This window comes from Ruminococcus flavefaciens (assembly GCF_900119075.1).
GTDB classification, from domain to species: Bacteria; Bacillota; Clostridia; order Oscillospirales; family Ruminococcaceae; genus Ruminococcus; species Ruminococcus flavefaciens_Q.
Window position 1 is genome coordinate 115,343 of record NZ_FPIP01000004.1, and the last position, 115,343, is coordinate 230,685.

97 protein-coding genes, 3 tRNA genes and 1 riboswitch (2 of these 101 running past the window's edge) are annotated in these 115,343 nt (G+C 46.5%); of the genes, 79 read left to right on the forward strand and 21 right to left on the reverse strand.

Annotation, left to right across the window (positions count from 1 at the left end; genetic code table 11):
• The 12 genes from BT105_RS07455 to BT105_RS07510 form a co-directional block, all read left to right on the forward strand.
• On the forward strand, window positions 1-954 hold the 3' portion of the coding sequence (locus tag BT105_RS07455) for a DUF58 domain-containing protein (protein WP_072300145.1). The gene continues 216 nt to the left of window position 1, outside the view; 954 of the gene's 1,170 nt are visible here — the last part of the coding sequence; its start codon lies off the left edge, out of view; the stop codon is at window positions 952-954.
• Between the two features lie 2 nt (window positions 955-956).
• Entirely contained in the window at window positions 957-3,269 is a 2,313-nt protein-coding gene (locus tag BT105_RS07460) for a transglutaminase-like domain-containing protein (protein WP_072300146.1), read from the forward strand.
• A 21-nt stretch (window positions 3,270-3,290) separates the two neighbouring features.
• On the forward strand, window positions 3,291-4,493 hold the full coding sequence (locus tag BT105_RS07465) for a dockerin type I repeat-containing protein (protein ID WP_072300147.1): 1,203 nt from the start codon (window positions 3,291-3,293) through the stop codon (window positions 4,491-4,493).
• 15 nt (window positions 4,494-4,508) lie between these two features.
• Window positions 4,509-5,474, forward strand: a complete 966-nt coding sequence (gene prmA / locus BT105_RS07470) for a 50S ribosomal protein L11 methyltransferase (protein ID WP_028515976.1) — start codon at window positions 4,509-4,511, stop codon at window positions 5,472-5,474.
• 48 nt (window positions 5,475-5,522) lie between these two features.
• Window positions 5,523-6,719, forward strand: coding sequence for a DUF6348 family protein (locus tag BT105_RS07475; RefSeq protein WP_072300148.1), 1,197 nt, complete (start codon window positions 5,523-5,525; stop codon window positions 6,717-6,719).
• A 239-nt stretch (window positions 6,720-6,958) separates the two neighbouring features.
• Entirely contained in the window at window positions 6,959-7,270 is a 312-nt protein-coding gene (gene rplU / locus BT105_RS07480; RefSeq protein ID WP_028515978.1) for a 50S ribosomal protein L21, read from the forward strand.
• Window positions 7,271-7,272: 2 nt separating this feature from the next.
• Window positions 7,273-7,584 (forward strand): ribosomal-processing cysteine protease Prp, encoded by a 312-nt coding sequence (locus BT105_RS07485; protein WP_072300149.1) that lies wholly within the window; start codon window positions 7,273-7,275, stop codon window positions 7,582-7,584.
• A 2-nt stretch (window positions 7,585-7,586) separates the two neighbouring features.
• Entirely contained in the window at window positions 7,587-7,871 is a 285-nt protein-coding gene (gene rpmA / locus BT105_RS07490; protein ID WP_024859281.1) for a 50S ribosomal protein L27, read from the forward strand.
• Between the two features lie 67 nt (window positions 7,872-7,938).
• On the forward strand, window positions 7,939-9,216 hold the full coding sequence (obgE, locus tag BT105_RS07495) for a GTPase ObgE (protein ID WP_028515980.1): 1,278 nt from the start codon (window positions 7,939-7,941) through the stop codon (window positions 9,214-9,216).
• 1 nt (window position 9,217) lies between these two features.
• Window positions 9,218-9,640, forward strand: a complete 423-nt coding sequence (locus BT105_RS07500) for a Mini-ribonuclease 3 (protein WP_072300150.1) — start codon at window positions 9,218-9,220, stop codon at window positions 9,638-9,640.
• 3 nt (window positions 9,641-9,643) lie between these two features.
• Window positions 9,644-10,378, forward strand: a complete 735-nt coding sequence (locus tag BT105_RS07505) for a YebC/PmpR family DNA-binding transcriptional regulator (protein WP_072300151.1) — start codon at window positions 9,644-9,646, stop codon at window positions 10,376-10,378.
• Between the two features lie 587 nt (window positions 10,379-10,965).
• Window positions 10,966-11,535, forward strand: a complete 570-nt coding sequence (locus BT105_RS07510) for a manganese efflux pump MntP (RefSeq protein ID WP_072300152.1) — start codon at window positions 10,966-10,968, stop codon at window positions 11,533-11,535.
• Between the two features lie 39 nt (window positions 11,536-11,574).
• Here BT105_RS07510 and BT105_RS07515 read toward each other — a convergent pair whose 3' ends face one another.
• Window positions 11,575-13,662 carry an InlB B-repeat-containing protein gene (locus BT105_RS07515; protein WP_072300153.1) on the reverse strand — a complete coding sequence of 696 codons (2,088 nt, stop codon included), beginning with the start codon at window positions 13,660-13,662 and terminating at the stop codon, window positions 11,575-11,577.
• Between the two features lie 71 nt (window positions 13,663-13,733).
• Window positions 13,734-13,910, reverse strand: coding sequence for a DUF4250 domain-containing protein (locus BT105_RS07520; protein WP_072300154.1), 177 nt, complete (start codon window positions 13,908-13,910; stop codon window positions 13,734-13,736).
• A gap of 679 nt (window positions 13,911-14,589) precedes the next feature.
• Here BT105_RS07520 and BT105_RS07525 point away from each other — a divergent pair.
• From BT105_RS07525 to BT105_RS07545, 5 genes are all read left to right on the forward strand, one after another.
• Window positions 14,590-15,084, forward strand: a complete 495-nt coding sequence (locus BT105_RS07525; protein ID WP_024859289.1) for an NADH-quinone oxidoreductase subunit NuoE family protein — start codon at window positions 14,590-14,592, stop codon at window positions 15,082-15,084.
• Window positions 15,085-15,154: 70 nt separating this feature from the next.
• Window positions 15,155-17,014 carry an NADH-quinone oxidoreductase subunit NuoF gene (locus BT105_RS07530; protein ID WP_072300333.1) on the forward strand — a complete coding sequence of 620 codons (1,860 nt, stop codon included), beginning with the start codon at window positions 15,155-15,157 and terminating at the stop codon, window positions 17,012-17,014.
• A gap of 14 nt (window positions 17,015-17,028) precedes the next feature.
• Window positions 17,029-18,777, forward strand: a complete 1,749-nt coding sequence (locus tag BT105_RS07535) for an NADH-dependent [FeFe] hydrogenase, group A6 (RefSeq protein ID WP_072300155.1) — start codon at window positions 17,029-17,031, stop codon at window positions 18,775-18,777.
• A 117-nt stretch (window positions 18,778-18,894) separates the two neighbouring features.
• Entirely contained in the window at window positions 18,895-19,116 is a 222-nt protein-coding gene (locus BT105_RS07540) for a hypothetical protein (protein ID WP_072300156.1), read from the forward strand.
• Window positions 19,117-19,173: 57 nt separating this feature from the next.
• Window positions 19,174-19,791, forward strand: coding sequence for a rubrerythrin family protein (locus tag BT105_RS07545; protein WP_072300157.1), 618 nt, complete (start codon window positions 19,174-19,176; stop codon window positions 19,789-19,791).
• Window positions 19,792-19,833: 42 nt separating this feature from the next.
• Here BT105_RS07545 and BT105_RS07550 read toward each other — a convergent pair whose 3' ends face one another.
• On the reverse strand, window positions 19,834-21,204 hold the full coding sequence (locus tag BT105_RS07550; RefSeq protein WP_072300158.1) for an MATE family efflux transporter: 1,371 nt from the start codon (window positions 21,202-21,204) through the stop codon (window positions 19,834-19,836).
• 86 nt (window positions 21,205-21,290) lie between these two features.
• A complete protein-coding gene (locus tag BT105_RS07555; protein WP_072300159.1) occupies window positions 21,291-21,926 on the reverse strand; it encodes a glycerol-3-phosphate acyltransferase in 636 nt (211 codons plus the stop codon).
• A 246-nt stretch (window positions 21,927-22,172) separates the two neighbouring features.
• Between BT105_RS07555 and BT105_RS07560 the strand changes: the two genes are divergently transcribed.
• Window positions 22,173-22,733, forward strand: a complete 561-nt coding sequence (locus tag BT105_RS07560) for an RNA polymerase sigma factor (RefSeq protein ID WP_028515991.1) — start codon at window positions 22,173-22,175, stop codon at window positions 22,731-22,733.
• Window positions 22,734-22,744: 11 nt separating this feature from the next.
• The gene (locus tag BT105_RS07565) at window positions 22,745-24,712 is read left to right on the forward strand and encodes a hypothetical protein (protein ID WP_072300160.1); all 1,968 of its coding nucleotides are present in this window, start codon (window positions 22,745-22,747) and stop codon (window positions 24,710-24,712) included.
• Window positions 24,713-24,752: 40 nt separating this feature from the next.
• Here the strand turns inward: BT105_RS07565 and BT105_RS07570 are convergent, their stop codons facing one another.
• From BT105_RS07570 to BT105_RS07580, 3 genes are all read right to left on the reverse strand, one after another.
• Window positions 24,753-25,706 carry a glycoside hydrolase family 5 protein gene (locus BT105_RS07570; RefSeq protein ID WP_072300161.1) on the reverse strand — a complete coding sequence of 318 codons (954 nt, stop codon included), beginning with the start codon at window positions 25,704-25,706 and terminating at the stop codon, window positions 24,753-24,755.
• A 136-nt stretch (window positions 25,707-25,842) separates the two neighbouring features.
• A tRNA-Ser gene (locus BT105_RS07575) sits at window positions 25,843-25,932 on the reverse strand.
• A gap of 37 nt (window positions 25,933-25,969) precedes the next feature.
• Window positions 25,970-26,058, reverse strand: a tRNA-Ser gene (locus BT105_RS07580).
• Window positions 26,059-26,325: 267 nt separating this feature from the next.
• Between BT105_RS07580 and pyrH the strand changes: the two genes are divergently transcribed.
• The 24 genes from pyrH to hisE all read left to right on the forward strand — a co-directional run bounded on the left by pyrH (window position 26,326) and on the right by hisE (window position 47,893).
• A complete protein-coding gene (gene pyrH, locus BT105_RS07585; RefSeq protein WP_028515686.1) occupies window positions 26,326-27,036 on the forward strand; it encodes a UMP kinase in 711 nt (236 codons plus the stop codon).
• A gap of 21 nt (window positions 27,037-27,057) precedes the next feature.
• Window positions 27,058-27,612 carry a ribosome recycling factor gene (gene frr, locus BT105_RS07590; RefSeq protein WP_072300162.1) on the forward strand — a complete coding sequence of 185 codons (555 nt, stop codon included), beginning with the start codon at window positions 27,058-27,060 and terminating at the stop codon, window positions 27,610-27,612.
• 10 nt (window positions 27,613-27,622) lie between these two features.
• Window positions 27,623-28,372: an isoprenyl transferase gene (locus tag BT105_RS07595; protein WP_028515684.1), complete on the forward strand. Its 750-nt coding sequence runs from the start codon at window positions 27,623-27,625 to the stop codon at window positions 28,370-28,372.
• On the forward strand, window positions 28,372-29,250 hold the full coding sequence (locus tag BT105_RS07600; protein ID WP_072300163.1) for a phosphatidate cytidylyltransferase: 879 nt from the start codon (window positions 28,372-28,374) through the stop codon (window positions 29,248-29,250). Before BT105_RS07595 ends, BT105_RS07600 begins: the two co-directional genes overlap by 1 nt.
• A gap of 104 nt (window positions 29,251-29,354) precedes the next feature.
• Window positions 29,355-30,506, forward strand: a complete 1,152-nt coding sequence (locus tag BT105_RS07605; protein ID WP_072300164.1) for a 1-deoxy-D-xylulose-5-phosphate reductoisomerase — start codon at window positions 29,355-29,357, stop codon at window positions 30,504-30,506.
• 26 nt (window positions 30,507-30,532) lie between these two features.
• Window positions 30,533-31,597 carry a M50 family metallopeptidase gene (locus BT105_RS07610; protein WP_072300165.1) on the forward strand — a complete coding sequence of 355 codons (1,065 nt, stop codon included), beginning with the start codon at window positions 30,533-30,535 and terminating at the stop codon, window positions 31,595-31,597.
• A 1-nt stretch (window position 31,598) separates the two neighbouring features.
• A complete protein-coding gene (locus BT105_RS07615; protein WP_072300166.1) occupies window positions 31,599-32,513 on the forward strand; it encodes a ribonuclease Z in 915 nt (304 codons plus the stop codon).
• A gap of 111 nt (window positions 32,514-32,624) precedes the next feature.
• The gene (gene ispG, locus BT105_RS07620) at window positions 32,625-33,662 is read left to right on the forward strand and encodes a flavodoxin-dependent (E)-4-hydroxy-3-methylbut-2-enyl-diphosphate synthase (protein ID WP_072300167.1); all 1,038 of its coding nucleotides are present in this window, start codon (window positions 32,625-32,627) and stop codon (window positions 33,660-33,662) included.
• A gap of 27 nt (window positions 33,663-33,689) precedes the next feature.
• Window positions 33,690-38,015, forward strand: a complete 4,326-nt coding sequence (locus BT105_RS07625; protein ID WP_072300168.1) for a PolC-type DNA polymerase III — start codon at window positions 33,690-33,692, stop codon at window positions 38,013-38,015.
• 73 nt (window positions 38,016-38,088) lie between these two features.
• A complete protein-coding gene (gene hisZ, locus BT105_RS07630; RefSeq protein ID WP_072300169.1) occupies window positions 38,089-39,285 on the forward strand; it encodes an ATP phosphoribosyltransferase regulatory subunit in 1,197 nt (398 codons plus the stop codon).
• Window positions 39,282-39,911: an ATP phosphoribosyltransferase gene (gene hisG, locus BT105_RS07635; RefSeq protein ID WP_028515676.1), complete on the forward strand. Its 630-nt coding sequence runs from the start codon at window positions 39,282-39,284 to the stop codon at window positions 39,909-39,911. Before hisZ ends, hisG begins: the two co-directional genes overlap by 4 nt.
• A complete protein-coding gene (gene hisD, locus BT105_RS07640; protein ID WP_072300170.1) occupies window positions 39,908-41,197 on the forward strand; it encodes a histidinol dehydrogenase in 1,290 nt (429 codons plus the stop codon). Before hisG ends, hisD begins: the two co-directional genes overlap by 4 nt.
• A 64-nt stretch (window positions 41,198-41,261) precedes the next feature.
• The gene (locus BT105_RS07645) at window positions 41,262-42,320 is read left to right on the forward strand and encodes a pyridoxal phosphate-dependent aminotransferase (protein ID WP_072300171.1); all 1,059 of its coding nucleotides are present in this window, start codon (window positions 41,262-41,264) and stop codon (window positions 42,318-42,320) included.
• Window positions 42,321-42,334: 14 nt separating this feature from the next.
• A complete protein-coding gene (gene hisB, locus BT105_RS07650) occupies window positions 42,335-42,916 on the forward strand; it encodes an imidazoleglycerol-phosphate dehydratase HisB (protein WP_072300172.1) in 582 nt (193 codons plus the stop codon).
• Window positions 42,916-43,521, forward strand: a complete 606-nt coding sequence (gene hisH / locus BT105_RS07655) for an imidazole glycerol phosphate synthase subunit HisH (RefSeq protein ID WP_072300173.1) — start codon at window positions 42,916-42,918, stop codon at window positions 43,519-43,521. Before hisB ends, hisH begins: the two co-directional genes overlap by 1 nt.
• 21 nt (window positions 43,522-43,542) lie before the next feature.
• On the forward strand, window positions 43,543-43,953 hold the full coding sequence (locus tag BT105_RS07660; protein WP_072300174.1) for a hypothetical protein: 411 nt from the start codon (window positions 43,543-43,545) through the stop codon (window positions 43,951-43,953).
• A gap of 22 nt (window positions 43,954-43,975) precedes the next feature.
• Window positions 43,976-44,662 carry a tyrosine-protein phosphatase gene (locus tag BT105_RS07665; protein ID WP_072300175.1) on the forward strand — a complete coding sequence of 229 codons (687 nt, stop codon included), beginning with the start codon at window positions 43,976-43,978 and terminating at the stop codon, window positions 44,660-44,662.
• Between the two features lie 11 nt (window positions 44,663-44,673).
• Window positions 44,674-45,399, forward strand: coding sequence for a 1-(5-phosphoribosyl)-5-[(5-phosphoribosylamino)methylideneamino]imidazole-4-carboxamide isomerase (hisA, locus tag BT105_RS07670; RefSeq protein ID WP_072300176.1), 726 nt, complete (start codon window positions 44,674-44,676; stop codon window positions 45,397-45,399).
• 1 nt (window position 45,400) lies between these two features.
• Window positions 45,401-45,604, forward strand: a complete 204-nt coding sequence (locus tag BT105_RS07675) for a hypothetical protein (RefSeq protein ID WP_072300177.1) — start codon at window positions 45,401-45,403, stop codon at window positions 45,602-45,604.
• A 15-nt stretch (window positions 45,605-45,619) separates the two neighbouring features.
• Window positions 45,620-46,375 carry an imidazole glycerol phosphate synthase subunit HisF gene (hisF, locus tag BT105_RS07680; RefSeq protein ID WP_072300178.1) on the forward strand — a complete coding sequence of 252 codons (756 nt, stop codon included), beginning with the start codon at window positions 45,620-45,622 and terminating at the stop codon, window positions 46,373-46,375.
• Between the two features lie 89 nt (window positions 46,376-46,464).
• Window positions 46,465-46,785 (forward strand): SdpI family protein, encoded by a 321-nt coding sequence (locus BT105_RS07685; RefSeq protein ID WP_177243948.1) that lies wholly within the window; start codon window positions 46,465-46,467, stop codon window positions 46,783-46,785.
• 3 nt (window positions 46,786-46,788) lie between these two features.
• Window positions 46,789-47,187, forward strand: a complete 399-nt coding sequence (locus tag BT105_RS07690; RefSeq protein ID WP_028515666.1) for a cytidine deaminase family protein — start codon at window positions 46,789-46,791, stop codon at window positions 47,185-47,187.
• 17 nt (window positions 47,188-47,204) lie between these two features.
• Window positions 47,205-47,555: a phosphoribosyl-AMP cyclohydrolase gene (gene hisI, locus BT105_RS07695; RefSeq protein WP_072300334.1), complete on the forward strand. Its 351-nt coding sequence runs from the start codon at window positions 47,205-47,207 to the stop codon at window positions 47,553-47,555.
• Window positions 47,555-47,893, forward strand: coding sequence for a phosphoribosyl-ATP diphosphatase (gene hisE, locus BT105_RS07700; RefSeq protein WP_072300180.1), 339 nt, complete (start codon window positions 47,555-47,557; stop codon window positions 47,891-47,893). The genes hisI and hisE overlap by 1 nt, the downstream gene beginning before the upstream one ends.
• A gap of 75 nt (window positions 47,894-47,968) precedes the next feature.
• Here the strand turns inward: hisE and BT105_RS07705 are convergent, their stop codons facing one another.
• Entirely contained in the window at window positions 47,969-48,865 is an 897-nt protein-coding gene (locus BT105_RS07705; protein ID WP_072300181.1) for an SGNH/GDSL hydrolase family protein, read from the reverse strand.
• A 203-nt stretch (window positions 48,866-49,068) separates the two neighbouring features.
• Here BT105_RS07705 and BT105_RS07710 point away from each other — a divergent pair, with 203 nt between their 5' ends.
• From BT105_RS07710 to BT105_RS07765, 12 genes are all read left to right on the forward strand, one after another.
• Entirely contained in the window at window positions 49,069-49,734 is a 666-nt protein-coding gene (locus tag BT105_RS07710; RefSeq protein WP_072300182.1) for an acyltransferase, read from the forward strand.
• Window positions 49,735-49,915: 181 nt separating this feature from the next.
• Window positions 49,916-55,684, forward strand: coding sequence for a DUF4011 domain-containing protein (locus BT105_RS07715; protein WP_072300183.1), 5,769 nt, complete (start codon window positions 49,916-49,918; stop codon window positions 55,682-55,684).
• 19 nt (window positions 55,685-55,703) lie between these two features.
• On the forward strand, window positions 55,704-57,041 hold the full coding sequence (locus BT105_RS07720; protein WP_072300184.1) for a Mur ligase family protein: 1,338 nt from the start codon (window positions 55,704-55,706) through the stop codon (window positions 57,039-57,041).
• The gene (locus BT105_RS07725; RefSeq protein ID WP_072300185.1) at window positions 57,038-57,781 is read left to right on the forward strand and encodes a type 1 glutamine amidotransferase; all 744 of its coding nucleotides are present in this window, start codon (window positions 57,038-57,040) and stop codon (window positions 57,779-57,781) included. The genes BT105_RS07720 and BT105_RS07725 overlap by 4 nt, the downstream gene beginning before the upstream one ends.
• Window positions 57,782-58,055: 274 nt before the next feature.
• On the forward strand, window positions 58,056-58,814 hold the full coding sequence (locus BT105_RS07730; RefSeq protein ID WP_072300186.1) for a zinc ribbon domain-containing protein: 759 nt from the start codon (window positions 58,056-58,058) through the stop codon (window positions 58,812-58,814).
• 348 nt (window positions 58,815-59,162) lie between these two features.
• A complete protein-coding gene (locus tag BT105_RS07735; RefSeq protein ID WP_072300187.1) occupies window positions 59,163-60,707 on the forward strand; it encodes an oligosaccharide flippase family protein in 1,545 nt (514 codons plus the stop codon).
• Between the two features lie 108 nt (window positions 60,708-60,815).
• Window positions 60,816-62,897 carry an elongation factor G gene (gene fusA, locus BT105_RS07740; RefSeq protein ID WP_072300188.1) on the forward strand — a complete coding sequence of 694 codons (2,082 nt, stop codon included), beginning with the start codon at window positions 60,816-60,818 and terminating at the stop codon, window positions 62,895-62,897.
• 62 nt (window positions 62,898-62,959) lie between these two features.
• On the forward strand, window positions 62,960-64,036 hold the full coding sequence (locus BT105_RS07745; RefSeq protein WP_072300189.1) for an alpha/beta hydrolase: 1,077 nt from the start codon (window positions 62,960-62,962) through the stop codon (window positions 64,034-64,036).
• A gap of 365 nt (window positions 64,037-64,401) precedes the next feature.
• Entirely contained in the window at window positions 64,402-65,511 is a 1,110-nt protein-coding gene (locus BT105_RS07750; RefSeq protein ID WP_072300190.1) for a CobW family GTP-binding protein, read from the forward strand.
• A gap of 18 nt (window positions 65,512-65,529) precedes the next feature.
• Window positions 65,530-66,486, forward strand: coding sequence for a TIGR03943 family putative permease subunit (locus BT105_RS07755; RefSeq protein WP_072300191.1), 957 nt, complete (start codon window positions 65,530-65,532; stop codon window positions 66,484-66,486).
• Window positions 66,487-66,858: 372 nt separating this feature from the next.
• Window positions 66,859-67,458, forward strand: coding sequence for an RNA polymerase sigma factor (locus BT105_RS07760; protein ID WP_072300192.1), 600 nt, complete (start codon window positions 66,859-66,861; stop codon window positions 67,456-67,458).
• Window positions 67,455-69,035 carry a hypothetical protein gene (locus tag BT105_RS07765; RefSeq protein WP_072300193.1) on the forward strand — a complete coding sequence of 527 codons (1,581 nt, stop codon included), beginning with the start codon at window positions 67,455-67,457 and terminating at the stop codon, window positions 69,033-69,035. The genes BT105_RS07760 and BT105_RS07765 overlap by 4 nt, the downstream gene beginning before the upstream one ends.
• Window positions 69,036-69,524: 489 nt before the next feature.
• Here BT105_RS07765 and BT105_RS07770 read toward each other — a convergent pair whose 3' ends face one another.
• On the reverse strand, window positions 69,525-70,889 hold the full coding sequence (locus tag BT105_RS07770) for an MATE family efflux transporter (RefSeq protein ID WP_072300194.1): 1,365 nt from the start codon (window positions 70,887-70,889) through the stop codon (window positions 69,525-69,527).
• Between the two features lie 168 nt (window positions 70,890-71,057).
• Here BT105_RS07770 and BT105_RS07775 point away from each other — a divergent pair, with 168 nt between their 5' ends.
• Genes BT105_RS07775 through BT105_RS07790 form a run of 4 tightly spaced genes read left to right on the forward strand, consistent with a single transcriptional unit; the run spans window position 71,058 to window position 74,918 of the window.
• Window positions 71,058-71,825 (forward strand): helix-turn-helix transcriptional regulator, encoded by a 768-nt coding sequence (locus tag BT105_RS07775; protein ID WP_072300195.1) that lies wholly within the window; start codon window positions 71,058-71,060, stop codon window positions 71,823-71,825.
• Window positions 71,826-72,533, forward strand: coding sequence for a DNA/RNA nuclease SfsA (gene sfsA, locus BT105_RS07780; RefSeq protein ID WP_072300196.1), 708 nt, complete (start codon window positions 71,826-71,828; stop codon window positions 72,531-72,533).
• Window positions 72,530-73,954 carry a deoxyguanosinetriphosphate triphosphohydrolase gene (locus tag BT105_RS07785; protein ID WP_072300197.1) on the forward strand — a complete coding sequence of 475 codons (1,425 nt, stop codon included), beginning with the start codon at window positions 72,530-72,532 and terminating at the stop codon, window positions 73,952-73,954. Before sfsA ends, BT105_RS07785 begins: the two co-directional genes overlap by 4 nt.
• Entirely contained in the window at window positions 73,947-74,918 is a 972-nt protein-coding gene (locus tag BT105_RS07790) for an ion transporter (protein ID WP_072300198.1), read from the forward strand. Before BT105_RS07785 ends, BT105_RS07790 begins: the two co-directional genes overlap by 8 nt.
• A gap of 286 nt (window positions 74,919-75,204) precedes the next feature.
• On the opposite strand, the gene BT105_RS07795 is transcribed toward BT105_RS07790, so the two are convergent.
• Together BT105_RS07795 and BT105_RS07800 are read right to left on the reverse strand one after the other, a co-directional pair.
• Window positions 75,205-76,134 (reverse strand): hypothetical protein, encoded by a 930-nt coding sequence (locus BT105_RS07795; RefSeq protein ID WP_072300199.1) that lies wholly within the window; start codon window positions 76,132-76,134, stop codon window positions 75,205-75,207.
• Window positions 76,127-76,681, reverse strand: coding sequence for an RNA polymerase sigma factor (locus tag BT105_RS07800; protein WP_072300200.1), 555 nt, complete (start codon window positions 76,679-76,681; stop codon window positions 76,127-76,129). Before BT105_RS07800 ends, BT105_RS07795 begins: the two co-directional genes overlap by 8 nt.
• Window positions 76,682-76,912: 231 nt before the next feature.
• Between BT105_RS07800 and BT105_RS07805 the strand changes: the two genes are divergently transcribed.
• Window positions 76,913-77,623, forward strand: a complete 711-nt coding sequence (locus tag BT105_RS07805; RefSeq protein ID WP_072300201.1) for a response regulator transcription factor — start codon at window positions 76,913-76,915, stop codon at window positions 77,621-77,623.
• A 10-nt stretch (window positions 77,624-77,633) separates the two neighbouring features.
• Window positions 77,634-80,120, forward strand: a complete 2,487-nt coding sequence (locus BT105_RS07810) for a sensor histidine kinase (protein ID WP_072300202.1) — start codon at window positions 77,634-77,636, stop codon at window positions 80,118-80,120.
• Between the two features lie 597 nt (window positions 80,121-80,717).
• Here the strand turns inward: BT105_RS07810 and BT105_RS07815 are convergent.
• Window positions 80,718-80,804 (reverse strand) — tRNA-Leu (locus tag BT105_RS07815).
• A 306-nt stretch (window positions 80,805-81,110) separates the two neighbouring features.
• On the opposite strand from BT105_RS07815, the gene BT105_RS07820 reads away from it, so the two are divergent.
• A complete protein-coding gene (locus BT105_RS07820; protein WP_072300203.1) occupies window positions 81,111-81,662 on the forward strand; it encodes an RNA polymerase sigma factor in 552 nt (183 codons plus the stop codon).
• The gene (locus BT105_RS14680; protein ID WP_081367834.1) at window positions 81,652-83,292 is read left to right on the forward strand and encodes a dockerin type I domain-containing protein; all 1,641 of its coding nucleotides are present in this window, start codon (window positions 81,652-81,654) and stop codon (window positions 83,290-83,292) included. The genes BT105_RS07820 and BT105_RS14680 overlap by 11 nt, the downstream gene beginning before the upstream one ends.
• 44 nt (window positions 83,293-83,336) lie before the next feature.
• On the opposite strand, the gene BT105_RS07830 is transcribed toward BT105_RS14680, so the two are convergent.
• From BT105_RS07830 to BT105_RS07850, 5 genes are all read right to left on the reverse strand, one after another.
• Window positions 83,337-85,349 carry a dockerin type I repeat-containing protein gene (locus tag BT105_RS07830; RefSeq protein ID WP_072300204.1) on the reverse strand — a complete coding sequence of 671 codons (2,013 nt, stop codon included), beginning with the start codon at window positions 85,347-85,349 and terminating at the stop codon, window positions 83,337-83,339.
• 24 nt (window positions 85,350-85,373) lie between these two features.
• Window positions 85,374-86,276 carry a hypothetical protein gene (locus BT105_RS07835; RefSeq protein WP_072300205.1) on the reverse strand — a complete coding sequence of 301 codons (903 nt, stop codon included), beginning with the start codon at window positions 86,274-86,276 and terminating at the stop codon, window positions 85,374-85,376.
• The gene (locus BT105_RS07840) at window positions 86,263-86,817 is read right to left on the reverse strand and encodes an RNA polymerase sigma factor (protein WP_072300206.1); all 555 of its coding nucleotides are present in this window, start codon (window positions 86,815-86,817) and stop codon (window positions 86,263-86,265) included. The genes BT105_RS07835 and BT105_RS07840 overlap by 14 nt, the downstream gene beginning before the upstream one ends.
• A gap of 195 nt (window positions 86,818-87,012) precedes the next feature.
• Window positions 87,013-88,008 carry a hypothetical protein gene (locus BT105_RS07845; RefSeq protein ID WP_072300207.1) on the reverse strand — a complete coding sequence of 332 codons (996 nt, stop codon included), beginning with the start codon at window positions 88,006-88,008 and terminating at the stop codon, window positions 87,013-87,015.
• Window positions 87,995-88,549, reverse strand: a complete 555-nt coding sequence (locus tag BT105_RS07850) for an RNA polymerase sigma factor (RefSeq protein ID WP_072300208.1) — start codon at window positions 88,547-88,549, stop codon at window positions 87,995-87,997. Before BT105_RS07850 ends, BT105_RS07845 begins: the two co-directional genes overlap by 14 nt.
• Window positions 88,550-88,887: 338 nt before the next feature.
• On the opposite strand from BT105_RS07850, the gene BT105_RS15275 reads away from it, so the two are divergent.
• From BT105_RS15275 to thiE, 9 genes are all read left to right on the forward strand, one after another.
• The gene (locus tag BT105_RS15275) at window positions 88,888-91,923 is read left to right on the forward strand and encodes a dockerin type I repeat-containing protein (protein ID WP_072300209.1); all 3,036 of its coding nucleotides are present in this window, start codon (window positions 88,888-88,890) and stop codon (window positions 91,921-91,923) included.
• Between the two features lie 168 nt (window positions 91,924-92,091).
• The gene (locus tag BT105_RS07860; RefSeq protein ID WP_072300210.1) at window positions 92,092-93,312 is read left to right on the forward strand and encodes a TFIIB-type zinc ribbon-containing protein; all 1,221 of its coding nucleotides are present in this window, start codon (window positions 92,092-92,094) and stop codon (window positions 93,310-93,312) included.
• Between the two features lie 127 nt (window positions 93,313-93,439).
• Window positions 93,440-94,300: an SPL family radical SAM protein gene (locus BT105_RS07865; protein WP_072300211.1), complete on the forward strand. Its 861-nt coding sequence runs from the start codon at window positions 93,440-93,442 to the stop codon at window positions 94,298-94,300.
• A gap of 65 nt (window positions 94,301-94,365) precedes the next feature.
• Window positions 94,366-94,472: riboswitch (TPP riboswitch) on the forward strand.
• A gap of 51 nt (window positions 94,473-94,523) precedes the next feature.
• Entirely contained in the window at window positions 94,524-94,718 is a 195-nt protein-coding gene (thiS, locus tag BT105_RS07870; RefSeq protein WP_072300212.1) for a sulfur carrier protein ThiS, read from the forward strand.
• 4 nt (window positions 94,719-94,722) lie between these two features.
• Entirely contained in the window at window positions 94,723-95,358 is a 636-nt protein-coding gene (gene thiF / locus BT105_RS07875; protein WP_072300213.1) for a sulfur carrier protein ThiS adenylyltransferase ThiF, read from the forward strand.
• A gap of 12 nt (window positions 95,359-95,370) precedes the next feature.
• Window positions 95,371-96,141 (forward strand): thiazole synthase, encoded by a 771-nt coding sequence (locus BT105_RS07880; protein ID WP_072300214.1) that lies wholly within the window; start codon window positions 95,371-95,373, stop codon window positions 96,139-96,141.
• Window positions 96,142-96,177: 36 nt separating this feature from the next.
• Window positions 96,178-97,431 (forward strand): 2-iminoacetate synthase ThiH, encoded by a 1,254-nt coding sequence (gene thiH / locus BT105_RS07885; RefSeq protein WP_072300215.1) that lies wholly within the window; start codon window positions 96,178-96,180, stop codon window positions 97,429-97,431.
• On the forward strand, window positions 97,424-98,020 hold the full coding sequence (locus BT105_RS07890) for a thiamine phosphate synthase (protein ID WP_072300216.1): 597 nt from the start codon (window positions 97,424-97,426) through the stop codon (window positions 98,018-98,020). Before thiH ends, BT105_RS07890 begins: the two co-directional genes overlap by 8 nt.
• Window positions 98,021-98,024: 4 nt before the next feature.
• Window positions 98,025-98,660, forward strand: a complete 636-nt coding sequence (gene thiE, locus BT105_RS07895; protein WP_072300217.1) for a thiamine phosphate synthase — start codon at window positions 98,025-98,027, stop codon at window positions 98,658-98,660.
• Between the two features lie 240 nt (window positions 98,661-98,900).
• Here the strand turns inward: thiE and BT105_RS07900 are convergent, their stop codons facing one another.
• Both BT105_RS07900 and BT105_RS07905 read right to left on the reverse strand, forming a co-directional pair.
• On the reverse strand, window positions 98,901-99,374 hold the full coding sequence (locus BT105_RS07900) for a TspO/MBR family protein (protein ID WP_072300218.1): 474 nt from the start codon (window positions 99,372-99,374) through the stop codon (window positions 98,901-98,903).
• A gap of 57 nt (window positions 99,375-99,431) precedes the next feature.
• Entirely contained in the window at window positions 99,432-100,094 is a 663-nt protein-coding gene (locus BT105_RS07905; RefSeq protein WP_072300219.1) for a metallophosphoesterase family protein, read from the reverse strand.
• Between the two features lie 239 nt (window positions 100,095-100,333).
• Between BT105_RS07905 and BT105_RS07910 the strand changes: the two genes are divergently transcribed.
• Window positions 100,334-101,749 (forward strand): D-alanyl-D-alanine carboxypeptidase family protein, encoded by a 1,416-nt coding sequence (locus BT105_RS07910; RefSeq protein ID WP_072300220.1) that lies wholly within the window; start codon window positions 100,334-100,336, stop codon window positions 101,747-101,749.
• A 362-nt stretch (window positions 101,750-102,111) separates the two neighbouring features.
• Here BT105_RS07910 and BT105_RS07915 read toward each other — a convergent pair whose 3' ends face one another.
• Window positions 102,112-102,849 (reverse strand): N-acetylmuramoyl-L-alanine amidase, encoded by a 738-nt coding sequence (locus BT105_RS07915; RefSeq protein WP_072300221.1) that lies wholly within the window; start codon window positions 102,847-102,849, stop codon window positions 102,112-102,114.
• 139 nt (window positions 102,850-102,988) lie between these two features.
• Between BT105_RS07915 and BT105_RS07920 the strand changes: the two genes are divergently transcribed.
• Window positions 102,989-103,840 carry a prephenate dehydrogenase gene (locus BT105_RS07920; RefSeq protein ID WP_072300222.1) on the forward strand — a complete coding sequence of 284 codons (852 nt, stop codon included), beginning with the start codon at window positions 102,989-102,991 and terminating at the stop codon, window positions 103,838-103,840.
• On the opposite strand, the gene BT105_RS07925 is transcribed toward BT105_RS07920, so the two are convergent.
• The gene (locus BT105_RS07925) at window positions 103,833-104,783 is read right to left on the reverse strand and encodes an RluA family pseudouridine synthase (protein WP_072300223.1); all 951 of its coding nucleotides are present in this window, start codon (window positions 104,781-104,783) and stop codon (window positions 103,833-103,835) included. The genes BT105_RS07920 and BT105_RS07925 overlap by 8 nt on opposite strands.
• 207 nt (window positions 104,784-104,990) lie before the next feature.
• On the opposite strand from BT105_RS07925, the gene BT105_RS07930 reads away from it, so the two are divergent.
• The 5 genes from BT105_RS07930 to BT105_RS07950 all read left to right on the forward strand — a co-directional run.
• Window positions 104,991-106,583 carry a glycoside hydrolase family 25 protein gene (locus BT105_RS07930; protein ID WP_072300224.1) on the forward strand — a complete coding sequence of 531 codons (1,593 nt, stop codon included), beginning with the start codon at window positions 104,991-104,993 and terminating at the stop codon, window positions 106,581-106,583.
• Between the two features lie 63 nt (window positions 106,584-106,646).
• The gene (locus tag BT105_RS07935) at window positions 106,647-109,982 is read left to right on the forward strand and encodes a PD-(D/E)XK nuclease family protein (protein WP_072300225.1); all 3,336 of its coding nucleotides are present in this window, start codon (window positions 106,647-106,649) and stop codon (window positions 109,980-109,982) included.
• Window position 109,983: 1 nt separating this feature from the next.
• A complete protein-coding gene (addA, locus tag BT105_RS07940) occupies window positions 109,984-113,622 on the forward strand; it encodes a helicase-exonuclease AddAB subunit AddA (RefSeq protein WP_072300226.1) in 3,639 nt (1,212 codons plus the stop codon).
• Window positions 113,623-114,176: 554 nt separating this feature from the next.
• Window positions 114,177-115,160, forward strand: a complete 984-nt coding sequence (locus BT105_RS07945) for a M15 family metallopeptidase (protein ID WP_081367835.1) — start codon at window positions 114,177-114,179, stop codon at window positions 115,158-115,160.
• 94 nt (window positions 115,161-115,254) lie between these two features.
• Window positions 115,255-115,343, forward strand: partial view of a D-alanyl-D-alanine carboxypeptidase family protein gene (locus tag BT105_RS07950; RefSeq protein WP_177243949.1) — the beginning only. The gene runs 1,051 nt beyond the window's last position; only the first 89 of its 1,140 coding nucleotides appear in the window; it begins with the start codon at window positions 115,255-115,257; its stop codon lies off the right edge, out of view.

The window sequence follows — 115,343 nt, forward strand, 5'->3', positions numbered from 1 at the left end:
GATGTAAAAGTTGAGAAAACAGGCGCGTTTCCTGTTTCGATAGTGGAAATATGTCCCTATGCTACGGAAATTTTCGCCCAGAACATAAAAAAACGCAAGCTCAGTATGCTTAACGAGAACAAACGCCGCTTCAGGTTTGAGGTGGACGCTCTTGTGGGCGGAAACGGCGAAATAGGCATAAATGCAGTTTATTCCTGCGGATTTCTCGGATTTATGAAGTTTGCGGTGAAAACTCCGCTTCCTCAGCCTGTTTCCGTAGGCGTTATACCGCCGATACCCGAGGTAAAATCATCTACACAGCTTTTCCGTTCCATTGCGGACGTTGTGCTCACAAGCGACGACGATGAGGAAAACGATACGGCTATGCTGTTTTCGGCGAATACCTCTCCGGGCTATGAGCACCGCGAATACGAGCAGGGAGATCCGCTGAAACGCATAAACTGGAAGCTTTCATCGAAAAAGCAGAAGCTTATGGTCCGTCTGGACGAGGCATCCGCTTCGGTGCAGCCTGTTCTGGTGCTTGATCTTTACCGTAACGGCTCGATACCACCTGCAAATGCGGTAAGAGGCGAGGAACAGCTTATCCGCTCGGTGTTCGGCTTGCTTGATCTGCTTGTAAAGCAGGGCATCGCCTGCAATTTTGTATACCGTTCAAGCTCGGGTGAGACTGTCTGTGAAAGCGTTGATAATCCCGATTATCCGAATCAGCTCCTGCTGAAAATACTGGCGATCAAAGTCGTTCCCGACAAGAGGATAGACCTTTCAGCCAACACGGGCTCTTTCTGTGCCTGTGTAGTTGCAACTACAGACGCAGGTCCGAGCTTTGCTGAGGTCACCCGCTATATTGAGGAGCCTGATAACGCAAGTATCATCGGACTATCCATTGCGTCCGTAAATTCCACACCTCTTAAGATGTGGTATCTTGATGAAGATAATAATTTCAAACTGGTATAAATATGAATGAGACCAAAAACAAAAAATTCGATCTGAAATCTTTCTTGCTGAGGACGCTCACAGATCCCGTGCTGTGGTATACGGTACTGATAATGACAGCGCTCATGTATCATTACCGCAACCGCGACACCGTAAAGACTGATGATCTGGGATATGTATATGCGCTGGGCTGGGGACTGTGCAGCTTATTCATCGGCTGGATAATTTTCAGAGTATTCGATTACATGAAGAAGCATAATTTCCTTGGCTTCTTTATGTATACGGCTCTTGCCGTCGTATTCGGCGCAGGAGTCAGGAAAGCCATAATCAGGGGAAAAGAAGCATACCCTATCACATGGGGGCTGTGGTTCCTTACACCGCAGGACTCGCTGGAGTTCAACTTCTGGTATGCGGCAGCCTTCTATCTGCTGTTCATGCTGTTCATGGGCTCGGTAATATACTATTTCACGCGGGTAAGATACAGGATATTCATGAATTTCCTGATATTCATCATTCCTTTCTCTATTTACGGTAAGGAATATGAAAAAATGCCCACGGTGTTCATAATACTTCTGGCTGTGGGATATATACTTCTCATGGTGTACTACAGACAGCTTACGGATACCGAAAGCACGGTATTCGTGGAAAGAAGAAAGTCGTGGAAGCCCATTGCGGTCTATGCTGTCATCTTTGCGGCGGCAGCGGCTATTTTCCCGAAGCCTGCTGTTGTAGCGGACAGAACTGTTCTCGAAACTCTCATCGACGCCGACCAGTTCACTGATAAGCTGAATGCCATGCTGGACGTTTTCCGTGATACCTCTACGGGAGACCAGTTTCGCTCCAATGAGGATCAGACCTTAGTCTATGAAGTCAGGGCTGATGAGCCGCTGCGTATAAAGACTGCCACACGCTCTACCTATGATTTTGAGAACGATCGGTGGAGCATTGAGGATATGGACAGCAGGTTCAGCTCAAAGGCAGGCAAGCCGCCTGTGAATATAGGCGCCCATATGGGCATAGCAGGCGCTGTTCTTGAGGCAGCTTCTCTTGACAGCGAATTTTCTGAGAAGTACGGACTTGCCGAGTTTGTGAAAAGCGGTCTTGACGAGCCTGAGCTCAGGGAGGCTGCGTTCTACAGCTTATCGGCTATTGTCGGTATGTCTCAGGGTACTGATATGGCTCCTGTGCCACAGTTTGCCGTTGAAATGACAAACTGCTCCAGAAGAGGCGACGTGGTCGCTCTCCGCGGCGGTACTGTCTATGCCGTTGACAGCAGATTTGCCACTGACGAGAAGTATACCTTCAGCTACGATGAGGATACTTTCTTTATGAGCTCACGAAACAATGAGTTCATAGATCAGCTGGCGCAGTTCGACTATGAGGAGCTTCTCGAAGACACAAGCAATGTCCTCTACATGAATCTTGACGATTCAAGCTCCGAGGATTACAGGCAGAAATGCAGATATGCAGATCTTGACTGCGCTCTCTATGAAGATTATTTGGAATATCTTCTTGATTACGGCGGAAAGACCGATATAAAGGCTCTTGCCGATGAGATAACCCAGGACTGTAAAACAGAATACGAAAAGGCATTAGCCATTGAGGCTTACTTTTACAATAACAATTACGTCTATGACCTGAAATACAGAAAAGGAAAGGGCGAAAACGCCGAGGACTTCCTTTTCAGGACAAAAACAGGAGTTTGTTACGAATACGCAACTTCCATGGTGCTCCTTGCCCGTGCCGCAGGTATTCCCGCAAGATACTGCGAGGGATACAATATGACAGAGCATATAGGCGGCAAATATGCCAAGGACACCAATTATACCATTCGCGCAAAGGATCTGCACGGCTTCCCCGAGCTCTATATCAGGGGATACGGCTGGGCAAGCTTTGAGCCTACCGTTACCGATATAGCGGAAACGGGCGAGAAAAAAGCTTCGACTGCTACGGATATGCTTTCATATGCAGGTTTGATGATACTGGCAGGCGCAATGCTGGTACTGCTGTTTGCATTCGTATATCCAATGCTGTCACATAAATGGTTCATTTTCAGAGGAAAAAAACGTATGCCAAATGACGCTGTCAAAGCTGTAATGCACAGGATTTGCAAGGTCTACGGTATCGAAAACGTCAATACCTCAAAGGAGGCGGCGGCTCTCGTACATGAGATGTCGGGCGCAGATATCACGGATACTGCTGAGTTATTCGACAGGTCGGTCTACGGTGACGTAACCCTGAATGAGCAAGAAAAAGAAAAAGCGATGAACGAATATATCAGAGCATATGATGAGTTCAGAGAATCCAGAAAAAGGAGACGCATAAAAAGCCGATAACGTAAATACGGAGGTTGGATTATGCGAACTGTAAAAGAAAAAGGAATATTTTCTGTCCTGCTTGCATTTCTTTTCCTTATCGGAATACTGGCGGGATCATGTCAGACGAATATCAAGGCTCATGCAGCCGACGACTTCAGACTCTGGAGACAGAATGACGAGCGCTGGGGCAGCTATGCTATCGGCGGTTCTACAGTGCGCAGCTCAGGCTGCTACATAACCTCTATCGCAATGGCTGCGGTTGCTTCGGGAGCTAAGGATACCGAAAGCTTTGATCCCGGTGTGTTTGCAAAGACTCTCAATGATATGAAGGCTTTCAACCAGTGGGGCGGACTCAGTGCATGGGCTTCCGTAAACAAGGCTATCCCTGAGGTAAGCATTGCTACGGCAAATCTGAACTTCAAGTCGGATACTCAGAGCGGAAAGGCTTCTGAGATAAAGGAATATCTCGACAAGGGACTCTATGTTATATGCAATGTGGGCGGACACTGGGTGTATATCGACGGTGTCATCGGCGACGACGTGTATATGGCTGATCCTGCTAAGGACGAGATACTCATGTTTGAGGCATATGATAACAAGAATATAACAGTTTTTCAGGGTATCAAGGGCAAGAATCCTTATAAAGGCTTCACACCTCTTGAAATAGCTGAAAAAGATACCGAAACTTCTACAGTAACTTCTTCTGTAACAACTACAGCGGCTGCTGCGCTGACAACTACAACAGCAGTGCAGACTACAGCCAGAACAACAGCTGTCACAACAACAAAAGCGCAGACCACGCTCCGACCTGCCGTTACCACGGTGACTTATAAGGCAGGAGAGTATTACTGCTCCGACGTCGTGCCTGTAAAGGTATGGGCGGACATTAAGGCTCAAAAGGACGCTATAGCTTCACTTTCCTACGGAAACGTTGTCAGGGTGCTCAAAGTCAGCGGTACAGTGGGCGAGGTAAAGATAGGCGGCAGAAGCGGCTTCGTTGAGCTGACAAAGCTTAACTATGCAGGCGAGCCTGAAGAACATGAAGCAGGCGATGTCAATAACGACGGCAGCTTCGATACCTGTGATTTAGCGCTTATAAATGAGTACCTCAACAGTCTCGGCAAGCTGCCCGATGGTATCTCTGTGCTGACAAGCCCGGAGATAGCTGCTGCTGATATCAGCGGCGACGGCATTGTTGATAACAATGATGTACTTTTATATCTTATGCTTATTTGCAATTAAGGAGTAATTTAACTAATGGAATGGACAGAAGTCAACATTTATACCACTACCGAGGGCATTGAGCTTCTCTGCTCAAAGCTTGGAGACATCGGCATCAAGGGCTTTTCCATAAAGGATCCCGAGGACTTCAAGGAATTTCTTGAAAACAAGAACGGTCAGTGGGACTATATCGACGACGACCTTATGGGACTTTCCGAGTGTGAGACCTGCGTCACGGTCTATATACCGACAAACGGTCAGGGAGCAGAAATGCTCATCGCTATCAAGTCCATGCTTGCCGAAATGAAGGCGGCTGATACCGAGGGGGCTTACGGCAGGCTCGAAGCCGAAATGTCAAGTATCCGCGAGGAGGACTGGGCTAACAACTGGAAACAGTACTTCAAGCCCTTCAAGGTTGGCGAGAAGCTGGTCATCAAGCCCTCATGGGAGGAATATGACAATTCTGACGGCAGAATTATCCTTGAGATAGATCCTGCTTCAAGCTTCGGCACAGGCAAGCACCATACCACAAGGCTTTGTCTCGAGGTGCTGGAAAAGTACCTGAATAAGGGCGACAAGCTTCTGGATATGGGCTGCGGCAGCGGTATCCTTTCTATCGGAGCTATGCTTTTAGGCGCAAAGAGCGCTGTTGCAGTGGATATTGAGGAGAATGCTGCGGTGACTGCTCTTGAAAACGCAGTCAAGAACCACATCTCGCCCGATGTTTACAAGACCTACTTCGGCAATATCCTCACCGACGAGAAGCTTGCCGACGAGATCGACGACAAGTACGACATCATCGCGGCAAATATCGTTGCGGACGTACTCATCGCCATGAAGGAAAGCTTCTTGAGATACCTCAAAAAGGGCGGTATACTTATCGTTTCGGGTATCATCGAGGAGCGTATGGACGAGGTCATAGACGCGCTTAAGTCAGTTGGCTTCAAGGAGCCTGAGCCCGAAGTCCGCGAGGGCTGGGCAGCAGTTAAATTCACAGTTTAATATTATGCAGAGCATATATTGATATCATCAAATTAAGGAGAATAGAAAATGGGAATTTTCAAGAAGAAGAATAATCAGAAGACAGAGGAAGTTCATACAACCGATCCGAAGGACGATATAAAGAGCATGGTGCTCGAAAACCTCAACGAGAAGCTTAAGGGCACCCTCTATGACGATTGTATCATCATGCCAAAGGGCTTTACTATCGATGTTCAGGTAGGCAGACTTGAAGAAAGCGACGGTATAATGATACTTCAGACTATCTTTATCGTTAAACACGATGACTTCGATGAGCCTCTTATCGATCCTGTTGACTCACAGGGCAAGGACGAGCAGGAGGTAGCAAAAATGGCTGTAGATATATTCTGCGGCGGCGTATGGCACCCACTCGACCAGTCTATATACAAGAAAAATCCGATACACGTTCCTGTTGATTTCCTCAGACAGCACTACGATTTCGATATGTACTGCCAGTCTGTTGTAAGAGTTGGCGTCAAGGACAAGCAGCCAACTGTGCTGGTTAATTTCCTGAGAACGGAGATACCGAAGTATCTCGGCTCAAAGAAGTACTACTGGCTGAGAATTTACCTTGCAAAATACAAGGAGAAGAAGATAATCGAGGTACGTATGAACGGCTCGGTGCTTGTAGAGCTGCCTAAGTACTTCGAGGAATATGTTGAAAAGGAAATGTTCGCTGAGGAGACCTTTGTTTCCGAGAAGCAGTACGCTATCTTCGTTCAGCGTGAGGACGACCAGTGTCCTTTCAAGAAGGAACTGGTTATGAAGGCTGCAAAGGAAACTATCAGCATGATGGAGAAGATAAACAACCACGACGAGTATGTTGCAATGGCTGACAAGCTCGAAACACTTGTTAACGGCGACAAGGGACTTGCAGGTGAGATAAGAGTATTTATCCCTGAGATATTTGCAAAGCTCACACTGGGCTACCGCGAGGGCGACAGTCTCTTCCTCCTTGAGGGCGAGGGCGACGACCAGCAGAGCATCGAGTTCAAGAAGACTCAGCTCCGAAGCTATTTCTATCTCCAGCAGGCTGTGCTTGAGTATCTCAGCACAAATCCGAGTCAGGAGAGCGTAACACGTATCGTTACAAACAGCGTTGCTTTCAGAGAGCTCAAGAGAGCTATCGACACCGCTAAGGAACAGGGCAAGGAGCTTAAACCTATCGACCTCTATGTTCCAGGCACTTCCTATAAGATAGGCGAGGAGAACTACAGAGTCTGGTAAGCTGATATTTTCACTGCAAAAACGCATTTTCCCCCGCCAAAAGCGGGGGAATGACATATAAGCTCCAAAATCTTTTGCTGAGATCGAAAGTAAATGATTTTGCAGAGGAATATTGCAAAAAAAGCTTGACAAAGCCGTATCTTTGTGATAAAATATTATTGCCGCTTGTAAACAGGCTTTAAAGTTGTGCGCTCACACGCCTGTAACAGCGAGTTTATTGAAAAGGCAGGTGCCACAATATGTACGCAGTTATTGAAACCGGCGGAAAGCAGTATCAGGTAAACGAGGGAGATATCATCTTCATCGAGAAGCTCGCAGCTGAGGCTGATGAGACAGTTACTTTCGACAAGGTAGTAGCTCTCGGAGCAGACGATGGTCTTAAGATCGGTACACCTTATGTTGACGGTGCAGCTGTAAGCGCAAAGGTTCTGAAGAACGGCAAGGCTAAGAAGATCACTGTTTTCACTTACAAGCCTAAGAAGGGTGAAAAGAGAAAGCAGGGACACAGACAGCCTTACACTCAGGTCAAGATCGAAGCTATCAAGGCTTGATCATGATCCGCGCAGAATTTTATGAAAAGCAGGGACTCCTGACAGGCTTTAAGTTCAGCGGCCACTCAGGCTATGCCGAGAGCGGAAAGGACGTTGTCTGTGCGGCTGTTTCATCAGCGGTACAGCTTACTGCAAATATCCTCGATGAATTCGGTTTGAAACCGAATGTCACTGTGGGTGATAACGTTATCGAATGTATTTGCGGTGACGGGGGAGAGACTCCTTCGCGTCTGCTGAATGTTTTAAAACAGCACTTTGAGGCTATACTGGAAGAGTACCCTAACACGATCAAAATCACTATTTCGGAGGTGTAAGTATGTTTAAGATTAGTATGCAGTTCTTTGCTCATAAGAAGGGCGGCGGTTCCACAAAGAACGGACGTGACTCTGAGGCTAAGAGACTTGGTGTTAAGAGAGCAGACGGTCAGTTTGTTAAGGCTGGCAACATTCTCGTTCGTCAGAGAGGAACACATATCCACCCTGGTAACGGTGTCGGCATCGGTTCAGATGATACATTATTCGCTACAGTAAGCGGTAAGGTAAAGTTTGAGCGTTACGGACGTGACCGTAAGAAGGTTTCTGTTTACGAGATTGAGCAGTAACAGCCATAACGTGACAATAAATCCCGAGCTTTCGCTTGGGATTTTTCTTTAGAAACGGAGGACGGAAATGTTCGTTGATCAGGCGAAAATAATGATCAAAGCAGGTGACGGCGGCGACGGCGCTGTATCGTTTCACCGCGAAAAGTATGTAGCGGCAGGCGGTCCCGACGGCGGCGACGGCGGACGCGGCGGAGATGTGATTTTTCAGGTCGATGATAATTTCTCGACTCTGATAGATTTCAGGTATAAGAGGAAATATGTGGCTGACCGCGGGGAAAACGGCAGCGGAAGAAACTGCACTGGCAAAAGCGCTCAGCCACTTATTATAAAGGTGCCAAGAGGTACTGTCATACGCGACGCAAAAAGCGGCAGGATAATGGCGGATATGTCCACTGACGAGCCGAAGGTCCTTGCAAAAGGCGGACAGGGCGGCAAGGGCAATGTCCACTTTGCTACCTCAACACGCCAGATACCAAAATTCGCAAAGCCCGGCTATCCGGGTGAGGAGTTCGAGGTGACTCTGGAGCTGAAGCTCCTTGCGGACGTAGGTCTTGTGGGATACCCAAATGTCGGAAAATCCACACTTATCTCTGTTGTAAGCGCAGCAAAGCCGAAGATAGCAAATTACCATTTTACTACTCTTACTCCTGTTCTGGGAGTTGTAAGGGTAGAGGAGGAGAAGTCCTTCGTAATGGCTGATATCCCCGGACTTATCGAGGGCGCAGGCGACGGCGTAGGACTGGGACATGAGTTCCTCAGACACGTCGAGCGCTGTAGACTTATAGTCCATGTGGTCGATGTTTCAGGCATTGAGGGACGTGATCCCTGCGAGGATTTCGACGTTATAAACGCGGAGCTTGCCAAGTTCAACGAGGAGCTTGCAGAGCGTCCTCAGATAGTGGCTGCCAATAAATCAGACATGGCGACCGAGGAGCAGATAGAAAAGTTCCGAAAATATATAGAGGACAAGAATATACCATTTTTCTGCATATCAGCTGCAACTACACAGGGCACATCGGAGCTTGTGAAAAAGATATCCGAAGTGCTTGACACACTGCCGCCTATAAAGGAATTTGAGGCAGAGCCCATACCGCAGGAGGAGCTTGACGAGATGCTGGGTGTTGACAAGAAGTTCGAGATAACTGTCGAGGACGATGTCTACTTCGTTGACGCACCGTGGATACAGCCTATCATGCGTACTGTTGATCCCGACGACTATTCGTCGCTCCAGTATTTCCAGCGTGTGCTTATCAACAGCGGCATTATCGCAAAGCTTGAGGAAATGGGCATACAGGAGGGCGACACCGTAAGCCTTGAGGGCTTCGAGTTCGACTTTGTAAACTGATATGAGCACAGAAAAACTTACCGAGCGTGAAGCTAATTCATACAGTCCGCTGACTCTTGCATTTCTGGGAGACAGTGTTTACGATACCCTTGTGAGGGAGTATCTGCTTCGTCAGGCAAATATGCCTGTTGCGAAGCTCCATTCCGCAAAGATAAAGCTGGTTTGTGCGGAGTTTCAGTCCAAGGCGTATGACCTTGTGGCTGAGAATCTAAGCGACCATGAACTTGCGGTGCTGAAAAGAGGCAGGAATGCCACTGGAAATACAGTCCCCAAGCACGCCGACGCGGCTGAATACCGCAGAGCTACGGCGCTGGAGTGCCTTTTCGGCTATCTATATCTAACAGGCGGAAACGAGCGTATCAAGGAACTGTTTGAACTTATTATAAATTCAAATATAAATGAAAATGAACAGATAGGAGTGTAAACTATGTCAGGTCATTCAAAATGGAACAATATCAAACGTAAAAAAGAAGCTACCGACGCTGCAAAGGGCAAGATCTTCACTAAGATCGGACGTGAGATCACCGTTGTAGTTAAGGAGGGCGGTCCTGATCCTAACAACAACAGCAAGCTTCGTGACCTTATCGCAAAGGCAAAGTCCAACAATGTGCCTAACGACAATATCGAGCGTATCATCAAGAAGGCAGCAGGCGACGGCGACAAGAACAACTATGAGAACATAACATACGAGGGATACGGTCCTAACGGTGTAGCTGTTATCGTTGAGTGTCTTACAGACAACAGAAACAGAACAGCAGGCGAGGTTCGTCACTATTTCGATAAGTTCGGCGGAAACCTCGGTACTATCGGCTGTGTATCTTTCATGTTCACAAACAAGGGTATCGTTATCCTTGAGAACACAGGCCTCGACGAGGACAAGGTAATGGAAGACGTATTCGAGTTCGGCGGCGAGGACTTCGACATCAACGAGGAAACAGTTGAGATCGAGTGCGCTCCCGAGAGCGTTCACGCTCTCCGCGAGGGACTTACAGAAAAGGGCTATAATGTAATTTCTGCCGAGTCTGAGATGATACCTTCTACTTATACAACTCTCACAGACGAGGATCATATCAAGAAGATGAACCTTCTCCTTGAGCACCTCGAAGAGAACGACGACGTTCAGAACGTTTACCATAACTGGGAAATGCCTGACGAAGAATAATAAAACAGGGGATAGTATCCGCAATACTTATATAGAAGTTTTACGCTTATTATTGAGAGAACCCCTTTTGAAAAAGGGGCTTCTCTCAAACTCTCTCCCTAAAACTTTCGTTTTGTTTTTTCACCGATAGGGCGCACCTGCATTTTGCAGGGCTTTTTTATTTATGGAGCGCCCTATCGGTGAAAAAACCAGATAAAAGTCTTTGGAAAGGGGTATGGGGGTGACTCCCCGCAGTGCGGGGAGATGTCACACAGTGACAGAGGGGCGCGCCTCCGTCAGAGGAACCTTTCCTCAGAAAGGTTTCCCCCATAATTAACTATATACTTTCATATAAGTATTATTGTATAATATCTCTGTTTTGTTATGCTAACTGTAATATATTGACAGGCGCTGAAATACAATGTATAATAAGCATTGTTATGTGAGGGAGTAGTTAACATACGAAAGTGTGCGGCAAGCCGACATACTAACGCGAAAGCGTTCGGTTTTGCCTTAAATAATGAGACTCATGTACGGCTTTATCGTCGTACCTGAGTGAGGTTCGGGTACAATGGTATCCGAATTTTTTTTATGAGAGGACGTTTTTTATGAGTTTAGTCGAACTTCTGCTTATCTCCGTTGGACTTGCAATGGACGCATTTTCAGTATCAGTCTGTAAGGGGCTGAGCATGAAAAAGCTCAATTTAAAGGGTGGAGTTATAACAGCTCTGTTCTTCGGTGTATTTCAGGGAATAATGCCTGTGATAGGTTATTTCCTCGGAAGCCGTTTTGCCAATGTTATAAACTCGTTCAGTCACTGGGTATCATTCGGACTTCTTGCCTTTATCGGCGGAAAGATGATAATTGAAGCCATAAAGGGCGATGAGCAGGATGACACAGACAAGGAGTACAGGCTCGACTTAAAGGAACTCACACTGCTTGCCATAGCAACAAGCATTGACGCGCTTGCGGTAGGAATAGTTTTTGCCGCAGAAAAAACAGACCTGTTGTTCTCGGTCACTATGATAGGTGCGATAACCTTTGCACTTTCACTTTTGGGAGTTTTCATCGGTCACAAGTTCGGCAGCAAATATGAGAAAAAAGCCGAGATAGCAGGCGGAACTATACTTATCCTCATAGGTTTGAAGCTTCTTCTCGAAGGTCTCGGCGTTATATAAAAGTAAAAGGACTGCAAAAGCAGTCCTTTTTTGTTATGCTTATTCGGGTGAAGATGTCATTTCCACCTTGCCTGTTATGTCGCAGAGGCCGAGGAGATACTTCTGTATGTGGAGTGCGTCCTCAGTAGTGAGACCGTCGCCTGTGTTCCATACATCAGCGTTTGTTCTGCCCTTTTCGGTGATGTGGTTATCATCTGTACCGTTTATATCGAACTTGTTCGGATTTGCCAGAGCCTGCATGATAAGAACTACATCAGACATATCAACATTTCCGTCGCTGTTGGCGTCGCCGTAAGTTATCTCAGACTTTGTGAGATAAACATTATGGTAGATTTTGTGCTGAACGCCGTCGTCCTCGGTAGTGTAGTCGTCCTTGCTGAATGTGTAAGACGAACCTTCCTTAACGCCGTTTATACTGAAGCTGCAAACCTTGGCGTCCTTGTATTTCTCGTAGCTTATGATAGCAGGATTAGCTGCGGAGGTATCTATCTGTGAGATAGGACCTGTTACTTTGCCGTCCTCATATACGATATTCCATGCTCCCATAACGACAGCGTCGTTTACGAGCTCCTTTGTTGCCTTGTCGTAGACTCTTACAACGTGTGAATAAGGTCTTACATCATCGGGATATACCTTTTTAGCGACCTTAACTGTGTAATAAGCAGTACCGTCCTTTACCTCGCTTGTGATATCGTCCTCACTGAGCTTATACGCAAATCCGTTGTAGATATTTTGAACAATGCTGAAATCGCTTATATTTGTAATGCCCTCAAAGTTTTTGATACCCTTGAAATCAATTTTCTTTGGGTTTGCTGATTTTGTATCCACAGGGAATTCGGATACTCTTGAAGAACCGTTTTCAATAATGGTATCCTTAGCGCTGAGGTAAACGTCATTGATAAGCTTGCCTGACGCCTTGTCAACAACGCTTATCTCATAAGCCATTACTGCTGTTGTAGATGTTGTTGAAAGGATAGGACTTGTAGCTGTAGACGTTGTTGTCACAGAAGAAGTTGTGGTGGCAGTTGCAGATGTGGTAGTTGTTGTAGTCTCACTGCCCTCTGCATTCCATACAGCGTTAAATGAGATACCAACACCGGGGAGTGCGCCCTCGATAAGGTAATCCTCGCCTGCCTGATATATCTTGTCATCTTTTTTCCAGCCGCCGAAGGTATAGCCCTCTTTTTTGCAGCTGCACTCAGGCAGCTTGATAGTGGTATCAGTCTTGCCCTTTATTCTGATATCGTCGCTGTCAGAACCTGTGTTTGCGAAGAATACGACAGTATAATTGATAGGCTCCCAGATAGGAGTCATAACGACATCGCTTGCAGGCATAACGAACTTCTGGTCGCATTTGTAATCCTTACCGTCAGTTTCGCAGTGCCAGCCGCCGATAGAGAAGCCGTTTCTGGAGAAACGGTTGTTGCTCTGGAGATTCACAGCGCCTGTTTCCATTACCTCATATTCCTGCTTTACAGCCCCGTTTACTCTGTCAGCGTCGCCGACAGTATAAGTCAGCAAATACTTCTTGCACCAGTTTGGCTCAAGAGTGATGTCCTCGTCGCCGACAACGATGTACTGCTGTCCTGTGAAGACATGAGTGCCGTCTGTCCAGCCGCTCTGAGCATATCCGCTGCGTGGGAAAACGTTCATAGGTATCTCTACAAGAGCACCCGCACGGACTTTCTCGGCAGGAACCATTTTCTCATAGTCCTCGCGTACTTCGCCGTCGATAACAACACTGAATTTTACGGTGTGGTAGACATTGTCGTCTTTTTTCTGCCACACAGGGGTGATAGTAACGTCGTGATCGGGGATATGATAAACTCGTCCGCTTAAATAGCCGTAAACATTATCAGCGGTCCAGCCTTTGAAGTAGTAGCCCTCTCTTTCAAGCTCGGCTTTCGGCATGAAAACAACGGCATTGTAGGTATCGGTAACGTCTTTGATAACAGGAACGTTTCCGTCGTCGTCGGGAACGATAGTAACATCGTCGCCCAGCTCAAAATGTACTTTATATGTCTTTCCCTCGGTGTCAGCTCCGAAGCTGTAATTGATGCCAACGGAGCATACGGCGATAACTGCTGAAGAAACAGCCGCCGTCATTCTTTTGATGATCGTGTTCATAAGCCCTCCCATTCGGCAAAAAGCCGACCGAGTATCCGCGTCGGTTAAGATGAGATCAGCAGGACGGGATACTATCTGAATGAATTAGTGTTTGGATCATATACATAACCTATTTTTTCGAGCTTTGAACTGATATCGTCGGCAGAGGTGCAAAGACTCTTGCACAGCTCCTCAAAGGACGGGTATTCGTCACGAAGAAGCGTATTTATATAGCTCAGTAAAATAACGGGATCATTCGGTAAACTCATAAGTTCCTCCTTGTCTGAAACGGCGGTGTCAAAGTTGAACAGAACGCAGTGCAGGACATTCTGTTATAAAGCAGCCGGGACTTCACCTGAGTGTTCAAAAGCTGTGTTTTTTATGTCTTTTATCAGGTGATATCGGCGCGGCATCAGCCGAAAAAACGTGCGTTATGTATATATTATAAGTTTACTATACAATACTAAAATTGATTTGTCAATAAAATGAAGAGCTTATGTTTTGTGAATTTTATGTAAATAAGTATTTTATTGTGAATTTTGATTTTAGAAGCTTTTTTTCAAGCCAAGGGAATATCTTTTTGAGTATAAACACTTGGTAAAACGTTAAAATCAAAAGAATGCATATTTTGTTCATAAAACAATCAAATTAATTTTTCGGAAAACTTTGACATTTGTACAAGTATGGATACTTTTTAACTAAACCTATCGGCACGCTAAGAGCCTTGACAGTTGTAAACCTTATTTTGCGCCCGGTGGTCAGTATTAGCTATAATTGTGCAAAATATACAGTAATTTAGGAGCTAATTAGGCTAAAATGGCGATAGCAATTTTTCGCGTTTTATGTTATAATACTTAGGATATGTGAGATATGATATTTTGTCTCATAAATTTTTTATGGTCGACATTGTTACATTTTTCACAGCTAATACACAAGGAGGTCCATTAAATGAATTCAGCTAAATCAACTGTTCCCTTCAAGGGTACTCCAGAGCAGGAGGCTGAGCTCCTCAAGGTCATCGAAGAAAAGAAGAACGACAAGGGTGCTCTTATGCCTATCCTTCAGAAGGCTCAGGAAATTTACGGCTACCTTCCGATCGAGGTTCAGGCAATTATTTCCGACAACACAGGTATCCCGCTTGAGAAGATCTACGGCGTTGTAACTTTCTACGCTCAGTTCTCACTGTATCCAAAGGGAGAGTACACAATCTCTGTCTGTCTCGGTACAGCTTGCTATGTTAAAGGTTCAGGAGATATCTACAATAAGCTTCAGGAAAAGCTTGGAATAGGCGGAGGCGAGTGCACTCCAGACGGTAAGTTCTCACTTGACGCTTGCCGCTGCATCGGTGCCTGCGGTCTTGCACCTGTCCTCACAGTAAACGAGGACGTTTACGGCCGTCTTACTGTTGACGACGTAGATAAGATCATTGAAAAATACGCTTGATTCCAAACATTACCATTTAGGAGGTTAACTTATGAAAACTCTTGAAGAACTCAAGGTTGTCAGAGACAGCATGAAGGGCGAAGTTGCTCTCAGAACACATGGCAATGCTTCTTCAAAATATGAAAGACACGTCCTTGTCTGCGGCGGTACAGGATGTACTTCTTCAGGCTCACCAAAGATCATTGAGGAGCTCGAAAAGCAGTTTGCAGATAAGGGACTTACAGATAAGGTACAGATCGTTAAGACAGGATGCTTCGGTCTCTGCGAGCGCGGTCCTATCATGATCGTATACCCAGAGGGCTCTTTCTACTCACGCGTTAAGGTAGACGAGATCCCACGTATCGTTGACGAGCACCTCATCGGCGGCAACCCTGTTAAGGAGTTCCTCTATGAGGAGACAGTTGCAGGCGACGAGATCAAGTCTCTCGACGATACTTCATTCTACAAAAAGCAGCACCGTGTAGCTCTCAGAAACTGCGGTGTTATCAATCCTGAAAATATCAACGAGTACATAGGACGTGACGGTTATGAGGCTCTCGGTAAGGTCCTCACAACTATGACTCCTGAGGACGTTATCCAGACTATCCTCGATTCAGGTCTCCGCGGAAGAGGCGGCGGCGGATTCCCCACAGGTATGAAGTGGAAGCTCGCCCGCAACATCGTTCCAAATGCTGACCAGAAGTACGTTTGCTGTAACGCTGACGAGGGCGATCCGGGTGCATTCATGGACCGTTCAGTACTCGAGGGCGACCCCCATGTTGTACTTGAGGCTATGGCTATCGCAGGTTATGCTATCGGCGCAACACAGGGCTATATTTATGTCCGCGCTGAGTATCCTATCGCTGTTGAGCGTCTTAACATCGCTATCAAGCAGGCTCGTGAGAACGGTATGCTCGGAAAGAACATCTTCGGAACAGATTTCTGCTTCGATATCGATCTCCGTCTCGGTGCAGGTGCTTTCGTTTGCGGTGAGGAGACAGCTCTTATGACATCTATCGAGGGCAACCGTGGTGAGCCCCGTCCAAGACCTCCTTTCCCAGCTGAAAAAGGTCTTTTCCAGAAGCCAACTATCCTCAACAATGTTGAGACATATGCTAATATCCCACAGATAATCCTCAACGGTGCAGAGTGGTTCGCATCAATGGGTACCGAGAAGTCAAAGGGTACTAAGGTATTCGCTCTCGGCGGCAAGATCAAGAACACAGGTCTCGTTGAAGTTCCTATGGGTACTACACTCCGCGAAGTTATCGAAGAGATCGGCGGCGGTATCCCTAACGGCAAGAAGTTCAAGGCTGCTCAGACAGGTGGTCCTTCAGGCGGATGTATCGATCCTTCAAACTTCGATATCCCGATCGACTACGATAACCTCATCGGTATCGGTTCAATGATGGGTTCAGGCGGACTTATCGTTATGGACGAAGATAACTGTATGGTTGATATCGCTAAGTTCTTCCTCGAATTCACAGTTGACGAGTCCTGCGGTAAGTGTACACCATGCCGTATCGGTACTAAGAGAATGTGGGAGATCCTTGACAAGATCACAAAGGGCAAGGGAACTCTTGAGGACCTCGACAAGCTTGAAGAGCTGGCTTACCACGTCAAGGCTAACTCTCTCTGTGGTCTCGGTCAGACAGCTCCAAACCCTGTTCTCTCCACACTCAGATGCTTCCGTGACGAGTACATCGCTCATGTTGTTGACAAGAAGTGTCCTGCAGGCGTATGTAAGGACCTCCTCAGCTTCGAGATCGAAAAGGACAAGTGTATCGGCTGCGGTATGTGTGCTAAGCAGTGTCCTGCTTCCGCTATCACAAGAACTGACTATATCGCTCCCGGCAAGAAGCTTGCTGCAATGGAGATCGACAAGACTAAGTGCGTGAAGTGCGGTGCTTGTATCGCTACATGTAAGTTCAAGGCAATCATCAAGAAGTAAGCGGAGGAATAGTAATGGAAAATATTACAGTAAAAATCAACGGTGTTGAATTAGAAGTCCCCAAGGGCACTACTGTTCTTGAAGCTGCTCACATGGCTGGATTTGAGATTCCTACACTTTGCTATATGAAAGAGATCAACGAGATCGGTGCCTGCCGTATCTGCGTTACTGAGGTAAACGAGGGCAGAGGCTTCCGTCTGGTTGCAGGCTGCGTATATCCATGTTCCAACAATATGGAGATCCTCACAAACTCTCCAAAGGTAATCGAGTCAAGAAAGAGAACTCTCGAGCTCATTCTTTCAACTCATGACAGAAAGTGCCTCTCCTGCGTAAGAAGCGGCAACTGCGAGCTCCAGAAGCTTGCTAAGGACTACGGCGTTGAGGACGCTACAGTTTACGACGGCGTTAAGAACGAGTACGAGGTAGACAATTCTGCTCCTCATATGTACCGTGATAATAACAAGTGTATCCTTTGCCGCCGCTGCGTAGCAGTATGTGCAAAGACACAGGGCATCGGCGTTATCGGCGCTAACGAGCGTGGATTCAAGACATATATCGGTTCTGCATTTGACATGGGACTCGGCGAGACAAGCTGCGTATCCTGCGGACAGTGTATCGCAGTATGTCCTGTAGGCGCTCTCTCTGAGAAGGACTACACTAAGGAAGTTATGGCAGCCATCGCTGATCCTGAGAAGACAGTTCTCGTTCAGACAGCTCCTGCTGTTCGTGCAGGTCTCGGCGAGTGCTTCGGCAATCCTATCGGCACAAATGCTGAGGGTAAAATGGTAGCAGCTCTCAGAAGACTCGGCTTTGACAAGGTATTCGATACAGACTTTGCTGCTGACCTTACAATCATGGAAGAGGCTAACGAGTTCCTCGATCGTTTCAAGAACGGCGGAACACTTCCTCTCATCACATCCTGCTCACCAGGTTGGGTTAAGTTCTGTGAGCACTACTATCCTGATCTTCTCGATCACCTTTCAACATGTAAGTCACCTCAGCAGATGTTCGGTGCAACTGCTAAGACATACTACGCTCAGAAAATGGGTATCGATCCAAAGAATATCGTTATGGTATCTATCATGCCATGTACTGCTAAGAAGTTCGAGATCGGCAGACCTGATCAGAGCGCAGCAGGTGTTCCTGATGTTGATTACGCTCTCACAACTCGTGAGCTGGGCAGAATGATCGAGCGTGCAGGTATCCTCTTCAACTCACTTCCTGAGGAGAAGTTCGATGATCCGCTCGGTATCTCTACTGGTGCAGGCGTTATCTTCGGCGCTACAGGCGGAGTTATGGAAGCAGCTCTCAGAACTGCTGTATATACACTCACAGGCGACAATGTAACAGACCTTCCTGAGGTTCGCGGTACAAAGGATATCAAGGAAGCAACATACAACGTTGCAGGTACAGATGTAAATGTTATCGTTACAAGCGGTCTTGCTAACGCAAGAAAGGTTCTTGACAGTATCAGAGACGGCAGCTGCAAGGCTCAGTTCATCGAGATCATGGCTTGTCCCGGCGGCTGTGTAAACGGCGGCGGTCAGCCACAGGTTCCAATGGGCGTTAGAAATTTCGTTGACATCAGAGAAGAGAGAGCTAAGGTTCTCTACAACCTCGACAAGTCAATGCCTCTCCGTCAGTCTCACGAGAACCCAGCTATCAAGAAGGTTTATGAGGAATTCTTCGAGAAGCCGGGCAGCCACAAGGCTCATGAGGTTCTCCACACTTCTTACATCAAGAGAAAAGTAAACGAGATATAAAAAACAGCTGAATTCATTAAAAGAGCGGGCAAATAAGTCCGCTCTTTTTGTTGACAGAAGCCGAAAAATATGGTATAATAAGAAAAATACTATTTTTTCTGCAAGGGGGGCGATTTAATGGATAATGTTTGTGAGTATTGCGCGACTAAAGTCGTAAAAGGAACTCTTGTGACTCCTTATGCGGTACAGTTTTATCCCGAAGGAGAAGAGATGAAGCTGAAGCCAAAGAGAAGTCAGGTCATTTGTGACGCCTGCCCGCAGTGCGGACATATCCAGAATATCAGATTAAAGAATCCGGAGAACATCATGAAATACCGCTACACGATACTGGACGACTGATATTTCGGAATAATTTGAAAAAATTTGCAGATACTGCTTCTGAAAGGAAGTGGTCTCATGCAAACAGATCTTAACAAAAGCCAGACCCGCATGAATCTCATGCGGGCTTTTGCTGGTGAGTGCCAGTCGCGCCAGAGATACTATCAGGCGGCGCTTATAGCTCAGCAGCAGAAACTTATCGGACTTGAGCGTATGTTCAGGTTCACAGCCGAGCAGGAGGAGCGCCATGCAATGGTGTTCTGGAAGCTTATGAAGGACGCCGCAGGACAGACCGTTGACGTTACCGCAGGCTATCCTGCTGATGTGTTCGAGGATATCGGGCAGCTTCTTGACGCTTCGCAGAAGGAAGAGGAAAAGGAGCATGTAGTTGTATATCCCGATTTTGCACGTATCGCCGATGACGAGGGCTTCACCGAGGCAGCTCGGAAGTTCCGTGCCATAGCCGAGATAGAAAAGGAGCATGGTACTCGCTTTGCCTACTATGCAGGGCTCTACCGTGAGGGCAGGCTCTTCCGCAGCGACGATACCCAGCAGCGCTGGATATGTCTTAACTGCGGTCATATCCATGTAGGCAGCGAGCCGCCGCAGGAGTGTCCTGTGTGCAGTGCCGAGCAAGGATACTTTATCCGTGAGGCAGAAGCGGCGTTCACTTCTTGTGAGGTAACAGGAAAATAGAAAAAGGACGGCGTGAGCCGTCCTTTTTAATGTAAGCTTGTGCTATTCTTGATGTTCTTTTTTCAGCTTTCGCATAATGAACAGGAAAACTCCAAGTTCAACGAGAAACGTTGCTAACCATGAAATGGTGTATGAGAAGTAAAGGCTTTGCAGAGAGTGGTATTTCGGTATCCTGAACACGCCGAATATCCAGCCCAGTCGTATTCCGACAACGCCTATAACGGTTATGAGCATTGGCAGCACAGAGCGCCCGAGACCACGGATAAGTCCTGTAGTTACGTCCATAAGTCCGCAGAGGAAGTATGGTATCATGATATAGGTCATACGTATCATGCCGTATTTTATAGCCTCCTCGGAGTCGGTGAGGTATATGGACAGCAGCGGTCTTCCGAAGAACAGCGCCGTAAGTCCAAGAGCCATACCCGTGCAGAAAACAGCGATAAGGCATATCCACATTATTTTTTTGATTCTATCAAGCTTGCCTGCGCCGTAGTTCTGACCTGTGAAGTTCAGCGAGGTCTGACTGTAGGAGTTCATAGAGGTATATACAAAGCCCTCGATGTTCTGAGCGGCTGAATTGCCCGACAGAACAACGTGTCCCAATGTATTTCCGAATTCGTTGATAGAGGACTGTATAATTACGTTGGATATTGCAAATATGGAGGACTGTAGTCCAGCAGGGAAGCCTATCTGGATAATGCGTTTGAGCTGTCTTCCGTATATCTTCATCTTTTTCAGCTCCAGCCTGCAGGCGTCCTCTCTTTTCATAAGAGCGCGGACAATGAGAGCCGCTGAAAGAGCCTGTGAAAGGGAAGTGGCAAGTGCTACACCTGAAACGTCCATATGGAATACCATGACAAATATCAGATTCAGTATAACATTCAGTATGCCTGCGGCGGTGAGATAATACAGCGGACTTTTTGTGTCTCCTGCGGCACGGAGTATCGCCGAGCCGAAGTTGTACAGCATACTGGGGATAGTTCCGCAGAAGTATATTTTCATGTATGCTGCCGAAAGGGGCAGTACATTTGCAGGAGTGTCCATCATTTTCAGAAAAGTACCCGAGAATAGCACACCGATTACGGTGAGAAATGCTCCGCTGATAAAGGCGGCAGGTATCGCGGTATGTACCGTTCTGCGGACGTCCTCAGCCCTGCCCGAGCCTATCCCGTGAGCAACTGTAACGCCTGCGCCGACTGACAGACCAATGAAAAGGTTTACCATAAGGTTTATAAGAGCGCCTGTTGCTCCCACAGCGCCTACGGAGATATCACCGCAGCACCGTCCTACCACTACAAGGTCGGCAGCGTTGAAAAGAAGCTGCAAAACGCCTGTGAGAATGATAGGGATAGTATAAAGAATTATCTTGCTGACCAGAGGTCCCTCGCACATATCCGAGGTTTTGCTCTGCATAAAAAAGACTCCTAACTGCCGCTGAGTAACTGAGCGCTGCGGCTGACGCATATGATGTCACAAAAAAGCCCCCGAAGGGACTTTTTTTAATCGTCTGTATTTTTTTTGATCCTTGCGATCTCCTGTTCCTTTTTCCACAGGAAGCTTATATGAGCCTCCGTGCCGTTCTGTATTCTCTTGAAATTCTCGATATGTTTGAAGAGAATGACCAGTGCCACAACTGAAAGTATAGCTGTACCGACGGGATCGCCCGTGATAAGAGCGTATATCATAGTGAAAATCACAGAGCCTGTAACAGGAACAACGCATACATAGTCCATAGAGAAGCCCAGTATCATCTCGAATCCGAGAAGCAGTACAAATACTATCGGATTGAATGCGAGGATAGTTCCGCCCAGAGAAGCCAGACCTTTACCGCCGTGAAATCTCATCATGGCAGGAAAGATGTGTCCCAGAATACAGCATGAACCTGCAAGGATTTTAGCAAATCTGAGCTGTGGGAACAGATAAGCACCCAGCAGCGAGGCTGCAACAGCCTTGAAGATATCGAAAAGAGCAACAAAAAGACCTGCTTTCTTTCCGACAGTGATAACAGTGTTTGAAGCTCCCGCGTTTCCCGAGCCTCTCTGACGAATATCGAATCCCTTTAGCTTTGAGATAATGAAAGCAGGGTTGATATTTCCGAAGAGATAGCCGATAAGAGCACATAAAACGACCTGCATAACGCCCTCCCCTGTGAATAAGGCAGTATGACTGCCTTGTTAAAAAAATGACTAACCACATCTATAATACTAATATAATATCATATTTCCCTCAAAAAGTAAATACCCGATAGAGAATTTTTTACAGTTATATGGTTAAATAATAAAAATATATCAGTACTTGTTTCGTTTTTTGCACTTCAAGCGATTAGTATTAATGAAAGGGCAAATACCAATTATCATGTACATGGTAAGGAGTGAGACAAAATGAATGAAAATGATCTTGTGCAGCTGATAAAATCTGCTCCCGAAAGGGGACAGCGAGCCTTTTACGACAAATACTTCAACTACGTCTATACTATAGTTTATGCAAAGCTTAAATGTTATGCAAAGCCCGAGGATATAGACGAATGTGTGGGAGACGTCTTTGCTCACTGCTTTTTCTATTTTGATAAGCATGAAGACATAAATGGCAGCCTTAAAGCCTTTGTGGCGGCGGTTGCGCGTAATAAGGCAGTTGATACATACAGGAGAGTAGCACGTCACAAGGAGCGTAATGTTTCCATTGAGGAAACAGGGGAGCTGGTCTCGGAGGAAAACGTTGCAGAGTCCTCAGAAACCACAGAGATGCGGCGGCTTCTGTACGATAAGGTCAGCGAGCTGGGCGAGCCCGACTCTACAATAATAATACAGAAGTATTTCTACGGACGAAGCTCCAAGGAGATCGCCAGGATAGTTGAGCTTTCAGCGGATAATGTCCGCGCAAGGGGCAGCCGTGCAGTGAAAAAGCTGCGCGAGCTTTTATTGCAGGCAGGCTTTGCCAGATAGGAGGATAGGATATGAAAGTCGAGCTTGATATGATTTTCAGCGACAAGGATTCGGACATAGAGAAGATTTCTTCGAGGTATAAGGCAGTGGACGACAAGAGAAAAGAAAAGATATATGAAATAAGCAAAAGAAAGTATGATATACTGAAGGCAGGGGAGAGTGCAGCTTCCGATGACGGCTTCATCGTCAGCGCAGAGGGCGTAGAGCGCTACAGCCGTCCCAAGCTTTACAGGTATTTTTCCGCAGCAGCGGCTGCTTTGGTACTATTTGGCGGAGCATTCGGCGGCGTAATGCTTTCCCGTTCGTCAAAGGTTCAGCACATGAGCTCAAGCAGCAATACCGGCGTAACGGAGGCAACTTCCGAAGGCGTGACCAAAGCTGATATTTTCAGCGATGATACTTTTGTGGATAAGCTTCTCAGCAATGTTGAGCTGATACAGAGAGCTCAGTATCCCGAAACAAATACAATTGACCTTTCGGACGGGATATGGTTCAACAGTGACGAATTCGTTCCCGAGGTGGGCAAGCAAATGAGTATCACCAAGTATTATTACGCAGTTAAAGATGAAAGACTTGATACATGGAAGGAATTAGATGCTTTTTTCACTGATACTTTTATAAAAGCTTCCCGTGAAAGGTATGTTGGTCCTGATATCGGCAGCTATGAGGTAGGCCATGATTTCAAGGACGATCCGTTTGCTAACAAGTATTTACTGACGTTTATCCTTTATAATGATAAGGTCTATGCAAAGAGCCTTTGCGAGCCTGATAAGTGCTATGCATACGGCTTTGACGGCTTGTATAACTTCAGCAATTACAAGCTTGTCTCGTCAGAGTTTGAAAAGGGCGGTTCGACGCTTATTGTAAACGGCGATAGTATTATTGAAGACCTTGAAGTGGGCTCTCTCGAAAAGCTGGTGACCTGCACCAGAGAATATGAAAGACCTGACGGACAGAGGGTAGTTGCGAATATAGAGCTTCTTCCCGAGGACGGCGTATGGAAAGTAGCTTCATTCTCGGTCAAGATGAAAAACGAAGAAGACCAGAATGCTCACAACAGCAATAATGAGCTCCCGACTGTCGAAGCCCCTTCCAATGACGGCGAGTTTGCACAGTTACAGCTCCATGAAGAGAAAAAGTATTATAATACAGCCGAAACAAGCAGCTTGCTGGCAGAGCTGGACAATGCATGGAATAACGGCACATACAGATTCAAAAAGGTAGATACAGAGAAGTACGCGCAGCAGATATGGAATGCAGGCGGTTTTGACGAGCTTAATACCCTTGAAAACAAGAGCTTTATCTATCATATGATGTGGAACAGCTATAACTACTTCGATTCGGCAGATATTACATATAATATGCGCGGCGAGCACGGAAGCAATGTCTGGAGCAATGAAGTGCACAGCTTTGCAGATAACAGAGGCAAATACTACAGGATAGAAAGCGAGATCGATAATAATCTGGAACACGGACTCGGTACAACTTACCTGTATGACGGTATATCTACATCAGTCAATGAAAATGAAAAGACATATTATGAATGGTACTATGAATTCTTTGATTATCTTGACAGATATATGCCCGACCAATACCGCTGGATAAAGGTTTATGATGAGGAAACAGGCGAGCCTGTTCAGCAGAATACATACCATGTGAATGTGGAAAATGAATATGTACTGTATCCGGGTGCAGGAGATTTTTACGAATTTGACAAATGGTATATCGAAGGAGTAGAGGAGATACTCGGCAGACAATGCGCAGCTATCAGCTACACAGAAGGTGATTATTCACTTGAAATGCTTATTGATATGAGGACGGGTATCGTAATGAGGTATACCAAAGACTTTGCTGATATAGGTCAGATAGACACTATGAAAGTTACAAGCCTTGTTCTTAATGAGCCTGTAGAGCACAAATATTTTGACAAGACGGGCTATACAAAAGAACGTGATGATACTATTTACAACGATAACTAAAAAAATCCCCTTTGCGAAAGCAAAGGGGATAACTTTTGTATTACAGTAATTTAACGAGCTCGTCATGTACGCCATTGAGTCTGTCATCTGAGAGACCGAAGTCCATGCGCTTGTAATTCCACGCGGCTCTGCCGATATCGTGCTTTCTGAATACGGCATTGATAGTTCTGTACCACTTGACGGTATCCTCAGGAGATACAACGTCGATACAGCCGTACTCTCCGCAGTAAAGACCTGTGCCGTGGTTTTCAGCCTTGGCGACAGCAGTTGAGAAAAGCTCCTCGAAGTATTCCTCTGAGGTGACGCTTTCCTCGAAAGCCATACGCTCCTCGGGAATGATAGCGTCTGTCCAGTAAGCACCCTGATGTGTGAACTTCAGGGGCTCATAGCAGTGCATATTGTAGAATACGTTCTCGTCGTAAGGCTCGTCCAGATACTGAACTGTGCTTGCGCTGTTGTTGTAGTAGCTGCCCACAAGAATGATGATATCGGGAGCAATAGCTCTTATGCGGCGGATACACTCCTTAGCTATCCTGTTCCATGCGTCGATGAATGAAGCGTCAGTCACTTCGTTGAGAAGCTCGAATGCCACATTGGGAACAAGCTTTCCGTAGCGTCTTGCTACTTCTTCCCATAGGCGGTAGAAGCGCTCCTGATATTCCTCGCTGTCGAAGAAACCGTTCTCGTCCTCGCCGTAGTAATCAAATGAGAAGCCTGCTGTTTTATGAAGGTCAAGGATAAGATTGAGACCGTTTGCCCTGCAGGCGTTGACAGCCATAGTGAGGTAAGCAAAGCCCTCCTCTCTGTAAGAGCCGTCCTTGTTTTCGAGAATATTATAGTCAAATGGGACGCGTATATGGTCTATGCCCCATGAAGCAGCAATTTTAAAGTCATTTTCAGTAATAAAGGTGTCAAGGTGCTCCTTTGAGTAATCGCACTGTGAGAGCCAGCCTCCGAAGTTTACGCCCTTATTGAATCCGATCATTTTTTTCATGCTGATCGCCTCCTTTAAATAGAGTATAGCATATTTCCTATGAAAACTATACTTATTTTATGTGAAAAATAATAAATTCATGATATACACAGACTGGTGCAGGTAATAAAAAACCTGCATTCAAAGAATGCAGGTATGGCGCGGATTGAGAGATTTGAACTCTCGCGCCGGTTTCCCGACCTACTCCCTTAGCAGGGGAGCCCCTTCACCACTTGGGTAAATCCGCAAACCGACGAGCGAGAAACTCACCGATAAAAAAATAATGGCGGAGAGGGTGGGATTCGAACCCACGTGACCGTTAAGTCAAACGGTTTTCAAGACCGCCTCGTTATGACCGCTTCGATACCTCTCCATTTTTACTGCCGAATTAATCAGCTTTTATATTATACCACGGTGAGGGGCAGTTGTCAAGAAAAAATAAAAAATAATCGTGACGATAAATTTTCAACATTTTGGTGCATAATATACAATGGCATATGTTGAGAAAAAATACTCCGCTGAAAATGAAAAATTCCTGTAAAATTTTTCGTTAAAAATGATTTTTTTGAAAGAATATACTTTACATTATTATGAAATTAGTGTAAAATATACTATAGATATTTTTTTGTGAGGTGCTTATATGGAACCAAAGTATAAAAGGATTTTATTAAAGGTCAGCGGCGAGGCTCTGGCAGGCGACAAGAAAACAGGTCTCAACTATGACGTAGTTACAGAGATATGTCAGAGCATAAAGAAGTGTGCTGACGCAGGCGCTCAGGTAGCTGTAGTTGTCGGCGGCGGTAACTTCTGGAGAGGACGTTCCAGCGGAGCTATGGACCGTACCCGTGCAGACCACATCGGTATGCTCGCTACAACAATGAACGCACTTGCACTTGCAGATGTACTTGAATCACTTGGCTGTGTAGTAAGAGTACAGACAGCTCTTCAGATGGCTGCTATTGCAGAGCCATATATCCGCAACAGAGCTGTAAGACATCTTGACAAGGGCAGGATAGTTATCTTCGGCTGCGGTACAGGTAACCCATTCTTCTCAACAGATACAGCTGCTGCTCTCCGTTCTGTCGAAATTGACGCAGATATACTCCTTAAGGCTACTCTCGTTGACGGAGTATACGATAAGGATCCACATAAATTTGACGATGCCAAGAAGTACGATACTCTTACCTTCTCACAGGTCATCGGCGAGGACCTCGGCGTAATGGACAGCACTGCTGCCGCTATGTGCCGTGACAACCACATGAAGATGCTGGTATTCGACCTCAGCCGTCCCGACAATATCTATGACGCCGTAATGGGCGCTAATATCGGAACAGTAGTATCCGAGGACTGATAAACGAAAGGAATTACTATCATGAAAGAACAGCTTAACATCGCTAAGGAAAAAATGAACAAGAGCCTCAATGCCCTCGGAAACGAGTTTGCTTCTATCCGTGCAGGAAGAGCTAACCCGGGCGTTCTCGACAAGGTAATGGTAGATTATTACGGAGCTCCCACACCTGTTAACCAGATGGCGGCAGTATCCGTATCAGAGGCAAGAATCCTTGTTATCCAGCCATGGGATAAGTCCACACTGAAGCTTATCGAAAAGGCTATACAGGCTTCAGATATTGGTATCCAGCCTGTAAACGACGGCAACGTTATCCGTCTTGCTTTCCCTCAGCTCACTGAGGACCGCCGCAAGGAGCTCTGCAAGAGCATCAAGAAGTACGGCGAGGAGTGTAAGGTAACTGTTCGTTCTATCAGACGTGATACTATGGAAAAGTACAAGACAATGAAGAAGAACTCCGAGATCACAGAGGACGACCTCAAGGACTGCGAGAAGAAGGTTCAGGACCTTACCGACAAGATGTGTGCTGACGTTGATAAAATGGTAGCAGACAAAGAAAAAGAGATCATGACTGTATAATTGGTGAAATATGGCATTATTTGGAAAAAAAGACAAATCTGAATCTAATGAACTGGTGCTCCCCGAGAAGCTCCCCGACCATGTGGCATTCATAATGGACGGCAACGGCAGATGGGCTAAGAAGCGCGGTCTGCCACGTTCTCTCGGACACCGTGAGGGAGCTAAGAACTTCCGTACTATAGTTCGTCACTGCAAGGACATCGGACTAAAAACTATCAGCTTCTATGCTTTCTCCACCGAGAACTGGAAGCGCTCACAGGAAGAGGTAGGAGCTCTCATGAACCTTTTCCGTGACTATCTTGCAGACGTTAGAAACTTCCTCAGCGAGAATACAAGAATGGTGTTCCTCGGCGACAAGAGCGCCTTCGCTGATGATATACGCGAAAAAATGGAAAAGCTGGAGGCTGACTCCGCCGATTACGATGAGATGACTATTCTCATGGCTGTCAACTACGGCGGACGCGACGAGATAACTCATGCCGCAAAGCTTCTTGCCGAAAGAGCTGCAAAGGGCGAGATACGCCCCGAGGATATAACAGAGCAGACTATCTCGGATTACCTCTACACAGCAGGTTATCCCGATGTTGACCTGCTTATCCGTCCAAGCGGCGAGCAGAGAATATCAAACTTCCTCATATGGCAGAGCGCCTATGCGGAGTTCTACTACACCGACGTTTTATGGCCTGATTTCACTCCCGAGGAGCTTGACAAGGCTATCATCGAGTACGCTCACAGAAACCGCCGCTTCGGAGGTGTCTGATGCTTACACGAATCATTTCGGGAGCAGTGGGCGTTGTACTGCTGGGAGCAGTGCTGTTTTTCCATGACACCATTGTTTTGCCCATAGCAGTTGCAGCTATCATAGCGGTAATGCTATTCGAGCTTATCCGTGCGGTAAAGCTCCACAAGTGTTTCCCGATACTTATTGCAGCCGAGGCTTGCGGAATAGCTGTGCCTGTACTTTACGGCATAATGACGAAGCTTACAGTAGACGGACCTGTTGTTCCTCCGCATTATGAGTTCTGCGCATGGCGTTATGCTCATGATTATAATTTATATGTATTCGGGATAGTGCTTCTGTGTGCTTTTGCTGTGTTCGTAACATGGCTCAGAAAGCACAAGGTGATACGCTATGAGCAGGTATTCTTCGTGCTTGCTGTAATGATACTTGTACCGCAGGCAATGACTACAATGGTGCGTATTGAGCGTTTTGACTCGGATAACGGACTTTTTCTGCTCATTATGGGACTCTGCGGCGCATGGATAGCAGATACTGGAGCATATTTCACAGGCGTTGCCATAGGCAAGCACAAGCTCTGTCCCGAGATAAGCCCCAAAAAGACTATTGAAGGACTTGTGGGCGGTATCGTGACTACAGCAGTTGTCTATGCAGTGGCTTTCTCTGTTTACTATGGCTTCACAGCCAAAAGAGCTGTTATCGCCTGCGTAACAGGCATAGTGTGTGCGATTATCGGTACAGTCGGCGACCTTTCCGCATCAATGGTAAAGCGCCAGATAGGCTTCAAGGACTACGGAAAGATAATGCCGGGACACGGCGGACTTATGGATCGCTTTGACAGCGTTCTTTTCGTGCTGCCTACATTTTATGCATTTATCGCCATATTCGGCGTACAGTGATATTTCTGAAACGGACTATTCACGGATAGTCCCTTTCGCATTTTATAAAGGACTTTGTCAAAATAACCATTCGGAAGTTATTTCCGCGAAAAGGGGAAAATATAATGAATAAAACGGTGTCGATACTCGGTTCGACAGGCTCTATCGGTACGCAGTCACTTGAGGTCTGCGAGAAGCACGGACTCAAAGTCGCTGCACTTGCAGCTCACAGCAGCGTTGAGGCTTTAGAGCAGCAGATAAGGAAATTCCGTCCTGCATACGCTTGCATTTATAACGAGGAGAAGTACGGCGAGCTGAAAAGCCGTATCTCCGACCTTGGCGTGAAGCTCTACAGCGGCATGGAGGGACTTTGCAAGCTTGCTTCTCTTGACGAGGCTGATATCGTCCTCAATTCGGTTGTGGGTATGGTAGGACTTCTTCCCACACTTACAGCCATAGATGCTGGAAAGGACCTTGCTCTTGCAAACAAGGAAACTCTCGTTGCAGGCGGCGAGCTGGTAATGAAAGCGGCTGCTGACAAGGGCGTAAGGATATACCCCGTTGACAGCGAACATTCGGCTATATTCCAGTGTTTACAGGGCAACAAGCGTTCACAGCTCAGCAAGATAATCCTCACTGCTTCGGGCGGACCGTTCTTCGGCAGGAGCTACGAGGAGCTGAAAAGCGTAACCAAGGCGCAGGCGCTCCACCACCCCAACTGGGAAATGGGTAATAAAATAACCATTGACTCTGCTACACTTATGAACAAGGGACTTGAATTTATCGAGGCTAAATGGCTCTTTGACCTCACTCCCGACCAGATAGAGATAGTTGTACACCGTCAGAGCGTCGTTCACTCGGCAGTAGAGTATAACGACTACTCGGTGATAGCGCAAATGGGCGTTCCCGATATGAAGATACCGATACAGTACGCTCTTCTTTATCCCGACAGAATGAGCTGTCCTACGGGACGTCTTTCACTGACGGATTACGGAAAGCTCACATTCGAGAAGCCCGACTACGACACCTTCAAGTGTCTGTCAGCGGCTATCGAGGCTATAAAACGCGGCGGAGCTTATCCATGTCTGGTAAACTCAGCCAATGAAGAAGCGGTAAAGGCATTTCTCCATGACGAGATACGGTTCATAGAGATAGGCGAAATGGTATCGTCTGTGCTCGATAAGTTCGCGCCCTCTGAGATAAAGAGCTACGACGACGTAATGAAAGCCGATACTGCGGCAAGAGCATACATCAGGGAGCGCATCGCGGCTGAATAAGCTGCATTAAGAAAGGAACAGGCTACATGGGTATTATTATTGCGATACTTATATTCGGACTAATAGTGACAGTTCACGAATTCGGTCATTTCATCTGTGCCAAGCTCAGCGGCATAAAGGTGCTGGAGTTTTCAGTCGGTATGGGACCTAAGCTTCTCCAGAAGCAGAAAGGCGAGACCAAGTATTCACTGAGAGCTCTGCCTGTAGGCGGCTACTGCGCAATGGAGGGCGAGGATTCCACCAACAGCGATCCGCGAAGCTTCCGCAATGCAAAGCTCTGGAAGCGTATGATAGTTCTTGTGGCAGGCGCGGCAATGAACTTCGTGCTGGGTATCGTCATGCTGATGATACTTGTCTGCATGATGGATCAGGTGCCTACTACTACTATCAAGGGTTTCAGCGGTCAGCGCAACGATGACGGTACTGTAACTTATTATGCCGAGAGCTACGAAACAGGACTGCGCCACGGTGATAAGCTCATATCCATTGACGGCACAAGGATATACAGCACCCTCGACCTCAACTACATCTTTGATTCCATTACAAGCAATGAGGGACACAAGGTAGTCGTAAAGCGCGACGGCAAGAGAAAGACTCTCAACGACATATTCTTCGAGGATAAGGCTGAGGGCGGCGGAGTTATCGACTTCGGCGTTGTGTACAAGGATAAGACACCTCTTACAGTTATCAAGGGCTCGGGAGATATCTTCATGTCCATGAGCCATATAGTGGGACTTTCACTTAAACAGATGCTGACGGGACAGCTCCACAAGGAGGACGTTTCGGGACCTGTAGGTGTTGTAACAGCTATCAGCGAGCAGACCAAGAACAATGAGTCAATTGTTGACGCTATCTACAAGCTGATATACATGACAGCGCTCATAACTATCAATGTCGGTATATTCAATCTTCTTCCCATACCGGGACTTGACGGCGGACGTCTGCTGTTCTGCCTTATAGAGCTTGTACGCCGCAAGCCTGTAAAGCCCGAGCACGAGGGCTACGTACATCTTGCAGGCATGGTGCTCCTCTTCGGAGTAATGATATTCGCAACCTACAACGACATAGCAAGACTTATTACAGGAGGTTGAAATGCCTGATATCTGCTTATTGGGAACAGGCGGGATGCTGCCCTTGAAGGACAGATTCCTCACCAGCCTCTATGCCGAATACAACGGAAAGGCAGTCCTTATCGACTGCGGCGAGGGTACTCAGGTAGCCATTGCAAAGCACGGACTTAAAATGAGCAGGATAGAGCTCCTGCTAATTACTCACTGTCATGCAGACCATGTAACGGGACTTCCCGGGCTGCTGCTTTCTATCGGCAACAGCTCCCGTACCGAGCCCCTTGACATAGCCGCTCCCGAAAGCTGTCTGCCTGTGCTGCGAAGTCTTATGAGCGTTTGCGGAGCTCTGCCCTATGAGGTAAGGCTTCACGGACTTCCCGAGGATAAGCCCTATGAGTTTTCGGCAGATATGATAGAACCCATGCTGAAAATAAGGACTCTGCCCCTTTCTCACAGAGTAAGCTGTATAGGCTACAGCCTTATACTTGAAAAAAAGCCGCCTTTCCTGCCTGAAAACGCCAAGGCGCTGAATATCCCTGTAGAGTACTGGAAAAGGCTTCACGCAGGGGAGACTGTCACCCTTGATGACGGCAGGAGCATAGCTCCCGAGGAAGTTACGGGAGAAAAGAGAGCTCCGATCAAGATAACCTATACCACGGATACACTTCCGATAGCGGAGCTGGCAGGCTTTGCCGAGAGCTCCGACCTTTTCATATGTGAGGGTATGTACGGACTTCCCGAAAAAAAGGAGTCCATGAACGAGAAGTGCCATATGCTCATGCAGGACGCCTGCGACATTGCAGCAAAAGCAAATGTAAAGCGGCTGTGGCTGACGCATTACAGCCCTGCTGAAAAGGAGCCCTCTGTCTATGAGGAAGAATTGAAGGAGCTTTTCCACGAAGTCGTTATAACTGAGGACGGAGAAAAGCTTACGCTTTGAGAGTAAATTTTTATTGGAAAGCAGTGTAGGGGCGGCGTTACGCCGCCCGTGAAATATTAGCAGAATAACAACTAAGCGTTATTCACCGATTACATAGTAAGGAGAGATATTATGAGAAATGTCAGACCTGTAAAGGTAGGGGACTGCGTCCTCGATGGAAAGCATATATATATCCAGTCCATGCTGAATATGCGCTCGGACGATATCGAGGGCAGTGTAAAGCAGGCTGTTGAGCTTGAAAAGGCAGGCTGCGAGATAATCCGCGCAGCTATCCCGAATATGGAGGCTGTAAAGCTTATCCCTGCTATCAAGGAGGCTGTTAAGATACCTCTCGTTGCGGATATCCACTTCGACTACAAGCTGGCTATCGAGTCCGCAGCGGCAGGAGTTGACAAGATACGCATAAACCCCGGCAATATCGGCGGCATGGACAGAGTAAAGGCAGTAGTTGACGCCTGCCGTGCAAGGAATCTTCCTATCCGTATCGGCGTAAATTCGGGCTCACTTGAAAAGGAGATACTTGCAAAGTACGGCTCTCCTACGCCCGAGGCTCTTGTTGAGAGCGCTATGGGACACGCAGCTATGCTGGAGCATTTTGACTTCAACGATATAGTTATTTCCATAAAATCATCTGACGTAAACAAGATGATAGCTTCGTACAGACTTGCTGCACAGAAGTGTAATTATCCGCTCCACCTCGGAGTAACAGAAGCAGGCACAGAGCGCATGGGACTTATCAAATCCGCTATCGGTATCGGCTCTCTGCTCTGCGACGGCATAGGCGAGACGATCCGCGTATCCCTTACTGATGATCCTGTACGTGAGGTAGCTGCCGCCAAGGATATCCTCAAAAGTATCGGCAAGCGCGGCGGTGTAAGGATAGTTTCATGTCCGACCTGCGGCAGAACGCGTATCGACCTTATAAATACTGCAAAAATGGTTGAAGAAGCTGTCAAGGATATGGACAAGGATATAACTGTTGCAGTTATGGGCTGTGTAGTAAACGGTCCGGGAGAAGCCCGCGAAGCCGATGTTGGTATCGCAGGAGGCGACGGCTGTGCTATCATCTTCAAAAAGGACGGCACACAGCGCAAGATAAAGGAAGAGGACATAGTTCCCGAGCTTCTTGCGGAGATAGACAAGCTTTGATCAATTCATTTGGACGGGAGTTTTATAATGCAGATAAAAATATCCGAATTTCTCAAGGAATACATATCGGAGCTTCCCGAAAGCGTAATGAACGGAGAGATTTTCAAGCTCACATACAGTGAAAATCTTGAATCTATCCGCTTTCATGCGCATTTCGACGAGTTAGTCCCCAGTGATGATGTATTCGCATTTGAAAAAGCAGTGGAAACTGCCATAAAGGTGGAGCAGGTGCGTCTTGCCTGCCGTTATCCCTCCGAGAAATTCGGCATGGACTGCTACGGCGAGCTCATAAAGCTGTTAAAGCGCGATATCCCTGTAGTGAACGGCTTTCTCGACGACGCTGACGTTTCTCTCGGCAACGGTGAGCTCCGCATAAGGATAGTTCATGGCGGACGTGATATACTGGACAAGTTCAACTTCTGCACAGGCTTTTCACGAATGATTTACAATCAGTTCGGCGTAAGAGTCAAGGTAGTCCTTGACGGTGATACCTCCGTAAGCGTTGAGCAGTACGACGAGATGATAGAGCGCCTTGAAGCGGATATGCCTGACTACAGCAGTCAGCTTATCCCTGATAAGACTCCCGACGAGATAAAGACCGAGGAAATGAAGTCCGTTATCCCCACTGCTACACTTGACGTAACGGCTCTCAATAAGGACTTCGATGCCGAATCTGCCGAGATAGTAAAGGGAAGAGCTATCCGCGAAAAGCCCATACCGATATGCGAGGCTGTACAGCACCTCGGCGAAAAGGTTGTCGTTGTGGGCGACGTTTTTGCTTCGGAGCTTAAGGAAGTCCGCAACGAAAAGACCGTTGTCACCTATGATATCACCGACTACAGCGGCTCGCTGAAAATAAAGATATTTGCCAAGAACGAGGAAGTCGAGGAGATGAAGCTGGGCTCCATAAAGAGCGGAGCTACACTTCTTGTATCGGGCAAGCTGGACTACGATTCCTATGCGCGAGATATCGTTATATCCGCAAATTCTCTTATCAAGGTAAAGCGCATACCGAAAATGGACAACTATCCCGAAAAGCGTGTTGAGCTCCACTGCCACAGCAATATGTCCGCTATGGACGCTGTTACCGATCCTGTTACACTTATCAACAGGGCGGCAAGCTGGGGACATCAGGCAATGGCGATAACTGACCACGGCAACGTTCAGGCGTTCCCCGACTGTATGTACAATATGCCCAAGAACTTCAAGGTCATCTACGGCATGGAGGCATACGTGGTAAACGATATCGAGCGTGATATGGTCGTTTACGGCGGCGATGACCGCTCCTTTGACGACGAGATAATTGTTTTTGACGTTGAGACCACGGGACTCAGCTTCCGCAATGACAGGCTCACCGAGATAGGCGCTGTCAAGCTGAAAAACCTACAGGTAGTGGACAGCTTCAATACCAAGGTGAATCCGGGATTCCATATCCCCGAGAGGATAACGGAGCTCACAGGCATAAGCGACGCCGATGTTGCAAATGCTCCCGACGAAGCAGAGGCGCTCCGTATGTTCATGGAGTTCTGCGGAGATAAGCCTGTACTGGTAGCTCATAACGCCCGTTATGATACAAACATGATAAATCAGGTCTGCAAGAGGCAGAGCATTGATTTTGAATACACATGGGTGGACACGCTTGTCATGTGTCAGTCCATGCTCCCCGAAATGGGACGCCACAAGCTGAATCTTGTGGCAAAACAGCTTAAACTTGGAAAGTTCGACCACCACAGAGCCTCGGACGACGCTCTCATGCTGGCAAAGATATACATTGAGCTTATCGGCAGACTGAAAAGCGAAAGAAGCTTCAAGTCCATACAGCAGCTCAATATCCTTGTGGACGAGATAGAGACAAAGAAGCTGAAAAGCTACCATTTTATCATACTTGTCCGCAATCAGGCAGGTCTGAAGAACCTCTACAGGCTTGTATCTCTCAGTAATCTTGAATTTTTCTATAAAAAACCCCTTATACCGAAGTCGAGACTTATAGAGCACCGAGAGGGACTTATCTACGGAAGCGCCTGCGAGGCTGGCGAGATATTCCAGGCTATGCTGGATATCCGCGATCAGGACTACATCGACGATCTTGCGAAGTTCTACGACTATCTTGAGATTCAGCCCATAGGCAACAATAAGTTCATGGTGCGCGACGGCGTGGCAAAGGACGACGAGGAGCTCCGCGATTTCAACCGCTATATCGTTGAAATGGGCGACAGACTTGGGCTCCCTACCTGCGCTACCTGCGACGTTCACTTTATTGATCCCAAGGACGCTATCTACCGTAAGATAATCCTTGCAAGCATGGGCTTCAAGGACGCCGAGGAGCAGGCTCCTCTCTACCTCAGAACTACTGAGGAGATGATGGCGGAGTTCGCATATCTGGGCGAGGACAAGGCAAAGGAAGTCGTTATCACCAATACCAATGCCATTGCCGACCAGATAGAGGTAGTCCGCCCCATACCAAAGGGTACCTTTACTCCTACTATCGAGGGAGCAGAGGAGGAGTTGGTTAAGATAACCCACGACAAAGCCCATGAGATATACGGAGATCCGCTCCCCGAGCTGGTCGACAAGCGCCTTGACCGTGAGCTTTCGTCTATCATCAAGCACGGCTTCTCCGTGCTCTATATCATCGCCCAGAAGCTGGTGTGGAACTCCGTTGAGAACGGCTATCTCGTTGGTTCGAGAGGTTCCGTTGGTTCTTCATTCGTGGCTTCAATGGCTGGTATCTCAGAGGTAAATCCTCTGCCGCCCCATTATGTATGCCCCAACTGCAAGCACAGCGAGTTCCTGCTGGACGGTGTATACGGCTCGGGCTTCGACCTGCCGCCGAAAAAGTGCCCCGACTGCGGCAAGGACATGAACCGTGACGGACACGATATCCCCTTCGAGACCTTCCTTGGCTTCGACGGCGATAAAGCGCCTGATATCGACCTTAACTTCTCCGATGAGTACCAGTTCTGGGCTCATCGCTATACGGAAAAGCTTTTCGGAAAATCCAACGTTTTCAAGGCAGGAACTATCTCAGTTGTTGCGGAAAAGACCGCCTACGGCTACGTTAAGAAGTACTGCGAGGAGAACGGCATAACCCTTAACAACGCAGAAATGAGCCGACTTGCTATCGGCTGTACAGGTATCAAGAGGACCACAGGTCAGCATCCGGGCGGAATGGTAGTTGTGCCGTCGGACTACGACGTTTACGACTTCACTCCCGTTCAGCACCCTGCTGATACTGCGGATTCCGAGATAATCACAACTCACTTCACGTTCAATTCGCTCCATGATACCATATTGAAGCTTGACGAGCTGGGACACGTTGTTCCTACCCTGTACAAGCACCTTGAAGACCTGACGGGTATCAAGATAAAGGACGTTCCCACATCTGATCCCGATGTTATCCGTATGTGTACAAACTGCGATGTGCTTGGAGTTACTCCAGAGGACATCTACTGCAAGACGGGAAGTCTCGGTATCCCTGAAATGGGCACGGGCTTCACTATACAGATGCTTCTGGACGCAAAGCCAACTAAGTTCAGCGACTTTTTGCAGATATCGGGACTTTCCCACGGTACCGACGTTTGGCTGGGCAATGCCAAGGATCTTATCGACAACGGCGTATGCACTATTTCCGACGTTATCGGAACCCGTGACTCCATTATGACCTACTTATTATATAAAGGCGTTGAGCCGAAAATGGCTTTCCAGATAATGGAGTGGACTCGTAAGGGAAAAGCTCCAAAGCAGTTCACACCCGAAATCATACAAATGCTCCGCGACCATAACGTACCCGAATGGTACATTGAGAGCTGTCTGAAGATAAAGTATATGTTCCCTAAGGCTCACGCGGCGGCTTATGTTATCGCGGCTATCAAGCTGGGCTGGTTCAAGCTGCATATGCCGCTGGAGTATTACGCTACCTACTTCTCCGTAAGAGGCGAGGACTTCGACGCAGAGCTTGCTGTCAAGGGCATTGGCGCAGTCCGCGCAAAGATAGAGGAGATAAAGGCTCTGGGCAACGACAAGACCAACAAGGACAGCGCACTCTACGATATCCTGCTCATTACAAACGAGATGATGTCGCGCGGCTATGAATTCCTGCCTATCGACCTGTTCAAGTCCCACGCTACCGACTATCTTGTAGAGGACGGCAAGCTGAGGATTCCTTTCTCAGCTATGAGCGGCGTCGGAGACAACGCTGCCAAGGGCATTTACGAGGCTGTGCAAAAGGGCGGATTCATGTCAATAGAAGAATTCCAGTCCGAGAGCGGAGCGTCAAAAACGACAATCGATATGTTGAAAAGTATAGGTGCATTTGGTGATTTGCCTGAATCCACACAGATGTCCTTCTTTTAACTTGACTTTTGCTTAGTAATATGTTATCATAGTATCATGTTAGCAGACTAAAGTGATTACCAAGGAGGTTGCTATGAAAAATTATGACCTTATCACTCCCGAGGGTACAAAGGACCTGCTCTTCGGAGAGTGCATAGTAAGACGAAATATAGAGAATACTCTCATGGGACTGTTCAGAAGCAGCGGCTACAGTGAGACTATCACCCCCGGTCTGGAGTTCTTTGACGTATTCAACCTTAATTCACGCTATTTTCCGCAGGAGAACCTGTACAAGCTGACAGACAGCAAGGGCAGACTTCTCGTTATGCGTCCCGATACCACAATGCCTATCGCAAGAATAGTTGCTACCCGTCTGAGAGACGCTGTTCTTCCTCTTAAGCTCTGTTACGCTCAGGCTGTTTACACCACCGAGCCATCATTAAAGGGCAGAAGCGATGAGGTAGTACAGGCAGGTATCGAGCTTATCGGCTCTCAGCTTAAAATGGCTGACCTTGAAGTAATATCAACAGCTGTTGATTCGCTCAGCTCATTCGGCATGGAGTTCTCACTTGAACTCGGTCATATCGGCATATTCAAGGAGCTTGTCAGCAAGCTGGACGCTTCTGAAAAGGACAAGGAAAACATCAGAAAGCTCATCGAGAACAAGAATTTCCCTGCGCTCAACGACCTGCTTGACAGCTTCGGCAATTCACCTGTTACAAATGCACTCAAAAAGCTCCCTGCGCTCTTCGGCGGCGAGGAAGTATTTGAAAAGGCTGAGGAGCTTATGCCTGATGACAATATCAAGCGTATCCTTGACGAGCTGAGAAATATTTACGCAGACGCTTCCGAGCTCTGCGGCGGCGACGGTACTATCACCGTTGACCTTGGACTGGTAAACAAGACCGACTACTACACAGGTCTTATCATAAAGGGCTATTTACAGGGACACGGCGAGGAGGTCCTCTCGGGCGGACGCTACGACAAGCTTATCTCCGAGTTCGGCTACGACGTTCCTGCTATCGGCTTTGCGGTAAATATCAACGCAGTTGCAAAGCTCATGGAAAAGAGCGACGTTCTTCCTGCCGAGCCAAAGGCTGACGTTATCGTTTATGCCGAGGAGGGCTGCGAGGTAGCTGCTCTCAAGGCTGCAAAGGAGCTCCGCGAGCAGGGACTTATCGTTGAGAACGCTCTCTTCGACGACCTTGAAAGCGTCCGTGAATACGCTATGGAGAAGAAGATAGCAAAGGTAGTAGTTATCGACGGCGAGAGCAAGGAGGTAAACATATGAACAAGCCTATAAGAATGGCTCTTACAAAGGGCAGACTGGAAAAGGACACAGTTGGTCTCCTTGAAAAGCTGGGCTTCGACTGCACAGCAGTACGTGAAAAGGGCAGAAAGCTCATACTTCCCGTACCTGACGCAAATCTTGAAGTCGTACTTGCAAAGGCTAACGACGTTATCACCTATGTTGAGCATGGCGTGTGCGACATGGGCGTTGTGGGCAAGGACACTATCATGGAGATGAAAGGCAAGTTCTATGAGCTTGTGGACCTTGGCTTCGGCAAATGCAAGTTTGCTCTTGCTACTAAAAAGGGTTACGACTTCTACAGCGGCTACGGCATAAAGACTATCGCTACAAAGTACCCCAATGTAGCAAGAAGCTTCTTTGAAAAGAAAGGCATGGACACCGAGATAATCAAGATAGAGGGCTCTGTTGAGCTTGCACCGCTTCTTGAACTTGCTGACGGTATCGTTGATATAGTTGAGACAGGTACTACTCTCAGGGAGAACGGACTTGAAGTAATCGAGGACGTTGCACCTATCTCCGCAAGACTTATCGCAAACACTGTTAGCCTCAAAATGAGACACGCTGAAATAGACAGACTTATTACACTTATAGAGGAGAATCTCTGATGAAGAAGATATTTGCAAACGGTACTGACGAAGTTGCATTCCTCAGTGACATTAAAAAGAGAAGCGGCGAGACCAACAAAAAGGTCACAGAAGTCGTTTCCGAGATAATCGAGAACGTCAAGGAAAACGGCGACGAGGCTGTAAAGGGCTATACTCTCAAATTTGACGGCAATCTGCCTCAGTACTATGAGGTACCCCGTGAGGTCATCAACGACGCTCTTACAGAAGCAGACCAGGAGTTCGTTGACGCTCTTCTGAATGCACAGGAGAATATTGCCGATTTCCACCAGAGACAGCTGGAGCAGAGCTTTATCTCTGCCAAGGATAACGGCGTAATTATGGGACAGCGTATCCGCGGACTGCACAGAGTAGGACTCTATGTTCCCGGCGGCACAGCTGCTTATCCGTCAAGCGTTCTTATGAATGCTATCCCTGCTAAAATTGCAGGCGTCAAGGAGATAATCATGGTAACTCCGCCACTTAAAGACGGCACACCGAACAAGGATATCCTTGTTGCGGCAGCTATCTGCGGCGTGGACAGAGTGTTCCTCTCGGGCGGCGCACAGGCTATCGCAGCTCTTGCATACGGCACAGAGGAGATACCAAAGTGCGACAAGATAGTAGGTCCCGGAAACATCTATGTAGCTACAGCCAAGAAGCTTCTTTACGGCGTAGTTGATATCGACATGATAGCAGGACCAAGCGAGATACTTGTTATTGCTGACGACACAGCAAATCCGAAGTTCGCAGCTGCTGACCTTATGTCACAGGCAGAGCACGACGTGCTTGCTTCTGCAATAATGGTAACAACCAGCGAGAAGCTTGCTGACGAGACTATCAAGGAGATAGACCGCCAGAAGGAGTATCTCTCCAGAAAGAGCATTATCGAGAAGTCTCTTGAAGACTACGGTGCAGTTATCATTGCCGACAGCCGTGAAAAGTGCGTAGAGCTGGCAAACGAGATAGCTCCCGAGCACCTTGAAGTCCTTATGGAGAACCCATTCGAGCTTCTCGGCAGCCTTGACAACGCAGGTTCCATATTCCTCGGTCACTATGCTTCCGAGCCGCTCGGCGACTATTATGCAGGACCTAACCACGTCCTCCCAACAAGTGGTACAGCCCGTTTCTTCTCTCCTCTCGGAGTTGCAAGCTTTACAAAGCGTACTGCTTACACATATTACACTGAGGACGCTCTCAGAAAGGCTAAGGACGACATCGTTCTTATTGCAGAGCGCGAGGGACTTACAGCTCACGCTAACGCTATCAAGGTAAGATTTGAAGACTAAATCACGCAATGGGGCGGCTTGAAATACAGCTGCCCTATAGGTGTTTTTTTGGAAAGGATAAAATATGAGTTACAAACTTAATAAAAAGCTGGTAAATTTAGTGCCCTACGATCCCATAACAGGACACTATGATATAAGACTTGACGCTAACGAGAGCTGTTTCAATTTAAGCGACAGCTTAAAGGCAAAGATTACAAAGAGCATTTCGCAGATAGACTTCAACCGCTATCCCGACTGCCTTGCAAAGGCTCCCACAAAGGCTTTTGCTGAGCTTTACAACGTTCCCGAGGAGCTTGTCAGCGCAGGAAACGGCTCCGACGAGCTCATCAGCATTATAGAGGGCTGCTTCTTTGAGGCAGGGGACACAGTTGTGAACGTGTCCTACGACTTCTCAATGTATCAGTTCTACGCACAGCTCTATGAGGTAAACGTGGAGACCTATCAGAAAGAAGCCGACCTGACGATAAACCCTGACAAGCTCATTGCTTTCTGCAAGGAAAAGGGCGCAAAGGGACTTATCTTCTCGAACCCATGCAACCCTACATCTTTAGGTCTTAAAAGGGAAGATGTAAGGAAGATAATCGAGTCTCTTGAAGACGTTCTTGTTATCCTTGATGAAGCTTATATGGACTTCTGGGATCAGTCTATCCTTGATGAGGTAAATAACTACAGCAATCTCATTATCCTCAAGACCTGCTCAAAGGCTATCGGCATGGCGGCTGTAAGATTCGGTTTTGCAGTTGCAAACAAGACCATAACCAATGCTATCCGCGCAGCTAAGTCCCCATACAACAACGACACAGTTGCACAGACAATAGTTGCGGATATACTCAGCGAGAAGCAGTATCTTGCGGACTGCCGCAATACTATAGTTGCCAATACAAAGAAGCTCTACAGCGATATCGCGGCACTGGACAAGAAGTACGGCTGCTTTGATAAAGTATATGAGCCATGCACCAATTTTGTATTCATAAAGACAGATGAATGCGACAAGATATATCAGTTCATGCTGGACAATTCAATCGCAATAAGAAAATTCAAGGGCGCGATACGAATCACATCGGGCAGCGCCGAGGAAAATGCACGTCTTATGGAAGTGCTTGAAAACTACTTCAGAAAATAAAGGAGGCGGCTGCAATGCGCAAGGCTGAAATTGAAAGAGTTACCAAGGAAACTCAGATAAAGATATCCGTATCCCTTGACGAAAAGGGAAAGGCTGACATCGACACAGGCATAGGCTTCTTCGACCATATGCTCACAGCGCTGTCGGTACACAGCGGTATCAGCATGACTGTCAAGGTAAAGGGCGACCTGCACGTTGACTGTCACCACACCATTGAGGACACAGGTATAGCTCTGGGACAGGCTCTGGGAAAGGCTCTCGGCACAAAGTCGGGCATAGTCCGCTACGGTACGGCTTATATCCCAATGGACGAGTCTCTTGCAATGGCAAGTCTCGACCTGAGCAACAGACCTTTCCTTGTGTTCAACTGTGACTTTACAAATCAGAGCTGCGGAGATTATGACCTTTGCATGACAGAGGAGTTCTTCCGTGCATTTGCCTTCAATTCGGGCATGACACTGCACATAAACCTGCTTTACGGCAGCAATGACCACCACAAGGCAGAGGCTGTCTACAAGGCAGTTGCACACGCTCTTAAAACAGCCGTTACCGAGAACAAGGACGGCTCAACGCTCTCCACGAAAGGAGTTCTCTGATGATAGCGATAATCGACTACGGCGCAGGCAATATTTTCAGTGTAAAGAACGCGCTGGACTACCTTGGACTTGAAAGCAGGCTCGTCAGTGACAAGGAGTCCGTAAAGGCAGCAGATGCTGTTATTCTCCCGGGAGTTGGTGCGTTTCCGGCTGCTATGAAAAAACTTGAAGCTACAGGACTTGTGGACACTATCAAGGAAGAAGCAGCAAGAAAGCCGTTCCTCGGTATCTGCCTCGGTATGCAGCTCATATTTGACAAGGGCTACGAGTTCGAGGAGTGCGACGGGCTGGGACTTATCGGCGGCAGCGTCCGTAAAATGGAAGAGCCAGACCTTATAATCCCCCATATGGGCTGGAACAAGCTTGAAAAGCTCAATGACTGTCCGCTGCTTGCAAATGTGGGCGATAACGAGTATGTTTACTTCGTTCACTCCTACAAGGCTCACTGCGAGGATAAGAATATCGCTGCTTATGTTGAGTACGGCGGACGTGTTCCTGCACTTGTTTACGACGGAAAGTACGTGTACGGAGCACAGTTTCACCCCGAAAAGAGCGGCGAAACAGGTCTGAAGATACTTCGCAGCTTCGGTTCGCTTATAAATTGAATATGATATAGGAGTAACGGTATGAAAAAAATTGTAGCAAAAGTTTCAGGTGGAGTTTTAGCAGCAGGTTTGATCGGATTCCTGATATGGGACAATGTTTACTCTTTCAAAGGTGATGGCAGACATTTTCTGACCGGCAGATACTATGCTGATTTTTATTACTTCAATGGGAATGAACGTTTTGAATTTCAGCTGGAAACAGGCGAAAAACTGCACCTTGACGCTCATATAGAGAAAGGTAAGGCAAAAGTCTCATTTACCCGAAAGGGCGAAAAAAGCGGCGAAGTGATAAGTAATATTGAAGATGCTGATACTTATTTTACCGCTGATGAAACAGGAAGATATGTTGTAAAAATAAATTTCAAACACGCTAAAGGATATGTTGAGATAAAGTGTGACGATCAGGTAAAGGATAAGAAGATTTACCGCTGAAGATCAAAATAGGAGGACTTATATGACATACAGGAGTCTGCTTTCATGCACTTGCAATACAAGGGAGCTGGGCGGCATAAGAACGGCAGACGGAGGTCTTACAAAGGGCGGCGTTTTCTGGCGCAGCGATGTTCCTGTTCAGCCAACAGCCGAGGACATTGAGAAGCTCCGCGCTGCTCATATCACGACTATAATAGATATGCGTACGGAAGAGGAGCGTGACAGAAAGCCCTGCGGACTTGCTGATATTGAGGGATTTGAGTATCGTCATTTCCCCATAACCGAGGGCAGCGGCGTTCCCGAGAGCCTTGAAGCAGTTCCACTTTCCTACATGGACATAGTGACGGCTGATAGTATGCCAAAGGTGATGAAAACCATTGCCGAAGCTTCTGAGGGTGTTCTTTTCCACTGTACGGCAGGAAAAGACAGAACGGGAGTTGTGACGGCTATAATTCTTCTGCTCTGCGGCGCGTCGCGTGAGGATATCGTTGAAAATTACGTCATCAGCCGCGAGTACAATCACAAGAATTTAGAGGCATTTCTCAGCGCTCACCCCGAGGTCGACAGGAACATAGTTCTTGCCAATCCGAAGAGCATGAACGGCTTTATTGACCTTTTCACGGAGCGCTTCAGCACTGCGGAAAAATATTTTGAAGCTGTCGGTCTTAATGCTGAATATGCAGATATGGTACGCAATAAACTGATTTAAGGAGAATAATAATGATAATTTTACCTGCAATAGATATAAAGGACGGCAACTGCGTCCGCCTGTTCAAGGGCGATTTTTCAACAGTTGAAAAGGTTGCTTCGGACTATCTCGAAACTGCTAAAAGTTTCGAGGCGGCAGGCGCTCAGTGGATTCACATGGTAGACCTTGACGGTGCCAAAGAGGGCAGACCTGTCAACACGAAGATATACACAGACGTTGCCGAAAAGACAAATCTCAAGGTCGAGCTGGGCGGCGGTATCCGCAGTATAAAGACAATTCAGGAGTACTTTGATATGGGTATCACAAGAGTTATCCTCGGTTCTGTGGCTCTCAAAAGCCCTAAGCTTGTCTGCGAAGCCGTTGAAAAGTTCGGCAGTGATAAGATAGTCGTAGGGATAGACGCAATGAACGAAATGGTGGCTACAGAGGGCTGGCTTGAAAGCTCCGACGTACACTATATCGACCTTGCAGATAAGATGATCGAATCAGGCGTGAAGTATTTCATTTTTACAGATATATCAAAGGACGGCACACTCTCGGGAGTGAACCGTGAGCAGCTCAAAAAGCTTGCAGACGCCACTGAGGGCAGGGCCAATATTGTTGCAAGCGGCGGAGTCCACACTATGGACGACATCATCGCCTGCAAGGAAATGGGACTTTACGGAACTATCTGCGGAAAGTCGATATACAAGGGTACACTTGACCTTAAAGAAGCTATAGAGTATTCGGAGAAGTAATATGAACGATGTAAAACCAACAAAAGCATGGTCAATATCATTGATCACAGGCAGCATAAGTTCGCTTATAGTTATTCTGACAAGGATAGCAGGTATTCAGCTGAATGACTGGGTAAGGCGTATTTTAGGGATAATTCTCCTTATTTCTCTGCCTGTAATGGTATTTACCTCCATAAGAATGTATAAAAAAGCTAAGAACGGATAAAAAGGAAGTGAAAGAATGCTTGCAAAGAGAATAATCCCTTGTCTTGACGTAAGAAACGGCAAGGTAGTCAAGGGCGTGAATTTTGAGGGAGTACGCGATGTAGGCGATCCTGTTGAGTGTGCCGAGGAGTACAACAAGCAGGGCGCTGACGAGATAGTTTTCTATGATATCACGGCTTCATTCGAGGGACGCGGAGTTTTCCTCGACGTCGTAAGAGACACAGCTAAAAAGGTATTCGTACCTCTTACAGTGGGCGGCGGTATAAAGACCGTTGACGATATCCGCGAGGCTCTGAGAGCAGGTGCGGACAAGGTATCGGTAAACTCTCAGGCTGTACAGAATCCACAGCTCATCAAGGACGGAGCTGATATCTTCGGCAGCCAGTGTATCTGCGTAGGTATCGACGCCAAGAAGATATCCGACAACAAGTGGACAGTCTATATAAACGGCGGACGCAAGGACATGGGCATAGACCTTATTGACTGGGTACACACTATCGAAAAGCTGGGAGCAGGCGAGATATGCCTTAACTCCATAGACGCAGACGGAACCAAGGAGGGCTTCGATATACCTATGCTGAAGGCTGTCTGCGACAACTGCTCCATACCTGTTATCGCCAGCGGCGGAGCAGGCAAAATAAACGACTTCTATGAGGTGTTCGAGAAAACTGGAGCTACTGCTGCTCTTGCGGCTTCACTTTTCCACTTCAAGGAGCTTACCGTAGGCGAGGTCAAGGACTACTGCCGCGGTAAGGGCGTAATAGTCAGATAAACTTTGGACGTGAGGTGAGAGCTATGCTTTGGTTTTTTCTGATATTGGATGTGATTTTATCTGCGGCAGCTCTTCTGGGTGGCTATTATATGAAATTTCACGCTCCGAAGGACTCCGAAATGAAAATGGGAGTGCTGACTGAGAGCGCCAAAAAGAGCCGCGACACATGGGAATTTGCCAACAAGACCTGCGGCAAGTACTGGATAAGAGCAGGTATCGCAGGTATCGTGCTGACGACAGCCGCTGTGAATACGGCATTTCTTGCAAGTGAAAAAACAGCAGCTATAGTTTCGCTTGCAGCAACAGTAATCATCGTGCTTGCTATGAGCTGTTCAATGACCACAGTTATGATGAAGCTCCGCGCAAATTTTGACGAAAACGGTAAACCTGTCGAAAAGGAGGAGCAATGAACCATGGACAAGATATGGCAGGAGATGTATGCAGCTGCAAAAGCTGTTCTTGCGCCGCGCCGCATATCCGAATATGTTACAGCAGGCGAGGTCTCGGCAGCTGTGCTGAGCAAATCGGGGAAAATATATACGGGAGTATGTATTGATACCTGTTCCTCACTTGGTATATGCGCTGAGAGAAATGCCATATTCAGCATGATAACCAATGGCGAAAACGAGATAGACAAGGTGCTTTGTATACCACCCTTTGAAGGCAAGGGCGCTCCATGCGGAGCCTGCCGTGAGCTTATGGTGCAGCTTATGCCTGAAAGCTATAAGGATATCGAGATAATGCTCGATTACAGCAAGGGCAAGGTCATAAAGCTCGGCGATATAACTCCCGAGTGGTGGATAGATTATTGAAACGAAAGGTAAAAACAATGATAAAGATAGACTTGAACGACCTTGACAAATTCTTCGTAAAGGGAGAGCTTATCCCTGCGATATGCTACGAGGTCAACACAAAAACTGTTCTTATGCTTGCGTATATGAACAAAGAGAGCCTTAAAAAGACTCTCGAAACAGGCTATACATGGTTCTGGAGCCGTTCCCGTCAGGAGTACTGGAACAAGGGCGCAACGAGCGGACATTTGCAGAAGGTAGTTTCTATCTACGGCGACTGCGACAACGATACACTGCTTGTGAATGTTGAGCAGACGGGAGTTGCCTGTCATACAGGAAGCTACAGCTGCTTTTTCAACGAAATATATAATACAGAGGAGAATGAATAATGACAGTTTATCAGGAAATTTTTGAAGTTATCAAGGAGAGAAAGAAGCAGTTCGAGAACGGTACAGCTGCTGAGAATTCCTACACCTGCTACCTTTTTGAAAAGGGCGTAGACAAGATATGCAAGAAGGTAGGCGAAGAGGCTACCGAGACAGTTATCGCTGCAAAGAACGGCGACAACAACGAGCTCATGAACGAGATAAACGACCTGCTTTACCACGTAATGGTGCTTTGTGCAAATCAGGGACTTGATTGGTCTGACGTAGAGAGAGTTCTCGACGAAAGAAACGAAAAAATCGGCAACCTCAAGAAGTTCCACGAGGTAGACAAGAATACATGATAAAAAAAGGCGTGATATCATATCACGCCTTTTTTATGTAGGGGCTGGCGTCCTCGACAGCCCATTTAATGTACCTTATCCTCCCAACCGCTTTTTGAAATCTGTTTTATCAAGAAAATCAAACAGAGCAGTCAGTATATCGTTATAGCAGGGGATATAGATGTGCATACCGTCTCCCGAGGAATATTCGTCGCGGAGATTCTGCTTATCGTCGCAGACCACTGAATAAACGTCGAAATAGACGACCTGCGGCGAATCCATATCCTTTACCATTTTTTCAAGAGCCGTATTGTACTCGCGGATAATGCTGTTCTTGACCACAGTACAGTCGGAGCACACTGGGGTTATGCCTGCCACAACGATGTTTATCTCGGGCATACGCTTCATTATCTCGTCTATGACCTCGCGGTAGCGATTTACGTATTTCTCGGAGGAATTCATATTCACATCGTTCATACCAACCGAGATATACAGCAGTCTCGGGCGGATTTCTTCTATGGAATCCACCATGCCAAGCTCGCCGTTTCCGTGATTGAATGTGAAGTAGTCCAGATTCCACATGGATACGGAGTCTGCTGCGATATTGTGCATTTTAGGAACGAAGCCGTAATAGCAGAAGCCAAGTGCGAGAGAATCGCCTGCAACGGCAAGTCTGTCCTGATAAAAAGCGCTGTTAGGTGAAGTGCCTGCGTATCGGTCAGGCTGTATCACTTCATACGGCGAAGTTGTAGTTGCGATCGTAGTAGTTACGGTAGTTGTAGTCGTTGTGCAGGTAGTTACGGGACAGGTGGTCAGCTCATCGTTGACGATATCCGCAGCGGCGCTGACAGCGGCAACTGCGAATTTACCTGCCGTTTCCGAGTCCTCATTCTGCCCGAATGAGGAGGTGAGGGAAAACGTAAGAACAACTGACAGGAATATCAGCATACCCAGCACAGGACTTTTCAGCAGACCGATAATTTTATCTTTCATAGTCAACACTTCCTGTTTGACGCGGAGTTTCATAATAAAAGTGCCTCATAGAGCCACGTTTATATTTTACCATATTTTTCCATGCTTGTAAAGCGCAAACAAAAAAACGAGATAAAAAATCCCTGCGATATTGACTTTTTCTGCGCAGGGGAGTATAATATTTATATCTGTGTATATAATTACTGGAATAGGAGTCAGGAAAAATGGAAAATGTAAAAATTAACCAGCTTTATGACCTCTCTCATACAGCTGCAAAGGATTATCTCAGCAAGTTCACATACCCGTGGGAGGCTCTCAAGGGTATCAGCGAGTTTATAATCACACTGGGCAAGTCACTCAGCAAGGACGAGTACGATAACCCCTCCGAAAATGTATGGGTACATAAGACCGCAAAGGTTTTCCCAACAGCATATCTCGGAGCTCCATGCATTATCGGAGCTAATACCGAAGTCCGCCACGGCGCATTTATCAGAGGAAGCGCACTTGTGGGCGATAACTGCGTTGTGGGCAACTCTGTCGAACTGAAGAACGTTATCCTTTTCGATAACGTGCAGACTCCACACTATAACTATGTAGGCGACAGTATCCTCGGCTACAAGTCACATATGGGCGCAGGCTCTATCACATCTAATGTCAAGTCCGACAAGACCAATGTTGTGGTAAAGTCAGACGATGAAAAGATTGAGACAGGCATCAAGAAGATTGGCGCAATGCTTGGCGATTTCGTTGAGGTAGGCTGCAACAGCGTACTCAACCCAGGAACTATCATCGGCAGAAACTCAAACATCTATCCAACAAGCTGCGTAAGAGGAGTTATTCCCTCAGACAGCATTTACAAGACAGGCGGAGTCATAGTTCACAAGCAGTGAGCTGGCTTCTGACGGCGATAACTTACTGTTTTAAAGATAAAAAGACTAACTGATGATTTTTCAGCTCCCGTTCGGGAGCTTTTTTGTTTGATTTTTTTCGCCTTAAATATTGTAAAATAAAGCAAAATGTGGTATCATAATAATGTATATTTTTTCGCCGAGGGGCAGAATGGAGGAGCGTATGGAGAACAAGATCACATTCAGCGGCAATATGACCGCGCAGATAAACTTCGCAATGCAGCAGAACTATGTTCCCGTTTTCAGAAATATCGTCATGACCAACAACACCGACGAGGATCTGACAAGCGTAAAGCTGAGGATAAGGTTTGAACCTGAGTTCGCAAAGACCTTTGAATCAGTGCCTGTAGACCTGAAGCCGTCTCAGCCTGTTGAGACAGCTCCCATAAATATCATCTTAAACGCGGACTATCTTTTCAGTCTCACTGAAAAGCTTGTGGGCAGTGTTACTATAGAGGCTTTGCAGGGGGACGAGGTCATTGCCGAGGAGACGCGTACTATAGAGCTTCTTGCATACGATCAGTGGTCGGGTATAAACTTCATGCCCGAGACCGTTGCTGCCTTTGTTTCGCCCAATCACCCAAAGGTTCAGGAGATAGTGGCTGCGGCAGGAAAGTACCTGCAAAAATGGTGCGGCGATCCTGCGTTTACGGGCTATCAGTCCAGGAACCCCAATATAGTCAAGCAGCAAATGGGCGCAGTTTATGCGGCATTACAGGAGCAGAACATCGCCTACGCTATGCCGCCTGCAAGCTTTGAGCAGGCTCAGCGCATACGTATGCCCGACGCAGTTCTTGAATCCAAGCAGGGCACCTGCCTTGACCTTGCTGTGTTGTACACTTCCTGCCTTGAAGCAGTTGGACTTAACCCCCTCATAATAATGATACAGGGACACGCCTTTGCAGGCTGCTGGCTGGAGGAGGAGACCTTCTCGGACTGCCTGCAATACGATATGTCGGCAGTCACAAAGAGAGCTGCTCACGGAATCGACGCTCTCAGTCTTGTGGAGTGCACCGACTTCACCGCAGGTAAGAACACTGATTTCGACAGTGCCGAGAGCCACGCTGTATCGGCACTTGACGACGAATCAAAGTTCTGCTTTGCCATAGATATAAGCCGTACTCGTTCCAGCGGAATCCGTCCCGTGCCCTCAAAGGTATCGGAAAACGGCACATTCAAGGCTGTGGACTATGGCGCAAGAAAGAAATCAGAGATAACCTCAGCTCCAAACGAGATAGCCCAGCAGGGCATTGCCAACGCAGAGGGCAGAGAGGTGACAAAGCAGCTGATGTGGGAGAGAAAGCTCCTTGACCTCAGCCTGCGTAACAGCCTGCTGAACTTCCGTGCAACAGCTATGAGCGTTCAGCTGATGATAAGCGACTTAGGCGTACTGGAGGACGAGATATCAAAGGGTGAGGACTTCAAGGTAATGCCAATGCCCAACGATATGACCCTGCAGATGTCTGACAGCAAGATATTCGAGATTGAAAACGACCGTGACCTCATTAGCAATATCTCACAGTCGGAGTTCAAGAGCCACCGCCTGCGTACCTTTATTTCTGAGTCAGAGCTTGAAAAGACTATGAAAAAGCTCCACAGACAGGCAAAGGTGAGCATTGAGGAAAACGGCGTAAATACCATATATCTGGCACTTGGCTTCCTGAAGTGGTTCGAGACCGAAAAGAGCGACAAGCCGCGCTATGCGCCGCTGGTGCTGATACCTGTGGATATAATCCGCAAGGTGCAGGAGAAGTCCTACGTTATACGTATGCGCGACGAGGACACACAGGTGAACATCACTATGCTGGAGTATATCCGCCAGACCTACGGTATCGACATAAAGGGACTTGATCCCGTTCCCGAGGATGAGAACGGCGTTGACTTACAGCTTATTTTCAACACCGTAAGACAGGGGATACTCTCACAGCCTCGCTGGGATATCGTGGACTATGCCTTCATCGGACAGTTCTCCTTCAACCGTTTCATCATGTGGAACGATATCCGCAACCGCGCCGATGAGCTTGCTAAAAACAAAGTCGTTGCAAGCCTTATCTCAGGCAAGACCGAGTGGGCAGGAGACGACCTGTACATATCTCCGCTTGACCTTGACAACAAGGTAGCTCCCACGGATTTAGTAGTCCCACTCAGCGCCGATTCTTCGCAGCTTGCGGCAGTTTATGCGGCTTCTCAGGGCAAGAGCTTCGTGCTTCACGGACCTCCCGGAAGCGGTAAGTCACAGACTATCACAAACATGATAGCAAGTGCGCTGTATCAGGGAAAATCCGTACTCTTTGTAGCCGAGAAAATGGCGGCGCTATCAGTTGTTGAAAAGCGTCTCAACAAGGTCGGACTTGGACCGTTCTGTATAGAGCTCCATTCAAACAAGGCTCAGAAGCGAGCTGTGCTCAATCAGCTGGAAGAGACTCTCAACGTAGGACGTATCAAGAAACCTGCGGAGTACAAGGCTCAGGCTGACAAGATAGCGGAAATGCGAAAAGAGCTCAACGGCACCATGGAGGAGATACACAAGAAGCGCAACTTCGGCTGCTCCATGTATGACGCGGCTGTAAGATACGAGCATAACAGCAGCTTCGGCGGCAAGTTCACATTCACCAACGAGCAGCTTGACGCCATGAGCGAGACATCATATTCCACATGGCGAGAGACCTTGGAGAGCCTTGCTGCGGCAGGTCGTGAGTTCGGTGACGTGACAACTACTGCCCTTGGAGTATGCGAGCTTACCGAGTGTACTCCCGAAACAAGGGGCGCTATGGAGGCGAAGCTCCGCGAGCTTAAAACAGCTCTTGCGGCTGCACAGAGCGACACAGCACAGATAGCAGCATTCACAGGCAGCAGCGAGATGACCTTTGAGGAATGCAAGCTTGCGGCAGAGATAATGACGGCTTCTGCCAAGGGCGAGCAGCTTCTTCCAGATATTATTGCCGACAGCCGCTGGAACGGTTTCAAGGAGCCTGCACAGGCGCTTATGGGCACGGGAAAGCAGCTCATGAGCGTCAAGAACGAGCTTCTCGAAAAGTTCGAGCCCTCAGTCCTCGGCTACAATGCTTCGGACGCTCTGGTGCGCTGGAAAACCGCACAGGGTAAGTGGTTCATAGGCAAGGCATTGGGCAGCAAAAAGCTGGTTAAGGAGCTTGCAGCTCATGCAAAATCGGCTTCAACTGTAACCAAAGAGAATATAACGCAGTATTACGACAAGATAAATCAGTTTGCAGCTCTTAAAGCTCAGGTCTCATCGGCTCAGCCCGAGCTGGTGAAGTACTTCGGTACTATCAAGCTTGACGAGAACGCCGACTGGAACGCTATAGAGGGTATTGTTGCCCGTTCATCGGAGCTTGGCGAAAGAGTTGCGGCTTCAACATTCTTGCCCGAGATAAAGCAGAAGCTCTGCGCAAGCCTTACAACAGGCGTAAACGGCGATACTTCAAAGATAACTGCGGATTATGCAGCTCTGGAAAATGTGGCTTCACAGCTCCGCGGCAGCTTTGGTATCAATACGGACAAGCTCATCACAGGCGAAAACTGGGGCAGCGACGCACAGCAGAAGACTGACGCCGTTATTGACGAGCTGCCAATGCTCAAGGAGTGGACGGGTATCGTCACTATATGCAGCAGGCTCCGCGAACTTGGTATCGGCAATGTCGCCGACGCCTACATGAACGGCGAGGTGCCCACCGAGCAGCTTATCCCTGCCTTTGACTGCGATATCAGCAAGGCTATGGTGACAGGCACTATTTCTCGAAACAGCGTACTTTCACATTTTCAGGGAACTCTCTTTGAGGAGACTATCAGGAAATTCGGCGAGGTACTGGACAACTTCTCCACATTGTCTATCAAGGAGCTTGCGGCTGACCTTTCGGCTAAGATACCGACACCGGGCAGCTCTGCTAACAGTTCGGAGATAGGCATACTGCAAAAGGCTATAAAGTCGGGCGGACGTATGATGTCTATCCGTAAGCTTTTCGACAGCATACCAAATCTGCTCCGCAGAATGTGTCCTGTAATGCTCATGAGCCCAATATCTGTGGCTCAGTATATAGATCCGTCTTACCCGAAATTCGACCTTGTCATCTTCGACGAGGCTTCTCAGCTCCCCACCTGTGAGGCTGTAGGAGCTATCGCAAGAGGCGAGAATGTCATCGTTGTCGGCGATCCGAAACAGCTGCCGCCTACAAGTTTCTTTGCTTCAAATCAGGTGGACGAGGAGAACTACGAAAAGGAAGACCTTGAAAGCGTACTGGACGACTGTCTGGCACTTTCAATGCCTCAGAAGCACCTGCTCTGGCATTATCGTTCGCGCCATGAGAGCCTTATCGCATACAGCAACTCCAAGTACTACGAGAACAAGCTCTACACGTTCCCGTCGCCTGACGATCAGGTCTCGGAGGTAAGCTGGGTTCACGTTGAGGGCTACTACGACAAGAGCTCCACACGTACAAACAAAGCCGAAGCACAGGCTGTAGTCGAGGAGATATGCCGCAGACTGAGAGACGAAAAGCTGAGAAAGCTCAGTATCGGCGTTGTTACATTCAGTCTCCCGCAGCAGAACCTTATCGACGACCTGCTCATGGACGCTTACCGCGCAGAGCCTAAGCTTGAAGAATACGCAAACGAGATGTATGAGCCCATTCTCATTAAGAACCTTGAAAACGTACAGGGCGATGAGCGTGATGTTATCATGTTCTCTATCGGCTACGGTCCCGACAAGGAGGGCAAGGTGTCTATGAACTTCGGTCCTCTTAACCGTGACGGCGGCTGGAGACGTCTTAACGTTGCTATCTCGCGTTCAAAGTGTCAGATGATAGTATTCTCTGTCATCACACCCGATATGATAGACCTTTCACGTACACGCTCAGACGGCGTTGAGGGACTCAAGGGATTTCTTGAATTTGCTGCCAAGGGCAGAAGTGCTCTACCTGTAAGGGCAGGCTCAAACAGCAGCAGTGAGGGATTTGAGACAGTAGTTGCGGCTGAGCTGAAAAAGCTGGGCTATGACTGCAAGTGCAGTGTAGGCTGCTCGGACTACAAGATAGATGTTGCAGTTGTAAATCCCGACAAGCCTGACAGCTACATCATGGGCATAAACTGCGGTAATGAAGCTAACTTCCACAACGGCACAGCAAGCGACAGAACGCTGTCTCAGCCGAGTGTGCTCAAAGGTCTTGGCTGGAACGTTATGAGCGTTTATATTATCGACTGGCTTGACAATAAGGAAAAGGTACTCGGCAAGATAAAGGCTGAGATAGACGCGGCTGTGGAGCGTTTCCGCAATCCCGATAATGCTCCCAAGGCTGAGGAAAAGAAGAAGCAGGAGATAGTTTTCGAGACCGAGAAGGTGGCTGAATTTGCGGAGAGCTTCGACGAGTTTAAGTCATTTAAAATAAGGGCGCTGGGAAATTCCGAGAACTTCACTGAGGCTGCAACAGCAAAGATAACCAAGTGTATCAACGATATTCTTGCGGCTGAGGCTCCAATGAACAAGAAAGTCCTTGCCAAAAAGACATTCTCTTGCTGGGGAATATCCCGTCCGGGAGCTAATATGAAGGCGCTTTTCGATACTGCTTTTGCAAATGCAGACGTTAATGTAACTCAGGCAGGCGAGAACGAGTACGTATGGCTCAGCTCACAGAAGCCAGAGGAGTACGACAAGTGCCGCACTGTCTATAAGAACGACGAAAAGCGCGATATCGACGATGTTGCTCCCGAGGAGATAGCAGTCGGCATAAAGGAGATAATGTCCCGTCAGGTGGCTATGGCGCGTGAGGACCTGCTTCGTGAGGTGGCTCATCTCTTCGGCTTTACAAGGATAACACCGTCTCTGGAGACATCGGTGTCTCTCGGTATAAAGGCGGCTAAGAACCGCGGCTGGGTAGGCTTTTCCGAGGACGGAAGAGTGTCCTACACAGGAAATTGAATTAACGGAGTAAATCAAATTGAAACGACTTTTGATATTAATAGGAAAGATAATAGTCAAGCTATTACAGCTTATGCACCGCAATGCGGGTAATCTGCCGGGAATCGTGCTGTGGCATCTTTCACGGCACAAGGCAGTGTCAATGTTCAAGGTGGACTGTCCCATAATCGCCGTAACAGGCACAAACGGAAAGACCTCCGTAACCAACTGTATCGCTCAGCTTTTTGAGCGCAGCGGCAAGAAGATAATCATCAACAAGGAGGGCAATAACCTTGATACGGGAATATGCTCCATGCTGCTGAAATACTGCGATATGTCGGGAAAAGTCAAGGCTGACTACCTCATTCTGGAGACTGACGAATCCCATGTGCCTGTAGTGTATTCACAGCTGAAGCTGGATACCCTTGTGGTGCTGAACTTCTTCCGCGACCAGCTTGACAGAAACGGCGAAATGGAAACTCTTATCCAGAAGATAAACGGCTTCTGCAAGACCTTTGAGGGTAATCTTATACTCAACGGCGACGATCCCAATACAGCACGTCTGGGCAGGGCTAATCCCAACAATAAGAACGTGAAGTACTTCCACGCAGAGCCCTACGCCTTTGCTACAAAGAAGATATTTGAAGCCTCCGAGGGACGCTTCTGTCCGTTCTGCGGCGAGCCGCTGGAGTATGAGTACTATCAGTACTCACATATCGGAAAGTTCATCTGCAAGAAGTGCGGCTTCGGCGATTTCGAGCCATATATCACAGCAAAGGATATCGACCTTGAAAAACCTGTGTTCACCGCTGACGGTCATACTTATTCACCAAAGCTCAACAGCATTTACAATGTCTATAATATGACTGCTGTTGCGGCGGCGGCTAAGCTCTACAGCATCGACCAGAAGATAGTTGACGGAGTTATCAACAGCTACACCGTTAAAAACGGACGCATGGAGAACTTCATGCTGGGAAAGAGCAAGGCTACGCTGAATCTTGCCAAAAACCCTGTGGGCGCCAATATGACTCTCCGTGTAATGAACGAAATGCAGGGCGAAAAGGAGCTTCTTTTCGTGCTCAATGACAATATCGCAGACGGTCTTGACGTTTCGTGGATATACGATATCAATTTCAGTATCTTCGAGCGTGTTACAAGGGTTGTCACATCGGGCACAAGAGCCTACGATATCGCAGTCCGTATCAAGACAGCAGGATATGATCCTGCTAAGATAGTAGTTCGCCCTGACCTTGACAAGGCTGTTGAGGAGCTTGCAAGCACCGAGAGCCGAAAGTTCGTCATTGCAAATTACACTGCCGTTCAGCCTACAAGAGCGGCTCTGAAGCGCTATATCGCAAAGCATGGAGGTAACAAATGAAAACTATAAAAATTCTTCATATGTACGCCGATATGCTTGACCTTTATGGCGACAGCGGCAACATGGAGGTCATGGCTTTCCGCTGCAAAAAGCGCGGTATCGACTGTCAGATAGACAAGTATTCCATTGATTCGGAAATGCCTGATTTCAGCTCCTATGACCTCATCTATATCGGCGGCGGAGCTGACCTCGAACAGCAGCATATCTCCGCAGACCTGCTGAAATGCAGGGACGGTATCGTCAAGGCTTACAAAAACGGAACGTTCCTGTTCCTTATCTGCGGCGGTTATCAGCTCATGGGAAAGTACTACCGCGACGCTGACGGCAACGACATCAAGGGACTGGGACTTTTCGATTATTTTACTGTAGCTCCAAACAGCCGCAGAAAGCGCTGTATCGGCAATATCGTCATTGAGACCAAGCTCACGGGAAAGCCTGTTAAGGTCGTTGGCTTTGAGAATCACGGCGGTCAGACTCAGGGAGTAAAAACTCCTTTCGGAAAGGTGCTTTTCGGCAACGGAAACTGCTTAAAGAGCGAAGCCGAGGGCTACTGCGAGAAAAACGTCATCGCAACTTATCTCCATGGTCCCTGTCTGTCGAAAAATCCTGAGGTATCGGACTACATGATAGAGTACTGCATAAACAGGGGAGAGACCGAGCATATCGCTCTTGAAGCTCTCGATGATACTCTCGAAAAGGAATGCCGTCAGGTAATGCTGGACAGGCTTCTTAAAAAGTAAGGACAATGTAGGGGCGGATATTATCCGCCCGTGCCTTACTATGAGATGATAAATGACACATTGTAGGGGAGTCCGCCCTCGGACTCCCGTGTATGACAAACCGCGTTTGTTTCGGGCGAACACTGTTCGCCCCTACACATGGCATTTTTATTTGCAACGGGAATAACGGGCGCTCGGAAAGCACCCCTACATAATCTAATGACTTTTAAACAAGCAACAGACAGTTGCTTGTTTTTTTCTCACGATATGTTATAATAACATCAGAGGTGATGATATGGAAACAAAAAATATTATACTTGAACTAAGAAACAGTCACGGTTTGTCACAGGAAGAGCTTGCCGAAAAGGTATTCGTTACCCGTCAGGCTGTATCACGCTGGGAGACAGGGGATACAGTACCAAACACGGAAACGCTGAAGCTTCTGTCGGGTATCTTCGGGGTATCGATCAATACTATTTTAGGCTCGCCGAGAAAGCTGATTTGCCAGTGCTGCGGTATGCCCCTTGAGGACGAGCTTATCAGCAAGGAGACCGACGGCAGCTTCAACGAGAATTACTGCAAGTGGTGCTATGCCGACGGAAATTATACATATCACGATATGGACGAGCTTATCAACGTATGTGTTAAGCATATGGCTGCCAACGGCTTTTCTGAGGAACAGGCACGTGTCCACATGAAGGATATGCTGCCAAAGCTTGACTACTGGAAGAACCACAAGGAGCTCGAGGACGGCGGTAGGTTCGAGGACTTCAAGAAGCAGCTCATTGATGAGTTCAATGCGCTTGATATCAATGGTATGCCAAAGGTGGAAAAGCTTAACGCTCTTGTGGGCAGCTATGTGAATCTTGCCTATCCTATGCCCAGCGGCTGTGCGGTGAAGCTTCTTGACGACAACGCTACGTATCTCGGCAATCAGCTTGAAGCTGAGAACGGCAGGTGCTTTGGTATACTTGGCAATGTGGACTTCCTTATGGTCTGCACCTACGGAAAGGACGGCGCTGAGCCTGAGCTTATTCTCTACAAAAAGAGATAACGCCTTTCATATATACTCCGAAAAAGGGCTCTTTTCAACGCGAACACGTTGAATTTCAGAAAAATAATTTTGAGATTCTACGTATTGAACAAACGCTTCTATGTATAGTAGTTAGTGATTAGTGCATAGTGATCAGTAGGGGCGGATATTATCCGCCCTTTTTAAATGTGCTGTAAGCGATGTACAGTTATCGGTATTGATAATAGTGAGCGAGTTTACGAGCGGCAGCGTGGAAGCGGTCGAGCTGGCTCAGCTCGCAGCGTGGAAGTGGTCGAGCTGGCTCAGCTCGTTTTGTCATTTTTACAGTCTTTCTCCCATAAAATGTAGAAAAAACCCGGAGGAACTGTAATGATAAAAAGCAAGGTAGTCCGCGATACACTGTTGCTTACGGCAATGCAGCTGTTTCTCGACTCCGCAGCACTGCTGCTGAACGTATTCATAAACAAACAACTTGGAACATCTGCTATCGGTATATTGAGCCTTATGGGCTCTTTTCTGGGACTTGCAGGAATACTCTCCAACGGCAATGCCTTTCTCTGCACAAGCCGCCTTGTTTCGGAGGAATTCGGCAAGCCCTGCGGCAATCCAAACCGAATACTCGGTTACGGTGTGAAGCTATGCCTGCTGCTGAGCGCCGCTGTATCGGCAGGTGTGATATTGCTTGCGGAACCTATAAGCCGCCGTTTCTTCAGCGGCGCCCACATGACCGCAGCCCTGCGGCTCATGCCCTTTGCGCTTGTTACGGGAGCTGTGGCGGCTTGTCTTAAAGGCTATTTCAATGCTGCGCGCAGGGCTGCGGTCACAGCAGCAGGCGATATAGCCGAATTTATCACAAGATGTACGGTCATAATCGCTGCGACTTGTGCTGTGAAAAACTGTACTGAGGACGCTGTCTGCGGAATTATGATAGGAGGCATAATCGCAGGCAATACCATGTCTCTTCTGTTTCTGAGCATTGCTTATATCAGGTTCAGAGTTAAGGGGACGGGACGGTGTTCGCTGAACTTCAGGCAGTATGCCGCTTTTTCCTTTCCGATAATGGGCGGAAGTATACTGACGGCTGTGTTAAGCAGCACTAATGACGCACTGATACCCGTATGTCTGCGGCAGTACGGCGACTCAGCAGGGGACGCTCTCGGAAAATTCGGCGTTTTCGAGGCGATAGTCATTCCTTCTCTTTTCTTTCCGTCGGTAGTATTATGCTCCATGTCGGGGATAATAGTCAGTGAGGCTGCCCGAGCGAAGGCGGCGCAAAACAGCTCAAGAATAAAAATGCTTACTGAGCGCATAAAGGCGTGGACGCTGATGTTTTCCGTATTTGCGGCGGCGGTGCTCATGCGGTTCGGCTGTCAGATAGGTGAGCTTCTCGGCGGCGGAGAGCTGGCAGGTACTATGATAACTATAATCGCTCCCGTTGTGCCGTTTATCTACATGGAGATAGTTCTCGAAGCCATAATAAAAGGGCTGGGGCTCCAAAGCTTTTCGTCCATGAACTACCTTGCGGAGTACGTCATAAGGATAGCGGCAGTTCTCATTCTTGTGCCGAAAATCGGCTTTTACGGCATTGTGGTATCTTACTATGCAAGCAATATCTTCGGCAACAGTATGCGTTTCGTAAAGGTAACTAAAGCAGCAAAGGCTCGTCGGGCACTTTGTGGAACATTGATTTTGCCCGTAATACTGGCATTTCTGACTATGTGGACTTCTGAGACGATCATCGGACTCATGGAGCTTGATCTCGGAAAGCTCGCTGTTATGCTGTTTTTCGGGCTTATCTGGGGGACGGCTTATTTCGGGATTTTCTGCGCATTGGGGAAAGTTAAGCTATTTAGTAAATGCGGAGAAGACCTTTTTGTAAAAAATACACAACAAACTATTGAACGCATATTATAAAATGTAGAAAATTTTATGTTAGTATTGCAATTTTTTTATTAATGAATTATAATATTTGTATGCCGTGAATATCAGACGGATAAACCATTTAAGAGGAGAAACTTTGTCATGAAAGAATATGATGTAAACAAGGTGAAAAACATAGCATTTGCAGGCCATAACGGCTCGGGAAAAACTTCTCTTGCAGAAGCAATACTCTACAAGGCAGGAGCTTCCGACCGTCTTGGAAAGACTGCTGACGGCACAACAGTTTGCGATTACGATCCTGAAGAGATCAAGAGACAGATTTCAATCGGTACTTCTCTTGCTTCCTTTGAATATAACGATCTTAAAGTTAATCTGCTTGATACACCTGGTCTGTTTGACTTTGCTGCTGAAATGATCGAGGGTATCAGGGCTTCTGATACTGTTATGATAACCGTTTCCGCTAAGTCGGGCGTTAAGGTAGGTGCAAGAAAGGCTTACGAGGAGGCTGTAAAGCAGGGCAAGTCAAAGATGTTCGTCGTTACAAAGATTGACGACAAGGACGCTAATTTCTTCAATGTGCTTACAGAGCTCAAGACCGTTTTCGGTCCTACAGTTTGCCCTGTAGTTGTTCCTGTTGTAAGCAACGGTCAGATAGTTGAGTACGTTAATCTCATCGAGATGAAGTGCTATAAATACGACGCTAAGGGCAATCCTGTTGAGACAGAAATGCCTACAGCCGAGATATCCGAGAAGTTCGAGTACCGTATCGACGGTCTCGTAGCCGCTGTTTCAGAGGCTGTTGCCGAGACTTCCGAGGAGCTTATGGAGAAGTTCTTCGAGGGCGAGGCTTTCACTCAGAAGGAGCTTATCGACGGTATCCACGACGGTATGAACAGAGGTATCATCACTCCTGTAGTGTGCACATCTGCTGCCGACCTTGGCGGTATAGATATGCTCCTCAAGGAGATAGAGCTGCTTCTCCCGTCGCCTAACGAGGTATTTGCAGCCGAGGCTTACACTCCTACACAGGAAGTTGTAGAGGTAAAGTGCGACGTTAATGATCCGCTCTCAGCTTTCGTATTCAAGACAGTTGCCGATCCGTTCGTAGGCAAGATGTCATTTATAAGAGTTATGTCAGGCAAGCTTTCAGCTAACAGTGACGTTATGAACTCCACTACAGGCACAGCTGAAAAGATAGGCAAGCTCTATTCACTCTGCGGCAAGAAGCAGACAGAGGTATCAGCAGCAATGGCAGGCGATATCGTTGTAGCTTCCAAGATCTCCGCAAATACAGGCGATACTCTCTCAGACTCTTCAAGAGTTGTGGAGTTCGGCAAAATGGAATTCCCGAGACCTTGCTACTCAATGGCTGTAAAGGCTAAGGCACAGGGCGACGAGGCTAAGATATCCGTAAGTATGCAGCGTCTTATCGAGGAGGATCCTACCCTCACATATGCGCAGGATGAGACTACAAAGGAGCAGATACTCAGCGGTCTCGGCGAGCAGCATATCGAAGTTGCAGCTGCTAAGCTCAAGACCAAGTTCGGCGTTGAGGTCAACCTTACAGTTCCTAAGATAGCTTACAAGGAGACTATCCGCAAGAAGGTGAAGGTTCAGGGACGCCACAAGAAGCAGTCAGGCGGTCACGGTCAGTTCGGTGACGTTTGGATAGAGTTCGAGCCATGCGTAAGCGATACCCTCGTATTCGAGGAGAAGATATTCGGCGGCGCTGTTCCTAAGAACTACTTCCCCGCAGTACAGAAGGGACTGGAAGAGTCCGTCAAGAAGGGCGTTCTGGCAGGCTGTCCTGTTGTTGGTCTGAAGGCTATACTGGTTGACGGTTCTTATCACCCCGTTGACTCATCGGAAATGGCGTTCAAGACAGCCGCTTCTATCGCATACAAGGAAGGTCTCAGACAGGCTGATCCTGTAATGCTGGAGCCTATCGGCGAGCTTAAAGTAATTGCTCCCGATGAAAATACAGGTGATATTATGGGCGAGCTCAACAAGCGCAGAGGCAGAGTTCTCGGTATGGAGCCTGTAGGCAGCGGTATCACTCAGATACTGGCAGAGGTTCCTATGCGTGAGATGCACGACTTCGCAATGTATCTCCGTCAGACCACAAGAGGCATGGGAAGCTTTACCTTTGATTTCGTAAGATATGAGCAGCTTCCTGCAAATCTTCTTGCAGAGGTCATCTCATCTGTGGGAAATGTTGAATAAGTAATATACGGCGGCTGCCGCGGTTGCGGCAGCCGTTTTGGTTTATATAAGGGGAGAAAGATATGAGTAAAACCGGGAAAAAGAGCAAAAAGCGAGCCATTCTTATATTTATTGCGCTTTTTATCGTAATTTCTATCGTTGTGGGCTATGTTATCACCTGTGTGGAGATGAACAAGAACTTCGGGCGCGGTGATTATCCCGAAAGACGATTTGCAGCTACATACTTCTATGACCACTATGAAAACGAATATCCCCGTCAGGAGGTAAGCTTTCTATCGGGGGAGAATACGCTGAAAGGCTATATCTATGGTGGCAGCAACGACAAGGGACTCATCGTTTTCGCCCACGGCATAGGCGGCGGACATGAATATTACTTGAAGCTGCTGACAAAGCTTGTTGACGACGGCTGGCGAATCTTCGCCTATGACGCTACAGGCAGCGGCAACAGCGAGGGCGAGGGCTCCAAAGGACTTGCTCAGTCGGTGATCGACCTTGACCTTGCACTTGATTTCACCGAAAGCGATCCCGAGCTTGGAAAAATGGATACATATGTCCTCGGACACAGCTGGGGCGGCTATGCAGCGGCGGCAGTTCTGAACTTCGACCATGATATAAAGGGCTGCATTACCATGTCGGGCTACAATACGCCCTATGAGCAGCTGGCAAGCTCTTGCGACAGTATGTACGGCAAGGCAGGTATACTGCTTCACCCCTTTGTCTGGACCTATAACAAGATGAAGTTCGGCAAGGATTCCTCATGGTCGGCTGTGGACGGCATAAACAAGGCTGATATCCCCGTGCTTGTTATCCACGGCAATGAGGACGAGACCATAGGTTATGAGGAGGCGGCTGTTATCGCCCATAATGACGAGATAACCAATCCCGATGCCGAGTACAAGGTCTTTACCGAGGAGGGCAGGAACGGACATAATTCCTATTTCTATACTCCCGAGTACAGGGATTACAATAATAACGTGCTTAGTCCGAAATCCGAGGCTTTAAAGGAGAAGTACGGCAAGGATATCCCCGACGAGGAAATGGAGAAGTATTATGCTTCTGTGGATAAGGAGCTGTATAACGGCTTCAATCAGGAGCTTGTCGACCTTATAGACGACTTTTTCACAAAATGCATGGGTTAAACCATGATGCTTATATAGAAGTTTATAGTTATTTATCGGGGGAAACCTTTCTGAGGAAAGGTTCTCCCCCGAACCCCTTTCCAAAGACTTTTATCTGTTTTTTTCTCAGATAGGGCGCTCCTGCATTTTGCAGGACTCTTTATTTTATGAAGCGCCCTATCTGAGAAAAAACAAAACGAAAGTTTTAGGGAGAGAGTTTGAGAGAAGCCCCTTTTTCAAAAGGGGTTCTCTCAATAATAAGCATAAAAATCCTATATAAGTATCATGGTAAAACGCAGACGATTTGTGCCTAAATAGGGCTTGATTTATTTTTGTCAACGTGATATAATATTCTTTGAACGATTTTTTAGAAAGAAGTGTTTTAAATGACAAAAATAACTATTTTCTCGGGCTTTCTGGGCGCAGGAAAGACCACTCTTATAAAGAAGCTCATTCAGGAGGGCTACAAGGGCGAAAAGCTGGTGCTTATCGAGAACGAGTTCGGTCAGATAGGCATTGACGGCGGATTCCTTCAGGACGCAGGCGTTGAGATAACCGAAATGAACTCGGGCTGTATCTGCTGCAGTCTCGTGGGAGACTTCGGCAAGGCTCTGGAAAAGGTCCTTGCAGACTATGCTCCCGACCGTATCCTTATCGAGCCCTCGGGCGTTGGCAAGCTCAGCGACGTTATCCGCGCTGTTCAGAACATCAACGCTCATGACGTAGAGCTTGACGGCTTCACTACAGTTGTAGACGCAAAGAAGTACAAGATGTACATGAAGAATTTCGGCGAGTTCTTCGACAATCAGATAACCTATGCAAGCTGCCTTATCCTCAGCCACACAAGCGGTCTCTCGCAGGATAAGCTGGACGAGTGCGTAAAGAGCCTCCGCGAGAAGAATCCTGCCGCTCCTATCGTTACTACAGAGTGGGACGAGCTCACAGGCAAGCAGCTTGTTGACGCTATGACACAGAAGAATACACTTGATGACGAGCTCAAGGAGCTTCTTGAAGAGGCTGCACATCACGATCATCACCACCATGACCACGATCATGAGGAGCATGAACATCATCATCACGATCACGACCATGATGAGCACGAACATCATCATCATGACCACGACCACGATGAGCATGAGCACCACCACGATCACGGTCCTGACTGCACCTGCGGCTGCCACGATCATGACCACGATCACGAACATCATCACCACCATGCTGACGAAGTATTCACAAGCTGGGGCAGAGAGACTACAAGAACTTACACTATGGACGAGATACAGTCCGCTCTTGAAGCTCTTGGCAACGAGGAGAAGTACGGAATGATACTCCGTGCAAAGGGTATTGTTGCAGGTGCTGACGGTCAGTGGATACACTATGATTATGTTCCGGGTGTGCCTGATGTCCGCACAGGCTGTGCAGGCACTATCGGCAGACTCTGCGTTATCGGCTCAAAGATAAACGAAGAGGCTATTGCAGAGCTTTTCAAGGCTTGATAGAAAGGAGAATTGACCGTGCCTAATCAGGACGAACTGATCCCGATATACCTGTTCCTTGGCTTTCTTGAATCGGGAAAGACCAAGTTCATACAGGAGACCTTAGAGGATAAGCGCTTCAACAAGGGCGAAAAGACACTTCTCCTTATCTGTGAGGAGGGCGTCGAGGAGTACGATATCTCCCGTATGCCTAAGAAGAATGTCATTACTCACGTTATCGACGATAAGTCGGAGTTCACTATGGAGAACTTCACGAAGATACTCAATGAGAGCGGCGCTGAGCGCGTAGTCGTTGAATACAACGGTATGTGGCTCATGGATGATTTCTTCAAGGCTATGCCTGACGAGACAACTATCGCACAGGTAATGTGCTTTGTTGACGCGACTACATTCAATAACTACAACGCCAATATGCGCAGTCTCGTTGTTGACAAGTTCAATAACGCTGAAATGGTTGTATTCAATCGCTTTGAAAAGAGCTATGATCCTAATGAGTTCCACAAGGTAGTAAGAGGCGTCAGCAGACGTGCAGAGATAGTTTACGAATATACTGACGGCAAGGTTGCTTATGACGATATCGAAGATCCGCTGCCCTTTGACGTTGAAGCTGACGAGATAACCATTGAGGACAAGGATTTCGCTCTCTGGTACAGAGATATCATGGAGGAGCCTATGAAATATGACGGCAAGACCATGACATTCAAGGCGCTTACTGCCAAGAATGAGAAGTTCCCTGTGAATACCTTTGCGGTGGGACGTCATATCATGACCTGCTGTGTCGAGGATATCCAGTACTGCTGGCTGGTAGCCCAGTATGAGGAGGGCGCAGAGCCTGCAAACAAGGAATGGGTGACTGTTTCGGGCGTGATAAGCGTTCAGAAGCACAAGCTCTACCGCGGAAAGGGACCTGTACTTCTTGTGAGAAGTATCGGAAAGGCAGAAGCTCCCGAGCAGCCTGTGGCTACATTCTATTAAAAATAGTAAAGCTCCGAAGTGGTTATGCTTCGGAGCTTTTTGTGATAAATAACAGTTTAAATTTGTATGGATTGGTATTTCTATGTAGGGGACGGCGTCCCCGACGTCCCGATGTAGGGGCGGATAATATCCCCCCCTACAAATTATGATTTTCTTGATTTTTATTTGCGTAAGTGATATAATTCTGGTTGCGGATAGTAAAAAGAATTTTTGTTTTGATGTGCTAACAAAATTCAAAAATTTTTTTGAAATTATTTCGTCTTTTTCGGCGTCTGAAATCACTTATTTATGAAAGCTTTCATCAGGAGCTTCAGAGGAGCTTGCAAGTCAGGGCATTGTCCCTGCCTCTGATACTTGAAAGGAGTGAGGAAAATGGACGCCGAAACTAAATTACTAAGCGGAGGTGACGGAGCGATATTTACTAATGTACTGAATAAGGAACAAAGCTTTTCCAATGAGGAGGATAACACAGTAAATCGCCTTATTATCAGCTGCCGAAATTCAAAGGAGAGCCTGAATACTCTCTATACCATGTTCAAGGACAGCGTTTTTGCCGTTGCCTTCGGTATTACATCGGACTATCATCTTGCAGAGGACTGCGTCATCGAGACCTTTGTCAGACTTACACAGGTGAAAAAGTTCTCGCCGAAAAAGGGCGACGGAAAGGGCTTTATTCTCACTATTGCACGCAACGTTGCATTGGAGCTTCGCCGAAGACATAAACGAGAGGTCTCGAATTTTATCATACAGAGCTACGGCGAGGCTGAAAAGACTGTGGAGGACAGTATTTACATAAATCAGCTTCTGAAATATCTGAACGAAAAGCAAAGGGAAACAGTGATACTGCATTGCTGTGCCGAGCTTACGTTCAGACAGATAGCTAAAATAATGAAATGCCCTGAAACTACGGCAAAATCAAGATATCAAAAGGCAATATCCATATTAAAGGAAAAGGCAGGTGAACAGCAGTGAAAGATAACAGAATAAACGGAGCGGATGAGCTTGAAAAGGAGCTCAGAAATAAGATGTCGGAGCTTTCATCTAACGTTGACTGCTTTGAAAAGATCTCCGCAAGAGCTTTTCCTGAGACAGATCAGGATTTTTCAGACAGCGAGCTGACCGTAAGCGACCTTGAGAATGTCACGGGCAGACGCAGGGCTGTTCCCGTATTGAAATGGGTATCAATAGCTGCGGCTGCTGTGGTTTGCATAGGAGTTCTGCCGAGGACTGTCTTCTTTCAGGAGTTCATGGCTGATCTCGGTACGGATTCAAACAGGAAGTACCGTGACATGATCTCCGAGATACAGAGAGAGACCGAGGTCAATGATTATAAGGTCTACGATATGCCCCTCAGCGAGTACATCGAGGACGATATTCTTATATCTCCTTTATACAGCTGTCCCTTTGAGGCAGAGAACACAGACGATATAAATGTCCGTGTGTTCGTCAGGGAGATAGAGGGAGTTCTTACAAATCAGATATATGCTGTTGAGTATACAGGCGATTACAATGAATCAAACTTCCTTGCGGCTGCGGAGTCAAAAGCCAAGTTTACAAATAAGGATATCGAGGCTATCGGAGATATAAGCACTGAAGTCAATGACTACAAGGCGTACAGAGCGGCCTGCAATGCGTTTACGGGAGACAAATACGCATTGCTCGTTGACGAGGACGGCAAAAGAGCAACCGCTGCTTCATTCGCATACGTTCATATCTTCAAGTACGATGATGTTGTAAAGACCTTGCAGACTCAGGTGCTGTACTGCAATTATGATGAGGATTGCGAGAAGTATTACTACGATATGATGACAAGCTGCTATGATGAAGAATTAGGTGGATTGGTAGAATATATACTTCCCGAAGCTGATAAGCTATGGAAAACATCGCTGAATTACGACGGTTCAGACGCTATGCCTGAAGAGAACAAGTCTGCATTTAACAGAAAGGACTTCTTTGCAGATGCGGCAGAATATGAAGACTTAACTGAAACTCTCAGCTGGTATGAGCCTTACAATCTGGCAGATGAAGCTCTTGTTGATGACAAGGTGCAGACCATGAGATTCAGTGAAAACAGTGCTGTCAAGACATTTAAAACGCCTGCTGACAGCAGTATAAAGGCTGCTATGCGTATGTATGAGCCTTATATCACTCATTTTAGTTATGATTCGCAGAGCGATCCGACTATTGATATCAGTATCGACGGCAGAGATGAGCAGATAATCGTTCACAGCGGCAATATCGAGGGCGATTTTGCTGAACTTGGCAAAAAAACAGAAAAAACGACAAATGCTGCAGAGTTCAGCGGCGACCTGTTCGCGGAAGAACAGGAGCAGATGCAAAAGAATGCTGAAATAAACAGACAGATTCACGAGGCGGCTTTGAAATCAGAGGAGATACGGAAACAAGAAGAAAATGCTTCTCAGGCTTACGAGCAGTCAAAAGATGAAATATTGATAATTAATGACGATGAAAAAACAAGTCAGCCTTATAATGCGTTTATATTCAGCACGGATCAGTCATTTGTGCTTTCGAGCGGAGAACAAGAATAAACTTACGGCAGCTTGCTGAAAACAAAAGAAAGAAATATACAGCCCTACGTGAATAACCATAATACCCATGTAGAAATTTTATGCTTAATATTGAGAGAACCCCTTTTGAAAAAGGGGCTTCTCTCAAACTCTCTCCCTAAAACTTTCGTTTTGTTTTTTCACAGATAGGGCGCTCCTGCACTTTGCAGGACTTTTTTATTTATAAAGCGCCTATCTGCGAAAAAACCAGATAAAAGTCTTTGGAAAGGGGTATGGGGGTGACTCACCGCAGTGCGGGGAGATGTCACGCAGTGACAGATGGGCGCGCCTCCGTCAAAGGAACCTTTCTTCAGAAAGGTTTCCCCAATAATTAACTATAAGCTTCTATATAAGTACTATGATTACGCAGGGCTGGTTTTATGCAAAAAAAGATGCTGTCTGCGGGGGGAATTGCAGACAGCGGAGGATAGAGGAATGGTGATATAGAACAGATCGCGTATCGATCTTGGATCAGGCTGCGTGACGAAGCTTCTCAGGCTTAGCCTGCGGAGCTGCCATGTTTTTTTTGAGTGTGTGCTCAAAAGCGGTCATGTTGAGGAGAAGTGCTCCTATCCATGCCGAGGCTTCTGCATATGCAGTAGCGCGGAATCCGATGACAGGTATGAATAGCGCGATAACGCCTATTCTCAGTGCCATTTCGGCTATTCCCGATATCATAGGTATCATAGGCTTTCCAAAGCCCTGATTGCCGTTGCGGAAGATGAAGAGGAAGTCAACTGCAAAGAGGAATATTCCGCATATGGGGAGATAAGTCTTTGCTATGGCTATGGGTTCTGCTCCGCTTACCATTATCTTTGCAAGATATGTGGGCAGGAATACCATTACAGAGCCGAGTACCACATAGGCGATAGTAGCTATCGTAAGGCATACGTGAAGTCCCTCGCGGATACGGTCAAATCTGCGTGCGCCGTAATTCTGGCTGGTGAATGCAGACATTGCGAATCCTGCTGTGCAGGCAGGCTGCATAAAGAGGTTGATGAACTTGCTGCAAGCTGAATATGCAGTAGTATAGGCAACTCCCAGACCGTTTACGAAATACTGGATAACCATGCAGCCAACAGCTGTAATGGAGTTCATGAGCGCCATTGGGAGACCGTTGCTGAAAAGCTCGCCGTAAAGAGCTCCGTTGCCGCGGAAGTCCTCTTTTGTGATGTTGAGGACGTCTATCTTGCGGATACGTCTGAAGCATATAGCCGCAGATACTACCTGCGAGAAGATAGTTGCAATTGCAGCTCCCTCAACGCCTGTTTTCAGCACGAATATGCAGAATGTATCGAGGAAGATGTTGACTATGGTCGATATGATTATAGCTACAAATGGCGTTTTGCTGTCGCCCAGTGCGCGGAGTATGCAGGAGCAGAGATTGTATGCGATAGTGGCGATAAGTCCGCCGAAGATGAAGTAGCCGTATACAAGTCCGTCGTGCATTATAGCTTCGTCTGTGCGGAGCAGATGGAGTACGGGCTTTAAAAAGGCTGTGCTCAGGGCTGTCAGAGCTGCTGCTATTATGAAGCAGAGCATTGCCGATGAAGCAACGGAACGGCGGAGCTTTGAGTAGTCCTTTGCGCCGAAGCTCTGTGCGGTGATCACCGAAAAACCGTTGGCAAGTCCCATTGAGAATCCGAATATAAGAAACGTAAGTGAGGACATATTGCCTACCGCTGCAAGAGCGTTGTCGCCCAGTCCTTTGCCGACTATGGCTGTATCAGCGATATTGTACATCTGCTGAAGCATATTTGTCAGCAGCATGGGAAAGTAGAATTTAAGAATGAGGGAGCTTACTTTTCCCTGTGTGAGGTCGTTTGCCTTTGCCATATCCATACCCCCTTGAAGCTTTTATCCTTTGTGTTGTTTCCTGACTCTATTATAATCAAAACTCTCAGTAAATTATATCAGAACTATTGCTTTTATATCAAAAATAGGATATAATAGAATCAAAGCAACATATGAAAATAATATCGCAATTTTTGAAGGGGGGAGTTTATGAAGACTGACCGCGACCTTAACTACAGGCTGTATATCCAGCGCAGCGACGGCTTCACGCGCAGTCCGTTCCAGAATGAGCTGAGCTATTACAGAACCATACAGGCAGGGGACGTGGAGGGCGTAAAACAGCGCTTTGAGACGGTTCGGAAGAACTTTTTCGCAGGCAAGGGAACTCTTTCCGACGATCCTGTGCGCAATATAGTTTATCATTTTGTAACGGCAGTAGCCCTTGTGTGCCGTTTTTGCGTTGAGGGAGGACTGCCCCATGATACGGCTTATACCCTCAGCGATATTTACATACAGCGAGCAGATAAGCTGAATGACGTGGAAAAGATCATCGACCTCTTTCTCGAAATGCAGCTTGATTTTGCGGAGCGAATGAGAGTTCTCAAAAAGGAGAATGTTATCTCCCTCCATGTTCGCAGATGTATCGACTATATCTACGAGCATCTCCACGAGGAGCTGACGCTGAACGTACTTGCGGAATATGTAGGGCTGAATCAGTCGTACCTCTCCAAACTCTTTTCAAAGGAAACAGGCATGAGTGTGAAGTCCTTTGTCACTAAGGCGAAGATATCCACTGCTGAGAACCTGCTGAAAAACTCGGATTTTACCTGCCTTGATATATCGCTTGCACTTGGTTTTTCATCCCAGAGCGCCTTTATCAGCGTTTTTCGAAAGGTCAACGGCATGACTCCCAAAAAGTACAGGGAAATGCACTATATGGACGTCATCGAAGCCGACAAAAAGGAGCAGAAGCGCTGAATGAAGTACAAAAATATTAAGGCGGCGGAGTTCATATGCCGTCCCAACAGATTTATCGCTAAAGTCCTGATTGGCGGCAGTGAGGAGACTGTCCATGTTAAGAATACGGGCAGATGCAGAGAGCTTCTTACCAAGGGCTGTACCGTTTATCTTGAAGAGTCGGACAATCTGAGCCGCAAGACGAAATATGACCTTGTTGCCGTTGAAAAGCTGAGAAGCGGCAAACCGCCTCTGCTGGTGAATATGGACTCCCAGATACCCAATGCCGCAGTCGGGGAATGGCTGAGAAAAGGGGAGCTCTTTTCAACGCAGGCTGTGATTCGCCGTGAATTTACATACGGGGAGTCGCGTTTCGATTTCCGCATAGAGGACGGAGGAAAGGTCTCTTTCCTTGAAGTCAAGGGAGTTACCCTTGAAAATGACGGTTCTGCAAGCTTTCCCGACGCTCCCACTGAGCGCGGTGTGAAGCATATCCACGAGCTTATCCGCGCACATAAAGAGGGCTTCGGAGCTTATATCCTCTTTGTTGTTCAGATGAAAGAGATTCGGGAGCTTCGCCCTAATGACGCTACTCACAGAGCATTCGGTGACGCACTGAGGCTTGCAGAGCGTGAGGGCGTGAAAATACTTGCATATGACTGCATAGTTACTCCCGACAGTATGACTATAGATAAACCAATTCCCATAAGAACGGAGCTGAATATATGAACTGGAAAGAACTGCTTTGCGAAAAAAGACGCAGGAGCTACTCGACATCGGCTGTCAGCGCCGACCCGAGAAACGAATTTCAGAAGGACTACCACAGGATAATCGGCAGCGCTTCATTCCGACGTCTACAGGACAAGACGCAGGTATTCCCGCTTGACAGGGGCGATTTTGTGCGCACCCGTCTCACTCATTCGCTGGAGGTCTCCTCATTTGCAAAATCTCTCGGACAGATGATATTCCGCAATATACTGCAATATAAAAAGGATAGTGAGCTTCAGGAGTCCGATATTGAGAAGATATGCAGTATTCTTGAATGTGCGGGACTTGTACATGATATCGGAAATCCGCCTTTCGGACATTTCGGCGAGGACTACGTCCGTGACTGGTTCAGGAGAAATCTCCCGAAAATGGAGTTCGGCGGCAAGAAGATTGACGAACTTCTCGCACCTCAGATGATGGGAGACCTGTGCAATTTCGAGGGCAATGCGCAGGCGCTGAGACTGCTGACAAAGCTTCATTTTCTCGTTGACGGAAACGGCATGAATCTGACCTATCCGCTGCTTAATACTATTATAAAGTATCCTGTTCCGTCCACCGGTATAAACAAGAAAAGCGGCAACATCAAGGACAAGAAAATGGGCTATTACTACGCAGACAGGGAAATATTCGAGGATATCGTGAGCTCCACGGGAGCAGTGGACTGCCGTCACCCTTTGGCGTTTATCCTTGAAGCCGCCGACGATATCGCATACAAGACCGCCGACACCGAGGACGCTGTGAAAAAGGGCTTTATCAGCTATTCTCAGCTTCTTTATGAGCTGAAAAACACCTATATGGACAAGTGTGCCGACGAGGGCGAGCGTGAGGAGTACAGCAGAGCTGTTGAAAAGCTTGAATCCTACTATGCACAGGCGTTGGAGAACGGGCTGTCATCTCCCGAGCAGAATGCAGTCCAGCGCTGGATAATCTACGTGCAGGGCGTTCTGCTGAGATGTGCCGCTTACGGCTTCACCAGCAATTACAGCGCTATCATGGAGGGCACATTCCCCAAGGAGATAATTGCAGTCTCTCACGGAAACGCTCTTGCCTATGCGCTGGGCGATATGGCTTACCGTTTCGTGTTTAAATCTAAGGAGATATACAAGCTTGAAGTGGCGGCAGGGGAGATATACGAATTCCTCCTTGACAAGTTCACCCGTGCGGCTGTGCTTTACGATACGGAACTTGAAAGCTCCGCCATTGAACAGCGCGTCATGCGGCTCATATCCGAGAACTATATCCGCGCCTACAAGGTCAGCGCCGAGGGTAAGTCCGAGGCTGAGAAGCTCTATCTCCGCCTTATGCTTGTGACGGACTACATCTGCGGCATGACCGACGGCTACGCGAGAAAACTTTACAGGGAGCTGAGCGGAATTGAGTGACAAGACAAGAAAAAGCGCAAAGAAGCGCATTTTTGACATTATCCAGATAGGCAACAGAAACGACCTGCCCAGCCTGCTGTTTGATTACTTCATAGTGGCGGTTATATTACTCAATATAACTATAGTTTTTCTCGGTACATTTGACGAGATTTCGGGCTATTCCATGCTGTTCAGAGCCGTTGAGACCGTTACCGTGGGAGTTTTCTGTATCGAGTATATCCTGCGTATCTGGACTGCCGACCTGCTCTATCCCAAGAAAAGTCCAATGGGCGCAAGGCTGAGATTCCTGCGTTCCTTTGACGGTATCGTTGACCTGCTGACTATACTGCCGTTTTTCTTCCTCAGCGGATTTATCGTGTTCCGTATGCTGAGAGTTGTGCGGATACTTCACCTTTTCAGAGTAAACGCCCATTACGACTCGTTCCACGTCATAACCACGGTCCTTGTGGAGAAGAAGAACCAGATAATATCCTCGGTATTCATCATAATCGTGCTTATGCTGGCTTCGTCGCTGGGTATCTACAGCGCCGAGCATAATGCTCAGCCGGGAGTGTTCAAAAACGCCTTTTCGGGTATATGGTGGAGCGTTTCCACGCTTCTCACCGTTGGCTACGGAGATATCTACCCCGTGACGGTTATAGGCAAGATAATGGCTATACTCAGCGCCTTTCTCGGCGTGGGAGCAGTTGCTGTCCCTACAGGTATCATCAGTGCAGGTTTCGTTGAGCAGTACACCAAGAAGCAGTACTCCGACGTGCGTTTCAGCGACCTTGACGAGGTAGGGGAGGTCCTTGTTGATAAGGAAAGTGTATTCAGGGGACTGACTGTTGTGGAGGCTGACGAGAGGTTCAACGTCCGTATCCTTGTGATACTCCGCGGAGAGCTGACCGTAATGCCTGTGGACGACTTACGTATCAAGCAAAATGATATACTTATTGTGCGCGGTGATAAGATAGATAAGTGATTTTTTTACATAAATATAAAATAAGGTGCAATATTTGTTAAGAATCTCCAAATAATGCTTCCCCTTATTGACATTAGTGAATATAAATGTTATAATATACTTGCGAAAATAATTGGGTTATTATTTGAGCGTGACCAAAGTCGGCTATCTGCACAACAGCTGTACGGAGGTAATTTCTTTGTAATGGACAAATCAGAGGAGCTGTATTCATAGGCGAATACAGCTTTTGTCCTTTTATGGCGGATAATAAATGTAAAAGGTCTCCCGAGGGAGACCTTTCGTGTTTTTATGAACCGCAGAACAGCTCGTAGAGTCTGTCGGGCATTGGAGCATCACCACAGTCAGTTCCGTCTGTTCCATACCTCATGACCCATTTATGTTCAAAATTAAGTGCGTATACTCTGTTGTTATCATTGCTATCTATGAGATAAGTATTTGGTGCTTCATAGTCGGTTACCGCAAATTCAGCTGCGGTGATTTGTCTGTATTGGATGCTTCTGAGTATCTCAAACATTTCTGGACACTGGTACGAACGCCATGTTACATTTGAAGCTTTGGTACATGGCAGATGTATTACCCAAGGCTCTGTTGCAGATGTCGGTTCCGTTACTTTTGGAAATGTTGTTTTTACTATAGTTGTGGTAGTTTGGGCTGTAGTAACAGGCTTCTGAGTTGTAGGTGCAGATATTGTCTTTTTGGGTTCTGTATTGAGCTCGGTTGGCTTTTCATCGGGAGCGTTGTTTTCAACATTTGCTGGCAACTCGTCGTTATCGGCTTGGGAGTTCACAGCAGCAGGCTTTTTCTCCTCATTTGCCTTAGTTGTGGGAGCTGTATTTGTGCTTTCCTTTGTTTCTTTCTCTTTATCCTTTTCTTTCTTGGTTGCAGCTTCGGTGCTTTCCGTCTGCTTATTCTCAGTTTCGGTGGTTTTCTCCGTAGCCGCAGGCAGTATTACATCAGACGGCTTGATATGCCTTGTTGGACGGTACTTGTGGAGAAGCGCTCCTACTGCGCCGAAGCCTGCTATAAGTATGAATGCCGAGGCGAGAGCGGCTATGCGCTGCCACCTTATACCGCTGCGTACCTCAACTCCTGATACAGTAATAGCGGACTCATCTTCTGTTAGGCGTTTTGCCGATGTTTCGGAGCTTATATCGGCTTCTCTGATAAGGTCGTCGTCGATGAGGTCAATGGCTTCAAATAATTTCATTTTATTCATGCTCGAAACCCTCTTTCTTCAAAAATTCCTTTAGCTTCTTTCTTGTCCGAAAAAGATATGTGGCAACTGTTTTCTCGTTCATGCCGAAATACTCGGCTATCTTTGAAAGGCTGTCGCCGTACCAGTAGCGCCGCACGAAAATCTTGCGGTGCCGTTCGTCCTGAGTTCGCAGGAAACGGCTTATTGACGCGGCGAGCTCCTGTGCGGAAATATTGTCATCACGCCTGTCGGGGATACACTCGGCAAGCTCGTCCAGCGATACGCTCAGCTGCGAATCGCGCTTGGCTGCGGTGTTGTATTTCAGGCGGTCTATAGCCTTGTTCTTGACTATGCGGCACAGGTAGGTCTTAAGGTCGTCAGGCTCGTCCGGCGGTATCCTGTTCCATATATCATAGTAGGCGGAGTTTATGCACTCCTCGATGTCCTCGCGCCGTGAAAGGATATTTCCTGCGATATGACAGCAAAGTCTGTCGTATTTCAGCTTTAGTTCGGCAATTGCCTGTTCATCTCTTATTCGGAAAAGTTCGATGATACTTTTATCATTCATGTGTGCTCCTCCTTTCGGGAGGTTGAGGTCCCTCTTGCTTATATAGTCGAATTATTTCGTGGGATATTTCACTTTTTACAAAAAAATCCGAGCTTTTTTTAATATTAAGAAAAAATTAAGATTTTCGGCAGGGGAAAAACAAGAAATGCACTTTATAATATTGACAGAAGAAAAGCACAGCGGTAAAATATATAAGTACAATTAGTTTTTACTGCCGAAAGGACTTTTATCATGATAAATATCGAAAATTCTTCAATACTTGTGGTGGACGACGACCACGATATCGTAAACGCTATTGCCACGCTCCTTTCCCGTGAGGGCTACAGGATATACAAGGCGTACAACGGTCTTGAAGCCATAGACTCTCTCATGCAGAACGACATTCAGCTCATACTTATTGATGTTATGATGCCGAAGCTGGACGGACTGTCGGCTATGATGAAGATACGCGATACAAAGAATATCCCCATAATAGTTCTCTCCGCAAAGTCAGAGGACAGCGATAAGATACTGGGGCTTTCCATGGGAGCTGATGATTATATCACCAAGCCCTATAATCCTATGGAGCTTGTGGCTCGCGTTAATTCCAACCTGCGCCGATATCTGAGCCTTGGTGCGGCAGACAGCGTTCAGAAGGGGAATGTTGTCCGCATAGGCGGTCTTGTTCTTGACAGGGACGCTAAACAGCTCTCTGTGGACGGTTCTCCTGTGAAGCTGACAGCTACAGAGTACAAGATAACCGAGCTTCTCATGTCAAATGCAGGGCGTATTTTCTCCGCAGAGGAGATATACTCCCGTGTGTGGAACGAGGACTCTTACTCTATCGAGAACACTGTTATGGTACATATCCGCCACATAAGAGAAAAAATAGAGATAAATCCCAGTGAACCGCGCTACTTGAAGGTAGTCTGGGGCATTGGCTATAAAGTGGAGAAACAATAGGAGTGATAATATGATCATGAAAAAGCGGCTTACGCGTATAATCGCGTTTATAATATCCTGCGTGCTTGTGGGAATATGCGTTTTTCAGTGCGTTTTCATTATAAATGAAAACATGAAGCAGGTAGAAGACCGCAATAACCGCGCTGATGTTATGGAAAGCTATGAATATACGCGAGATATGAATGAGCTGTTCGACAAGCTCTGGGCGATAAGCAGTATATATCTGCGCAATGTAGATGATAAAAGCAAATATACCTGTTCCAAGGAGTACGAAAAGTCAATAAAACAGGCTATGCAGGAGCTTGGTCTCATGGACAGGAACGGTCATCTTGTAATTGATAATCCACGCGGTTTTAAGTATTATGCAAGCTGCGGAGAATCCATCTGTATGAATAGCGTCCCTGAAGCCCTAAAAGGTGAATACAGTATCGAGTATGAAAATGGCGGCGTGAGCAAAATTCCCAAGGGCGTAAACTGGCATTATAATCCCGATATGCATTGGTATACAACGAATTACGGGCTTACATATTACATAATGTACGGCTCGCTGCCAAAGCAGGCTGTTGCGCTGTATGATTTCGATACTACGGGATTGGACAGCTATATAGACGAAAACGGTGCAAAAATATACTACAGGACCGACGGAAGTACTCCTCTTCCCGAAAAAACGAATATAGATAATTTCAGCTATGAGAGTGCAAACCGTGAGGCTCTTGAACAGTTCGACTATGACAGAGAGAATGTACATTACGTTCTCCCTGATGAAAGAAACGGATTTGACGGCAGCGGTATAACCGACGAGGACAAAAGCATTGAAAATGTCTGGGATATGTCCGAGGTAACAGATACCGATGTTTATATGTTCTTTGATGAGCAAAGCAGAGAATGGTTAAAGGTAAGAAAGGATAAATTCCAGAAATATAAAGAAAATAATAACGACATAACTATTTATATCAAGCCCTCAGACCAGCTTATCGCGGAGTATGAGAGCTATCATTCACAGCGCGAGACTGCGGAGCAGGATTCAGTGCACAGAGCTATGCCATTTCTGCCTGTGGGAATTGCAGGAATCATCATAGGTATTGTTCTGCTTTTTGTATGCGGCTATGACGCAGAGAAAAAGAAGTTTGTGCTTTCAATGCCTGACCGTATATTTGCGGAGCTGCCTGTGATATTCATAGGCGGGACTGTGGCTGGCGTTATTACTCTGGCATACGGGATAGACGATATCAGGCGTTCTCTTGCCGAGTACTACACCGATGTTGACATGGGCGGCATAATCACAGGAAGTGCTGTTACTGCCTGTTATGCAATAGGTCTCGGCAGTCTTATAACTCTTTCCACACGCATTAAATGTAAAAGCTTGTTCAAGACCTCGCTTATCTGTAAGATACTCGCTTTTATCTGGAAGTATCTGAAGAAATCTGCTTCATTTATCCGCAGGATCTTAAATCATCGCAGTATGAAGCATATCGAGAAAATCTCCCTGAAAAAAGACATTTTTATGCGAAGATTCATTATCCGCACAGCCATAGCTGTCGGAGCAGAGTTTGTAATGGCAGTTTTCTCTCTGCCGTACCCATACCATAATATCGAAGGCTTCATGTTCGGTTCTGTCATCGTGCTTTTGGTCTATGTTTATTTCAGCTTCCGCGACCACGCGGAGATAGCAGGCGTAGCAAAGCAGATAGCCGATATGAACGGCGGTGACTATTCGCCGAGAGTTGTCTCTGAAAAGTCTCCTGCATACGGTATGACAAACAACCTCAATAATATTTCAGACGGCATAAAGAGTGCAGTAGACAAGCAGGTGCAGTCCGAGCGTATGAAGGTTGAGCTTGTCACAAATGTATCTCATGACCTGAAAACTCCGCTGACTTCGATAATAAGCTATATAGACCTGCTTTCAGCTGAGGAGATGAGTCCTGCGGCAAGGGATTACGTGACTATCATCAGCCAGAAATCAGACCGCCTGAAAGCAATGGTATCAGACCTTTTCGACCTTGCAAAGGCAACAAGCCATACCGATGTCAGCAATGAGGAAATAGACGCGGTTATCCTTACTCAGCAGGTGATAGGTGATATGGCGGACAAGATAGCGCAGTCGGGTATGGAAGTCCGCACGGATATCAAGGTGCAGGCTGCGCCCATAATGGCAGAGGGCAGAAAGCTCTACCGCGTATTGCAGAATCTTATAGATAATGCGCTGAAGTATTCAATGGAAGGCACAAGGATATACGTTACTCTTGACAACGATGACACGTCTACACATATTTCCGTCAAGAATATCTCCGCAGAGGAAATGGATTTCACTCCCGAGGAGATAACCGAGCGCTTTACCCGCGGCGACAGATCAAGAACTACCGAGGGCAATGGTCTCGGACTGTCCATAGCCAAGAGCTTCACCGAAGCCTGCGGCGGTCAGTTTGAAGTCGTCATTGACGGAGATATGTTCACTGCAAACGTCATACTGCCACTTGATACTAAGCAGAATTAAGGTACAAAATATCTATGCTTTTCATGCATGAAGAATAAAAAGCCACCTGTTTATGTGAACTGAACCATTTTGTACGTACGGCACAAAAAAGCCCCATAGCGACGGGAAAAGCTTTGCTGACTTTCATTTTAACTCTGGCTACTGCCATTTGATGCTTCGTACTATTGAGTATTCTGATCCGCAAGGCAAAATAGAGCTTCTTGGGGATAACTACAACTGGGCTAAGAAAGCAAAGCTAAGAATCTATCCTGGCGATGATTTAGTGTATATTAAAGGCTTAATCAAGCAGAGCTATGATTCACTGTTTAATAATTAAAATATAAAAAGCCGATAGTTACCAAAGCTATCGGCTTGATTCTTTATATGGTCAGCAGAAAAATGGAGGGTGAGATATGGTGAGGAGGTATGACACAAGGGTGCGAGAGGGTTAATGCCGAAGAGGCAAATGATAAGCATGGCTAATGGCTGCCTACTGAGTCGCTATTAGAAAGTGAGCAATGATGAAAGGTAGGAACGAAAAAAGAAAAGCATCCCTATAAATAGGGATGCTTTTCACTAACGTCAAATGAGTATTATCTCCATTGTGACGTCTAAATATGGTGCGGATAACAGGACTTGAACCTGCATGAACTTGCGTTCATATGGACCTGAACCATACGCGTCTGCCAATTCCGCCATATCCGCATATGTCTGAAATTTTTCACACGGCACAGACTTACCGAGGCGGACTGTAAAACCAGTAGCTCCGCAGTACCATAATATTTTATCACAAAACGGAGAGCTTGTCAAGCTTTTTTAGAAAAATATTTTGTGATTGTTTTAGAAACTTATAAATACTTGGTTTATTACTGTAAAAAGTTATTGAAATGACTATAAAACCGTGATAAAATGGTTAAAAATAAAAAATATCTTTGATATCTTAGAGTTTTGATGAAAAAAAGGTACTAATAAGTGAAGGGATAAATAATATCCCTGAGAGGAGGAACCCACATGGATAACGGTGCCCGTAGCTACCGCCGTTTTCTTGCGGGCGACAGAGAAGGACTGCGCGAGATAATATGTGAATATCGTGTGGGCTTGATGTTGTATTTGAACAGCTTTGTACAAAATATCCATACAGCCGAAGACCTGACGGAGGAGACTTTTACGGTCATTGCCATAAAAAAACCGAAATTTTCGGAAAAGTCGTCCTTTAAAACGTGGCTCTATGCCATTGGCAGGAATACTTCCGTTACATATCTTCGCAAAAATACAAAACTTGATGTCGTACCGTTGGAATCACAGGAATATTTTGCTGACGAAAAGAATATTGAAGATGAATACCTGAAAAGCGAGCAAAAGCAGGTCTTGCATAAGGCTATGCATAAACTTAAACTGGAGTACAGACAGGTGCTGTATCTGACGTTTTTTGAGGGATTTAGCAATGAAGAAGCTGCTTCAATTATGAAAAAGTCAAGACGGCAGATAGAAAATCTGCTCTATAACGCCAAGGCTTCATTAAAGACTGAGCTTGAAAGGAGGGGCTTTGCATATGAAGAATAATGACGAGATGTATCAAAGCGTCCTCGCAAAATTAGACGCTCATTTAGAGCGGCAAGAGCGGAAAAAGCTTTATCTGAAACGCATGGCTCCTGTAGCTTTGAGTTTATGCTTTGGCATTGCGGTATGCTTTGCAGCAGTAAAAAACAAAAAGCCTGTAGATTTTCCGAATAACGATAATGTTATCGTAAGTGCAACGACATCTGCAAGTGTAACGACTCTGGCGAAGACCTCCACAGAGACGGCAGTGACCGCGGTATCATCGACTTCGGCTGAAAAGTCGGCGGCCACCGCAAAGACTCAGACCACCACAGCCGTCAAAACAACCCCAAACCGCACAGCAAAGGCAACAGGGCAGGCAAGGACAACAGTCGAGCCGCCGACTGCAACCGAGGCTGTGACGACCACCATTACGGAAGTATACGAAGGGAGTGTTACTATGAAAAAAATGATAGCTTTCTTATCTGCTATGGGAATAGCGGCTACAGCAAACCCTACAGGTGTATTTGCTGCAAACGAGACCAGAATAGAGCACATATTTATGGAGATGTACTATTATAGTCATTGGAAGGAAATACAGTGGGATTATGACTTTAATTATGACGGCGAGTTTGATGTAAAGGACTTATTTGAGTATGAGCTTTATACGGAGCATATAGAGGAATGCAGGGACAAATACGGTCAGTATGCGAAAGATTTCAAAAATTACAAAGAACTGTATGAGCTTTACGACGAGGAAGCATTAATGAACATATGCTATGGTACTCCGGCTTCTAAAGAACAGCGTAAAGAAAAGCACGAAAAAGCGAAAGTTGAAGACATAAGCCAGCTTGTGATAGGTGATAGTGTTGAAGGTACAAAAGATGCAGCAAGGTATTATCTTTACTTGCATGGCGAGTATCCCACAAATGATGAAATAAGAGAAGTATTAAGAGACTACGATTTTATGACAGCTGACGGCCCCGACCATGTAGACAAGTTTATCGAATATATGGAAGAACTCAGAAGCGAGACAATAGATGAAGATTATACAGAGGAACAGCTTAAAGTTTTCAGACATCTTGACAGCAATGAAACAGAAAAGGACTTAAACGGCGACGGTGAGGTCGATTTTTATGACAGCTACGACCTTTTATTTTACGCTGCTCGCAAAGAAGAAATAGCTCGTGGTGCTGACTCTGAAGAGATATTGCCGGATGACGTGAACGCAAGAATAACGCAGTACGGCGATATTGATCTTAATGGCAAAATAGATGTAGATGATAGTGTGGTTCTTATGCTTTATCTTGATAAGATAGGTCTTAAACCATCTGATATGGGGCGTTATCAGTATGAGAGAACAAAAGAATTTCTCGACAGAAAAAAGAAATACGCTACAGATGAAAATCTCCTCGGCGACGTTGACAACAGCGGCTCAGTAAATGCCATAGACGCTTCTCTGGTTCTGGAGCATTATTCAAAAGTTTCTACAGGTCAGAGCACAGGTTTTGACGATACACAGAAAAAGGCAGCCGATGTCAACAAAGATGGCAGGATAAACGCTGTTGATGCCTCAGAGATACTTTCCTACTATGCCTACAAAGCAACAGCAAATGGCAATGTTATGACACTGGAAGAATATTTACAGCAATAAAAAACAGCCGTGCATTAAGCACGGCTGTTTCCTTGCCATTTTATTTACAGCTCTAAGGCTATTATGGTATCCATTATCTCGTTGATATCGGTGTCCTTATCGAATATGGCGCGATAGCCAAGTCCGCCCATATCGGTCGGATAATAGCCGATATATATCTTTCCGTCTGTGCCTGAATCCTGTTCTTCAACAAATATCCTTCCCTTGTACTCATACTGTTTTACACCGTGATTAGCTATTTTTCCTGCCGATCTGTCCTGATCTGCGATATAGACGAGTCCATTCTCAAATTCGTATGTCAGGTCAAGGCAGAAAGCCTCCTTTGAGTCAGTTTTTCCGTTTTGACTGACTATTCCGACTTTATAGCCGAGGAAATCGCTTCTTGTGCACTTCTCTACAGGATAGCCGAAGCGCTCTTTTGCTTCGTCATAGCTTACGCTTAAATTTGTATGAACTGCATTTGGAACGGCAGGCTTTGCAGAAGAAACTGCGCCTGTTTTTTCGCTTTCGTCAGCTGTTATGCCATATTTCTCAATTATTTTGCGGCGCATTATGCAGAAATCAAAGGAATCCAGCACTCCGTCCTCACAGAAGTCGGCAGCCTCCCAGTTTGCGAGCGAAGTATCGGAAATACCGTAAAGCCACTTTTTAAATGTGACAATATCGGCAATAGTGAATTTGCCGTCACCGTTTATATCGCCTTTTACCTGTACTGTGGGATTAACCGCCGCGCCCCAATAATTGTAATAGAAGTCAACAAAATATGGGTTGAGCTGAACGTAATTAAGAGCTGCTGTCAAAAGCTTTACAGCTTCAACATTATTCGCAGTTTTAGGGCTGATATAGCATGAGCAGTATTCGTTATTGTCAGAACCGTTCTCATCGCCAAAAGCTACATGAACAGTGGAATTCTGCTTGAAGGTGAATGATTTCTCGGGAAGCTCCAATGCAGAAGCAAATCTATTGTCCTCCCAGTAAACCTTATAATCATCTGCTAAATCAGGATTTGATACAGGAAACGGATTAGGTTTAAGCAGTACCCATACTTCTCCGCATACAAGCTCATTCCTGAGTTTTTCCTCTGTCCACAGCCTGTTGTGCATTGAATCTTTTAGTCCTTTTTCCTCGAACATAGCCTTTACTTCATCTTCTGTAAGCTTGCTGAATTCTTCAAAGCTGATTCCCACAGTGGATTCGTTCTGCTTTGAAAAGCTGCCCGAAATGCCTGTTTTTACAAGTTCGGGATTGATCTTTCTGTCTTTGATGTATGCTGCAAGCTTATCTGGAATATCAGTCTTTTCCGCAGTATACTCCACATATAGAACATTGCTGTCAAGACCGTCAAGAAGCTCAAATTCAGGAACTATCCCTGCATTCAGTTTGTTCTCGGAGATATACCAGTTGATAAGCCTTTTTATCACGTCGATATCTTCGATAAGTCCGTCCTTTTCATGATCTTCCTTTACAAAATTGACCAATTGCGGATCGAATCCTTTTTTTTCGACCTGATTTATGATGTCAAGGGGGATATTCTCGTTTTTGCGATAATACCCTATGAATATTATACCGTCAGGCGTAGACTCTTTATCGTATATCCATGCATCGATATTATTATCATTTATATAATTTGTGAGCATGAAACGCAGTGCAGCTTCCTGTGTGCTGTCACTGGAGGGAAGTTCATCAAAATAAGTGCCTGTAAGCTGTTCCTCCTCTTCGTCAATAACATACATTATCAGTTCTTCGTTGATAGCATTTGCCTTTACATATTCTTTCACAGCTTCAATAACAGCTGGTTCAACGCTGTGTACCTCAATTGTTTTATGATCCGAATTCAAAGCTGTATAGGCGTTTATATTTCTTGTATTTGTCTCACTGTCCCAAAGAAAAGCATTTATTGCCTTATCAGTGCTTATAGTATCATCGGAGAGTATAAGCGATGAATCATGGACAGTGTCTATGTTTTCGCCATCCGCCATAACAGGCATTACAGTCGATGAAGCCGCTGTCATTACTGCCGCCATTAAAGCAGCGATATATTTTTTAGTTTTTTTCATAAAAGTCACCCTTTCATAATAAAATCATGTTTCAAGAGGCGGAATAATCCTCATTAAACTGTACAAATCAGTTTTATCTGTGTGATACAGATAATATTCATCATGTCCGTCGAATTTGATCGCCACAATATCATCATCGCTGAATCCGTTTATAAAATACGCCTCTGCTTTGCAGCTCTTTACCTCTCCGTCAACATAATACTGACTTTTCATATCTGCGCTGCTGATACGCGCTCCTACATATTCAAAGGATATGGGATATCCGCTGCGGTAGATAGGCTTGAGTACAGCTACATAGCCCTCCAGAAACGCATTATAATACTGCTTGTGAACAGGCATATCATACCACGGATTATGAGCACTGCCGGGCGGTGTCTCACCTCCTGGCGGCTGAGTTGATTTTGCAGGCGGACCGCCCGTCATTTCGGGATCAGTTGTTGTAGTTGTTACCGTCTGCGTTAGAGTCGTTGTTGATGTTATGCGGGGTGTAGTTGAAGATATGGTCTCAGCAGCTGGTTTCGATGTTATCTGTGTAGCAGTAGTTTCAGGTTTTGCAGCTGTTGTCGCTGCCTTTGTGGTAACATATACTGCCGTAGAAGACGAAGCCGCTGTTGTTGATGTCGTTGTATTTGCGTCTATTTTAGATGTCACAGCCGATGTTGTCAAAGCAGTTGTCACTGCTTTTGGTGTAGTCTGAGCAGTTGAAGCAGTCATTGTAGTTTCGCACTCAACGACAGTGCTTGGAGTCGGCAGCGTATCAGGTCTCTTGTAGTTATTCCACAAGCCAAAGCCTATGATAAAAGCCCCTAAAACTCCCGCCAAGGCAGGAACTGCTCTTTTTGCGATATATATTCTTCTCTTTCTTTTCTTCTCGTGTTCATCGCGGACTTCAAGCACGTATTTAGCCATTTCATCATAAGTTTTCATAGCTGAAGCCCCCTTTTTCGAGTTCTGTTCTAAGCGCCTTCCTTGCATTGTACAGGAGATTTTCTGTCTGTTTCCTTGATTTGCCGATTATCCTTGCAGTTTCATCGTTGCTGAAGCCCTCAAAATAAGTCAGGTAAAGCACCTGCTGATATTCATCCTTGAGTTTTTGCATTGTGTGACGAAGATTTATTCTCTGTTCAGTTACCAGATAAGCTCTTTCAAGATCAGCTTCATCAGCAAGGGGAGCCTGAGCGTCCAGTGAGACGTTCCTGTTTCGCTTGTCATGCCTGCGGTGATCAGCCGCGATGTTTCTTCCTATTGCATAAAGCCATGTCTTGAATGAACTTTTTCCGCTGAACTTGGGTTTCTTTACTGCAAGTCTGATAAATGTGTCCTGTACACAGTCTTCTGCATCGCTGATATTATGGGTATAACTTTGCAGATACAGCATAAGTCCGTCTCTGAACTCATGCACCAGCTCAACCATACCGCTGTCATCGCCTGCAAGGAAACGGCGGTAGCTACTTTCACCGTTGCCCATTATTCAGACTCCTTTCGCACATGATCCTGTGTTCTTACTTATTAGACGTAATTTCCGACGAAAAACACTAAGTATATTTCAAGTTAAAATAAAAAAATATATCAACTGTAATTTAACGTCTACAGGAAATACCGGCAATAGATATGTTATAAAAAAAGCTCCGCAAGGCAGAGCTTTTTTCGTATTTACAAAGGTTTATTCGGCCTCATCTTTTTTATAAGATGTATTCCTGAACAGGTAATACTCATCTGTATCCTTAAGCTGAACTGCGACGGCTTCTTCTTCGTCAACGCCCTCTATCAGGTATGCTTTCATTACGGATCTGATATTTTCCCTTATATACATGATATGCACATCGACTCTGTGTAGATAGCTGCCTATGCTTTCCGCCGAGACCTCAGCCTGCTTTTCGTAGCGAACTTCGTTCAGTGTGATATATGAAGGATTTGCACGGAAAACGTCCTGCAAGCTGGTAGTTGTGGTTGACGTGGGCGGTACGTATCCTCCATCGCCCATTTGCGGTCCTGACTTTGCTGTGGTGATAGTTTCAGTCGATGTTTCGTTAATAGAAGCACTTGTGGTAGTTGGTCCGTCTTCGATATGAACAGAGGTAGTTATTCGTACTGATTCCTCGCCTGAATTGCCTGAATTGCCGTTACCGTTGCCGTCAGGTGATACAGGTCTGACCGTAGTAGTTACAGGTGTGGGATCATCTGCTGTTGTAGTTTTTGCAGGAGATTCGGGAATGGCTGTTTCGTTTGCGTTATTTCCCGAAGTAGTTACGTGGACGGTACTTGTCTTTGCAGAGGTTGTCTGCACAGCTGCTGTAGTTACAGCAGGTACAGCCGATGTTGTATCGCTGTTTTTTCTGTCTGTGGTCATCTTTGTGGTCTTAGCGGCTGCCGTTGCCTTTGGGAATGTTGTGGTAAGAGCGGTTGTTATCTCGGCAGACGATGTGTTCTCTGTAATAGTTTCCGTTGCGGATACGATGCCCGAGCCCTTGAAGCCGTCATCGGGCTTCTTTACATATGAAGCTATATGCCAGACGCCTATGCCGGCTATGGCAGCGGCGCACATACCCGATACCGCATAGGAGGTATGTCTTATCTTTGCGGCTCTGACTTTGGCGGACTCTATGAGCTTGTCGCCGCGTTCCATTATTCTGTTTGAGATCTCTTCATAGCTCCTCATATTCAAAGCCCTCCTTTTCAAGTGTTTTCTTCAGCGCCGCCTTTGCGCGGTACAGAAGATTGTATACCTGCCGCTCGCTTTTATGCATTATCTCAGCCGTTTCGGCAACTCCGAAATTCTCAAAATATACCAGATACAGGACCTGCCTGTAATCGCTGTGCAGGTCCTCCATAGCTCCGTACAGTAGCTTCTTGTTCTCGTCATGTATATGGTTCCGTTCTATATCCTCTCTGTCAGAAACGTCATAGAAGCCGTCAAGGGACGCTTCACGGATTTTTCTGCGTTTTCTAAGCATATTCAGAACCGTATTGCGCCCGATAGCATAAAGCCATGTTTTGAACGAGCTCTTTCCCGAGAAAGGCGGTCTTTCCGCATATAGCTTGAGAAAGACCTCCTCGGCGAATTCCTCGGCTTCTGTAATGCTGTTGGTAAAGCCAAAAAGATATAGTGTAAGACCGTCCCAGTACTCTCTGACCAGTTCGGTAAAAGAATTTCTGTCACCATCAAGGAAACGGCGGTAGCTGCTTGCACCGTTATCCATAGACAGCTCCTTTCATTGGAAAAGTAAGAATTATCCGTAAAATTATCCTTCTATATTATTAGTACCATTTTTATGCGTTTTTTCTCACCTTGATTATAAAGTTTTTTTGAATAATTGTCAACAAAGAATATGCGGATAAATTGTTTTCGATTTATTAATGGACTTTTTCGGGACTAAAGTGTATAATTAATAGAAGAAACGCCTTTGTTTCGGGAGATTTTAGTTAATACAAAATTTTTTTGAAAACAGGTGAGAAAAATCCGAAAAAAACGTGTCTAATATAGTGAAAGGTAAAAATTATCCGTCCTTAACATTACAAAACCAAAGGAGTTGATACTATGAAAAAGCTTATAAGTATAATGCTTACCGCCGCTATGCTGTCAGGCAGTGCTGCAATGCCCTTTACAGCTATAGCTGCCGATACTTCTTCTGCCGAAGTGCAAAACACAGGAACAAAGGAGCTTCACGTTGAAAAAATGGAGATATCCCGACTTCAATATATCGCCGAACAGCCGACCTCGGTACCTGTCGAGTGCTATGAGGTTATGACTGCCGACGAGGTCTTTGCTGAGCTCTGCGGCGGCGAATACGCAGGAGCAGGCAGCTACGATACAGGCTATTTCATGCATACAGGCTCAAATACGAGAATTCTCATGGATAAAAACGGCAGGCTGCACAAATTTGAAGTTATATATCCCGAGGTCGTGGTTCGTATGAAAGAGGGCGTGAAGCTGCCTATAGACAAGATAAGCAATGCTCTTGCCGACAAGGGATATATAAGCAATGCTCTTGCCGACAAGGGATATAAAGCGCCAAAACTGGCAAACGATGGGGATATCTACCGTTTATTCGGCAGCATGACCTATGAGCAGTTCAATACTCTGCTGGAAATGCTGCAAAAGCTCCCTGACGCTGTCTCAGTGACAGGACATCTTGCTGTATACGAGGATACCGCAAATTCTATATCAGGCGGCTACAGTATACGCATCGGTCTTCCTTATGAAATGGACAAAAACAACGAAAACTACAAGGAGCTCATGAAAGTTGCTTCTTCGGTGGGATATAAGGAAAGTGATTATGAAAGCAGCGCATTAATAGGCGATTTTCAGCTTTTTCTCTGTCAAGATGATGCTGAAAACAGAACAAATCCCTACAAGCTTTTCAAATACCTTGAGGACAACGGCTATTTATACTCAACAAGTATTACTTCGACCGCGCTTGCGCTTATAAATCCTACAGTATACTTCTGCAATATCCCTTATACTATGGATAACGAGCCCCCTGCTGACTTGGGCGACGACGCATTCAATCAGCTGAGAGACCTTAACGCCGATACATTCAAGAACGTTTTCAGGCTGTATAATACCCCTGTTCGCTTTGTATTCTCGGAATACAGCAATATCGACGAAGCTTTTGACAGCAAATATATGAACATATGCTACTACGTAGTGGAGCATACCGACGGCTGGTTCTCATTCTATAATGAGGAGCTTCAGGAATATAAGTCAGGCAGGTCGACTATCAGGGACGGCAAGGAAGTAAAGCTGCCTTACGGAGAAGTGGATCAGAGAGCCTATGCAGTATATCTGGACAGTGATATCGTCAAAGAACGTATCTCTCCCGATGTTGTTATCAAGGAAAAGTATTTCCTCTCGGGCGAGTCGAATCATATGGGAACTGCCGTATATTTCAAGACCAGCGCAGGAGACTATGTATACTTCACCAATTACGACGTAGGCGAGGTATTCATGCCTGTGGCTGAGTTCTGCAAGCTGCAAAAGGCTATCAGGGAAGAACTTTCCAAGTATCCCGACGATAACGGCGGCGGTGCTGTTGATCTTACAGGTGTTTATGATATCTCCCCGTACAGACTGAGTTCAGAGACAGAGGAAATAACAGACTTTACTCAAGGCGAAAAGATCATGACACTTGACGATGTTAAGGTAATAGCCAAGAAAAAGCAGAATATAACATGGTCGGATTTTGAAGTTTATAAAGGCAAATGGAACGGTACAGGTATGTACACCCATTTCGGAAGATTCGACCTTGAGGACGGATATTATCTCCTCGTCGGAGGAAATCCTCCCGAAAAGCCCGAAATTATCAGACTTTACCGCAATGACGCTTCTGATTTCATTGACCTGCGCTATCATAATGTGGATAAGTTCCTCAGCGATACCTTCTTCAATAACTTACGCAATATGACTGAGGAGGAGATGAAAGCATACTTCGCCGAAAATGACATGACCGAGAGAAGAGGCTACAGGGTATGGACTGCGGAGTCGGCAGCAAAAGCGGCGGAGAATTATCATCTGTCATTTTTGGTGGACCTGCCGCCTGAATTTACCGATTCTAAGGGTAATGTGATAATAAACGAGGTAGTCGGCTCCAACGATGTGTCAAAGATGTTAAGCACTGACGGCAGATTTGAAGAGCAGTTCGAAGTATTCCTGCGCAGTCTTGTTGGAAACACAGGCAGTCTTTTCAATATGGGTAATTCTCACTTCTATTACATCAATGAGGATACCGACGCTGTAAAATACCACAAAAGATATATCAAGGTAAGTGCAAACCCGATATCAGGCAGCAGGTACACCAAGGAAGAAGCTGCGGATATGTTTGCGGACGCTCTCAACCTTGTACAGCTGAGCCCGAAGTTTGCAGGCTTTGAATATGACAGCAAGATACCGCTTTATGGTAAAGACGATAAGGGTACGCTTAAAGGCGACTCTAATAACGACGGTCAGGTTGATATGTCAGACGTTGTTCTGATAATGCAGTGCCTTGCAAATCCCGATAAGTATAAGCTTTCAGAGGAAGGCAGAGCCAATGCTGATATGGACGGCGACGGCGTGACAGTTGGGGACGCACAGAACATACAGAAGCATCTTCTCGGTATCATCGACTACATTACTGATCTCGATACCATAATGAAGATGATAAACGAATACTGTGAAGACCAGTACATAAATATCTCTGTGGTTCCAAAGGAGAAAATGCCCGAGCAGTTCGCAGACAAGTATGTATTTGTCAGAAAAGACGGCGCAGACACATACTCACGCTCAAGCCTTGATATTTACCTTATCGAGCATTATGTAAAAACAGACCTTATCCGCAATATCCCTTATGATCCCGATGACGATTCGGAGCTCAATCTCATAAGAGAGAAGATTTACTGCTATATGCTCGAAAACAACGTACGGTCTGTCGGAATAGATCGTACCAACAAGGAAATGGACGCAATAAACAAAAAGGTCATCATCACGTACGAATGGCACACTCCCGAGGAAGAGATGCAGAAGCTCCGCGACTTTGTGGAAAACAGCGGCTTTGACTCTGACCTTGTAGAGTTCAGATGGTCAGGACTTGAATAAATATCCGACATAAGAAAAAGCTCCGCTTCGGCGGAGCTTTTTCTGCTATTTCATAATTATTGAGATAGGCTGTGAATAATAAAAAATGTAGTTTTTTTCCGCGGTCATTGCTATTTGTAAACTTGTATGATATAATGTAAGCAATATATGTTTTCAGGTGGTGGATATATGGCTGACGTAACAGAATACAAATGCCCGTCCTGCGGAGCTTCGCTCCGCTTTGATATAAACTCGCAGCGAATGGTATGTGATTCCTGCTCAAACAGTTTTGACCTTGAATATATTCGTTCTCATTTCAATGAGGTGACTGACGCAAAGCTTGCTGATTTTGACTGGATTGAGCGGACAAAATACGTATGGGAGCCCGATATGCTTGAACAGCTTGTGGAGTTCTCGTGCTCTTCCTGCGGCGGAAACATCATAACAAAGAATACCTCAGCATCGGCAAGGTGTCCGTTCTGCAATCATGAGGTAGTTATATCTTCAAATTTTTCTGGAGATATACGTCCCGATAAGGTAATTCCTTTCAAAAGAAAGGCTGAGGAATTCGCTGAAAAGTACAGGGAGGAAATAGCGAGCGCAGCATTTGCACCAAAGGAGTTCAGCGATCCTGCGGTCACGGATAATATAGTGGGCTGTTATATCCCGATATGGCTTTACAGCTGTTCCTGCGACTGCAAAACGAATAACTACAGTGCAAAATATAAGGTGACCGATTATCCTATTCTGGGAACTGATATAAAAAAGGAGGCATTCTACTCCGTTGCGCCCTTTTTGTACGATGAAGCCGAGGATTTCACCGAATCCTGCCTTACAGGCTTTTACGCAAGCAGATACACCATAGGAGCTGAACACGTTCTGGATATTGTCGAAAAGGAAGTCAGATCAGCCTGCTCTGCAAGAGCTGCCATACTTGCAGAAGGGGACTATATACCCGATGCACAAAAAGCAGAAACTTCTCTAAGCGACTTGAAGCTTATGTATTATCTTGTGCCTGTATGGTTTCTGAACGTTACATACAAGGGCAATGATTACACATTTGCCATGAATGGTCAGACAGGGGAGTTTGCTTCTCCAAAAGTGCCTTTAAATTCCAAGAACAAGCTGCATTTCTGGGCTATTTTTCTTGTATGTGAAATTATAGCTTTCCTGCTCACATACTGTCTGGTAAAGGAAGACTATATGGACACATGGACAGGACTGTTTTTGACATTTCTGGTAACAGTATTCATATCAACTATCCCTGCTCACATCATAGCAAGTATCATACATCTGGTGCACTCTAAAAAGTACATCGGCGGACTAAGGTCTGATAAGCCCTACAAAGTACAAAGCGTAAGCAGTTTTATCGATGAATATGTCGGTCTGAACCGAATGAACAGAAAATAAACGGCGAAAAGCTTAGGATCGAGCAGCAAGTGTCAGCATTATAATATCAAAAATGTATAGCGAGAAAAAGAGCGATCAGATCAACACTAACGCTATAACGTACTAAAAACATCAGGGAGCGTGAATCATGCATTTTGTGGAAGCAAAGGGGCTGTTGTCCTCAAAAAACGGAATGAATATCTACCGCGGCTGCACTCACGGCTGTATTTACTGCGACAGCCGCAGTCTGTGCTACAATATGACTCATGCCTTTGAGGATATTGAGGTGAAAAGCAACGCTCCCCAGCTTCTGGAAAAGGCTCTGCGCTCAAAGCGTAAGAAATGCATGATAGGTACGGGCTCTATGTGCGATCCGTATCTGCCTATAGAGGGGGAGCTTAACCTCACGCGGAAATGTCTGGAGCTTATCGAGCAGTATCAGTTCGGAGCCGCTGTGCTTACTAAATCTGACCTTGTGCTCCGCGATACGGAGCTTCTTGCTTCAATTAATCAGCAGGCGAAGGCTGTCGTGCAGATGACCATGACTACCTTTGATGACAGCCTTTGCAGTATCATCGAGCCTGCTGTCTGCAATACTCGCAGGCGCTTTGAAGTTCTCATGGAAATGAAGCGGAATAATATCCCCACAGTTGCGTGGCTCACGCCCTTTCTGCCATACATAAACGACACAGAGGAGAATCTCCGCGGACTTCTTGGTTACTGCGCCGAGGCAGGCGTAAAGGGCATAATCTGCTTCGGAATTGGTCTTACGCTCCGCGACGGCAACAGAGAGTACTTCTATTCGGCGCTGGACAGGCATTTTCAGGGACTTTCCGACAGATACCGCAGGGAATACGGGCTCAGCTATGAGATAGTCAGCCCGAACCATGACAGACTAATGGGAATATTTCATGAGTTCTGCGGGAAATACGGCATTATGCGTAACAGGGAGTGCTTTGAGTATCTCAGTGAACTGCCCGAAAAGTACAGGCAGCTCACACTTTTCTGATAAAGATGTGTGCAAAACGGCAAAATGGAAAATAGGACTTGATTTTCAAAAAATATGGTGATATAATAAGTTTACAGGGGAGCTTGTGGAACAGGCTGAGAGGAAGGTGATACCTTCGACCCTTCGACCTGATTTGGTTAATGCCAGCGTAGGGAGTATGCTTTATGAAATGCATTCGGGGAACTGCGGCAGGCGGTTTCCCGATTTTTGTTAGGAGGTAGCTATGGTAAAGATAAACGGAGAGCTTCTCGACAAGGACGGAAAAACTGTCACCGAAATGCTTGCTGATATGGATATAAGCGGTCAGCGCGTAGCTGTAGAGCTCAACGAGGAGATAGTCCCGAAGGCTAAGTACGGCGAGACTGTCCTCAAGGACGGCGATAAGGTAGAGGTCGTGCGCTTTGTGGGAGGCGGCTGATACTGTGATACCCACAAGAGAAGAAATGTATGCTGCTCTTGAGGAGCGCCACGGTGCGGAGCTCCAAAGAAAGCTCAGTGCCGCTTCTGTAGCGGTATGCGGTCTGGGAGGTCTCGGCTCGAATATCGCGATCGCACTTGCAAGGGCAGGCGTGGGAAAGCTCCACATACTGGATTTTGACAGGGTGGATATCTCAAATCTCAACAGACAGCAGTATTTCCCCGAACAGCTGGGGCATTTCAAGGCAGACGCTATGTACGATACGCTGAAGCGTATCGCGCCGTACTGCGATATCACAAGTGAGCAGGTGAAGCTTGACGAGGAGAATATCCCGAAGCTTCTTGCTGAGGACGATATCATAGTCGAAGCCTTTGACAAAGCCGACCAGAAAGCAATGCTGGTGAACTGTGTGCTGGAGAATATGCCTGAAAAGTATCTTGTTTCGGGCTCGGGAATGGCTGGCATAGCGCCCTCCAATATTATAACCACAAAGCGCGTGACCAAGCGCTTTTACCTTTGCGGCGACGGGGTAAGCGACGTTGAAAACGGCATGGGACTTGTTTCGTCGAGAGTCCTTATCTGCGCAGGTCATCAGGCTCACGCAGTTATAAGGATAATCGCAGGAGAATTTGATATATAAGGAGAAATAACAATGAAAGACGATAAGCTTGTAATCGGAGGACATGAGTTCTCCTCACGTTTTATACTTGGCTCGGGAAAGTATTCCCTCAGTCTTATCGAAGCGGCTGTAAAATACGCAGGCGCCGAGATAATCACTCTCGCTGTACGCCGTACAAACTCCAAGGAGCACGAGAATATACTGGACTATATCCCGAAGAACGTAACTCTGCTCCCCAATACATCGGGCGCAAGAAATGCAGACGAGGCTGTCCGTATCGCCCGTCTGGCAAGAGAGCTTGGCTGCGGAGACTTTGTAAAAATAGAGATAATGCGTGATACAAAGTATCTTCTCCCCGACAATCAGGAGACTGTCCGCGCTACGGAGATACTTGCAAAGGAGGGCTTCATCGTAATGCCCTATATGTATCCCGACCTCAATACAGCCCGTGACCTCGTGAATGCAGGTGCGGCTTCTGTAATGCCTCTTGCTTCGCCTATAGGCTCAAACAAAGGACTTGCTACAAGAGATTTCATACAGATACTTATTGATGAGATAGACCTGCCTATCATCGTTGACGCAGGTATCGGCAGACCTTCACAGGCTTGCGAAGCTATGGAAATGGGAGCTGCCGCTGTTATGTCCAATACAGCCCTTGCTACAGCAGGCGACCTGCCTGTAATGGCTGAGGCTTTCAAGCAGGCAATAGAAGCAGGAAGAAAGGCTTATCTGGCAGGTCTGGGACGTGTTCTTACAAGAGGAGCTTCTCCGTCTGATACACTTACAGGCTTCCTGCATGACTGAGCTGTATCTGAAAATTAACTGAAAGAAGATTTTTTAATGGATAATAATTATTTTGTAGACTCAGATAAGCTTTCTGAGGCTGCACTGAAGAAAAAACATATGCTTGAAACTGATCCGTCCTCCCGTTCAAATCACATGGAGTACATGGAGGGCATGGAGCGTATCAAGTCCGATATCATGGACAAGGTTCTTACGGAGATGAATAATTACGATTATTCGCAGTATACCGCCCGTGACGTAAATGCTGCCCTTAATCACGATATCTGTACTGTTGAGGACTTCAAGGCACTGCTTTCTCCTGCCGCAGAGCCATTCCTTGAAAAAATGGCTGCAAAGGCAAGACTTGAAACGCAGAAGCACTTCGGCAATACGGTTTATCTGTTCACTCCGCTCTATATCGCCAATTACTGTGAGAACTACTGCGTTTACTGCGGCTTCAACTGCTACAACGACATCAAGCGTATGAAGCTCAATATGGAGCAGATAGAGCATGAAATGAAAGTCATCGCTGACAGCGGCATGGAGGAGATCCTTATCCTCACAGGTGAGAGCCGTGCACAGAGCAGCGTTGAGTATATCGGCGAAGCCTGCAAGCTGGCTCGCAAATACTTCCGCATGGTTGGTATCGAGGTATATCCGCTGAATACCGACGAATACAAGTATCTCCATGAATGCGGAGTTGACTACGTTACGGTCTTTCAGGAGACCTACAACAGCGACCGCTATGAGCAGCTTCATCTTCTCGGTCACAAGAGAATTTTCCCGTACCGTTTCGAGGCTCAGGAGAGAGCTCTTATGGGCGGTATGAGAGGTATTGCCTGCTCGGCACTTTTGGGACTTTCCGATTTCAGAAAGGACGCCCTTGCAAGTGCGCTTCACGTTTACTACTTGCAGAGAAAATACCCACAGGCTGAGATATCGCTGTCATGTCCGAGACTTCGTCCTATCATCAATAACGACGAGATAAATCCTCTGGACGTTCATGAGAAGCAGCTCTGCCAGATACTTTGCGCATACAGGATATTCCTGCCATTCTGCGGTATCACAGTTTCCTCACGAGAGAGCGAGACTTTCAGAAACGGTATCGTAAAGATAGCCGCAACTAAGGTCTCGGCAGGCGTTTCCACGGGTATCGGCGACCACGAGAGCAAGTACACGGGAAAGGAAAGCGACTCGGCAGAGGGCGACGAGCAGTTCGAGATAAACGACAGCCGCAGCTTCGATAAAATGTACAAGGATATGTCCTCTGAGGGACTTCAGCCTGTGCTGAACGATTATCTCTATGTCTGATATCATTTGCGTAACTGCCCGTAATCTGTGCGGCGGAGATTTTATGGAGCAGCTTGCTAAGATAGCAGAAGCCGCTCCAAAATACATCGTTCTCCGCGAAAAAGACCTTGACGAAAGCGAATACCGCACTCTTGCGGAAAAAGCTATTGAGATATGCTCCAACAGCGAGACAAAGCTTATTCTCCATTATTACTGGAAAACAGCAATCGAACTGGGCAAGGACAGTATACATCTGCCACTGCATATACTGCGTGAGCTATCGGCTGAATATAAACGCCGATTCAGCCTTATAGGAGTTTCCTGTCACTCTGTTGAGGACGCTCTTGAGGCAAAAGCTCTCGGAGCAGGCTATATTACGGCAGGTCATGTTTTTGCCACGGACTGCAAAAAGGGACTTCCGCCACGTGGACTGGATTTTCTCCGCGAGGTATGTCAGAGCGTGGATATGCCCGTATATGCTATCGGCGGCATATCGCCCGAAAACTTCTTTCAGGTCATGGAAGCAGGAGCTTCGGGTGCCTGCGTTATGAGCGGCTTTATGAAGTCTGCACAGCCGAAAGAGCTTATGAGTAAATTTAACAGGAAGTGAATATATGAAGTTTGATAAAAAGCAGCTTCTGCTTTATGCAGTTACCGAGAGAAGCTGTCTCCGCGGCGTGAGCCTTGAAGAAGCGGTGGAGCAGGCTATCCTTGGCGGTGTGACCTGCGTACAGCTCCGTGAAAAGAATATCACTCAGGAAGAAGTTATTGCAGAAGCAAAGAAGCTTCTGCCCATTTGCCATAAACATAATGTGCCCCTCATCATCAATGATGACTACGAAGCAGCGCTGAAAAGCGGTGCCGACGGCGTTCACGTCGGTATCGAGGACGCTCCTGTTGCGGAGATACGCAGAATAGCAGGTGAGGACTTCATAATCGGAGCTACAGCAAAAACTGTTGAGCAGGCAAAACTTGCCGAAGCATCGGGCGCTGATTACCTCGGCGTCGGAGCTGTATTCCCGTCGCCCACAAAAACTAACGCGATAAGGATAACTCCGCAGCAGCTTGCCGAGATATGCGGCTGTGTTGATATCCCTGCTGTTGCGATAGGCGGTATAACGGCTGAAAACGTCCGTGAGATAAAGGGCTGCGGACACAGCGGTATTGCTGTAGTATCGGCAATTTTCGGAGCTGATGACGTAAAAAAAGCTGCCGTTGAACTTACAAAGGCAGTAAAAGAGACGTTATAATTTCAGGGAACTTTGTCCCATGAAAAAGATAAAAAAAGCTGCGTATGAATACGCAGCTTTTTTCGTATGTGTGTTATTTACAGCAGAAGCCGAACATATCACAGAGAATCTTCCAGATGTTGCACATAATAATATCCCTCCTGTAAGTATTTGTCCTCCGGTGACAATATCATTATAGCACGGGATATCGTGTATTTTCAATGCAAAGATATTGGAAGAAAAAACGGCAGTTTCTTCTGCTCAGTTTAGGAAATAAATGGCAACTGCCAGATATGAAGCAAAGCCCAGCCATACAAGATAGGGGATATTCAGCTTTGCAGCGAGGGGAGATATTCTTCTGAATGAGAGTATCATTGCTCCAACAAGGAAAAACAGTATCACTGCCGCAGCTGCTGCAAGAGCAAAGGCACGGAAGCGGAAGAATATTATGCTCCATGAGAAGTTCACTGCAAGCTGTATGTAGTAGAGCTTCAGTGCAGATGAACGGCGCAGCTCGTTTTTTCTGTTGTTCCATATCATGTATGCAGAGATCCCCATGAGTGCGTAGAGTATCGCCCATACCACGGGGAACAGCCACGCAGGCGGAGAAAGCGGCGGTCTGATGACCTCGGCGTAAAATGATGTGAAATCGCCTGCAAGGAGAGCGGATAGAGCTCCCACCAGCTCTGCCGTAACAACAAAAATAAGCAGATCCGTTAATTTGAATTTTTTCATAGTATTACCTCTTTTGATTTGATAGTAAATACTATGTCGGATCTGCTTATAATATGTCTATTTTAACGGATAAAGGCAGTCATAGACTGCGTAGAATTTCAAGGGGATATGCTTGTCGATGTGGCATTTCCCGAAGAACCATTTTTTATAGGTACAGTTTTTGATGATGTCCTCGAAAAAGGCGTGAACCTCAAGGTGCTCCAGAACATCGACGCCAAGGCATTCCTTGAGAGAAGCGGGAGGCTCATGAGTGATTATGTAATCCACCTTGTAGTTGTGCTCCTTGAGATTTGCAATACCGTCAAGTATCTCCTGATGAGTAGGCATCTCGCGCTCCCACCAGTCGATGTTTCTTCTGAAGTCTATGTCCTGACTGTGTCCGCCGCCGAAAGCGAATATCTTCTTTTTCTCGATAGTGTAGACCTGACCTCTCATGAGATGAAAAATATTCTTCTCGATAAGGTGTATCTTGCCGCCGTTCCATTTGTCAACGGGGTATTTTTCCAGCAGGTCGTAGTTTTCGTGACAACCGTCCACAAAAGCTATTCTGAAATTCTTCTCGGCGAGCCTTTTCAGTGCGGCTTTTTCCTGTTTTGAGTTATTCCAGATGAAACCGAAATCACCTGTTATTATCAGGGTATCGCCTCGTGCTAATTTCTTCATTTCAGAGCTTTTAAAACGTGTGATGTCTCCGTGGGTGTCTCCTGTTACGTAGATCACATTAAAACCTCCGTTCTTTTGTTCAATTTATAGCAGCTATTTTTATCTGTGCTGCTTTCTGTGATTATTATTGTAGCATATTTTTTTATAAACGTAAAGAGGGGACAGGAAAATTTCAGAAAATTTTAATAAAATTTCTGAAACCCCTTTTAAAACACAAAAAAATCTGCTATAATATATTTTGGTGTTTCCTAAAATGAAATAATGCGAACATTTCGCTTGAATATAAAGGAGAATATATGAAAAAACTCTTATCCTTACTTGCTGCGGCTGTAATGGTACTGCCATTTGTAAGTGCGGCAAAAGTAAAAGCTGTGAACTTTCCGCTGGAAGAGCCTATACAGAGCGAATCGGCGGTGCTTATAAATCTCGATTCAAACATGGTCATACATGAGAAAAATGCAGACGCAAAGCAAATGCCGGGACCGCTTGTAAATATAATGACGGCTGTTGTCTGTCTTGAAAACTGCGAGGACCTTGATGAAAAGGTAACTATAGACGAGTCGATATACGAGTACCTTTATAATTATGAGTATCCCGACGATCTGAGGTTCGCAGAGATAGAGGACGGCGACGTTCTTACCATGACCGACCTGCTCTATGCAATGATGCTGACTTCATCTGTGGAAGCCTGCGAAACTATTGCTTACAAGATAGGCAAGGGCGATACAGAACGTTTTGTGGAGATGATGAACGAAAAGGCTGCCGAGCTTGGCTTGTTCGATACTCATTTCACCAATCCCACAGGCTTGTACGATCCGAATCAGTACACTACTGCAAACGATATGACAAAGCTTACCATGTATGCGCTTGACGTACCGATGTTTGAGACTATAGCTACTACCTACAGCTATACGCCTTCTAATCCTAATCCCGAGCACCATGACGATCCGAATTCATGGATATGGACTCATTCAAATGTTATGATGGATTCCGACGGTGACTATGCCTACAGCGGCACAAAGGGCATAAAAACCGCAAACCTTGATATGGCAGGAAGAAATATCATAACTATGGCGAGCCGTGACGGAAACAAATATCTTGCGGTGCTTCTGAAGTCTCCATTGAAATCATCGAGCGGCGATATCGCATATTTCCACATAGTTGACGCTATGTCCCTTTTTGACTGGGCATTCGGACATTTCTCCTACAAGACCATTCTTGCTGAAACCGCAGAGGTAGGAGAGCTGCCCGTTGAGCTTGCAGAGGGCAATGATTATGTCCTTGCAAAGCCCAAGGAAGAATTCACCCGTATCTGGTATGATGATATAGATATCTCTACCATAAGCCGCGACAAGGTTGAATGGTACAAGACGTCCTTACAGGCTCCCGTAGCAAAGGGCGAACCTCTCGGCAAGGTAACGCTGGAGTATTCGGGCGAGGAGCTTGGAACAGTTGAGATAGTTGCCGTAAGCAATGTTGAGCGCTCAGTATCCAAGTATAATATTTACGTTGCAAAGATGTTCCGAAAGTCAAGGTGGTTCAACAGAGCGCTGATGATATCGTTCCTGCTCTGCGCGATATATGTTCTGGTCTGCATATACGCATATGTGGTCTTCAAGAGCAAATCAAAGCCCATGAAGCCTATATATGCTGTTCCGAAGGTGAACAAAAATGACAGGCGCAGACGCCGTTCACAGGACGAAGAGAAATAAAAAACGTATAGCATAATCGCAAGACTTATATAGAAGCTTATAGTTAATTATGGGGGAAACCTTTCTGAGGAAAGCGTTTCCCCCATACCCCTTTCCAAAGACTTTTATCTGGTTTTTTCGCAGATAAAGCGCTTCATAAATAAAAAAAGTCCTGCAAAATGCAGGAGCGCCCTATCTGCGAAAAAACAAAACGAAAGTATTAGGGAGAGAGTTTGAGAGTGACTCCCCGCAGTGCGGGGAGATGTCACGCAGTGACAGAGGGGACGTCCTCCGTCAGAGGCCCCCTTTTTCAAAAGGGGGCCTCTCAATAATAAGCGTAAAATTTCTGTATAAATTCTATGATTATGCTGTACGTTTTTCTTTTATAAAGTTATATAATCGCTGCTGGAATAACCGTTTATGCCGTTATAGCTGACCACATACCAGCCGTTGGTCGCGCCGTTTATCATAACTGTGGCACCGTCGGGCATAGAGCCGATTATTTTTCCTGCCAGTGAGGGATAGCTCCGTATATTGAGGTTGCTTCCGTCTGTGGTGACAGTTCCCCAGCGGACTGCTCCTGCGTTCACAAAGGGGATACCGAAGTAATCGCAGAGAGAATTAGTGATGTTCTTTGCAATGGCTTCAAGATTATTTTTCAGCCATGCTTCGTCGGCGTAATTATCATGGTAGCCCAGCTCGCATAGCACAGCTACAGCCTTTGTCCGGAGCACCTCGCCAAGCGAGTAGGTAGGCACAGCTCTTACCTTGTCGGGGAGAGGATATATTGATTTTAGGTTATTGGCGATAATATTTGCAAGAGTTTCGCTGTAGCTGCTCTTAGGAGCAAAATATATATCTATCCCTCTAAGTCTGCCTGCGAGGTTTTCGGGAGCGGCATTGGAGTGGAGGGCAAGGTGCACATCGTAGCTGCCTGCGTTTGAATCTGCAATAGCTCCCGTAACGTTTCTGACGGGATCGTTGCGGACAAAGCTTATGCCGCAGGAGCGGAGATAGGGCTCCATACGGTCTGCAAGGAGATTCATGTAAAGCTCCTCGTTGCCCTCGGTGGCATACTGGTTCCATTCCTGAGTAGATGGACTTAAAAATACCTTTGGCATAAAAACATTCCTTTCCTGAGATTTGAGAAAGCTCTCCATATATTTTATGCAGAGGAGAGAAAAATGTTTTTAAAGCTATTGACTTTTGCTATTTAAAGTGTTATACTTTAAATGATAAAAGATACGGGAGGAAATTTTTATGAATATTCTTGTTGTTGGACTTGGACTTATCGGCGGTTCACTTTGTAAAGCGCTGAAAAAATACACATATCACACCGTAACAGGCTGCGACCTCAATCACGATATCGAGAATGCCGCACTCCGCGATGTTGCTCTTGATAACGTATTTGACGGCAGCTTTGAGGGCTACGACCTGATTATAATTGCTCTGTTTCCGCAGGGTTCGGAGATGTTTTTCAAGGAAAATGCTCCTAAAATAAGCAAAAACACCCTTATAACCGACGTCTGCGGTATAAAGGGCGAGTTTTCCGACAGAATGAAGGCTATTGCCGAAGCTAACGGGCTCAGATACGTTGGCATCCACCCAATGGCAGGCAAGGAGTTCGGCGGCTATTACAACAGTACAGCAGACCTTTTCGTAAAGGCAAACTTTATTATTGCACCTTTTGAGGACAGCGACGAAAAGGACACGGAGCTTCTTAAAAATGTAGCAACCGAGATTGGGGCAGGCAAAATAGTTGTGACAAGTCCCGAAAATCACGATAAAATGATAGCTTATACCTCACAGCTGGCGCATATCGTTTCCAGCGCTTATGTAAAGAGCCCCGAGCTTGGCTTGGAATGCGGCTTCAGCGGCGGAAGCTTTCAGGATATGACCAGAATCGCTACTATGAACGAGAAGATGTGGACAGACCTTTTCATGCAGAACAGGGAGAATCTCCAGTACGAGCTTGATACCCTTATCGCAAATCTCAACAAGTACAGCGAGGCGCTTAAAAGCGGCGACAAGGACAAAATGAAAGCCCTCATTGCTGAGGGCAGAGAGCTCAAGGAAGAGAATCTTCGTCACAGAGTCGGTCAGCCTAACTAAAGAATCTGACCTCGAATTCGGGCTTTGTAGCTGTTATATCGAGCTTGTTGAGATAGCTGACCGAGGACTCATCGGGAAGCTCGAATTTCAGCTTATATGCGCAGAGAGCCTGACGGAATACGCCGAATCTCTTGTTTACAGCTGTATTTCCGTACTTTCCGTCACCGAGGATAGGGGCTCCGATATGTGCAAGGTGAGCGCGTATCTGATGAGTGCGTCCCGTGTACAGTGTGACTTCCACAAGAGACAGGGGAGCTTTTTCAGCAATAACGCGGTAGCCCGTTTTAATAGGCTTAAAGCTGTCACATGGCGAGTCAAGAATCTTAACGAGATTTCTTGACTCGTCTTTTTGATGATAGGCGGTGATTATATCCTCTTTTTTCGGCAGAGGAGCAGCAGTTATACAGTGGTATATCTTATGGACGCTGCCGCTTCGTATGGCTTCATTGATATCGCGGAGAGCCGCCGCAGTCTTAGCGGCTGTCACAAGTCCGCAGGTGTTTCGGTCAAGGCGGCTGCAAAGTGCAGGCGCAAAGGAGCTTTCGCTCTCAGGTGAGTATTCCCCCTTATTATATAAGTAGTGTTTAACTCTGTCGATAAGAGTGTCTGTCAGCGGACTTCCGTTTGAATGTGAGTCAAGTCCCACAGGCTTGCTGACGATAAGCACATTTTCGTCCTCGTAGACTATGTCAAGGTATGGCGGACAGTTAAGAAAGCTCATATCGTGCTGTTTTTCCGCAGAAACGTCATCTTTGACGTACACAGTTACGATATCTCCCACATTAAGTTTGGTGGAAATATCGCAGCGTTTTCCGTTTATTTTGATATCTTTTTTGCGTATCAGACGATACATCATGCTCTTTGGCATATCTGGAAGAGCTTTTGTCACAAATTTGTCTACTCGCTGACCACTGTCATTGTCATTTATTACAAATTTCTTCATTTATTATCTCCTGAATATTACATGAAAGTATCTATAAGTTACAAAAACATTTCTAAAATTTCTTCAAACCATACAAAATTATGCTTCTTTTGATATTTTTTGAACTGTAACAGTTGAAATAAATTGAGAAGTATGTTATAATTTACAAAAAGCTATGAAACAGTTATTTCTTTTTTGTAACGTTAACGAAAGGGAGTTTGATCGGATATGAGGATATATAAGAGCCTGCTTTCTGTACTGATGGCTTGTTCTTTCATCGGTTCAAGTGCAGCATTATCACCCTCAGAAGCTTTCGCCGAAAATAATATAAGCTGCAATATATATGATACCACAATTGAGCTTGAAAGTAAAGAGGCTTCGGGCAGTATCTCGGTTGATACCGCAGAAAACGGTACTGTAGAGGCTGCTGAGCTTACAGAAACGCCGTTTAATGTTTTTGATATTTATAACGCTCATCAGACCTATGTCAAGATGCATTCGGGCGACAAGAGCCTGATGTACAAAAAGGCAGAGGGCATAGATGTTTCCTATGCACAGGGAAAGATAGACTGGCAGGCTGTTAAGGACAGCGGAATAGATTTCGCTATAATCAGGGCCGGTTACGGTAATGCTGATAAGTATCCCTATCAGAAGGATACATGGTTTCAGTACAATATCGATGAAGCCCAGAAGGTCGGCATGGATATCGGCATATACTGGTACAGCTACGCTTACAGTCCCGAAGAGGCGCGTGAAGAAGCTATATCATGCTATAACATCATAAAGGATTACAACTTCAAATATCCTGTTTATTTCGATATTGAGGAGGAAGGTCAGAAGAAGCTCCCTATCTCGGAGATATCTGCGATAATCGATGTTTTCTGCTCTACAATCGAGTCAAAGGGATATTCCGCAGGCGTATACAGCTTCTCAAGTCTGCTTACGTCCAAGGTCTATCAGCAGGTGCTGGATAAATATGCTGTATGGGTTGCCCACTGGGACGTTAAAGCTCCCGGATATACAGGCAATTACGGTATGTGGCAGCACAGCGACAAGGGCAGGGTGAACGGAATCGACACTGTTGTCGATCTGGATCACTGCTATGTGAATTATCCGTACCTGATATCTCCCGATACATATGAGCCCGACGGCACAGAGACCGACGCAAGCGTTCCGATACGTCCTGTGAACGTAAATAAGGGCGTTGCAAGCGGTATCGACGTTTCGGTATGGCAGGGCAAAATGGATTGGGACAAGGTAAAGGCAAGCGGTATAGATTATGCGATGTTACGCGCAGGCTACGGCAATCTTGCATCGCAGACCGATAAGTACTTTGAAGCTAACATAGAGGGCGCTGAAAAGGCTGGTATCGACTGCGGAGCTTACTGGTACAGCTACGCTGAATCTCCTGAGGACGCTGTCAAGGAAGCAGAGGCTTGTCTGGAGGTCATCGATGGACACAAGTTCGCTTATCCTATATACTACTGTGTAGAGGATCAGTGCTTCGCTTCAAAGAGCAACAAGGAGATATCCGATATAATCAAGGCATTCTGCTCGACTCTTGAGAAAAAAGGCTACTATGTAGGCATAAAGAGCTATGCAAACTTCCTTACTTCAAGAGTGGACGAGTCTGTATTCGCTGATTATGATGTATGGGTAGCTCACTACGGAGTATCAAAGCCCGAGTTCAGCAAGAATTACAATATGTGGCAGTATACCAACGACGGAAAGTTAAACGGTCTCAGCGGCAGCTTCAATCTTGATTATGCTTATCTTAAGTTCCCTGAGATAATGAAAAAGAACCATCTGAACGGTTTCTGATAACGAAGATCAATATGCATACCGTTTTTCGCGGTATGCATATTTTATGTAAAGAAGGCAGTTATGGTTGAATTTATAACAGGTGCGGCAGGCTGTGGAAAAACCACAGGAATGTTTGCAAAGATACAGAAAAAATGCGGTGCGGCAGAAAAGCTCTGCATAATAGTTCCCGAGCAGTTTTCGCAGGATTTCGATAAAAAGCTCTATTTCTATCTTGGTGCGGAGAACTTCAACGAGCTTTTTTCCCTGAGCTTTACAGGTCTGGCAAGACAGCTTTTCCAGCTCTACGGCGATCCTGACCGAAAGGGCGAATTTGCCGATGATATGGCGAAAATGATTCTCATATATCAGGCTGTGAACGCCGCGATGTCACGTCCCGAGTCTCTCAGCAGCTTCCGCAGACAGAGTCAGCAGAGCGGCTTTGCTGAGGAGATAATGACGCTGATACGCGATATCAAGCGCTCGGGCATATCTCCCGAGGAACTTGTACAGCGCTCCCGTACTCTCGACAAGAGACTTATGGACAAGACCGACGATGTTGCGGCTATTTTTCTTGAATATCAGCGCCTCATGGCTGAGTACGGCTTCAAGGACGAGCTTGACAATATCCGCGAAGCCGCAAAGATAGCGAATCTCCACGAGTATTTCAAGGGCAAGACGGTCTTTCTCGACGAATTTGAGAGCTTTACCGCAGACCAGTACGAAATGCTCCGCGTTATGATATCCTCAGCGGAAAATGTGTGCATAGCCCTCAGAACAGACGACGTCAACGCAGGAGCGTACACACTTTTTGAGACCGTAAACGACACCTACAGGAAGATAATGAATATCTGCCGCGAAATCGGCGTGGAAACTTCCGTAGAAAAGTGTGAAAAGTGTTACAGATTTAAAACTCCCGATCTTGAATACGTCAGCAGGAGAGCCCTTGTGAACCAGAAAAACGAGGCGGATAAAGCTCCGAAGGCTGAGAATGTGCGTATTTTCGAGGCAAGGGATATGTATGACGAGGCGGAGTTCGTATGCGCCGTTATCAAGCACCTTGTCTATGAGGACAGGTCGCTGATGTACAAGGATATTGCCATAATCTCCAATGATATCGCAGTTTATTCAGACGTGCTGAAGGCTTCATTCAAGAGATACGATATCCCGTATTTCCTGAGCCTTGAAAAGGACGTCGCTCATACCTCGGTAATGGTGTTCTTTACGTCCATGCTCGATATATTATCCAGCCGCCGTATCCGCTCGGAGCAGATATTCCGATTCCTCAAAAGCGGACTTCTGGACGTTACTCTCACTGAGGTATCTCTGCTGGAGAATTACTGCTATAAATGGGACGTTGACGGCGACAGCTGGCTGGAGGAGTTCACTGCCGAGGACGAACAGCTGGAGCTCCTTGAAAATATCAGAAAAAAGACTGTAGTTCCACTTATAAAGCTGAAAAAGAAGCTGAATGGCAAAAACACTGCCGAAAAGCTGTGCGGTTTGCTATATGACCATATAGTTTACTGCAATGCTGAGAAAAACACCGCAAAGCTCATGGGACAGCTCATCAAGCAGGATAAGGACTACGAAGCGGCGGAGCTGAAACGACTCTGGGGCTGCCTTATGGATATACTGGACAGTCTTTGTGATACACTCGGCGGCAGGGAGATAAGCTTTGCCGAGTTTTCACGCATTATCCGTTCTATGATAGGACGTATCAAGTATTCAGTGCCGCCCCAGACTCTTGACGCTGTTACTGCGGCTTCTGCGCGAATGGCAAGACTTGACTCCCCGAGAGTTGTATTCGTCATGGGAGCCAACGACGGGGATTTCCCCAATCAGATAAGTCTCCACGGACTGTTCTCCGAGGCTGAGAAGTCAAAGCTTTCCGAGAACGGCATTGAGCTTTCAACGCCTCTTGCAGAACTTATCGCTTCGGAGCGCCTTGTAGTTTACAAGGCTGTATCCGCGGCTTCGGACAAGCTCTATATAACCTATCCGCTGTCCGATCTATCGGGACAGGCAAAATATCCTGCCCAGATCGTTGACAGGATAATTGCCATGTTCGGCGACGAGAGCATTCGCATGACAAGCGGCAGTATTTCCACTGACTATTACGCAGCTACGCTACATTCCGCGTTCTATCATTATATGCAGGAGCGAAAAAGCAATGACACCGCTGTTGCTTCTGTCAAGGAGCTTCTCATGGGCGCTCCCGACTACAGGCGCAGGCTGTCTTATGTAATGAGCAGGGGCTATCACACCCAGAGCTTCAGCATAGACAGGGATATCATGGAAAAGCTGCAAAGCTTCGAGCCGCTGAAGCTGTCATCATCGGGACTTGAAGAGTACAACCTGTGCCATTTCAAATACTTCTGCGACAAGTGTCTGAGACTTCATCTCAACGAAAAGGTGGAGCTTGACGCAAGAATCGCAGGCGAGCTGACTCACAGGTGCTTTTACGGTATTCTCGGAAAGTACAGCAAGACAGAGTTCGTGAACCTGTCCTGTGACGCTGTAAAGTCGGAGATAAACACCTGCGCAGAGGAATACCGCAATGAGGCTCTTGCAGGAGATTTCGGCAAGGACGCCAAGTTTGACCTTATCTTCAATAAGCTGACTGAGCGTATGTCCGAGGTATTCATGTATACCCAGCAGGCGCTTATGGCTTCGGATTTCGTGCCCCACAAGTTCGAGCTTGACCTGAGAGACAGCCATTCCGTGATACTGCCCTTCGGCGACGGCAGAAAGCTCAGCTTCGGCGGTATAGTTGACCGAGCTGATGTGTGCGACATGGACGGTGATAAGTATCTCCGCATAATCGACTACAAGAGCAGCCGCAAGGACATAACGGCGGAAACTCTTGCCTGCGGAATCAATATGCAGATGCTGCTGTATCTCTTTGCTTCCACGGACAAGGGCGGCATATACGAGGGCTATTTGCCTGCGGGAGTTCTTTATTCTCCCGTAAGGATATCTGAGGTGCATCTCGAATCACACAAGGTGGATTCAAAGAATACGGGAGCTGTCAATTCAGCGCTCCGTACCAGCGGACTTGTCCTCGGTGACAGGGATATTCTTGAAGCTATGGAAAAGAACGTCCGCGGCGAGTTCATACCCGTAAAGCTTGACAAAAACGGAGTTCCCGACAAAAATTCCGCTTGTATATCCGCAGAGGGAATGACCTTGCTGAGAAATTACACCTACGGCAAGCTGAAAAGCATGGCTGAGTCCCTCCTTGCAGGCGACGCCGAAGCTGTTCCGCTTCTTATGGGGAACAAGCTGCCCTGCACCTACTGCGAGTACATGAATATATGCGATAATTCAGAGCTTGAACGGCAGAGAACGCCCGACGAGATCGCGGTTGCCGAGGCTCAGGAGATACTGGGCAAGAAATACAAGGGAGAGGAGGAGTAATATGAGCTGGACGCAGCAGCAGCAGAATGCTATTGACGCGAGAGATACGTCCCTTATCGTATCTGCAGCCGCAGGAAGCGGCAAGACGGCGGTACTTACGGAGAGACTGGTTCAGCTCATAGCCGACAAGGATTCGGGAGTCCGCGCAGACAGAATGGTAGTTGTTACCTTTACAAACGACGCCGCAGCGGAACTGAAAAAGCGCCTTGACAGCAAGCTCCGCGCTCTTATCAACGAGCACCCCGATGACCGTCATCTGCTAAAACAACAGATACTTCTGCAAAGTGCAAGGATATCGACGATAAACTCCTTCTGCTTCGACCTTATAAGGGATAATATAGGCGAAAACGGCGTGACCTCGGGATTCAGCGTGCTTGACGACACTGATAACAAGGTGCTGAGAGCCCGTGCTCTTGAAGAGCTTATCAACTATTACAGCGCCAATGAGTACGACAAGATATCCTTTATGTACGACCGTTTCTGCATAAAAGACGAGAAAAGGCTTGTGGAAGTCATCGAAAGGGCGGATAATTTCCTATCTTCCGTAACAATGTCCGAAAAATGGCTTGAAACAGCCGTGGAAAACTACAACACTGATTTTGAGAGCTCGGTCTATTGCCGTAAGCTCATTGAAACTCTTACCCGTCAGCTTGAATCGGCACTTAAAGCGGCTGATGATAATATGGGCATGATAAGCCGAATTTTCCCCGATATGGCGGCTGCGGCGGCAGTGAAGTCCTATGAGCAGGCTGAAAACGACTACGATAATGTGTCAGACCTGCTGGGAGTATTCAGAAACGGACGTATCCCCACAGCTGAAGAATGTGCAAAGGCTGAGGATTTCGCAGACCTTGTGAGAGTCGGAAAGACTCCACATGACAAGGCTCTGAGGGATATCTTCAAGAAAAAGCGCGATATAATCAAAAAGAGCGTTGCCAAAGTCATAAGCAGTATCACCTCCGTTGAGAGCGACTTTGCCGAGAGCGGCGAGGTGACTGCTGTTCTTGCGGATATGCTGAGAAAGTACCATGAGATACTGTGGGAGAAGAAGTGCGAGAAAAATGCTCTCAGCTTTGATGACGGCGAGCGCCTTGCGCTGGATATTCTTGCTGCCGAGGACGAAAACGGCAGGATAATACAGTCCGAAGCTGCTGAGAAGATAGCCGACTTTTACGATATAATCATGATAGACGAGTATCAGGACTCCAATAACAAGCAGGACCTGATATTCAAGCTCATATCCAAGAATTATAAGCTCGGAGAAAACGGTGAGCCCCTCTACGGCGACAATGTTTTCCTTGTTGGCGACGTGAAGCAGTCTATCTACCGTTTCAGACTGGCGAATCCGCGGAACTTCATAAACACGCTGAAAGGTGCGGACAAGTATTCCGCAGACAGCGACAGCAAAAATCAGTACATAACCCTTAACAAAAATTTCCGGAGCTCACCGCAGGTCATCGACTTCGTAAACTATGTTTTTTCTCAGATAATGAGCGAAAACTGCGGCGATATTGACTATAACAGCGACGAAATGCTATATTTCGGAGCACAGCATTTCACTGAGAGCGGCGGAAGTCAGCGTATCACTCACATCTCGTTTATCAATGACGAGCCCTGTGAAGATGACGAGGAAAGCGTTAATATCAAGGCTGACCGAGAGGCGGTATTCACGGCACAGAAAATAGCGGATATGCTGAAAAATGGCGTTCTTGTCACCGACAGGGACGGCATTCAGCGTCCGTGCAGACCGTCGGATTTCTGTATCCTTGTGCGAAACAACTCCTACATCAACGTCTATGCCGACGAGCTCAACAGGATAGGCGTGCCTGCAAAGGGCAACGAGGAGGCAGGCTACCTTAAATCCCGTGAAATAGCAGTTCTTATCGACCTGCTGAGAGTTATCAGCAACCCATTGCAGGATATTCCAATGGCAGCGGTAATGACCTCGCCTATGTATATGTTCAGTATATCCGACCTTGCGGTCATAAAGTCACTCGACAAGCACAGAGCACTTTTTGCGATAATTCGTGGCCTGGCAGAGGGAGAGTATGAGGAATGCACGGATATGTTCCTGAGGGAGCATTGTATGGAGTTCCTTGAATCCCTTGACGAATTCAGGCTTGACTCCGTGACTATGACTTTAGGCGAGCTTATCGGCGAGATATATGATACCACGGACTTTATCTCAGTTATGCAGCTCTACAGCGACGGCGACCAGAAACGTGCAAATCTCCGCGCGCTGATACAGTATGCTCAGAATTATGAGAGCTCCGCCGCATTTGACGGCACGGGCGGACTTAACGGATTTCTGCGTCACCTTGACAGAGTCATGGAGAACGGCGACTACGCACAGGGCAAGATATCGGCTTCGGCAGGTGAATACGTCAACGTTCTGACGCTTCATCGCTCCAAGGGACTGGAATTTCCATTTGTTTTCATAGCAGAGACCTCCGTGAACTTCAAATTCGACTCAAAAACTGTCATGTGCAGCGACGACGGCAGGATAGGCTATGTGCTGTATGAGCCGACATTGTTCCGAAAGTACAGGACGTTCCAGCAGACCATGCTCTCAGCCGAGGAGGAAAGAGCCACACGAAGCGAGGAAATGAGACTTCTCTACGTCGGACTTACAAGGGCTCAGCAGCAGCTTTTCATAAATCTGAAATGCAGCGAAAAGGCACTGAAACGTGTAAACTCCCTCATTGACAGCTGTATGCTCCACAATGACGACATAACCGAGTGGGTGTCAGAGGCTAAGAGCTTTTCTGACTGGCTTTGGGCTGCTGTTATACGCAGTAAGGAGTTTGCGGATATCGCTCAGCAGCTTGGGCTTGATGTCAGCAGACTTGGAGCAGGCAGTGCGGCTGATACGCTGTTTGAGTACGAGATTGTTGAGACAGCTTCGGCTGAAACCGAGGAAAGCGAAGAGGAAACAGAGGAGGCTGCGGCTGACGAAGTGCTCATTGCAAAGATGAAGGACATCATAGACTTTAAGTACGACAGAACGCTTTCCGAGACTCCTGCAAAGCTGAGCGTTACCCAGATAACCAAGAAGCTTAAAGAGAACGACGACCGTTTCGATTTCAGGTTGAAACGCCCGAAGTTCAAGTCCGAGGGTACAAAGCTGACAGGTGCAGAGCGCGGAACGGCGATACACACATTTTTCCAGTACTGCGACTTTGACAATGCTATTAATGCTGCCGAATCCGAGATAGCAAGCATTACGCAAAAGGGCTATATCAGCAGGGCAGAGGCGGAATCCATAAGCGTTGAGAACGTTGCGGCGTTCTTCGAAAGCAGTCTATATGACAGGATAAAGAGCTCCCTGCGCTATGTCAGGGAGAAGAAATTCATGGTAGCGGTCTCTCAGCTTGATATCGAGAACGAAACTCTCGACAGGCTGAAAAAGTCCGACGGCATGATAAAGGGTATTATCGACCTTATGTTTGAGGAGCCTGACGGCATAGTCATAGTAGACTACAAGTCCGACAGGGGAGTATCCCTTGCGGCGCTGAAAGAGCGGTATGCTATGCAGCTGAGGCTTTACAAGGCGGCAATAGAGCTGACCACAGGCAAGAGAGTAAAGGAAACTTTGCTCTATTCCTTTGAGCTGAAGGACAGCATTACAGTTGAACTTTGATGAACAGGCTCTCCAAAGGGGGAGCCTGTTGTGCTGTCTGTATAAGATAGAACATAGTTTTTGTATAATTCGCAGAATATGAAAAAAATGTTGACAAGGAAATTATTCTGTACTATAATATAAGATACAGAGATATATAATATTATGGTGTAGAATGAACAAAAGAAGGAAACAAATTTCGCAATGCTGAATAAAAACATACAGGCACGGCGGTTTTCCTTTAAAAGTTCTAATATTTTTCGGAGTCGACAGCTGAGGCTGACTATAGGTATTTACAGACGTACTGTTTCTGCATATCTTGCCATTAGTTAAAGCTGACGTAAAAGGTGTCGCACCTTTGTATCCGGGTTACTACAGAACAGGCAGGGAAACAGCAGTGTCTTTTTATTTTTCCCTTGCGGCGGACAAGTCGGGGGAAGCTGAACAAAGATAATTTGGCTGAAATGCTATTCTGATATAAATAATACTCGGGCGTATGCCTGAAAAACGATAGAAAAATAAAGAAAAAGAACCAAAGTATTATTTTATGATGTAGAACAAAACAATCGGAGGATATGGTAAAAATGCAGGAGCCAAAGAGAAAAAAGCTCAGGTTCAGCAGAGTTTTGCTTGCTATGGGCGCTATTGTAATAACACTTTCGGGTGCTGATACCCTCAGAAGAAGTCTGGCAAGTCAGCAGCCTTTAAATCTTACAATAAACGGAAACTTCCGTAGTTCCGAAGCACAGGAGGTGACTCCCACAGGCAGCAGCCTTTCGCTGGGCACAACCGACGAGAGCACAACTGCTTTTGAGGGTGTAAAGTATCTGGGCTATTCGGAGTACGAGTTATCGAAAAATGAACTTGCAGAGGGTATACTTGCAATATATACCGAGAGCGCTCCCGCAAAAGAGGATTACAGTAAGGCTATGGTAGATCTGTCGGAGGAGAAGAACGAATTCTATACCCTTGTTGACGAGAAGGTTGAACTCAACGAGGACGCGGCAGAGGCACTTAACTCCATGATGGAGGATTATGCTAACCAGACAGCTTTGGCTGATTTTATCGTATACGGAACTACCGATACATATACAGGCGAAGATTCATACTGCCCAAAGGCTTTCAGTGAGTCCAAGGCGGGATACTGCGTAGACCTCGCATTGAACGCTTACGGCTCTGTGCTGTCATACGACGGATATGACACCGAGGGCTGGATAGTTGAGAACTGCTGGAAGTATGGATTCATAGTAAGATATCCACAGAATAAAAAGGACAAGACAGGCAATGAATATTGCCCGTGGCATCTCAGATACGTGGGTGAGATACACGCAGCAATAATGGAAAAGAAGCAGATGTGCCTTGAGGAGTACGTTGATTTCCTCAAGCAGTACACATTTGAAGAGCCATACAGCCTTACATTCAACGATAAGGGATATCAGATATACTCAGTTATCGGAAACGATGAAAAGTACAAAACGAGAGTACCGATATCGGGTAATTACGAGATTACAGGCGATAATAAGGACGCGTTTATTATCACCGCTTTAAAAAATGAATAAAAAGGAGATAAAGGAGCAGCTTTTGCTGCTCCTTTATCTCCTTTTTATTCATTTTTTTGCAGGAATACGCATATTATCCTTTGAGGTGATGAATATGCTGAAAAAACTGAGAAATATAGCTGTTATACTGGTTTTTGCGGCGCTTTCGGCGCTTTTTATGGGAGCGAATGCAAAGGAAGAGCC

Excerpts from the sequence above, each read along its gene's own strand:
- BT105_RS07835 (WP_072300205.1), bottom strand. The coding sequence starts at position 86,276 with ATGAAAACTTATGATGAAATGGCTAAATACGTGCTTGAAGTCCGCGAT.
- BT105_RS07795 (WP_072300199.1), bottom strand. The coding sequence starts at position 76,134 with ATGAATAAAATGAAATTATTTGAAGCCATTGACCTCATCGACGACGAC.
- BT105_RS07605 (WP_072300164.1), top strand. The coding sequence starts at position 29,355 with ATGAATAAAACGGTGTCGATACTCGGTTCGACAGGCTCTATCGGTACG.
- BT105_RS07675 (WP_072300177.1), top strand. The coding sequence starts at position 45,401 with ATGAACGATGTAAAACCAACAAAAGCATGGTCAATATCATTGATCACA.
- BT105_RS07645 (WP_072300171.1), top strand. The coding sequence starts at position 41,262 with ATGAGTTACAAACTTAATAAAAAGCTGGTAAATTTAGTGCCCTACGAT.
- BT105_RS07725 (WP_072300185.1), top strand. The coding sequence starts at position 57,038 with ATGAAAACTATAAAAATTCTTCATATGTACGCCGATATGCTTGACCTT.
- hisA (WP_072300176.1), top strand. The coding sequence starts at position 44,674 with ATGATAATTTTACCTGCAATAGATATAAAGGACGGCAACTGCGTCCGC.
- ispG (WP_072300167.1), top strand. The coding sequence starts at position 32,625 with ATGAGAAATGTCAGACCTGTAAAGGTAGGGGACTGCGTCCTCGATGGA.
- BT105_RS07595 (WP_028515684.1), top strand. The coding sequence starts at position 27,623 with ATGGCATTATTTGGAAAAAAAGACAAATCTGAATCTAATGAACTGGTG.
- BT105_RS07600 (WP_072300163.1), top strand. The coding sequence starts at position 28,372 with ATGCTTACACGAATCATTTCGGGAGCAGTGGGCGTTGTACTGCTGGGA.
- BT105_RS07890 (WP_072300216.1), top strand. The coding sequence starts at position 97,424 with ATGTCTGATATCATTTGCGTAACTGCCCGTAATCTGTGCGGCGGAGAT.
- BT105_RS07760 (WP_072300192.1), top strand. The coding sequence starts at position 66,859 with ATGGACGCCGAAACTAAATTACTAAGCGGAGGTGACGGAGCGATATTT.
- BT105_RS07475 (WP_072300148.1), top strand. The coding sequence starts at position 5,523 with ATGGGAATTTTCAAGAAGAAGAATAATCAGAAGACAGAGGAAGTTCAT.
- thiE (WP_072300217.1), top strand. The coding sequence starts at position 98,025 with ATGAAGTTTGATAAAAAGCAGCTTCTGCTTTATGCAGTTACCGAGAGA.
- hisZ (WP_072300169.1), top strand. The coding sequence starts at position 38,089 with ATGAAAAATTATGACCTTATCACTCCCGAGGGTACAAAGGACCTGCTC.
- BT105_RS15275 (WP_072300209.1), top strand. The coding sequence starts at position 88,888 with ATGAAAAAGCTTATAAGTATAATGCTTACCGCCGCTATGCTGTCAGGC.
- BT105_RS07545 (WP_072300157.1), top strand. The coding sequence starts at position 19,174 with ATGCAAACAGATCTTAACAAAAGCCAGACCCGCATGAATCTCATGCGG.
- BT105_RS07805 (WP_072300201.1), top strand. The coding sequence starts at position 76,913 with ATGATAAATATCGAAAATTCTTCAATACTTGTGGTGGACGACGACCAC.
- BT105_RS07510 (WP_072300152.1), top strand. The coding sequence starts at position 10,966 with ATGAGTTTAGTCGAACTTCTGCTTATCTCCGTTGGACTTGCAATGGAC.
- BT105_RS07735 (WP_072300187.1), top strand. The coding sequence starts at position 59,163 with ATGATAAAAAGCAAGGTAGTCCGCGATACACTGTTGCTTACGGCAATG.
- addA (WP_072300226.1), top strand. The coding sequence starts at position 109,984 with ATGAGCTGGACGCAGCAGCAGCAGAATGCTATTGACGCGAGAGATACG.
- rpmA (WP_024859281.1), top strand. The coding sequence starts at position 7,587 with ATGTTTAAGATTAGTATGCAGTTCTTTGCTCATAAGAAGGGCGGCGGT.
- BT105_RS07485 (WP_072300149.1), top strand. The coding sequence starts at position 7,273 with ATGATCCGCGCAGAATTTTATGAAAAGCAGGGACTCCTGACAGGCTTT.
- BT105_RS07555 (WP_072300159.1), bottom strand. The coding sequence starts at position 21,926 with ATGCAGGTCGTTTTATGTGCTCTTATCGGCTATCTCTTCGGAAATATC.
- BT105_RS07730 (WP_072300186.1), top strand. The coding sequence starts at position 58,056 with ATGGAAACAAAAAATATTATACTTGAACTAAGAAACAGTCACGGTTTG.
- BT105_RS07945 (WP_081367835.1), top strand. The coding sequence starts at position 114,177 with ATGGTAAAAATGCAGGAGCCAAAGAGAAAAAAGCTCAGGTTCAGCAGA.
- BT105_RS07860 (WP_072300210.1), top strand. The coding sequence starts at position 92,092 with ATGGCTGACGTAACAGAATACAAATGCCCGTCCTGCGGAGCTTCGCTC.
- BT105_RS07770 (WP_072300194.1), bottom strand. The coding sequence starts at position 70,889 with ATGGCAAAGGCAAACGACCTCACACAGGGAAAAGTAAGCTCCCTCATT.
- BT105_RS07830 (WP_072300204.1), bottom strand. The coding sequence starts at position 85,349 with ATGAAAAAAACTAAAAAATATATCGCTGCTTTAATGGCGGCAGTAATG.
- BT105_RS07775 (WP_072300195.1), top strand. The coding sequence starts at position 71,058 with ATGAAGACTGACCGCGACCTTAACTACAGGCTGTATATCCAGCGCAGC.
- BT105_RS07500 (WP_072300150.1), top strand. The coding sequence starts at position 9,218 with ATGAGCACAGAAAAACTTACCGAGCGTGAAGCTAATTCATACAGTCCG.
- BT105_RS07930 (WP_072300224.1), top strand. The coding sequence starts at position 104,991 with ATGAGGATATATAAGAGCCTGCTTTCTGTACTGATGGCTTGTTCTTTC.
- BT105_RS07535 (WP_072300155.1), top strand. The coding sequence starts at position 17,029 with ATGGAAAATATTACAGTAAAAATCAACGGTGTTGAATTAGAAGTCCCC.
- BT105_RS07845 (WP_072300207.1), bottom strand. The coding sequence starts at position 88,008 with ATGAGGAGCTATGAAGAGATCTCAAACAGAATAATGGAACGCGGCGAC.
- hisG (WP_028515676.1), top strand. The coding sequence starts at position 39,282 with ATGAACAAGCCTATAAGAATGGCTCTTACAAAGGGCAGACTGGAAAAG.
- BT105_RS07525 (WP_024859289.1), top strand. The coding sequence starts at position 14,590 with ATGAATTCAGCTAAATCAACTGTTCCCTTCAAGGGTACTCCAGAGCAG.
- BT105_RS07745 (WP_072300189.1), top strand. The coding sequence starts at position 62,960 with ATGAGTAAAACCGGGAAAAAGAGCAAAAAGCGAGCCATTCTTATATTT.
- hisB (WP_072300172.1), top strand. The coding sequence starts at position 42,335 with ATGCGCAAGGCTGAAATTGAAAGAGTTACCAAGGAAACTCAGATAAAG.
- BT105_RS07880 (WP_072300214.1), top strand. The coding sequence starts at position 95,371 with ATGAAAGACGATAAGCTTGTAATCGGAGGACATGAGTTCTCCTCACGT.
- BT105_RS07925 (WP_072300223.1), bottom strand. The coding sequence starts at position 104,783 with ATGAAGAAATTTGTAATAAATGACAATGACAGTGGTCAGCGAGTAGAC.
- BT105_RS07900 (WP_072300218.1), bottom strand. The coding sequence starts at position 99,374 with ATGAAAAAATTCAAATTAACGGATCTGCTTATTTTTGTTGTTACGGCA.
- hisH (WP_072300173.1), top strand. The coding sequence starts at position 42,916 with ATGATAGCGATAATCGACTACGGCGCAGGCAATATTTTCAGTGTAAAG.
- BT105_RS07465 (WP_072300147.1), top strand. The coding sequence starts at position 3,291 with ATGCGAACTGTAAAAGAAAAAGGAATATTTTCTGTCCTGCTTGCATTT.
- BT105_RS07515 (WP_072300153.1), bottom strand. The coding sequence starts at position 13,662 with ATGAACACGATCATCAAAAGAATGACGGCGGCTGTTTCTTCAGCAGTT.
- BT105_RS07660 (WP_072300174.1), top strand. The coding sequence starts at position 43,543 with ATGAAAAAAATTGTAGCAAAAGTTTCAGGTGGAGTTTTAGCAGCAGGT.
- thiS (WP_072300212.1), top strand. The coding sequence starts at position 94,524 with ATGGTAAAGATAAACGGAGAGCTTCTCGACAAGGACGGAAAAACTGTC.
- BT105_RS07520 (WP_072300154.1), bottom strand. The coding sequence starts at position 13,910 with ATGAGTTTACCGAATGATCCCGTTATTTTACTGAGCTATATAAATACG.
- BT105_RS07820 (WP_072300203.1), top strand. The coding sequence starts at position 81,111 with ATGGATAACGGTGCCCGTAGCTACCGCCGTTTTCTTGCGGGCGACAGA.
- BT105_RS07530 (WP_072300333.1), top strand. The coding sequence starts at position 15,155 with ATGAAGGGCGAAGTTGCTCTCAGAACACATGGCAATGCTTCTTCAAAA.
- BT105_RS07920 (WP_072300222.1), top strand. The coding sequence starts at position 102,989 with ATGAATATTCTTGTTGTTGGACTTGGACTTATCGGCGGTTCACTTTGT.
- BT105_RS14680 (WP_081367834.1), top strand. The coding sequence starts at position 81,652 with ATGAAGAATAATGACGAGATGTATCAAAGCGTCCTCGCAAAATTAGAC.
- BT105_RS07715 (WP_072300183.1), top strand. The coding sequence starts at position 49,916 with ATGGAGAACAAGATCACATTCAGCGGCAATATGACCGCGCAGATAAAC.
- BT105_RS07850 (WP_072300208.1), bottom strand. The coding sequence starts at position 88,549 with ATGGATAACGGTGCAAGCAGCTACCGCCGTTTCCTTGATGGTGACAGA.
- BT105_RS07560 (WP_028515991.1), top strand. The coding sequence starts at position 22,173 with ATGAATGAAAATGATCTTGTGCAGCTGATAAAATCTGCTCCCGAAAGG.
- BT105_RS07565 (WP_072300160.1), top strand. The coding sequence starts at position 22,745 with ATGAAAGTCGAGCTTGATATGATTTTCAGCGACAAGGATTCGGACATA.
- BT105_RS07685 (WP_177243948.1), top strand. The coding sequence starts at position 46,465 with ATGAAATTTCACGCTCCGAAGGACTCCGAAATGAAAATGGGAGTGCTG.
- hisF (WP_072300178.1), top strand. The coding sequence starts at position 45,620 with ATGCTTGCAAAGAGAATAATCCCTTGTCTTGACGTAAGAAACGGCAAG.
- BT105_RS07615 (WP_072300166.1), top strand. The coding sequence starts at position 31,599 with ATGCCTGATATCTGCTTATTGGGAACAGGCGGGATGCTGCCCTTGAAG.
- BT105_RS07800 (WP_072300200.1), bottom strand. The coding sequence starts at position 76,681 with ATGAATGATAAAAGTATCATCGAACTTTTCCGAATAAGAGATGAACAG.
- obgE (WP_028515980.1), top strand. The coding sequence starts at position 7,939 with ATGTTCGTTGATCAGGCGAAAATAATGATCAAAGCAGGTGACGGCGGC.
- sfsA (WP_072300196.1), top strand. The coding sequence starts at position 71,826 with ATGAAGTACAAAAATATTAAGGCGGCGGAGTTCATATGCCGTCCCAAC.
- BT105_RS07665 (WP_072300175.1), top strand. The coding sequence starts at position 43,976 with ATGACATACAGGAGTCTGCTTTCATGCACTTGCAATACAAGGGAGCTG.
- BT105_RS07810 (WP_072300202.1), top strand. The coding sequence starts at position 77,634 with ATGATCATGAAAAAGCGGCTTACGCGTATAATCGCGTTTATAATATCC.
- frr (WP_072300162.1), top strand. The coding sequence starts at position 27,058 with ATGAAAGAACAGCTTAACATCGCTAAGGAAAAAATGAACAAGAGCCTC.
- BT105_RS07865 (WP_072300211.1), top strand. The coding sequence starts at position 93,440 with ATGCATTTTGTGGAAGCAAAGGGGCTGTTGTCCTCAAAAAACGGAATG.
- prmA (WP_028515976.1), top strand. The coding sequence starts at position 4,509 with ATGGAATGGACAGAAGTCAACATTTATACCACTACCGAGGGCATTGAG.
- BT105_RS07550 (WP_072300158.1), bottom strand. The coding sequence starts at position 21,204 with ATGCAGAGCAAAACCTCGGATATGTGCGAGGGACCTCTGGTCAGCAAG.
- hisI (WP_072300334.1), top strand. The coding sequence starts at position 47,205 with ATGATAAAGATAGACTTGAACGACCTTGACAAATTCTTCGTAAAGGGA.
- thiH (WP_072300215.1), top strand. The coding sequence starts at position 96,178 with ATGGATAATAATTATTTTGTAGACTCAGATAAGCTTTCTGAGGCTGCA.
- BT105_RS07840 (WP_072300206.1), bottom strand. The coding sequence starts at position 86,817 with ATGGGCAACGGTGAAAGTAGCTACCGCCGTTTCCTTGCAGGCGATGAC.
- hisE (WP_072300180.1), top strand. The coding sequence starts at position 47,555 with ATGACAGTTTATCAGGAAATTTTTGAAGTTATCAAGGAGAGAAAGAAG.
- BT105_RS07710 (WP_072300182.1), top strand. The coding sequence starts at position 49,069 with ATGGAAAATGTAAAAATTAACCAGCTTTATGACCTCTCTCATACAGCT.
- rplU (WP_028515978.1), top strand. The coding sequence starts at position 6,959 with ATGTACGCAGTTATTGAAACCGGCGGAAAGCAGTATCAGGTAAACGAG.
- BT105_RS07625 (WP_072300168.1), top strand. The coding sequence starts at position 33,690 with ATGCAGATAAAAATATCCGAATTTCTCAAGGAATACATATCGGAGCTT.
- BT105_RS07505 (WP_072300151.1), top strand. The coding sequence starts at position 9,644 with ATGTCAGGTCATTCAAAATGGAACAATATCAAACGTAAAAAAGAAGCT.
- BT105_RS07750 (WP_072300190.1), top strand. The coding sequence starts at position 64,402 with ATGACAAAAATAACTATTTTCTCGGGCTTTCTGGGCGCAGGAAAGACC.
- BT105_RS07460 (WP_072300146.1), top strand. The coding sequence starts at position 957 with ATGAATGAGACCAAAAACAAAAAATTCGATCTGAAATCTTTCTTGCTG.
- BT105_RS07705 (WP_072300181.1), bottom strand. The coding sequence starts at position 48,865 with ATGAAAGATAAAATTATCGGTCTGCTGAAAAGTCCTGTGCTGGGTATG.
- BT105_RS07540 (WP_072300156.1), top strand. The coding sequence starts at position 18,895 with ATGGATAATGTTTGTGAGTATTGCGCGACTAAAGTCGTAAAAGGAACT.
- BT105_RS07935 (WP_072300225.1), top strand. The coding sequence starts at position 106,647 with ATGGTTGAATTTATAACAGGTGCGGCAGGCTGTGGAAAAACCACAGGA.
- pyrH (WP_028515686.1), top strand. The coding sequence starts at position 26,326 with ATGGAACCAAAGTATAAAAGGATTTTATTAAAGGTCAGCGGCGAGGCT.
- BT105_RS07690 (WP_028515666.1), top strand. The coding sequence starts at position 46,789 with ATGGACAAGATATGGCAGGAGATGTATGCAGCTGCAAAAGCTGTTCTT.
- BT105_RS07915 (WP_072300221.1), bottom strand. The coding sequence starts at position 102,849 with ATGCCAAAGGTATTTTTAAGTCCATCTACTCAGGAATGGAACCAGTAT.
- BT105_RS07785 (WP_072300197.1), top strand. The coding sequence starts at position 72,530 with ATGAACTGGAAAGAACTGCTTTGCGAAAAAAGACGCAGGAGCTACTCG.
- BT105_RS07910 (WP_072300220.1), top strand. The coding sequence starts at position 100,334 with ATGAAAAAACTCTTATCCTTACTTGCTGCGGCTGTAATGGTACTGCCA.
- BT105_RS07570 (WP_072300161.1), bottom strand. The coding sequence starts at position 25,706 with ATGAAAAAAATGATCGGATTCAATAAGGGCGTAAACTTCGGAGGCTGG.
- fusA (WP_072300188.1), top strand. The coding sequence starts at position 60,816 with ATGAAAGAATATGATGTAAACAAGGTGAAAAACATAGCATTTGCAGGC.
- BT105_RS07610 (WP_072300165.1), top strand. The coding sequence starts at position 30,533 with ATGGGTATTATTATTGCGATACTTATATTCGGACTAATAGTGACAGTT.